The following is a 113,352-nucleotide window of genomic DNA, read 5'->3' on the forward strand; positions in this document are numbered from 1 at the left end:
CCTGATTGAGCAGAATCCGATGGAGGGCGACCGCAAACAGAACGATTACCGCAAGCTGCAACAGATGGTGGATTACTGTTACACGACGCGTTGTCTGCGCAGTGCGCAGCTGGATTATTTCGGTGAGGTGCATGACGACACGCCTTGCGGTATTTGCAGTTCCTGTACGGACGACCGTGAGCTGGTAGACATGACGATTGATGCACAGAAAATATTCAGCTGCATTCACCGCATGCGTGAACGGTATGGTGTATCGCTGGTCGCTTCGGTGCTCAAAGGCTCCCGTGCCAAAAAGGTGCTCGATTACGGCTTCAATTCCCTGCCAACCTATGGTGTGATGGGAAATCGGACAGAGCGCGAGATATCAGAGATCATCAACGTGATGGTATCGGAAGGATATCTGATGCTGTCCGAGGGGCAGTATCCAGTTGTACGTCTGCAACCACTTGCGGTGGAAGTGCTGAAGGGTCAACGTGAGGTGATGCAGCGTGTTGTCCGCAAGACAGTTGCGGCGGCTTCGGGTACAAACTATGGTGGACGTCGTGGACGCGATGCGATGCCATCTGCGGTTAACGAGACGGTATTTGAACAACTTCGTCTGATCCGTCGTGATCTGGCGGCGAAAGAGCATGTGCCGTCGTACATTATCTTCAATGACGCGACCCTTCGCGAGATGAGTGTGGTATGTCCACAGACGGAACGTGACATGCTGGATATCAAAGGGGTCGGTGAGGTCAAGTATCGCAAGTACGGACTGCCGTTCCTGGAGTTTTTCCAGAAGCAATCGGGCGAAGAAGTGGATACGGATGATGATGCATTTTACGAGTTTGAGTAGTATGCGAAGGTATAAGTAAGTATGAGTGAGTGTGAGATGAATGTGAGCGAGCTTGGCTAGTTGGGATGTAGTAAGAATTTTTTTTACATTCGCCATTTCAAGTCTTTGAAGTTCATGACACGTAAAGCTTAATTGATCAAAAAGTTGATAGATATGCTTCATGCAAGTCGATGGTTTGTCCATGATACGGGGGAAGCGTTCGGTAGAGGTTCGAGGCTAAAGCTTAAAGGCTCAATGCAGTAAAATGTGGATATCTATTGTGGATGGAATGTGAACGAGGTCTTTACAGGGTGAAGTTGATTTTTGTGTCTCTGTATTGTGGACAAATTAAGGTGAATTGTCTTTCAAAGGGTGGACATTGGCGTTAGGGATGTCTGAAAGTAGCATATACAATATGTAGTTTTATTTAGTTGGTTGCGCACTGTATGTTGTGTTTTTGGTTTGGCGGGGTGTATATGTCTTTTTGAAAAGAGTGTCCACTCTTTGAAAGACAAAAGTAGAAAATGTCCATGAGACATGGAATGGCTAGTTCAAAAGAGGTTTGCATGAACAGCATCCGGGGCAGGATGGCTGTGCAGCTTTACTTTTACCAAAAAAATATGGTCTGGATGTCCAGGCAAAGGTTGTGAACCATGAAGGTTATTCTTTCTACATTAAATGCAAAGTACATCCATACCTCCTTGGCCTTGCGTTGTCTGAAGGCGTACAGTGAGAAGGATTTTGATATTGACCTGGCGGAGTATACGATCAAAGATCCAGTCATGAACATTGTGTCTGATCTATACCAGCGCGGCGCGGACGTGATTGGTTTCTCGTGTTACATCTGGAACATTGAAGAGACGATTAAGGTCATTGATAATCTGAAAAAGGTTATGCCTGGCGTGAAAATTTTGCTGGGCGGGCCGGAGGTGTCCTACGACACGGAATATTGGATGAACCGGATTCCCAATGTGGATTTCATCGTGATGGGTGAAGGGGAAGAGACGCTGCATCAGCTGTTGACGGAGCTGGAAGGAAGTAAGAAGTTCCACTTCGTGTATGGACTGGCGTATCGCAAAGGGGAAGAGGTCATTCTCATGCCAGGTCGGCCGAAAGCGGATCTGAACGATCTGCCGTCACCGCACCGATTTGAAGAGGATATTCCCGACCTCGGGAAGCGTGTGGTTTATTTTGAGACCAGCCGGGGCTGTCCGTTTAGTTGTCAGTTCTGTCTGTCCAGTATTGAGGTCGGCGTGCGGTATTACGATATTGAGCGGACGAAGTCGGACATTCTGTACCTGATTGAGAAGGGTGCGAAGCTGATCAAGTTTGTGGATCGGACGTTCAACATCAAGCGGGATTATGCGCTCGAAATGTTCAAATTCCTGATTGAGAATCATCAGGGGACGGTGTTCCAGTTTGAAATTACGGCGGACATTATGCGTCCCGAGGTACTGGATTATCTGGCAGAGAATGCGCCGCCTGGCACATTCCGGTTCGAGATCGGGGTTCAATCCACGAATGATCCGACAAATGAACTGGTGAAACGTCGCCAGAACTTTACGAAGCTAAGCCGCACGGTAAACAAAGTTAAAGCCAGCGGCAAAATCGACCAGCATCTGGATCTCATCGCCGGATTGCCGGAGGAAGATTACAATACGTTCCGCAAAACGTTTAACGATGTGTTTGCCTTGGGGCCGGAAGAGCTTCAGCTCGGATTCCTTAAAATGTTGCGTGGTACGGGTCTGCGTCTGGATGCGGAAAAATACAACTATACGTATATGGATCACGCGCCGTATGAGATTTTGGGTAGTGACGTGCTGCCGTTCAGCGACATTGTGCGCTTGAAGCGGCTGGAAGATGTGCTGGAGAAATACTGGAACGCACACCGGATGGACTACACGCTGAAATATCTGATGGAGCAGGAGTTCAATTCGCCGTTTGATTTCTTCCAGGCGTTTGGGGATTACTGGGAGGGTCAGGGCTGGCAGAAGATTGGTCACCAACTGGAGGATCTGTTTACTCGTCTGCACAGCTTCCTGGAGTCGCGGAATACGCCGCATATGGATGTCGTGCTCGGCCTGATGAAGCTGGATTATTTCCTTGGCCACAAATACAAACCACGCAAAATCTGGTGGGAAGATCCGCTCCAGAAAGATCAGTGGGCGGGTTATATGAAAACGTTGGCTGAACGTCCGGAAGACGTTCGTCTGCCACGTGTTGCCGGTGCCGCTGGCACGGCATGGCTGGAAAGCAGCGGCACGGGTCCGAGTGCCGCTGTGGCAAGTTCGGCTGCTGCCGGGGAGAACTCTGCCGCAGATGCGGCGGGTGTAATCGGCAGCGAAGCCGGGGGTGAAGCGTCGCTCACTTCGGGCGACGCAACAGGGTCCGCCGCGGATGGAGCGGCGGACGGGGAAGACGGCAACGCTTCGCGTGCGTTGCCGATGACCTCGGCCATGACCGCACAGACGGTCATGGGTGCCCGTGCTTTCGCCGACCTTGGTCTCGGCGAAAAGGAACTGCAGAAGCACACCGTACTGGATGTGCTTCCGTTCCGGCTTGAGCGTGTGCTAGCTGGCGCCAGCCCGCTTGCCGCGAAAGGCCGGACGCTGCTGGTCGTAGTGTACCAGCAGCATGAAGGGCAGCAGGCGCAGTATTACACGCTGCCGCTGGGAGAAGAAGCCGCTGCCATGTAGGTGCAGCGGCCTTCCACAAGCTACATGGCCAACTGGCATGATGCAGAAGGGAGAGGTGCCACGGCTTTGGGGTCGTGGCACTTTATTGGCAGGCATCACGGGTGATGCCTGCATTGATGAGCACCGCGTCAATGAACGTGGTGCATCCTCATAAGGTGCTTGCACCCATCGGGCGCAGCACCTCACCCTTACGCGGCTTGCCGTTGCATATGCCGCGCTCCCGCTTTACCTTTTCAACATCATATTTCCGAAACCATCGGAAGGTCATCTGATTCCCAAACGGGATGAAGAATGATCTTCTTTTTTTGTTTGCCAGTTACATAGAATCACATGTCGAATTCAGTCAAAGGAGTGTTTCGTATGAATGATAAGACCAGAACCGAAGAGACAATCACTGTACCTAAAGGTTCAGCTGACTCACTACATGTCCATATTCCCTATAACGCTGTACATATTCAACACATTCGTCAGATATCGGGTAGACGAATTTAGAGATCCATTCAGCGAAGCTAAACCTAGAATTCCACGATAACCTTCTGTATTGACGCCTGTACAATCATCAAGCCTCTAGGAGGCACTCGACCTTCTTCAAGGAATACCACAATCCCACCCAGTAACTTTGCGAATTACTTCTTGTGTAATATACTTAGTATATTAATATTATGATGTCAGGGTGGTTTTGTGGAATTGCATTTATATGAGCAGATATATAGCTATATTGTACAAGAGATTAAAGAAGGTCGCTTAAACGAAGGTGACCGGGTCTCTTCTGAAAAAGAGTTGGCTGAACAATTTGGCGTCAGTCGTATTACATCTAAAAAGGCTCTGGAGAAATTGGCAGATTCTGGGGTGATTAAACGAATACAAGGAAAAGGTTCATATGTAGCCGATGGTATCATTGGAGGACAAGAACCGAAGCATTATTCAGAGGTAAGAACAACTTTGGTTCCTGAGGACGATAAGCGGGTGATCGGGTTTATTATACCGAATTTTTCTGACGAGTTTGGCCTGGAACTTCTTAGATCGATGGAAAAGCGGAGTGCTGAGCATAATTATCAACTCGTTATTAAGCGAACTTGCGGGGATCGGGATGAGGAAAAACGTGCGATTGACTTATTTATTGGTTTAGGCATCAAAGGATTAATCGTGACCCCCATTCATGGTCAACACTATAATTCTGAACTGCTCCGACTTGTATTAGATCGGTTTCCAATTGTTTTGGCCGATAGATATCTAAAAGGAATTCCGGTTTGTTCGGTTTACACAGACAATAAGAAAGCAGCCATGGATCTTACGCGTCATCTGATTAGCAAAGGTCATAAAAAAATTGCCTTTTTATCTCCGCCGGAAGAGAACACTTCAACATTGGAGGAAAGGCTGCTCGGATATACGTTTGCCTTCACCCAGGAAGGAATGAATTTGAACAAAAACTATGTATTGACGAACTTGAAGGGCACCCTTCCCAAGAACATAAATGGAACAGCGATTGAAAGTGATAAAGAAACAGTAAAGCATTTTTTGAAACAACACCCTGATGTAAAGGCGTTTGTCGCATCGGAATTTCTAATAGCTACCATGCTGGCTCAAGTCATCCACTCGATGGGGAAATCTCTGGAGGAATACGAGATCGTTTGTTTCGACTCCCTGAACGATCACCTGGGTCAACCCATCTTCACTCATATTAAACAGGATGAGAAGCAGATGGGTGAATTGGCAGTGGATATGTTAATCTCTCAATTGCATGGAACAGCAGTTCCCGAGCTGAACATTATTAAACATCGTATGGTCGTGAAAAATAACGGGTAGGGTTTATACAAGTGCAGCTAAACCAAAGCAGTTGTTCAAAGTGTCGAGAAGTCCTGAGGGGCTTATCGGCACTTTTTTTGATATCAGACATATAAACTTCGAAGCAGAGACCTTCCTGACCGGAGATTAACCAACCTTGAAACGTCGAATTCTATATCTAAATTATAGCCATACATCATGAATAGTGATGTCGTAATATTGCAATTGACATGTTTTATGATGTCATATTAATATACTTAGTATAACTAGTGGGTTCCTATAAAAAATTCACGGTGTTCATCATTTTCTGATTTTAATAGTTCATATCACCAGAGTTGTTAGCGCTTACATAAGTTATGGATGATCAGAAAATGAAGTGGATCCTATAGGAATTCAAGTTAAACGAATTCATTTAACTTAAGGGGGACTTTGAATGAGGAGATCCAAAAGATTCGCATTTCCAATTCTTGTTTGCTTTCTGGTTATGGTACTACTTGTAACGGCTTGTTCAACGAATGGAGGCTCTAGCGATCAGGCCGGAGAGGGGATTACAACGGTTACGATGTGGCATGGTCTTACCTCAATTGATTTAGATAATATGAATAAAGTCGTGAAGGCATTTGAAGAGAAAAACCCTACGATCAAAATGAATTTGGTTTATACAGAATCCAACGAGGGATCCGATCAGAAGCTGCTGACTGCAGTCGCAGGCGGCAATCCTCCTGACGTTGCACTATTCGACCGTTTTAAGGTCGGTACATGGGCTGCGCAAGGTTCTCTGACTGACTTATCCTCGATGGCAGCAGAATCCGGAATACGTAAGGAAATGTATTATCCATTTGCATGGGAGGAGTCCAGTTATCAAGGAAAGCTTTATGCAATGCCAATGGATACAGACTCTCGTCTGCTATTTTACAATAAGGATCATTTCAAAGAAGTGGGGTTGGATCCCAACAAACCACCACAAACGATCGCCGAGCTTGAAGCGGCCGCCGATAAGTTAACCATCAAGGAAGGTAAACGTTTCAAACGGATTGGGTTCATCCCATGGTATTCGCAAGGCTGGCTGTATACTTGGGGATGGGCATTTGGAGGAGAATTCCAGGATACTGCCACCGGCAAAATTACGGCAAATGATCCTAAAGTCGTGGAAGCGCTACAATGGATGACCGACTTCGGCAAAAAATACAATGTCGAGGATATTGCGGGATTCACAAGCGCAGCAGGAACGGAGGAAATGGATCCGTTCATTTCTGGTCAAGTCAGCATGAAGATAAGTGGAAACTTTACGGTGAAGGGTATCGAAAAATTTAAGCCGGATTTAAATTACGGTGTTGCACCCATACCGACCCCAACAGGTACTAATTTTACGACATGGTCGGGAGGCGGGTCCGCTATTATCCCTAAAGGCGCCAAGAACGTCGCTGCTGCTTGGAAATTCCTCGAATTCTTAGGGAAAGAAGAAGGGCAAACGTTATTAAACGCTGACTCTCAAATTTCCGTTATTGATTCGGTTAACGACAAATACGGTTACAAAGACGATCCGATTATGAAGGAATTTATTAATATTTTGCCCAATTCACACAACCGCCCAGTTATTCCTGAAGGACAACTGCTGTGGAATGAGTTAGCTTCCGCTACGGAAAAGGCAACCCGCGGTAACGGTACTCCGAAAGAGAACCTGGATAGAGTAACAGAGACTGTTAATAAGGCTTTAGAAAAATACGACAAATAGAGTGCTCGGTAGGCAGGGAGCGAACTCTCTCTCCTTGCCTATTCATGAATGACACTTGGAAGGAGAATGTACATGGTGAAACTGGCCGATCCAGTTCAAGTAAAAGCAATTCCATCGGCAAGTAAACGAGCACTCCACAGAACTAACGCGATTGGGTGGCTGTTTGCTTCACCTTGGGCTATAGGGCTGCTATGCTTTTATGCAATTCCGATGCTAATGTCCATCTACTTCAGCTTCACTACTTACAGCATTCTGCAGCCTGGTGAATTTATCGGAATGAATAATTATAAAGAGCTTTTTCATGATCCTCTATTTTGGAAATCCATATACAACACGATTTATTTTACGGTATTTTTTGTTCCATTAAGTATATTTTTCGGTGTGGCACTCGCTATGATGTTGAATATGAAGGTCAAGGGGATGGCTGTATTCAGAACAATCTTTTTCTTACCTACTCTCGTGCCACAAGTGGCTCTGGCTGTTCTGTGGATGTGGCTGTTACATCCAAACTTCGGATTGGTGAACGGGATGTTAGCGAATATCGGTATCGATGGGCCCGCTTGGCTTGGTGGTGAGTCGTGGTCCAAGCCCTCTCTCATTCTGATGTCGCTTTGGGGTATTGGGCAAGCTGTCGTTATCTACCTTGCTGGATTAGGAGACATCCCTGAGGAGTACTATGAAGCGGCGCAAATCGATGGAGCTAACTGGTTTCAGAAAACGAGAAAGGTAACCTTACCTTTGCTCACTCCCGTTATTTTCTACAACCTTGTCATGGGAATGATTGGTGCATTCCAACAGTTTACTCTTCCCTATACATTGACCAAAGGGCAAGGAACTCCTGCAAATTCCATGACTTTTTACGTCATGTATTTATATGAGAACGGCTTCAGGTATTTCAAAATGGGTTATGCCTCCGCAATGGCCTGGATCTTATTTATTATCGTTATGGCATTAACCGGAATTATTTTTATTACGTCTAAACGCTGGGTTCATTATCAGGGGAAATAAGGAGGAGGAAGTAAGGGATGAATCCTACCGCTATCAAAAGAATCAATCGTGCCTTAGCCTATGTATGTCTAATTGTTGCTTCTGCATTTTTCATGATTCCGTTCATTTGGCTGCTTTCGACTTCTCTTAAACCACTCACACAAATCTTTACATTCCCACCAGAGTGGATTCCGCGTCCAATTCTGTGGAGTAATTATTCCCGTGCTGTTGAGTATATCCCTTTCTGGACATATCTGAAAAACACGGCGATTATAACTATTGTTAGTACGCTTGGTGTGATCATATCCTGTCCCTTGGTTGCATATAGTTTTGCCAAGTTAGAGTACCGTGGGAGAGGTATACTTTTCTTTGTTACCCTTGCTGTTATGATGATCCCCGGACAGGTGACCATGATTCCTCTATTCCTGTTGTTTACTAAATTAGGTTGGGTAGGAACACCTCTTCCACTGATTGTACCCCAATTTTTTGGAGTGCCCATTTACATTTTTCTGTTGCGTCAGTTTTTCATGGGACTGCCTGATGCCCTGCGCGAAGCGGCCCGCTTAGACGGCGCTAGTGAGTTCCGCATATATTTACAGATCATGTTTCCACTAGCCAAATCCGCCGTATTAGCCGTGGCATTGTTTCAATTTATGGGGAGCTGGACTGATTTCATGGGCCCCTTGCTTTATTTAACCAATGAACCATCTTACACGGTTTCGCTCGGATTGCAGCAATTTCAGAGTCAAAAGGGATCCGAATGGGGTCTATTAATGGCGGTATCCACCTTGATGACATTACCTATTATTGTTCTATTCTTTTTTCTTCAAAAGACGTTTATTAGCGGCATTACATTTAGCGGTATAAAAGGTTGAACATCATTTGTATGAATTAAGCTCCAGCGATGCGGAACCCCAGGGATGTTAAGACGGACCATTCCGCGACATGGATCGGCTGTTATGGACCCACAGGCATCAATGGCATTATCGATCAGATCGCTCAGGCTCTGTTGGCTTGAGAGGCAGCTTTTAGATGAGGAGAAACATCCAGCTCGTGGTCTGTTCCCTAAGTCGTAAATGATTAGCATAGCCCCATTGTTAAAATTGTAAAATCGAAAGAAAACGTTATGCTGCACCTATGGGATGCAGCAGCGTAACACAAGCTGCATGGCCGATTGGCATTATGCAGCAGGAGGAAGCGCCACGACGATGAGGTCGCGGCGCTTTTTTGCGTGCATCACGGCGCAGCTATCGTGATGCACCAAGTGTTGCCATCATGCAAGTGTGCTCGTGATGGCAGCATGAGCACCGCGCTAATGCACGCGGTGCAACCTCATGAGGTGCTGCCCATTGGGCGCAGCACCTCATCCAGACGCGGCTTGCCATTGCATAAGCAGCGCTCCGTTTCACCTTTTACAACACTAAAAGCATCATTTAAATCGGAGAAAACAACATGATATAATCAAAGCAAAACGGATCAAGGCAGGAGAGTTAGAGAGCATGGATGATTTTACGAAGAAACGAATTCAAAAGATTATGGACCATTACACCGAGAAGGCTGTACCCGAGCATGTGTAAAGTCAGATAAAGATTAGTTATAAAATCAGAGGACAACATGTGACGTTGATTGAAGAAAGACAAACCTTTCAAAGTGATCAATGGGTATAGATGCCGGTAGCACAGTTCAGATTGGATGAGAAGACATGGAAAGTGTATTGGCAGGACAGTAAAGGTAAATGGCATTTCATCGATGATATCGAACCGAACGAAGATTTTGAAACACAACTCAGGATCGTTGATGAAGGTCATAACGGAAAGTTCTGGGGTTAATTTTTCATATGTCAAATCGGCAACTATTGAAGAGACGGAGGCCACAGAATGGATCTGAAGACGTACCTGGCAGAGCATTTTCCAAACCTGACCTTAGAACCGCCTCATTTTTATAATTGGGATGTTGCAATACGATTCGAGCTTGGCAATCCTCTGATGTTTGGAATGAATACGGAGCATTACATGGAACAAGTTTATCATCGATCAATTGAATTATTTAAGGCTCTTCATGATCAAGAAGATGAAGTCCTATTAATAACTCAAGCTTATTTTGCAGATAAGCCTAAACACAAAGTGAAGAAATTGAACCTGTACAGGAAATATATCAAGAAGAAAGGGCCGATTAGAGCCTTAAGACTTGAGATATTTCCAGGTTTGAATTGTGAATCGGATAACATCCTAGACCCAAGGAACAACATGTATAGGTACTGGACTAAATGTAGAGTTGAGGACTTGAAATATAATCAGTTAATCAAAGCTATATGTAATCATGATGTTGGAATTAAGCCAAAGATTTATCATAGGGTGTATTTCATTAATATAAGTAAGAAAACGATATTTCATATCTATGATGATAGAGGTTGCGATGTTATTTCAGCATCAAGGGAAGCGCTAGTGGATATCTATTCAGAATATAACGATTGGATTCTAGATTATGATCGAGACAGAATTAACAATGTATTTCTAGGATAATGCGGGAAAACCTGAAATTCAATCGATTATAATCCCGAATGGAATGGATGATCGATGATCCAAGACAATATTCTGATGTTGATCGAGCAGGGATAACGTATTATTTGAAACACTGGTTTGAAAAGAACTTAAAGAGTGTCCAGATGTAAGGAGTAAGGATTATGTATAAAAAAGAGAAGGAGTCTATCATCGTTTTGATTGTACTTGCTGTAGTTGTATTCGGAGTTATATGGTACCTAAAAGTAGGCTATCTATTAAAGAAACCGGAGATGCCCGAAGCAAATATTGCAATTCAGACCGAAATGGTCAATAGTGGTGCGATCAGTTTACGAAATGCTGATTACACGGAAAATCAAATCAAGATTGGATATGAAGTGAAAGGATTCAGTTTGGAGGAATATAATATTGCTTATGAGCTTTATCATGACGGACATTTGATTTCAACTTCTGGCTCAACAGGTGGAGGTTTAATAGAACTGAATGAAAAGCATCATTACTTCATTGGTCATGAGAATATAACTGAAATGAATCTTCCTGAATCTATACATCTAAATGTGGAGATTAAATTAAAGTGATACCCAATGATTTTAGACAAAAATCGATAACTTCATCATTTGCCGTAAGTCTTGATAAAGAAGTGCAATAGATTGAAGGGAGCAGCTATGTCCGCAAAGGGATGATCGTTGCATCATGAAAACCTTAATCCGGATTATACTTCTCCATGACAGAGTTACGAAATGTTTCGTATTCTGATAACGCTTGTGCAGTGGAGGATTGAGGTACACTATATTGAGTTATCCCTTCAAGGCTGAATTTGCCCAAGTTATCATTGATTAATCCATAATCACCAAAGGTGTTTTTCATCAAGAAAAGCACACTTTTATCACCCTTCTGTAGTTCTACATAGTCATTAACTGTATATTTGACGTCTCCTTCGAGGCTAACGGGTTCAATGATTGTCAATTCGTTCTGATCCGAAGGGAAATCGTCGGGTTTCTTTAATATCTTTTCAATCTTGATGTTTGTATTGGTGTGAAAGGACTGCATGGTTCCATCATCAAATGCAGTAATAACATGCTCTCGATCTCTGAAATCTTCTGTTGCATAACCAATAACGATCAGTTCAACGAACGCATCCAGCTTATCTATTTCATGAAATATTAAAGAGTTGGCTGAAAGGTTGACGACTTTATGAATGGGCACGTCCGGTTTCGATTGACCATTTACGTAAGCGATTGCAACAGCAAAAATAGCCAATACGAATAAAGAGACTAGAACAACCTTCTTTTTGAAAAAAGACATGATCTCATCCTCTCTGTTAGATTTAGTATATTGAAAGTATTTTGCTTCATTTCTACTATACACATATTTGAAAATTATTGTAAATTGGTTGTGCCAAACTAAAAGTGGTAAAGCGGTGAAACAAACGAGGAGATGGTACGAATGGATCAACAAGAATATGGCCGCTATTTATTATCGATGGGCGGAGAAGATATTGAGCGAGAAGATGATGAACAGGTTGAGGCAGACCATCTCTACGGATTTTTTCAATGGTTTATGCCATCGGGAGCAGGGATTGAACGTGTGTTTGAGCCGATTCCAGAGAGCCAGTGTTTTCTGGACAGAATACGTCTGATCTATGAGATGTTGAATCCAGAGGAATTCGCTGGCGAATATGTGCCGGGTTATTTCAATGGTGGACATGAGGATGCTTCCGAGGAAACGCTCCGTGGTCTAGGGGAAGAACTAATTCAAAGATTGAAGAGTCTGTTCTCCATGGTGCCGGAGGATGATGAACTAGCAGACGTAGCTAAGAAAGCATACGGGGCTTTGGCGTGTGTAAAGGAAGTGGTTGCACTACCACCAGGGGAAATTACCAAGTTAGAACAAGGACTGATTCAAGGCACGGATGAAGAGGATAGCGAGGTCGTTTACGAAGCACTTGGTGACCTACTTCGCTCACGCAAAGATTACAATGAAGCTATCGAAATATTGAGCGAAGCCTACTATTCCATCGCTTGCGATTATTGGGTAGCCTATTACTTGCAATGGCCCCGTTATCAAGGTTTGCAAGAGGCGGAAAACTGCTTATATCCATACTTTGAGCTATACTGCTATGGCTATAATCTTCATTGGACACAAACGAAGCTATACATTGGTAAACGTTAAAACGTTACGATTGTTTGTATAATTGATATGGTATGAATTGTGGAGGGGACAAAATATGTTTGCTGATCTATATAACAGACGCGGTATTACTTTACCTGCTACAATCGTTGAGGAGTTAGAAGTTCATCTTCAGAAACAGAAGGATTACAAGTTTTTTCTCCGATTAATGCAGCGCGACGAGATCGTTGAATCATTGGATGATATGGCTGGAATAGAGGTGTACCACAATATGATTCCTTTATGGACAGATGATCATTCGAACTACATAGGCTTACATGTGGAAGGTGCATGCCAGTACAGGATAAGTTATATCAGCCATGAGGAGACGGATATAGCTCCAGCATATAGAAGTGCAGGCTCATTCATACGTGAACTGGAACGAAATCCTCATCAGGATTGGGATGAATTGAAGAAAGACTATCCCAGCGATATTGAACTTAGTAGAGATCAAATGAATGAAGACTTAAGTTGTATTCATGAATTGAACGATGTAATTGAGTCTGATCCACGATTAAATGAGGATGTTCGTTGTCAGTACATTTATTGCATTATGGCATTAACCCCGCAAAGCCATCTGGATTCTCTGATGAAATATATAGATGATGAAGATATGTATGTTCAAGAGAGAGCATGCCAGATTATGGGGTTCCATCGTTACACGCCGGCTAGAGAAAAATTAGTAGAAGTCTCCAAAAAAGGAATGCATAATGGGGAAACTAGCGGCCAAACGAGCATTAGCCAAAATGAGAGAACAACGAAAAGAAAATAAGATAAAATAAATCTAATGATAAGGGTGATCGATATGGAACGAGGACTCATTATATTTTTGAACGGAACGTCAAGTTCGGGGAAGACAAGCATTGCGATGGAAATGAAAAATCAGGGAGACATTCCGTTTCATCATCTATCTGTAGATCAATTTCTGCATAATTATGATCAATTTATCGACAATACATATCCAGATATGAAACCAACAAGAGAAGTGGAACACCATGTGATGACCGATATCCTGTTCGACCCCATCAATTCGTTGTACTGTGCAACCATTAAACTGTTTTCGGAGATGGGTCTGAATGTCATCGTGGATACGGTCATCAGCAATGACAAGTGGTTTAACGATTTTTATGAGTTACTATTGGATTATCCGATATTGTTTGTAGGTGTACACTGCTCGAAAGAAGAACTCACCAGAAGAGAGCAGAGCAGGGGAGATCGCGAGATTGGACTTGCCCATTCCCAGTTTGACTACATCTACTCTTATGATGAATATGATCTGGAAGTGAATACGGAAGAGCTTAGCTCAGCTGCATGTGCGGAAAAGATATTAAGTTATATCAAGTCCGATCAAGAATACTCGGCATTGAAGAAGTTAAGCAGAAGAGAGGTAAAAACATCGTAAAAGTAATGAATTCAAGGCCAAGGCTGGTAGGCTGGCGTTTTGATGATGAGGTTAGGTCGGATCATCCGGAAGACTGGAATTGGATAGAGATCACAATGGTTTTCACAGATGGTTCTAGACGATGGAGCATCTTATATACACCAGAACGTTTGCTAAATAATTTGTCTCGACTGGACATTGACCCACCAGGTCTTCATATGCAGCAACTGATTGTTGTTAGAAGCTATGAAGTGGATGACATTGAGAGAGTGTTGAACGTTTTTGATGAAGAAGATAAATTGATCGAGGCATCAAAGGAATATCCAGAGTAGCTTTGAAATGATGAGTTCTATATAAGATGTGTTAATGCATGTTGGAAGGTTGTCTGATTCTCTATGGAATAGAGAAGGCCCTTCCTCTTTTTGATTTTATAATTTTTGTGGACAAGGAGGGCAACGCAATGAATCCAGAAGACCATATCCAACATATGTTGCAGGTGATCATCGAAAAAACACAATCCATCATTAAGGATAGCAATAAACAATCCCTCGGCTCACTGGAATATTTCCTGGGACATATTTTGGAGTATCGGGATGGACAGCAATACTTGTCTAATGATTGGCATATCCGCACACCGCGCTGGCTGGGGGAGTATGGAAATACACCGGAGGAAGAAGAGCTTCTTTGGGATATCTACCGATTGCAAGCGTACATTGCAGAAAAGTTAAAGGGCGGATAAGTGATTCGTGATGTCGCATTAGTCCGGCTGAAATGTCGCAAAAGTACATGGTAACCCGATACGGAGATCGTATATACTCTCTTTATGTTTCGATAATGAAAATCATTATCACTAGTATACATAAGGGGGATTTACAAATGAAACAAGGAACAAAGGGGCAAGCAGCCGGAACCAAAGGCTATGCTGCTCACAAATCACGATTACTCATGGGCTTGATGTTGGCCCTTATTCTTGTATTGACAGCTTGCGGTGCTGCAACAGGTACAGATAGCGGTAAGCAATCTGCGGCAACACCAGCAGAGACACCTGCGAATGCGGAAACACAGACGGATGGAGCTTTTCCCGTAACGATCAAGGGTATGAAGGGTGACATCACTCTAAACGAAAAACCACAGAGAATTGCAATTCTCGATGTTAAATTTTTGGATCAAATGTTAGCGATCGGTGAGAAGCCAGCAGGTAGTGTTATTGCAGGAGGGAATACCGATTTTCCAGAATATTTAGGAGACCAACCGAATGGCGTAGAAGTTCTGGGTACACGAGACGAGCCGAACCTGGAAGCGATTGTTGCACTCGACCCGGATCTGATCATCATGACCGACTTCCAGGAGAAACAGTATGAAAGTGTAAGCAAAATTGCACCTACCCTCGTACTCGATTTCTACGAAGACTGGCGTGATACGTTAGCTACGGTTGCCCAAGTTACAGACAAGCAGGACGAGGCAGAGAAAGTGCGCACAGCGTATGAAGACAAAATTGCCGGGCTGAAGACAAAATTGTCAGAGAAGCTGGGTGATGAAACAGTGGCGATCATTCGTCCACGAAAAGAAGGAATTCGTGTTCACGGTATTGAGCACCGCATTGGCGGTATTATGTACAATGACTTGGGGCTGAAAATGCCTGCTCTGGTACAGGAGATTAATGAAGATGGTTCAGTAGAAATCTCGATGGAAAAAGTGCCTGAGATCGGGGCAGATCGTTATTTTGTGCTGTCGGATGAACTGTTTGCGGCAGAGGCAGAAGCTATGTTGACTAATCCCGTGTGGAAGTCCCTCGATGCTGTGAAAAATAACCGCACGTATGATGTAAACTCAACACTTTGGATCGCTTATTATGGACCGCTTGCGATTAATCTGATTGTAGATCAGGCATCGGAAGCCCTGCTCGGATCGAACTAATATGAACCCATATCTCTCGACAGACTTATGGAAAGAGACGGTAGAGGATCATTCGATTTTGCTTGGTGAGCCGCCTGAACATAGTGTCCGTACCATTGCTTTGAGTGAGCTGCATGACGAAGAGGCGTGTCGAGAGTATATCCGCTGGTTTCAGAACTATATCGATGCGCCTGACATGAAAGTCGCAGCCTCCATGTTAGCCAAGAGGCTTGGCTATCTATGGACGACTCCGCTCGTGACTGCGATGACGTTTCATCATCAGCATGTAACCTTTCAGCTGGAGAACAGCTTTCTCTATCATCCGGTGCTCTCAGATCAGGAGGGCGGTACACGGTTTCCTTTTCTAGCGGTGAATGGAATTCAGGCTAAAGAACTGACTGGAGACAGGAGCGTATGGCGGGAAAAGGCAGTCCAGGAGATGTTTGCGCTACAGCTGACACCTCTGTTAAAGACACTTGCTGCGATTGCACCTCTTTCGATGAGCATTCTCTGGGAGAACATTATGGTGCGAATTGGCCGACTATTCGCTCCTGATGAAGGGGAGACGGAGCAGGAACGTAAGATCATTCGAGAGGACTTCTCTTATCTGACGCAGGTAGCATCCGGACAAGTGTTTGGTGAGAGGAAGAATCCGTTAACCCGCTTCACCGATTGTAAGGACAATGTGCATATTGCCAAAAGTGAGCGGATCACCTGTTGTTTCTATTACCAGATGTCAGGGGAGTATTGCCTCAAATGTCCGAAAATTGACAATGAGAAAGAATCTCAATTAAAATGACAACAGCAACAATTTACCTATGCGATTGTCAGGAGATGAGAGAAATGCCGCTGCAAGAACAGACAAGTCTATGGAGTGATACGACGATCAAGATGATCGACGGATATAGCGGTACTTTGCAGACTGGCAGTGTTCTTCACGAAACCGAATTAACCTCGAATGTGTTGCTGCTGGCAGTAGGCGGGGAAGGGGAGCTTGCAATGAATGGTGAAGTTTGCCACATTGGAGCTTCTTTTGCTTGTCATGTGGCGAGGGGAACATCCTTTACGCTGACGGCCAGATCAGACGAACTTTATTATATCGTGATTATGTATAAGGCTTCTTCCATGGAAGGAGCCTCCCATGCGTTACCCTCGTATCGCAAACACCCGCTGCAAACCTCGTTTATTCAGAACCCTATGACGCAAGCGGAATGGATTCAGAATGCGGAAAAAATCGTTGCAAAATGGCGTCGCGGCGAAGGGCTGGAGCGTTTTCATGCCAATGCATTGCTCCAGGGGGTGATCTACGAACTGATCATGGAGTATGAACGTGGTCAAGGCGGAGCGGAGTCCGACATGGTGGATGTTGTCGTGTCCTATATATCATCGCATTATCGCCAGAATATGGAGCTGAAAGAGCTGGCCGCCCTCGCTGGATGCAGCGTAAGACAATTGCAGCGACGATTCAAACAAGAGAAGCAGCTCGGGCCGATGGAATACGTCATCCAGTTGCGGATGGAGAATGCCTCGCGGATGTTACTTCATACGGATGCTTCCATTGGGGAAATTGCTGACAAAATGGGTTACCGCGACATGTATTATTTCAGCAGGGCGTTTAAGAAATATTATGGCGTTCCTCCGCTGCGTTATCGACTTGCAGCCGCTTCGGAAATAGATGAAAACTATGCCCAATCCTTACTGCGGAATCGCACGGCTTCCTCGTACGAGTCGGCCCAAGGTCCGGTGATCTGCCATATGCGAGGTGAATATCAAGTTACTGAATCACCACAGCGTATCGCTGTACTGGATGTTCAGTATGCCGATCATTTGCTCGCGCTTGGGTTGTCTCCAGTAGGAAGTGTAGGATCGGGAAGTGCCGTGGTCAATTTCCCTCAATATATCCGAGCAGGACTTCAGGGTACCGAATTACTTGGAACGTATGAGTACCCTGATCTGCTTGCAGTAGAACGATTGTCACCGGATCTGATTATCTGTACCGAGGTGCATGATCAGCATTATGAACGGTTAAGCCGGATCGCTCCAGTGATTATGTTTAAACGTAATGAAAGCTGGCAGACCATACTGGGTCTGTTCGGTGAACTGACAAACAAGCGGGCAGAAGCCAAGCGTATACTTGCGGATTATCATCGACGTACTGCTTTGCTGTCCGAGGAACTGGCTCCGGTATTAGCAGGTAAAAGTGTGGCCCTGATCCGTCCGCTCGACTCTCTCGTTCGGATTCACTCTGCCGCACATCGTACAGGTGCTGTGCTGTACCGTGATCTGGGTCTGCCTGTTCCGCTATTTGTATCCGACACCGCTGATACAGCCTATCATATCTCGGTTGATAGACTACCGGCTGTACAAGCCAGTCATTACTTTTTGCTCAGTAATGAGCTTATGCAGGATGGGATATCCGCGACAGAACAGCGTGTGTGGGGGATGCTGGATACGGGTGAGCGACAGCAAATACATTCCGTAGATGCCGCCACATGGATCGGTTGTTATGGGCCGACAGGGATCAATGGCATTGTGGATCAGATTGAACAGGCTTTGTTGGGATAGGGGGAGCTCTGCTGTGACTCCCTCTATTTCTGTATATTCAGAATTCATCGAATTAGTAGATAACTTCTTTAAACAGAGGTGTATCTTAACTTAAAAAACAATAATTCTATTATGTAGATCGCATTTGTTTCTTCATTTTATTGTTGCGTAGAACGTTGACAGAAGTAATTGACGAAAGATACAATCCATATATTCCCTATAGTTTCAAATTATCTATATATTGATTGATCGTTTTAAAAATAACTTCAACTCTCTATTTGGAATTTGGTTTCTTGGATATACCTTCAGGAAGCGATAGTGTCTCAATACTTAAAGGATCGTAGTTAACGAAAACAAATACCTTCTTTTTCTTATCGCCTTCAATGTAGCCATGGAGGCCTAACGAATTAGATAGATCGGGAGGAGAGAATTTATACTCCGTAAAACGAACGGTTACACCGTATTTTTCGAGAACATAATTTGCAGCGAACTTCTCGGCGGAGGATACAATCTCCTTTTCCTCTTCGGAGGCACATGCTCCAAGCAAGAGAGATGAGATGATTAATAGTACGAATAGGAAGAAAGGTTTTCTCAAGAGGGACACCTCTACTTTCATAGACTGGTATTAATATACTATAAAGATTAAATTATCACTAGTTTACATAATCATATCGAAATGTTCAATTCAGGAGGTATTATGCAAAACGATTACATAAGCGACGAGTTGTATCAGAAAATATCTAACCTTGCCTACCAGGACAACGTTTCTGCCGGAGCACCCCTTAAAGATGAGGGAGATTATGCACAATGGAAGGTCATTGAACCTGAAGGTGCTGAGCTTCACAATAAAGTGTCGGGTTTCGATTCCGTCATCCTCCACAACAATCAGACGAATCAGATTGTCATAGGATACCGCGGAACAGAGCCAGGTGGTAGCTGGATTGGGAGAGCAGCCGATTACGAAACAGACGTGTTTGATGTTTTAGGTGGACGCACCAGAGAACTGGAGGATGCCGTAACTGACCCTAATCATCATAACATTTTCAAGAAAAGTTTTATTCAATCCATTAAGGACGATATCGATTGGGAGAACAACCAATTTCATCAGGCGGAAGTACTTTATGAACAAGTCAAAGCAAAATATCCTGACGCAAGTATCTCTCTTACGGGACATTCGCTTGGAGGTGGTTTAGCGCAATATGTGGCAGCGCGACAGGATTTGTCGGCCATGACATACAGTGCTCCGAGTGTAACCAATCTGCTGGACGATGCAAGCTTGGCGAAAGTGAACGAAGGTTACTATGATAAAAAAGTGGTGAACATCGTTCAGCCTAACGATTCAGTAGGTGCAGGAGGACTTTCTGAATATGACAGACATGTTGGCAGCACGTACTACAAAGGCCAGGATTTTGACTCGGCCAATGCGATGTACCAAAACTGGAGGCTGCAATTCCAGCTCATGGTACCGATTCGTCCGATGGGGCCTAGCGGCCCGTTAGTCACATACAATTTCCCAATTGATATCGATCTAGACAAGTTTCAGGTCGGTAATATTGTTCGATTGATGGACTCGTTTTCCAAAAAAGAAGGCAAGGGCTATCACTCAATGAACCAGTATCAATTTGATGAACAGGGTAACTTGGTGGGTCCACTTATCGATCGCGCCACGGGGAAACAAATTGACATCTCACCACGCTGGAATGCTTATCAGGAATCACGGATGGCTTTGTCAAACCTCGTTGGTGGGTTGGTGGCCCCCTTGATTGCGGCTGCATCCAATGGAAAGTCAGGTCAATGTGGTGGCACAATCCGACTAACGCCGGAGGAATTGGCACAGGCAGCCAAGGAGATGCGCTTTAGTTTGAGCGGGTTTTCCAATGATGCACAAGCTTCCATCCGAATGTTCGAGGCTTATACTTCTACAAGTGAAAGCCATTCCTTCACGTCAATCGCTTACGAAGCTACGGCGACACTGGAACGAATTAACCGTTGGTATCAGGAATCGATCAGCGAGATTGCAGAGTATATTGAACGCAAGCACGAAGATTTCGTTCAAGCCGACCAGTTCTTAACAGGAGGTAATTGACATGGGAAGAATATCGGTATCTTTATCCGATCTGAGAAGAGCCGTTCAGCAATGTGAGCAGTTGCAGGAGCGCTTAGTGCAGCAGGAGCAGAAGATGCGTTCAATACATAGTAGACTGGAGCAAGATTGGGCAGGAAATGCTGCCACAACGCTAGGATTCAAAATGCAATCTTTCCTGAACGGGACATCCAGCCGAATGGATGAATTGGAGGCGCATAAAGAAGCATTGCGACGATACATCCACAGGATGGAGGAAGCTGACCGTGAGGACTTCAGAGACCGGAGGGAGCACAGCATGCTGAGCTGAGATATCCAAACAGTGGTATGCAGATTCTGTTGCAACAAAGATCGGCACAGGGTTGTAACGAAGAAAGCCTGAATGTCTATCCACGAAGTTATGACATTCAGGGATGTGGTGGAGCGATCACAATGCACTGTGAACGGCTAAGCCGGATTGCTCTCGTTCTTATGTTTAAGCGCATTGAGAGCTGGCAGACCATTCTTAGCCTGAGGGATATCGGCGACATAGCAACGTGTGTGGAGGATGCTGGATACAGATGAGCGACAGCAAATGCACTCGGCAGATGCTGGGACCTGGATCGGATGTTATGGGCTGACAGTAGGCTTTGTTGGCTTGAGCAGCAGTGCCGGCACAAGCCCACTTGAAGCGAAAGATGGTACGTTCACCTTTTAAAAAGTTGATATATCCCAAAAGCATCGGAAGGTCGTCGGATTCCCCGTGGGATGAAGAACGACTTTTTTTGTTTTATTACTATAATGAAAGGTTGCACTGCATAATCGCATTCTACGCAACCCTGCATATATTCAGCGTATTCACAGCCCATTAGATTGTATGGATGAGGGTTTGAGAAAACTAATAAATCTCCCTTGTTATCCAATTTGGTTTCGCAATTGTAACAATATGGGTTAATATATACGTAGTTCAGGCACTAGTAGGAGGTAATTCAGTGAGAAAAAATATAGCGATAATCATACTAATGGTTGGATTGATAATAAGCATGTACTTCAACTATCAATTCAAAGCGTACAAAGACAATCAAGAAGTGGATTACACGGTTAAACTGAATCATGGAACCGAAATTGGTATAAAAGAATCCATCTACAATTTAGATAATGTGACCAAAAGCTTAGAGGACAATTCTTCGAAGGAAACAGTCATACATGGATTAGGAAATGTGGCCGTATCTTTGAAAGTGGGTGAAGAATCATTCATCTTTTTGGATTCCGACTTCAGGGAAGATCAGTTATCGTCAACCAATTTAATCTATAATGTGTTTAGAGATATGTATACGCATATAAGAGTAGAAATCATAGACCAAATTTTATCAAATAAGATATCGCTAGAAAAAGAATCGAGAAATCAACTGATTAAGGATATAGGTGTGCTTAAACAAGATTTGGAGTATATTGATAGTCAATTTAACGGAGATATTCTCAAAGAACAAAGTCCTAAATGGATTGAGAACAAATGGAAAGAGTTAATTGGAGAGATTGTAAATCGAAATACAGATTCTAAGTTATATGAAAGAATTAAAATGAAATACAATCTATAAGTACTGATGAAAAGTATTAAAAAAACTTGGAGTATGCTAACCGTTAAGTGAAAGACTATAAGGAGGGATATAATGAAGCTTTTTCGTGGAAAAGAAGCTTTAATTCAAGATACTGATCTTATAAAACCTTCAATATATACGCCTCTTGGAACAATTAAACTTTCACTTGCTGTCACCAGCGAATTTTATCTTCCTACTCACTGTTCTCAGCTCAAACATGGCGGATCACTATACCAGTATTACTACGACTCGTTTGATTGCGAGTTAGTGCTCTGTAATCTGAACCATAATCTTTCTTCACCTCAGGAAGTAGAGGAATGCTGGGGAGCCGTATTTAGAATCAAACCCAATACACATCATCGAATAAGCACATTTAGCTTTTCTGCTTCGTGGAAAGAGGGATACAGCTGGGAAGATTACGGATCTGACACGGGAGAAAATCTTGAAGCTGTCGAATATGAGAATGAACAGTACCGCTTACACATAGGAACCCAAGATGCACCCCTGATAATGGGGAAAAGAAACCAAAGCGATATGATTCCTAAATCTCTAGATTTAGACTCTGATTCTGAGGAGTATAGTTTTGTCTTACATTCTGATCAAGGCATTGAAGTATCTATGACAGAGATTGATTCCCACCAGATATGCCAAGTACATTTTTTAATAGCGTGGAAGAGAAAAATAGAAGAGGATATTTCTACTTGGTTAGCTGTAGACCAACCCACCAAAGAAATCTTAAAGGAAGAAGATATTTGGTAAACTATAAACGAAAATAGTATATACAGAACAAGAGATACATCCTTGATCAAGTAGTGGGAGAAGTGTGGTACTTTACCTATATACATATAGGGTATTTTTGATATACGTCCAAGGTAAAAGGAGAGAATGTAAATGAACAACATAAATTCTCATAATTGCAACCTAAATATAAGTTATGACCTGCCTGATGAGGTGTGGGATAAAGTTTCTAAAGTATATGAGTGTATGCCAGGGTGGATGGGTTATAAAAGTGGAATTCCATATTGGTTCGGGTCTGAAGAGGATGATGTTTTTATTGAAGCATCCGTTGAGCCTAGTGGATTATCATTTTATGCACAGATGAATAACGATGATTGGATATCTTGGATAGAGACATTTAAGTTGGAAGCGTCAAAAGTGTTGGGTTTTGATGTTGGTGAACCTGAAGATGGATATGTGTGATAAATGTTATTTAATTGTGGATGTCCACGGTAAGGGAGGATGATGACATCGGTGTCTGGATGTATTGGTCCCAATTATCAATGGTAAGCTTATTCAGTGGAATGATAATTCAACCAAGCTGCGTAAATTCTATAGTGAAGCATTCAAGATGGAGGATCTAAACCAATAAAATGATCTAAAAAGGATAAAAAAAATGATAAACTCTATTAGCATTGATGAACGGAACGGGACCACATTTAATGAAGAGATCGTTATGAATCCTACATGGCTAGACAGTTTGCGTTTTTTGAAAAAACTCGACGGAGATAAATTTACATTAGTTTTTTTGGAGGTTTCAGACACAGATTCAGCATTAGTTGGAGGCGGACCGGAATATTTTGTTGTGTCTATTACACTGGATGAACATATATATACGCTTATGAACGACAAGCAGGGAAACGGTGAAATTTCTTTAGTGATTGGTGGTCAGTTAGGCAATTATTCCGATAATATTTGTATAGAATTAATGCCCGTGCTCGAAGTACTAAAGTATTTTTATGAAACTAGTAAACTACACGAATCACATCAATGGAAACAAGAATAATATGTGAAATTGTATTAAAAGAGTTGGAGTAGGTGAGTTCAGTAGTGGAGAGGAAATTCAAAAGTCATTTTTTTATATTGTTCTATTGTCCGTTCCATTTGTAGTATTAGAGAGTTTACTTTTATTAAAATATCCTAACACCGGATTAGGAAGAATTATAAGCTTGCCATTAACCTTTATAGTGAATGGCGTTATTATTCTGATTTCATCTAGTTTAGTTTATTATTTGCTTAAACACACCAGATTTAGAGTTGTTGGACGAGTTATTCTAGGATTAATGATATGTTTAACTCTTATCGTAACAATATGGTTATACCCGCAGGATTCATCCATACATATTTCAAAAATTATAATAGAAGATATTAAAAATTTCTGGATTAAATGAGGATTTCACTCATCCTAAGATAAGAGGTATCTAAGAATGAAGCCAGTCGTGAATCTTTGATTGTTAGGCGAGATCCATACATCAATTCTTAAAGAGGTGAAACTCCTGAAAGACAAAACTGAAGTAATGGCTTATTTTAGCTTGTTTGGAGATGAATTCGATCCGAATTATGTAACTTCAATACTTAAAATTGAACCTACGAATACGGCTTATAAAGACGATATTATTAACAAAAAGCATCGAATAAAAGAAACATCATGGACATTAGGTACGGAGTATGAAGAATCATTAAATGTAAATCACCAATTAACAAAAGTAGTCGATTTATTAAAAAATAAAGTGAAAGAAATCAATTCAATCCGGATTGAACATCGATTATTTACAAAATTTTTCATTGTAATAAGAATAGAAGAGGGCAAAACTCCTGCTCTTTATTTCGATTCAGATTTTATTGAATTCGTTAATATGATTCATGCTGAGATTGATGTGGATTTGTATACAAATTCATATAATGAAGAATTGGAACAAGAAATAGGTTCATCTTAAGGTTCATCATCGGATAACAGAGTGTTTATGTTGTGGGACAGGCTTCCTTTTTGCTGTAAATAGTGGTGTTTCCCTTAAAGGAGGATCTTAAATAATTGAGAAAACGACATTCTATTGATAAAGCGGAGTGGTCTGAAACTAGAGAGAACCACTATCACAAAGACTGCAAGGATATGGCATTTGAATTTGGCGATAGACTCATCGAAGTGGATGGCACGGTTTATTTGAAACGAAAAGAAGTCGAGATTAAGGTGATTAAACCTCTTAAACGAAAAACATTTTGGTATGAAACATGGCTGAAGATCAAAGAAATCTGCAATGCATAGTCTAATATGAAATTCAACATGATCACTTAAGAGCCAGTGAAGGTTGATTAATCATTTTGTGAGTAATATCTGGAGGTAATATATTTCAATGACGATAATTTGTCTCGAAGGTGCCAGTTCTGTAGGTAAAAGTACGACTTGTCAGCAGTTCGCTACACAATATGATGCATTTATTGTTCCAGAAACAGGGATTCTTTTTGAAACTCCTCAGCTTGAAGGTAAGGAACTTATGATGTGGTTACTGGAGAGACAAATCGAAAGATGGCATATAGCATATGAGAAGAATCAACAACATGAGTATGTAATTTTGGATGGCGATGTATTTAAGATCTGGTACAGCTGGATATATGGTTATGAGCACCTATCTTTAGATGGAACAGCAAACTTCTTTAGAAAGAAATTATTGGAGAATGAAATATCATTACCGGATGCTTATGTACTATTCTGGGCGGAAGAAGATGAACTGCGCAAGCGAAAGGAAATGGATCAGACAAGATCCAGAAGAAATTTTGATAAACACCTACGCATGATTGAACCTCAAATGAGATACTTTCATTATCTTAATGAACTCGTACCAGGATATGTGGGAATTCATAAAGCAGAGTCTATAGCAGATAATGTACATCATATTGTAAAGCATAGCGAGACATTACCGGACATAAAAAAACGAGAGATCGAGATCTTTGATAGAGTCATTGATTTCTACAAGAGTACTACTCCTTAAACTCAGTGTAGCTTTTGATATCAGTTTCTAAAACTACTGTAGCTGTGCCTTGGATAACTGACCAAATACTGTGATCAATGAAAAAGGAATATGTGAGGTGAGTAATGGGCGTAAGAAAAAAATATAAACGTAAAATCGTTCGCTCCAATCGATTATTTTATTGGTATGTTGAACCGGATATTGACGATGAAGGGATAATCAAATTACATATCGTTTCTGAGGATAAGAAGTTAATCGTCACTTATGAAGTGGGACAACACAGTATTAAGAACAAGCCCCCATTTATAGTCATCATCGGAGAAGAATTTGAAGGCTGGACAACAGAATATATAGGATACAGAAGAGTACTAACACCGAAATGGAGCGATGAGATCATCACGCCAAAGTAGATAGGAGAAATTATTGATTGGTGCCTCTTGAAAAACAAAGAAATAAACATCGTGAATTGGAAAGGTGAACTTCTGCGACCTATCTCTTGAATGGAGTGTAATTGCATTTGAGAATAATTTAGATTCATGTGGGCTCATTTGAAAACGCATACGTGAGAACAAGAATATGTAATTAACATTTTAATATAGAAGGAGAGAAGCTAATGCAGATGATTCGTGGACATCACACGGTTAACAAAGTAATCGCTTGTGTTCTGTCATTCATATTTATCATTATGGCAATAGCAGCACCTACCCACGCTGATGAGAAACAGGTTGAGACTACACCATCACGGATTCCTTTATCCATGTTAGAGGAGACGATTGATGCTTATGTTGCCTCGTATGAGAAGTATACCGCTGCCGTTTCGGTTGTGGCTATCAAAGACGGTGAAACTATTGTGAATAAGGCATATGGTTACGCAGATATTGAGAATCAGCGAAAGGCGGATAACTCTACTGTGTTTGAATGGGCTTCCATCTCTAAACTGTTGGTCTATACGAGTGTGATGCAGCTTGTCGAACAAGGAAAGCTTGATTTGGAGACGGATATCAGAGAATATCTGCCAGAGGGATTTTTCAAAAAGCTGAAATACGATGATCCAATTACCCTATTGAACTTGATGCATCACAATGCGGGTTGGGAAGATCAAACAGCGGCCGAGGTGTTTTATTACTCGGAGGATGAAACGTTAGAATTAGGAGAAACACTGCGTAGAAATGAGCCGAAACAGATCTATAAACCGAATAGCATCGTGGGTTATTCGAACTACGGCGTTGGTCTAGCTGGTTACATCGTGGAAGAGATAAGTGGACAACCTTTTTATGAATATGTTAATCAACATATCTTTGAACCTCTTCATATGAACGACACTACGGTTCATCCAACGGGGCGAGATCGTCCAGACCTAGTTCAGAGAAGGAATGAGATTGAAGGGTATACAAAAGATTTGAAACTGATCCCTGAGAACAGAGTATACGTAACGTTTTATCCTACAGGGGCAGCCATAGGGACAGCAGAAGATTTAGGCAAATTTCTTGCAGCGCTGATGCCAGTAGATGATAACAATGTATTATTTAAGAACAGGGATACGTTGAACGAAATGTTGTCGACAAGTCTCTATTATGACGGGACCTCTATTCCGCGATTTGCGCATGGGTTCGTTGAGATGGAATACTGGGTGCCTACACTGATGCACGAGGGAAATTTGAAAGGATTCTCCAGTAAACTTGTTTTTGATCCGGAATCTAAATTCGGGATGGTAGTTATGACAAATCAGTCTTTTGAAGAGATTTATTATTATGGGCTTATTAAAGAGATTTTCGGTGATAATGTCAATTCTAATAGAGTTACTTCAGAGGGGGGAGGATATTTTCAATCTGCACGACGGCCTGCCGCTAGATTTACCGATTTATTCAGACAGCTTGATATAACGAAATTTTCAAAAGCTGAGTTAAGTAGTCTTTATAATGTGGTCGAGCATAATGGCGTGGTTGAGAAAATTTCCTTCACTCCTTACATGGATTACTTGCCTGTATCGAAATGGAAGGTGAACTTGATTGTAATATCTTTTATTCCTGTCATACTAGCTATCCTTTTCAGTGTGACTGCTTTGCTCGTCTATTTTATCCGGATGCTACTACTTTACAAACGAAATAAACGAGGAAATCCTCGGATAGATTTTAATAAATATCATCTTGCAATTAATGTTGCAGGTGCGCTACTTCCTCTTAACCTTTTAATCATACACACGAGACTTCCAAATTATCCTGCTCATTCTTCGATACGGATCAATTTAATGTTTAACCTACTTTATGTGATTCTAGCAGTGGCGTATCTTGGCTTGCTTATTTACAAACTACAGAAGAACAGTTACAGCAAAAAGCAAAAGGTGATGTACATCATGTCTGGTATCTCGACGTTCATCTTGGCTGCTTTTGTTGTGGGATGGAAATTGTATGTTTAGAGAGGTAAACGCTGAATGTAGATATTTCAAACATTACAAAGGCTTGCGGATGACTCCTATATATAAGTGATATTAAGTGAGGTCAATTACAAAGACATAAAGACAGCAGTTCCTTATCGGGACCTGCTGTCTTTAAATTAGTTGGACAAGTATATAAACAAAGTCAAAGGTAACAACAAAAATGATCAGGGCTCTAGTTTAGATCCTTTACTGGCTTATTGCTACAGGTATTTGACAGAGGTAATAAATGAACGGTAAAATCCAGATATTCCCTGAATTCAGAAACTAAATATTTCTTTAGTAGGTGTGAGGTATTCTATGACGAGAATTATGGTTACGCCAGAGCAACTTTTCGCAATTAGTAAACAGTTCTCTACAGCTTATACTACCCTTCAACACATGAATGAAAGTCTTCTACGAAGCATGACTGATATAGAAGCGAACTGGGATGGGAGTACTAGAGAAAGGTTCTACTATGATTTCAAGAAGTCACAGCTTGTTATGACTGAAGTTGTCACACTTATGAGTTCAATATCAACTGTGTTACATAACCATGGAGAACGATTTCTCCAAGCTGATCACGAGTCGGAAGGGCAAGTAGACATGAACTGTTTACCACCACCCCCACCGAATGCTTGTGGCCCACAGGAAGGTGTAGACGATCGGAATGCAATTGAGAAGTCTGTAGATAGTTTAAAAGAGCTAGGACAAGCATTTATACAATCGGCAGATGACCGATATCAGAAGAGATATGATAGTGTAGGCGGATTTCTGGATTACTGGACATTTGGTATTCCAAGTGGACTCGTAAACGGGTATGTTGATCGAGCTGACAAAGCTTTAGAGTCGCCTCAAGACACACTGAACTGGTTGACATTTGGAGTCCATGGAACGATTAGGGAAGCCGTTTTGCCTACAAATGCTTGGTCAAGTGAACATTGGGCAAGTATGCTTGGTACAGGTGGTATGGTATTAGGGGTAAGCTCTGTTTTCAAACCAAAGCTGCATATCGATACCCCTGTCAAATATGAGGGCGCAGTGGATTTTAGACAGATTTTAAGTGACGGACAACGCAATGAGCTTCCGCTGACGGATAACCAAAAGATTGAGATAAAGAGTTACTTGAACAAGCTTGATTTCCCCGAAGAAAATATCTTAATCGCACAACCTGGTTATTATGATACCTGGAATACAGGCATGATGTATAATCGCTTGGTCATCAATACGGATGTCTTACCAGCAGCAGCCCCGGGAGTAGGGACTTTGAGTGCGAATACACGCATTTCAATGAATGCTACACTAGCTCACGAGATTGTTGGGCACTATGAGGCTTCTATCGCAGGCAGATCGTTCCCACTTTATGATCTTCCTCCTGAAGTCATCAAGAGAAACTATGCTCTTGATGAGGCTCAGGCAAGTATCCGGGCAGCAAGGTTTGCTCCTGAACTCAATTCTACTGAACGGTATGCTTTATTAAGAGACGCGATGGTTAGACTTCGTAATGCCGATCTCAGAGTGCGAGATGTCAAAGGCGAGCTATTCATAGATCAGAGATAAGGAGGCCTTACAATGGAAACTAAAATGCTGTTTGGCGTTGGGTTAGTCTTCGATACACCGGAATTCGGAACCATCGTCATGGGAGCCAATGAAGAGTTGGATGAACTAACTCCGTCAACAATCAAAGAGATGATCGGTGACCAGATTATTATCAAAAAAACGGATGGGGAGGAGCAAGTGTTTGGAGTTGTTTCTACTCAAATTAATCATTCTATTGCGGGTAAAAAGAATATCGGTATATGTTTGGGTAAAAGTATATCCCCAGACGAAATACCTGCGGGTTCAATCGTCTACTGTTATCCATGAGGACAAATTGACAGTAGGTATACTTTGTTGAATCTACATGGAGTGGCAGTTTTTATTGCACTGACTGTGCCCATCTTTCTTTTAAAGATCATATATGTTCCGAAAGCATCGGAAGGTCATCTGATTCCCTTTTTGGGATGAGGATAGCCTTCCTTTTTATTTCTCAGAATTGCGGAGAAAGACATAGACTCAAACAAAGGAGAGTTTCCTATGAACGATGATACTACAACGGAAAAGAAGATTACCATAACTAAAGGTTCCACTGATTCATTGCATATTCGTTGTCCCTATAACCCTGCATATATTCAGTGCATTCGCCAGATTACGGGCAGAAAGTGGGAACCCAAACAGAAAATGTGGATCATACCCTGCACTATTGCGGCCATCCAGGAGTTTACGAGCCAGTTTGATCCAGATGAAGTTCAGATTACCCCGGAGTAAAGAACCGTTACAGAAGGCACTAAAGTTACGAGGATATAGTCGCAAAACGATCAAAGCGTATTGTAATCAGGTCGAGCGTTTTCTAAGCAGCCTTAGCCTTAAAAATAAGGATGTCACTACTTCCAATGTTCAGATGTATTGTTTAGGTTTGCTGGAGCGAGGAATTTCCCATTCAAGCGTGAATCAGACCATTAGCGCGCTCCGCTTCTATTGCAAACATGGAGAACGCTTCTTTCAAGCCTCGCCTGGGATAGGGTGCAGAAATACATAGATGAATACAGACCCAATCGTTGGCTATTTCCGGGCCAATCTTCTGAACGACATCTTACCGAGCGGAGCGTACAGAAGGTTTTTGAAGAAGCTAGACAACGCGCAGGAATTATGAAAAAGGTAAGTATCCATGCGTTGAGACACTCCTTCGCCACTCATTTGTTAGAGAACGGGACAGACCTGCGCTACATTCAGGAGTTACTTGGTCATACGAGTGCACGTACAACTCAGCGATATACGCATGTGAGTACGAAAAATATCCAGCGTATTCAAAGCCGGCTGGATCGGATGGATTTGGGAGATTGAATGCTTCGATAAATCCCCCTTTTTTACCAAATTCTTCTTCGCAAATACTACACCATAGGTTATCATATACGTAGTTCACATATCATGCAGGATGTGTGGTATTTACGAAGTACATAAATTAGATGTTATGAGAAATTATTGCAAGAAAAAATATCAAAGATAAATAAAAGTGATTGAAGGAGAATCCTAAATGAAGATTGCAATTATAACTGATATACATGGTAATTATCCGGCATTGAGTGCCGTATTCTCTGATATTGTTTTCCGCGGGGACATCGAACATACATATTGTCTGGGTGATATGATTGGTATCGGCCCTAACTCTAACGAAGTGCTTGAAGAGATAATGAATCGTAAGGATGTATCGGCGGTTTCAGGTAATCATGAAGAAGCGGTTTTAAAACTACTGCAAGGGAAAGATACCTTGCCAGGTCATGAAATGATTGCTGAACATCATAAGTGGGTCGGTAAGCAGCTAAAAAAAGAAAATATCAAGTTTATAGAAAATCTCCCTCAGACATTAGAAGTTGAAATAGAAGGGAAAAAAATATTAATAACGCATTACCATATGAAGAAAGAAGAAAGAGAAATAATAGATGAAACCCCTTCGGGATTAAAATTAGACGCAAGGTATGAAGGCTCACCGTATAGTCTCGTTTGTTTTGGTCATCATCATCCAATCCATTACTTCAAGACAGATCAAAGAGTTTATTTGAATCCTGGAGCTTTAGGTTGTAATGATCATGCGATTGCAAGATACGCGGTAGTAGAACTGAAAAAAAGAACAGTGAATATTCAGCTTATAGGAATCACATATGATAATAAAGCATTTTTGGAGTCTTTTGAGCAGTTAAAAGTTCCAGACAGAGAGTTTATGATAAAAGCATTTCATGGGAACCAACTTGAGAGAGATTTCAAAGATGGAAATAACATCTCATAACATAATATTCAAGCTACGTCTCCTTCGGAGCCTTGGTCTGCGGGAAGGAGCTATTACGTGAAGATAAACCAAGAAATAATAAAAATGCTATCTAACATTGAGTGGTTTAGTAAATGTGGAATGAGAGATTATCAGAGTAACACCATACTTTACACTAATTCTTGGGTTGAAGCTTCTGAATATTGTGATTCTCAAGAATGGGAAGAAACAACTTTGAAGACTAGAAATCAATTAACTTCATATTTGCATAATCATTTTTCAAAAGAGTATTTAGATTGGAATGCCTTAGTCAAAGAGGCAAAGACAATTAGCGATGAGATTTTAAACGAGCAGCTGAATAAAACTCGAAATGCGTTTCAACTAGATGATATGTTTGGTGAATGTGTAAGATGGGACATTTTGAACATCATTATGGAATACAGTTATTTAAATGAGTTAGGGAATAACCGCAATAAATTTTACTCCGATCACTTATTATACATATATTCAATCGGTCATTATCCTTGTGGATGGGAAGGAACGTGGCCTTCTGGCAAGTTAGTGATTTTTTAAATATTATTGAGGGTTTTTCAAGAAGTCAGTGACATCAGCTAACATAATGTTCACGCTGCGGGCATACGCTCTTGGTCCGTCATTCACGGGACACCCGACATGCGGTTCTACTATCAGTTCCATATGTGGCATTAGAGAGTTTACTTTTATTGGTATATCATAACACCGGAGTAAATTCACTAAAATATTGGATGTGACTCTATGAATCATGAACTATGCAATAAAATTAATGGATATTTAGAAGGAATAAGTAATGTACTTACTTTGGAGGATGTTCCATAGGTAATGAAGTATTTATCTTAGATCTATATCAGTGGGGTTAATGGACAAATTTGCACTTCTCAGGCTGTCGAATCATCCTCGTTAGTCACTTAAGGATTACAGACTCGTGAACATAACAGGTTACAAGAAAGAGTTACAATTAGAATGAAAACATACGTATAAAAGTGGGAGAGCAAACAGCATGAAGTTTAATTATAAGAATTTTTCTTGTGATACTGAGATCTATCTCAAAGACAATGACATTATAATCAGGTTTTTTAATCGATCTAAAGAACAAGCAGAAGCTGACATAATAAATCTAGTAATAGTTGATCCTGGGTATGGATATCTTTGCTTGAAAAATAAAGATGATGCAGCACTCTTAAGTGGATTCCTAGATGAGGACGTTTTTTCATCAGATGGGCATATAGATGCAGCAATTAGTTTAATTGAAAAAATCAGTCCAGCTACTAAGAATATGTATACTCCTTATCATATTACACGGTTTAAACAAACCAGTTTCGTTGAATATAACGGTGAATACTAATAAAAGATTCTCGAAGGTGACATCGTCATCATAGATGTAACTAAGATACTGATTAGGATGTGTGGATAGTTCAAAGATTCTTGAATTCAGTTGCTTTCTGTGGAGGAACAGATCGATTCGTATTAGGGAAAGTGAGGGGAGAGTGAATATGAAGAAGAGAAATATAGTGGTCTTGTTATCCGTCAGTTTTATCTTAATCTTCTTATTCATCTATAAATACTACACGTTAAATTATACGAATGAGGGTATAACAAACAAGGTTTTAAATCAAGATGGATATGCATTGACGCTGAGAACTCCAGAAATGCCGATTCAAATTTTTGTGAAATCTGAATGGATTCCATTCAGTGCAGGTGAACCTCTTAAAAGAGATATCAAAGTATCAGAGACTCATAGCAGCAATTTGATATTAGATGTGCAGAACAGAGATGATGATATTTATTTTAGTTTTAGGACTACATTTAATATGGATGATCCATCTGGGGAGTTCATATATAATGGTCTGTTTAATGAGAATGGAACGTTTACTTATTCACCAGAGGAAGTACGGTTATATGATAAAAACATGAATCAGCTCTCCGTAGTTCAGACAGGTATTGGTCTTGAAGCATCGTTCTCATTCGGAATTGAAACGGAAGAACAGAAATTAATAAGTGAGGGATTCTATGTGAAGTACGATGGATATAACGTGTATGATTATTCTAAGAAGTAATTCAGCGGTCACACCAAAATAGATAGGTGAAATCATTGCATAAGAAACCAGGCTCTCAGATATCCCAGAACATTGTAGAATAGATTTAACAATAAACAAATCAGGAGGATACATGGGTACAGACATTTGTTTCTTTGTAGAGGTAAGGCATTACAGGAGAGAATATGAATGGAATAATGGTGCTGTAAGAGAAATAACAAAGAGTGAGGAAGAATTGAATAGTACTGCTCGCTGGATCAGTATGGATAAGTGGATGATTAATCCTGATTATTACTTGTTTCCAGAAAAAAAGATCTCTAAATTGAAACTAAGTGATCCTCATGAATTTTATAGTGGGGGGCGGAATTATGATTTGTTTAGTGTTTTATCAAACACCAGGAATGATCAAAATCTACCTTTCATATCTTCGCCACGAGGAATTCCGGTAGATACCTCGCCAGACTTAAGTGAAGTTGTACTTGAGGATAAAGAAGATTTTTATGACCACAGTTGGCTTTTATTGGAGGAGATCCTTCAGTTCAATTGGGATCAAAGTTATTATTGTGATCAATTTATGGAGTACAGAAATATTAAAAATACATGCTCTGAATTTATCAATGTAACCATTCCAAAGTTATTGAAATTAGGGAGTACGGAAGATGTAAGAATGATTTTCTGGTTTGGTTAGATTTTATTGAGAACGCATTCGTAAAGGCGGGAGCAAATGCAGGACTATAAGGTTGCTCTGCCCTGATACCTTTATATCGTGATGAAATTACAGTTATTTTTAATGTTAAAGGAGATCAGCTAATGCAAATAGTTCGAAGGCATGGCTATGCTAACAAAGTGGTCGCCTGTGTTCTGTTATTCGTGTTTCTCATTATGGCATGCGGGTTACCGGCCCACGCTGAGATAGAGAATGTGGAGACTACGCCTTCCAGGATTCCGTTGTCCTCGCTAGAGGAGACGATCGATTCTTATGTGGCTACGCATGAGAAAAACACCGCTGCCGTTTCAATTGTGACTATCAAGAATGGGGAAACGATTTATAGTAAGGCCTATGGCTATGCAGATATTGAGCAACAGAGAAAGGCGGACAGCTCTACTGTTTTTGAATGGGGTTCCGTCACTAAACTGTTGGTCTGGACGAGTGTAATGCAGCTTGTCGAGCAGGGAAAGCTCGATCTACATACTAATATTCAGGAATATCTACCGAAAGGGTTTCTAAAGAAGCTGGAGTATGATGCCCCCATTACGCTATTAGATCTTATGAATCATCAAGCGGGTTGGGAGGATAGGATGCTTGAGTTATGGTATCTATCCGAGAATCAAGTTATGGATCTGGGAGAAACATTGCAAAAATTTGAGCCAAGACAGATCTATGAACCGAGGAGTGTATTTGCTTATTCAAACTATGGTGTTGCTATGGCTGCCTACATCGTAGAAGTGCAGAGCGGACAACCTTTTTACGAATACGTGAATGAACATATATTTAAACCACTGGATATGAAAGAAACTACGATTCATCCATCACATCAAGATCGTCCAGACCTCGTGCTGAGAAGGGATCAGATTCAAGGCTATACTGCTAATGCCGAACTCATCCCCAAAACCAAAGTATACATGAACATATATCCTGCAGGAGGTGCCATGGGCACCGCAGAAGATGCAGCAAAATTCCTAGCAGCCCTGATGCCAATCAATCGTGGTAATTTATTATTCAAGAACAAAGAAACCTTAAACGAAATGCTGTCAACCAGTCTGTATTATGATGGAACTTCTATCCCTCGAATCGCACATGGATTCATTGAGGTAGAGTACTGGACACCTGCACTGGAACACGGTGGGAATACATTGGGGTTTTCGAATAAATTGATCTTTGACCCGAAATCTAATTTTGGGTTAGTGGTGATGACCAACCAGTTCGAAGAAGAGGTATATTGTTTCGGTCTTGTCCAGAAATTGTTTGGGGATAATTACAGCACTAGCTCTGTAACCTCTGGAAATGATGGATATTATCTCACTACACGACGTTCCGGTTCTGGATTTACGAAGCTTTATTCGATTCTCTTGCTGAAAAAGTATTCCACATTTGATCTTAGTAACTTCACCAATGTTGTTGAGAAAGATGGTGTCGTTGAGAAGGTCTCCTTTACTTACAATGATTATGTACGTGTATCAAGCTCAACGATGATCTGGATCATTGCCTCTTTAATAGCTCTTGCAATAGCCATCGTATTCAATTTGAGAGCTGTGATTGGCTATTTTATCCGATTATGTTTTTACAGATTGAAAAAATGGGAAAGACCCGGGACAGGGTTTGATAAATATCATGTTGCCATTAATATTGCAGGTCTGGCATTCCTACTGAATACTACAGTACTAGCCATGCGAGCATTGAGTTTAAACGCCTCTTATTCTTCATTACGAATTCATCTCATCTTTAACCTGATTTATGTGATTCTAGCTTTAGCATATCTTGTCTTGCTAATCTACAAACTGTGGAAGATAAGTTACAGCAAAAAGCGAAAGGTTGTATATATCATGACCGGAGTATCGGCTTTCCTATTTGCTACTTTTATTGTGGGATGGGATTTGTATTTTTAGAAGGGCACTCATGAAGAGGTATTGGAGTGAAAGACAGCAGTTCCTCATCGGGGACTGCTGTCTTTGTGTTTATATGCTCTTTGGCTTTTGAAGAAACTGTAAATGACCATTAGAATATTCAATAATAATAGACCTATATATCCATCTGTTAACTTTGTACGTTCAACCCACTTGTTCACTAACTCTCCAGAGAGAGCTTGTTTTCCTAAATATTTATTTATATCATTCGGATGAGTTTCATCTATATATATAAGTGGAAACTCCATGCTGTTGGAAGAAGCAGCTAGCGGCGGATAGAACTCTACCCATTTTTGACCTGCCCATCGATCATACTTATAATGCAAGTCTGCGCTGGATTCAAGATTATCCCACCTGAGAAAACCCAATATGATTAGAATACAAAGTGTAAAGACGCTAAATATTAACTTCTTGTTATTCAAATAAACACCATCCTTATGTGTGTACTACTAACAATATCACTGTGTGAAAACAACTTTATCATCCGTTTATTCTATCAGCATTTTCCGTTATCTGTAAGTAGATTGTTTCAATGAAATGCTAGTAAGTAAAAAACCAATCGATCAAAGAATCGTTGCAGCAGGTTTTCGAAGAAGCTAGACAGCCTGCAGGGATTGCAAAAGTGGTGAGTATTCATGCGCTTCGCCACTCATTTGCTGGAAAACGGGAAAGATCTACGGTACATCCAGGTGCTACTCGGTTATAAAAGTGCACGAACAAACTCAGCGCTATACGCATGTTAGTATGAAAAATATTCATCGCATTCAAAGCCAATCGGATCATATGGATACGGGAATTGAGCCTCCCTATAATTCTCCCTTTTTCACCAAATTTTTCTTCGCAAAAGTCACCGTATAGGTTATCATATACCTAGTTCAGATATCAGGCAGGAAGTGTGGTATTTACGAAGTACATAGATTAGGTAGTTAGGCGAAACTTCGTAGTAGATAATAATAAAGAGGAGTACATTAATGGATTATGCTATTATCCGCATGAACGAGGTTTTTCCAAGTGATAATGATGTTGCTAAGTGGGTAGTTGGATTGGCAGTCATACATAATGATTTTCTCTTTCTAAAGAAGAAGTTATTCAAATCTTCAGACGTGCTTTCGGACTTGATTTCAGAAGCACCATCTATCCTTAAAATTCTCACTGCTTCCCTAAGAGAGGCTATTTTCTATCTAGAGGAGTCTGAAAAATTAGCAGAAATAAGGACATATATTAATTCTTTACCTGAGCAGTTAATCCAGATGTATATGGCTCTTAAACTTCTATTTAGAAACGGTGCAAAGGCAGATTTATTGCAAAAATTAACAAACGCAAGAAACATAACTTATCATTACTCCAAACCTCAAAGGAACGAACTATCAGAAGCATTAAAAGCGTTGAGCAATGAAATTATATTTTACGAAGAGAACGACCAAAGGTTCTTGTTTGCAGAGCACGTAAGGAATACAATTTTATTAAATTCATTGTTTTCGTCTAATGAAATCAGATTAGGACAAGAGTTGCCCATATCAGAATTAATAATAAGTATTAAAGAATCTATAGAGACCTTCATTGATTTTTCTAACAAGGTGAGTAGACACTACTTGGAAGATTTTTGTGAGTGATTCATTGCAGCATCGCCTAACATAATATTCAAGCAACGGCTCCGTTGGAGCCTTGGTCTGCGGGAAGGAATTCGAGGAGGGATTTCAGCAGACAACCCCTTCGGGGTTCGTGAATACAGGAACGTTAGATGAAATTCCTTAAAAGCAATAGATATACTAAATTAAAGGAGAAATTATCGTGGGAACATATGAATTAAAACTTAAATTTAATTTTGGTAATAATACGTTGTATGAATTGGGGTATTTTTCTACAGATTTATATCAATTGATTGTTTTTAGTGAGTTGATGCAAAACGAAAGATTTTCGCTTATTGATGAGAACTTTTTATCCTCAAGACAAAAATTCATTATGACAAGAAATAATTATTTGCTTAGAGAATTCAGAAATAGAGCACAAATTAAAAGTATCAACAATGGATGTATTGAACTTGTTATTGCTGGAGTATCATGTATGGCAACGATAATAGTCCCATGCCTTATTTATAGGTTGCAGGCAAAAAACAATAAATCTCAAGATATATTTTTTGAAATAAGTACAAATGATAGTGAATTAAATGAATTCTTAGATGAATTTAATAAAGGGCTTTATGGGAAAGGAACCGAGGGTTTAACATGGTTGTTTAAGAGATTAGAAGAGAAAGGATATAGTGTTAGTTCATCAGGAGAGCATGTCTTTAATATTGAAAGAATGATAGAAAGATATGAGAAACGCACGATTAAATTAATAAATAAATATTGATTGAGTGTAAAGCTAAAAGCCAGGAACATCATCTAACAATATATTCACGCTGCGGGCATACGCCCTTGATCCGGCATACGCCGGACACTCGACAGGCGTCGAGTCGTGAATACAGGAACGTTAGGTGAAATTATTGCAAAGGATGGTAAACATGAAAAGAACAAAAGCTCAAGTCGAATTTGAAACTATATTTAAAAAATTTATATTTAATATTAATTCACTAAGAACGTACATCAAAAGTGTTTCATTATCGCTTGATAATCAAAAAAGTGATCACAAATTCGTTGAATCTCTTGATAATGCAATAGAGCTTCTTATTCGCAAGAAAATAAATCCTTCTGAATTTAACGACCATAATGAAAAATTTGAAGAACTGGAAGAGAAACTCAAGGAGAAATTCAATTTAGAAATTGATTTAGAAGAACCAGAAACCGCAAAAGTTACAATGACTGGCGGTCTTACTGGAAAGATAAAAGATCAGTTTGAATCTTACAAATTAAATAAGAATCAAGTTAATATCTTATACCAAAGTTCATTGATAAGTCTTGCTACTTTTTTTGAGTTATTAGTTGCGAGTATTATTAAAAAACGTTTATTTGATTATCCTAGTGCTTTGAATATTGATGAAAGATCTTTAACTCTCGAAGAAATTAGAAAGCTTGGCTCATTTGAAAATGCAGAAATATATCTAATTGAAAATGAAGTTGAACAAATAATGAGAAAGAATATACTGGATTGGATTGAGTATATGAAAAAAAACTATAAATCAAAATTTCTATTCCTAACTGATATAGAGGCTAAACTTTTTGAAGTTTTTCAGAGAAGAAATCTCTTTGTTCATAATGAAGGAATTGTAAATAACATTTATTTATCAAGAGTAAATCAAGATTTAGTTAAAGATTTTAGCCTTGGGAAGAAGATAATTATTACTAATGAATATATGGATGAAACAATTGATTTAATTGAATATGTAGGAGTAATTCTTGCACTGGAGTTGTGGCAAAAATTCGAAAAAGTGTCTATGGTTCGTCAGGATCTTATACAAGAATATGGATTTGAATTTATGCTTCAAGGAAAGTGGAAATTATCTAGAGAAGTGTTTAGTTTACTAATAAATGAAAGAGAGATTGGTAATCGTAGTAAAACTATGGGGCTTATTAACTATTGGCAATCATTTAAAAATTTAAACGAGTATGATCAGGTAATTGGTGAAATTGAGAAGGAAGATTTTTCTGATAGAAGTCTGGATTTCCAACTATGTTTTTTCGCTCTTAAGGATGACTTTAATAATTTTTTTAATATTCTTCCAGAGGTCTGTCCTTCGGAGATATCTCTTGAACATTTAAAAAAATGGCCAATTTTTAATTCTGTTCGACAAACAGCTGAATATGAAGCTTTTATTGAGAAAATGACAAACACAAAAAATGAAATAATATCGTAAGTTTACTCATAGAAGGTGAAAACATCACCTAACACAAGATTCACGCTGCGACCTGTGGTCTTGGTCCGGACCGGAGCAATAAGAAGCGGATTCGGTTGGAGTAATTGCAGTGGCAGGGAAGCAGATTCAGCCGGACAACCCTGCACTCCCTTAGCACATCGCGGTCCTTACCTTCGCTCACTTAAGGCTGTGAGGGTTCGTGAATCCAAGAACGTTATGTGAAAGTAATTGGAAGATCAAAAGGAGGTAAATATGAATAATATTGGAATATATATTACTGATTTCTGCAATAACAGTGGCTTATTTGACTTACAGAAATCAAATGAAGCTAAAAGCTTTTGAAATTTTCTTGAAAAGAAGGGAAGATGTACTTAGTGATATTGAAAAATACTTAGAAATGTTACATCAAGTTAAACTAGAGATTGATTTAGATAATGACGAGAAGAAACCAAATTTGTCTAAATTCAGTACTGAATATTTTCATGAAGGTCTTATATTATTTCATAAAATTAAAGGTGCTAATTTTGGGGAATTTTCAAATATATTAGCGAGTAATTTCTGGACATTAATCAATGAAAGATTAACCAATAATAAGTTAGATAAGGATGAACTTCTTGATTGGATTCATAGAATTCAAAACATATTATCTATTTTATATGGATTTGCACATAGTACAGTAAATTCAGAAATCCAGTCAATTACATTACCCCTTCATAAAAAGACATTGAAGTATTGGAAAGAAAGAAGGAAAACTAGAAACTTGAAGGACGAACAAAAGTGATTACAATCCGAAGAAGAAATTGCCTCCACATAACATAATATTCACGCTGCGGACATTCGTCCTTGGCCCGGCATTAGCCGGACACCCGACATACGTCGGGTCGTGAATACAGGAACGTTACATGGAATTAATTCTTGAAGGTATTTTTATGTTTGACGATAATGAAATACTGAAAATAGAAAACGAGGGTTATGAAAACGACAATAACCCAATGTTTGGAGAGTATCAAAGAAAATTTAACTTTGAACCTATTCCCTATGGTTCGTGAGAGACATGTATTTAAGGAGAAAGTGCTTCTGAATTAAAAGTAAATTATGTGTATTTTGGAGAAGTAAGAGTGAATATAACTCTTTATTAAATTGAACAGAAAAGATTTGAGACACCGGAACTCGCTGATTTAGATAATATGCAAAATTGATTTGTAATGCCATAAAAGGCTCAAAATGAATACTTATTGATGATCCTCAAATTCAATCATTGAATATTTCGTGGATTGAAAATGAAAAAGAAGCGCATTTTGAATTGAAAGTGTCTGGACCCCCTGATGATTTTGTAATGAAACACTTAAAGTTGTACGAGATGTCAAATAAGTTATTTTACCCTATAATCAGAAATTTGGACAACAGAAGGGTAAAACATAACGAAATTAGACAGGAAGGACATGATTTAAATAAAGCATTTTACCGAAGTAGAAGTATACACCGATTCTAATGGAATTTCATAAAAACAGAATTATTGATTCAGGATTTAAGGTAGTAAAACTTAAGCGTTGGAGATCTTCTGATCTATTAAACTACATCTAACACAATATTCTCGTTGTATGAATGCGCCTTGTGAGCAGGTGTAGCCAAATGTTTTTTTGAATCCTGAGTTTCTCAGATGTTTTAGCACACCGAGTTCTTGAAAAGCAGGTCTCATTTGAAGTGGAAGTTTATCTAGGGATGACTTTTGTTTTATCATGGAAGGGACACCTCTTCTGTGGTTTAGTGGATCTCTACAATCTCACGTTACCAAATGAAGAGGTGTTTTTCTATATGGGCAAGATGGGCTACTTGAATCGGCTTCACATTAACCTCGGCCTGGGGTTAACTCGATTTTGACTATGCGAAAGTTGAGTTAAGAAACCCCATGATCGATTTTTTTATGAAAGTTAGTTGAATGTAATAAGGACGGACTTGTGGATCTTAGCTAATATATAAGAATTATCATGAAAATGGTTTGAGATGATACGAAAGGGAGATTTTTATGTCTAAAAATAAAAAACGTAAGGACCAACAAAAAGTTTGGGAAGATCAATTTGAAATTGTTTCGGAATTAGGAGTAGGTGGTAACGCTAGAGTATATCATGTTATAAGAAAAATCGATAAAGCAGAATTCGCATTAAAGCATCTATACAATAAAAATGAAGAGAAGAAAGGTAGATTCATTGATGAAATTCAAGTAATAATAAATAATTTTGAAAGTATAGATGGAATTATTCCAATTAAAGAATATTCTGAAAAAGAATTTTGGTACACTATGCCAATCGCTCTACCGATATTAGAACATATAAGGGTTTCGGAGGAAACTATAGAAGAGATCATAGATGGTGTTATTCAGCTTTCTATAACATTGAGTAAATTACATTCCAAAGGAATTTCTCATAGAGATATAAAGCCCTCAAACATATATTTTTACAATGGAAGATACTGTTTTGGAGATTTTGGATTGGTTGAATTCCCAGATAATCCAAATGACTTCACAAAGTCAGATAAAGGTCTTGGAGCTATCTTTACAATTGCCCCAGAAATGAAACGAAATCCTAAAAATGCTGATGGAAAAAAAGCAGATGTTTTTTCTATAGCTAAAACAATGTGGATGTTACTTGCAGGAAATGAACTAGGGTTTGATGGAGTATATAACTTCCTTGATAGAAGCCATAGTTTGCGTTTTATGGATTTATTTAAAAGTGTTCATCTTGTGGAATTGGAAGAGTTATTGGAAAAATCAACTGATAATAGCCCTGAAATCAGACCGAGCATTGATATATTCGTAAAGGAATTAAAGTTTTGGTCGAATATTTTTAATGATTATGAAAAATCTCAGGCTAGTGATTGGAATTTTTTGAATAAATATCTATTTGGAAACAATCCTCCAGAATCTACTGTATGGAGAAACGTGGGGAAAATAGTTGACGTCTTAAATGTAATTGGTACGCTGCCTGCATATAATCACATCCTTTTCTCAGACGGTGGTGGATTAGATTTTAGCATGGCTCGGGAAGCTGATGAAAATGGGTGTATCTGCTTATACGATTCAATTGGATTTTGTTTTGTTGTAAAGCCAAGTTGCCTACGCTATGAAGGGTTTAGTGAAGAGTACGTTTGGAATTATTTCTTGCTTGAACTAGACGAGCTGTCACCAATTTGTTTTAATCATGACGTATCCCGTGAATATCTTGTTGAAGACTATCCAGGAAATTACGTTTCTGCTGATTACTCTCAGTATGGTGTGTATGATTATGATAGTGGCGAACCACTTCCAGATAACTATAAAATCGTACATCGATATTTGAAAGGTAAATTCTTAATAGTGCTAAAAAATGGTCCTTATAATGCAATCCCCGCTACATATGATGGTAGACATGGTGATTGCAATAACGATGAGTTTAGAGAGTATATCAATAAAATTATAGTAGCAGTTAATACTTTGAAGAGTAGAGGATTTGAAGAAGATAGGATTTTAGGCAGTTCATTATTTAACGAAAATCCGTTTAAAACAACCAAAGAGATTAAAAGGACTACTAAAAAAGGGAATATCAAAAGTACAAGGGAATTTATAAATTCAAACTATCTAGAATGGTGTCTTTCGGAATTTATTGCTAATGAAAAGTTTTGTAAAGGAAACATCGCATTTAATATTTTATATAATGTGAAAAAGGAATCGCATTATCCCACGTATTCAAGGGAAAAGTTCTACCTTTGTAAGGATGGTTATATAAAAAGTTTAAATGAGGAAAATGCAATCGAGGCGTACTGTATTTATAATAGAGAAGATGCATTGCATCTACTTGATAAATTCACTAATTATGTTAGTGATATTCTTGTTCGAAATGGGCTTGATTTACTAGAATATGAACAATATTTTTCAATAACCTTAAAAAAAATTGGAAAACCGACTCATCTATTTACAAAGTCAGAAATTGAAGAAGTTATGCGAATTGCTGATGATCGTAACCATAACATGCTAGTAATTGATGAGAATGGGTATGCTAAAGTTATTCAAGATATAAACAAGGGCATTTTATATCCGGTAAGACATGAATCATGGAATGCTGGAAATGTATATGTTGGAAAATACTCTAAACTTTCGACATTGGATGATGTTTATGTATCATCTCTACAAGGATGGTTAATGTACTTGCAATCCGGGGTAAGTATGTATATGGATTATGTACATGAGAATAAAGATATAGATATTCTAATACAGGAAATTAGAGAGTATTACTAAAATTATTATTAATGTTTTATGAGACTGATGATTCCAACTTAGTGCATAGCATGAATATTTAGAGAGTTTGCTTCATTGTGTATCTGGATGGCATTTGCATACATTCTTTATTTGCGTGTACTACATCTAGAGTAATAATTTATCCATCAATAATCGTTAAGGAGCCACCCTTTGTGATTCAGGGACTGGCTCTTTTCCTTTTAATATTAAAACCTTAAAATAATTTAATGTTTTTGGGCTCAAAGCCGAAATAAGTGCTTGGTTTAAAACAATGCTCATGTTGTACCATGAATTTTGTGAAATAGGTTTTGTGGATGCTCAAGTGCCAAGCACTTATTTTAAGGTTGAGCCACATTTTTATAAAAATATTTAAAGGATGACAAATGATAAAAGCATTAGTCTTCTTGCGTGGAGAAAATTTCACTATGGGCAGAATTGATTTTGAAGCTGGAGTGCTGACCATTTACAATGATAGCGTTCGTGGTTAAAACTCATTTATCAGATTTCCCCTTCAAGTAAATCCCCGACAGGTATCTAACCCTAATGTCTACATTCTGGCAAGAAACTCTGTTGTTTGATGCTTTTATTTTTGCCGATAGCTACAACCCGGGAACTGATAATATTTTTAACATCAAAGGTTTATAGCAGTTTTAATTCGAAACCTGCATTAAAACAATCATATTTTTATGTAAAATTTGGATGAGACAATAGAATGGATGTGCACCATAGAGCTAGGTTTGCATTAAAAGGTTGCTTCCGTCTAACAGCAACAAGACATGATGTGGTTAGACCCATTAGAGAGGTGGATGTATGAGCCGATTGCTTGACTTATTGGAAGTGGAACGGCGCATGCTTAATCAGCTTGGTGAGGCATCCTTGAAGCAAGCGATTCCGTTGTGGGAGAACCCTGAGGTTCAGGAACAGAGCCGGAGGGTGGATGAACTGGTGGCCCGAGTGAGTGAGATGAAGGCGAGACATAATCGAGTTGTACGATGATGAGCGAGGTACATAATGCTTAGGGGAGGGGAAGCAATGGATTTTCCACAGTGGATGCAACGAGCGATTCAAGCAAGGCTGGATGAGGTATCTGCCCGAATCGAACATGATACTGAACTTAGTCGTGTACGTGGGGAAACCGACGAAGCTTTTGAAGCTTTGTTTGCTAGCAAAGATGTCGAGCAGACACCAGAATATGCTGAGTGGGAGAGTCGATATATTGTCAGCAGAGGCATAGAAAATGAGCGGTTGTACATGCAGGGGCTAAGAGATGGGATTCGGCTCACTGTATCCTTGCTAGGTCAGTCGATGCCGGAGGAGATTGATACGAAGGCTTGATCCACTAATGCGAACCCAAAAGTAAGGGGGAGCGACCCCGATCTTAACTTAAAAAACCAGCCGAAGCGGTAAATTACACGCTTCGGCTGGTTTTTTAACGCTCTACTTTTCCAAAATCCAAATATTAATTCGCACTTACAGACTTAAACCAATCATTCACTTCTTGAGTGATCTGATCTCCGCCATTGGATTTCCAGTTGGCAACGAATTGGTCAAAGGCATCAATTGGCAGATTGCCGTAGATGATTTTGTTGAAGGTTTCCATCTCGGACTGACGGAGCAGGTTCCATTTGGATACCATGGTTGGTGTGGCTGCGCCAGTGAAATAGTTTTGTTTACGGATATCGATCTGGGACATGACGACTTTACCTGCATACCAGTTTTCCGGTTTACGGAATTCGGCCATTTGTTTCTCGTACGGTGTTTCAGGCTTCTCGCCGTTGGCCAGCTTCACGAGTGTTTTCATGTACAGATCCGGGATACGTGCTGGGCCGGTCAGGAAAGGGAATTCGTTGGAGAAGTCTTTGATCTTCTCTTTGTCACTGGTCGGTTGTCCGTCAATGATATCCCAGTCGTAACCTTTGGCGAAGCCGTATTCATACTCACTGCCCGCTTTCGGGTTAGCCAGGTTATCCAGCAAGTAGTTGTAATACAGGAAGATGGCTTCTGGATGCTTCGCATCTTTGTTGATCATGATACTTGCGTTGACACCAGAGTTCTGCCACTTCGTACCAATCTTGCCGTCTGGGCCAGCTGGAACAGGGTAAGCTTTATACTTAGAGCCAGGTACGTTCTTCAGCAGGTCAGGTGCTGGCCAGTCTGGTACCCAGTTAGCGCCAGGCAGAATGCCCGCTTTGCCAGCTGTCCAGCTTTCAGCGGATTTACCTTCGTCCCACAGAGCGGAGTCAGCGTGGATATAACCTTTATCCATCCATTCAGCCAGCTTGGCAAGGGCTTGTTTGGCACCCGGGTTAACAGAGCCGTACTCAAGATTGCCGTTCGCGTCTTTGTTCCATTGCTCCTCGATTGTGCCGTATGCACCGAACAACCAGTCGAGCTGGCCCATCCAGGTGTTGGTGTTATTTTTCAGCGAGATCGCCAGCGGGAATACTTTGTCTGGAGACAGACCGTCAGGGTTCTCGTTCTTGAATTTGTCCATGATGTTCTCAAGGTCTGCGATAGTTTTCGGAGCTTCCAGGTTCAGCTTCTCCATCCAGTCCTCGCGGAGCCAGAGCAGTGTATCGTCGTTATCGGTGTACTCCATGATCGGCATGTTGTATTTCTTGCCGTCCTTGGTGAACGGATACCACAGTTCAGGATGTGCTGCTGCGTGATCTTTCAGGGTCTGGCTTGCGTACTTGTCGAACAACTCATCGATGGCGATGAATTGACCGGAGTCGATCAGCTGATTGGTCAGTACCGCATTGGTGGGTACGGTGACGAAATCAGGCAGCTTCTCGCCAGAGGCGATAGCCAGTTGCAGCTTTTGTCTGTATTGATCGTCATTGGCCGGATACCAGGTATCTTTATGCTTCATACCCAGCGTTTCGAGCATCCAGCGATCGTGCACGTTATTTTCTTTGGTATCCCCTTGCACGTATTTCTTCGGCATTAATACCGAACTGAACTCGATGGGTGGGTCATATTTTCCTTTGGCAAAAGCAGCTTCTGCTTCCGCTGAGCCGACAGTTCCCGGCGTATTATCGGTACCATTGTCACTGGCTGTCTCGCCACTGCCGCACGCAGTGATCGTGATAAGCGCGATAACCATGAGCAGTGACCACCATGTTTTAAATTTGATCATTGTTCAGTCCCCCTACGGTGTATGATCTTTATAAATGCGTGTTCAAAAAGGCCGGTTTTCAGTACCGAGAAGATGGGATGAAGCTAGAAATGGAGTAGCGGAGCGTAGATAGAGCTACGTGAGCAACGGACATTTCGGCTGAATCCTATATTCGATGCTGATGATGCCGCTAGGCATCCTTCGTAATCAAAAGCGGACTTTTTGAACAACCTCTACAATGTAACTGTACCAATTTGGGCGGGAGGGCATCTATATGAGTTTGTTAGTTTCCATAGGACTCTATTAGTGAATGTGCAAATGAAGTTCAAAAAATTCGGTTTTCAGTCATGTTATTTATGCTGGTCTCTGTATTCCTGCGGCGTAACGCCGAATTGACGCTTGAATACTTTGATAAAATAAGCCGGGTCCATATAACCAATCTCCATGCTGATTTCATACACTTTTTTGGTGGTCGTAACCAGCTTGTGACAGGCCCGATCCATGCGCAGACGTGAGATATAATCACTGATGCCTTCGCCTGTTTCAATCTTATAGATCTTGGACAGATGGGTTGGGTGCAGGTTCACATGATCTGCAAGCACACGCAAAGATACATCCAGATGCAGGTTCTTATCTGTAAAATCCTGAATCTTCTTCACATAATCCGAACGAATATCCTTGATCTCGTTGGATGTGCCTTCCTTGAGTTTGCCCAGCACGCTGAGTGACCATTTCCGCAATTTGCTGATGGTAGCGAAAACTTCCCCACTTTGCAAATCCTCGACATCATTTCCCATTAAAGTGGTCAGAGTCAGCTTGTTCCGATGGGCGATGTTGGTGAACGATGCTGTAATGAGGAAACCTGCCTCCATGCAGTGTTCCCAGGATTCCGACCATTTCTCGTCCAACTCGGCGCAGACTGCGAGGATTTTCTCTTCGGCGGCATCCCACTGTCCGCTTTCCAACAGACTAATGAAGGTGGGCGGGGTGTAAAGTACGTCGAGTGGACCTTGCGCCGCAGGTGTCTCAACATCGCTAACGCGCATGACGAATTCGCGTTCGTCGCCGACGATCTGCCGGAAATAAGCGGAAGCCTGACGGAAGCGATCGTAAATCTGTTCCGGAAAGGTGAACCACTCGGTGATAACGATGGAGAGGGAGCCTTTCAGAAACTGTTTTACTTTGGATTGAAGCTGAATCGATAGCTTCTCCAGGATGGTTTCTTTGCCAATATCGCCTTTCCGTTCTTTCAACTGAAGCAAAAACACCAGATATCCGTGCTCCTCCTTCACACCCCACACTTCCATAAACTCACCCATAATCTCTTCCGCCATGTTGATGATCGCATATTCGATCAGGGTCTGATCAGTGCTGTCATAATGTCCGAATTCTTCTTCCAAACGAACCAACATTAATGCGGCATCCCCGGTGTGAAAAGGGAGATCGTAATTGGCGAGCTTCCGCTCCCATTCGGCAGCTGCGATTCGTTGTCCCTGCAAAGCCCCAAGGAGCAGTCTTCCTCGCAAATGAGGGAGATTCTCTCGCAATGTAAATTGCGTTCGTGTCAGCGAACTGACCAGTTCCCATTCATTGTTCAATTGATCGATGGCCTTCTGAACAGCACCCATTAGTTCATCGTCAGTGGGCGGCTTCAGCAGATAGTCTACGGCTTCGAACTGGATGGCTTTTTTGGCGTACTCGAATTCGGAATACCCGGATAACAGGATGCATTTTATCTTTTTGTCCCGGATGCGGATGCGTTCGATCAGTTCTATGCCTGTCATTTCGGGCATCTGGATGTCCGAGATCACGATATCGATGGGGTGGGTGTCGATCATTTGCAGTGCTTCGTGTGCCGAGTAGGCTTTATGCACATGTTCGATCCCCAGCGTATGCCAGGGTTTGGTCATGGACAGGTTATCGACCCAGTGTGCTTCATCGTCTACGATCATCATTTGCATGTTTGTATTGTCTCCTTGGTGGTTGAACGCAGACATATGTACACTTGCCACTCCGATGACAGAATAACCTTCCGATCGCTGTTACCCCCAGATTTATTGATTGAATTTTTAAATGTGTAAATCTGGGGATAAAGGCGAACGCTTTGCTTCTATAGGTTTTTTCTGTCCTCTGCGTTATCGTGTACATGATCTTGTTCAAAATTAAATCGTCAATTTATTTTTTGTATTAACTTTAACTCTTAGAAGCATCTCCTTGCTCCGTATCCTCTTTTGATATCTCCCAGATGATTTCGGTTCGGAATCCGCCAAGTGGGGATGGGCCGAATAGGAGGTAGGAATGACTTCCGAATGTGTGCATGATTCGTTGATTCGTATTCCAAAGGCCGCAGCCCATTTCTTCCTGTAAAGGTTCCTGCATCTTCAAGTTCAGCGCTTCGTACTGTTCGGGGCTTAGGCCGGGTCCGTCGTCGTCGATGTATATTCTGCCAAAACCATTCTTGCGCTCCCCGGTAATTCGGATTTCCCCGGATGAATAGGACTTCGCCACACCGTGTATGACGGAATTCTCAACCATGGGTTGAAGCATTAATCGCGGCACCGATTGGGCAAGCATATCCTCAGGGATATCGATGTGATATTCAATCCGGCCATTGCGCAGCTTCTGAATATCCAGATAGTTGATCAGCAGCTTGATCTCTTCCTGAAGCGACGATGTCTCCTTTTCCATACGGGTGGTATAGCGATAATACGCACTTAGGTTATGCGCCATGGAGACCACCGCTTGCTCGTCCTTCATCTGAGCCATGTTGATGATATAGCCTAGACAATTATATAGGAAATGCGGATTGATCTGTGCTTGTAATTGCTTTAGTGTAGCTTCCCTGGCTCTAATCTTCTCATGGAAAACATTCTCGATCAGATCCTGAATCTGATGGGACATATCGTTGAATCGGCGGAACAGGAATGAGAATTCATTCTGGTTTTTGCTATGCAGTCGAACGGAATAATCGCCCTGCTCTACGCGGCGTAAACCTTTGATCAGCTGTTTGATCGGATACTGGACATTCCGGTACAGCAGGATGGAAGCCGAGATGCCCACAACGAGTAGCAAAATCATACTGGTGTAGAACAGATTCTGACTAAGCGAGATGGGTTTCAAAATCTGATACAGCGGGATGACGTCAACCAGATGCCAATCCAGATAGGTGGACTTCACGGAGCTAACCAGATATTTCTTTCCGTTTAGTTCGACCACGTCCTGTGTGGTATCCTCTGGCGAGTGCGTATCCAGATACTGAGTAAGTGCTGCGGATAACTGCTTGTCCGCGCTGCGATTCAGAATGGGTGCATTTCCTTTGTGATATAAGAAAGGATCGCCTTGTCCGCCTGCTTTATACGTATCCAGCATATTCTGAATATTCTCATAGCTGAAGCTGGCTTCAATCACCAGATTGCTTCCCGTGAGCATTCCTGGTTGGGCAAGGGAGTCCGTAAAGAACCAGTAGAAGGATTTCATCTCATCCTGTGATTCGGCACTTTGGTCCCCATAGGTCCATTGTCCGCTCATATTTTTTTTCAAATACGCCTCATCATATCCGGTAGTTCGGTTGTAGTTGGCGATGACATCCTCATTCTGCTGTGAATACACCGCATATCGGGTAGGCCATATATCGGTAACGCTCGTCTGAAGCGTCATCTTCTCCTGAATTACATAACGGGTCTGCATCCGGTCATATCGATCATCCCACATGTTCAGGCCGTTGAAGGCTCTGACATTCGGATCTCGGGAGAGAATCAGGCTGAAATCCATCATCTGATTGATACGGGAGTCGATCTGACTGGACAAGAACGTGAGCTGCTTCGTGTTGGAGATCTGTAATTCTTTGCTGACGACATCGTAGGTGACGTTGTTGGAGTAGGTGTACATGATCAGAATGGGGATGAATAAGACCACAATTAACAGATTTATTTTGGCGAATAGACTGAATCGGGATCTGGTTTTATTTTGAAAAGGCATGAAGCGCTTCCATATATACATAAAAAGTCTCCTTCTAATTCGTGTGTAAACAACTTCTTCTAGGATGGCCCTAACAAAACACTATCAAGCCTAACAATGTTATATAGCAGACCTCAGTATGGCTTGATACTATTTATATCAGAGAACCCCATCACACACAAAAACTTTTTTTGGGAACAGGAGCAGTGCTATGGAGGCTAAATTGGAGGGTAAGCGGGTCCCGCAGGCAAACGTTGGGAACAAGCTGGAAAAAAAGAGAAAAAAACGCTACAAACAGCCATGGATTCTGCACTTCATGGTGTTGCCGGCGGCCATTATGGTCTTTATATTTTCATACATTCCGATGTCCGGGATTTTGATGGCATTTCAGGATTATAAACCTGCCTTGGGATTTTTCAATTCCGAATGGGTAGGGCTAAAGCACTTCAGGTACATGTGGGAAAATGATTACTTCCTGCAAATTACGTGGAACACGCTATTTTTTGCCTGTACGAAGATTGTCATGAATCTAATCATTCCGTTTGTCTTCGCCTTATTGCTCAACGAGGTACGGAAGATGGCGCTAAAAAGAACGATTCAAACGCTCGTGTATCTACCACACTTTCTGTCTTGGGTAACGTTATCCGGTATCCTGATCGACATTCTGGCCCAGACGGGTATTGTCAATCAGTTCCTGGTTTCGGTATTCGGCATCAAGCCGATCTTCTTCCTGGGGGATGGCAGCTGGTTCCGATTCACGATTATTGCGAGTGACGTCTGGAAAGAGTTTGGATTCAACACGATCATCTTCCTCGCGGCGTTGTCCGGCATTAACCCAGCACTTTATGAAGCAGCTGAAGTGGATGGAGCGGGACGCTGGAAGCAAACGATGTATATTACCATCCCGGCACTTATTCCGATTGGGATCGTCATCGCGACCCTGGCACTGGGGAATGTGCTTAACGCCAACTTTGACCAGATCTTTAACTTATATAGCCCGTTGATTTACCAACAAGGCGATATTATCGATACGTTTGTGTATAGAGAAGGTCTGCTTAGTGGGCAGTTCAGTTTCGCTACCGCTGTGAATCTGTTCAAATCGGTCATCAGCCTGATCCTGATTGTGATCTCGTACCGACTGGCTTACCGATTCGCCGGATACCGAATTTTCTAGAGAGGAGGACGAACGAATGTATCATAAAACGATGCCTTACCGCATATTTAGCATATTCAACAATGTGTTACTGACCCTGCTTTCACTGCTCTGCTTGCTGCCTTTGTATCACTTGCTCATGGTATCTCTTAGCGCATCTGCACCTGCGAATGCTGGTCTCGTCACGTTCTGGCCGATTGGATTTACATTGGAGGCGTATGCAAAAACATTTGCCAATACCAACTTCCTCTCCTCCTTGTGGGTATCCGTGGAGCGGACGGTACTGGGTACAGGGCTTGCGTTAATCGTCAATACGATTGCAGCCTATGCGCTGTCCAAAGAGACGCGGGTGTTCCGCGCACGTAACATCTATCTGTGGTATTTTGTCATCACGATGCTGTTCAGCGGTGGCCTCATTCCGGGGTATATCCTAATTCTGAAGCTGGGGCTGATGAACACATTGCTGGCCTTGATCCTGCCTGGATTGGTCGCGGTGTTCAACATCATACTGTTGCTCAATTTCTTCCGTACCGTTCCGAAGGATCTGGAGGAAGCTGCATTTATCGATGGAGCAGGGCACTTTAAAACGTTTATCAAAATCTATCTGCCGGTCTCCGTACCTGTTATTGCAACGGTTTCACTCTTCATGATGGTTGGGCATTGGAACGCATACTTTGATGGGATTATCTACATCCGTGATGCGGAAAAGCTGCCACTTGCGACTTTCATGCAGACGATCATCGTACAAGCGGACATGTCGAAGCTTGATCCAGAAGCGGTTAAGAACCTGTCCCAACGGACCATTCGGGCTTCGCAGATCTTTATCAGTGCACTGCCGATCTTGTTAGTGTATCCGTTCCTGCAACGGTACTTTGTAACGGGAATTGTGGTTGGTGCTGTTAAGGAGTAGTTAAATGTAGGGGTTAGAATAGGATTGCAAAATGGAGTCACTGAACTGGGGAAGGCCAGGGAGGTGGCTTCTTTTTTGCGGGAAAAGATGTTGCGTGTATGTAGTGTATTACCTTTATTTGAATAAAATGGTACAGTTGAAGTTGATGAAATAGTTATCTTCAATGAAGCCGGCAACATTAACGATCGAGTGTGAATTCCTTGTAATTGTCCATACAGACCCCGATTCTGCTCGTTCTTCGTGAAATTCACCCCAGGACTTGGGCTATTTAGATGACTTTATTCTCAAATCGGCTGAATTTCAAATTCAGAGAGGATGAATATGATCATGGATCAAAACTTGAAGCAAGCTATACTCAGGGGAGAAACTTCGCTAGGCATTGAATTTGGGTCCACACGAATCAAAGCTGTACTCATGGATTACCATTTCAAAACCATCTGTTCCAGCAGTTATGAATGGGAAAATCAATTGATTGACGGTTACTGGACTTACCATATGAATGATATGATTCACGGCTTGCAACAAACCTATTATCAATTACAGCAAGAGATTGAGGGAAAATATGGTGTAACGATACAAAAGATTGGATCAATCGGATGTTCTGCCATGATGCAGGGTTACATTGCACTTGATCAGGCAGGGGAGTTATTGGTTCCGTTCCGTACATGGCGCAATGCCACAACGGGGAAGGCTGCATCAGAGCTAACCGAGAAATTCCAGTTTAAAATTCCAGAGCGCTGGAGCATCGCACATTTGTATCAAGCGATTTTGAACGGAGAAGAGCATGTCACGAACATCAATTATATTACGACATTGTCGGGTTACATACATCGGCTCTTAACTGGCAGTAAAGCTATTGGTATAGGGGATGCCTCAGGCATGTTCCCAATTGATGAATCCACACGGGGATATCCTGAAGTTATGTTGAAGAAGTTTGACGATTTAATTGCTGACAGAGGCTACGCGTGGAATCTTATAGATATTTTACCTAAAGTGTACACTGCCGGTGAACATGCCGGATATCTTAGTGAAGCTGGTGCGCGACTGTTAGATCCATCGGGTAGGTTGGGATCCCATATTCCACTTTGCCCTCCGGAAGGCGATGCTGGAACAGGCATGGTTGCTACGAATAGTGTCCAAAAACGGACGGGCAACATTTCCGTGGGTACATCGATTTTTGCCATGATTGTATTAGAGAAAAACGTATCTGCGGTGTACCCTGAGATCGACATTGTCACTACACCTGACGGCAATCCTGTGGCTATGGTGCTTGCGAATAACTGCTCCAGCGATATTAATGCTTGGGTCGACTTGTTCCGTGAATTTTATGAGGCGATGGGAATGAAACCCGATATGAATCAGTTATTTAGCGTCTTGTTCAATGAAGCATTGAAAGCTGACGCGGATGGTGGTGGCTTACTGAGCTACGGCTACTATTCAGGGGAGAACATTACAGGAATTGCGAAAGGTCGTCCGTTGTTCGTGCGTTCTCCAGAGAGTCGCTTCAATCTGGCAAACTTCGTGAGAGTCCATCTGTTTGCTGCATTTGCTGCACTCAGGCTCGGACTGGATATTCTCACACAGAAGGAGCACGTAACGATTGAGCACATATGGGCGCATGGCGGATTGTTCAAAACCCCACTAGTCGCTCAAAAAATGTGCGCATCCGCACTGAATATTCCCGTTTCGGTCATGTCTACCGCGGGCGAAGGTGGCGCATGGGGAATGGCTATTTTGGCTTCCTACATGGTTAATAAGCAGCAGCACGAGGGTTTGGCGGAGTACCTTACTACTAAGGTGTTTATTGATGCAGAAGGACAAGAGGTTTCTCCAAATAGCGCGGATGTGAATGGATTTGCCTTGTTCATGGAGCGTTACACGGAAGGACTGGCCATTGAGCAGTCAGCAGTAGATCATTTCGTGGAAAATGGGAAGAAAGCCTGAGAATCAATCATATTTCCTGAAAAGAGAAAACTGGAACGAAGCCCGTTGCCTACGCTATGCTACCCTGATATAATTTCGATATATCTATCGTATTGGGGGTTATGACGTGGCAATATGGATAATGCCGGATTGCTCGTTCGCTAGAAAGCCTTACGCAAAGCCTGAATAGGGGCGGACTTTGTGTAGGGCGCGACAAAAATGAGATTGTTGCCCTGGAATCAACATCAACAGCATGGTTCAACCCGCAGGCTTTGCACCTTACTTTATTTTCCTAATAAAACTAAGGGGCTGAAAGCCATGCAAACACCATTCATTCACAATCATCAATTCAATTATATTCATAAACAAGCTGATTTCCTGCTCAAAACGCTGCGCTCGGTCGTGGACCCCAAAGTATTGGATACGGTCCGTTATACCGTCAGCACGAATGCCGTTGGCATCTTCGATGATCTGACGCCGGAACAAAAGCAACTGCTGGAGCAGTTATCCACGTATGAGAAGACACATGAGTTGCAGACCTATCTGAACCAGCTGGAAGCATATCTGATTCCATTTCCGCAAGTATCCGCGAAACAAATTCAGAAGCTGTTTCCCAAGGTAAAGAAGCTCAAAGTGCCGGATCTGGAATCCATCGATTACGCACGTACAACTTATCTGAGATGGACCGACATTGCTACCGATCGCTTGTTCATCGTGTATCCGCATGAAGGCAGATTCCTCGGAATTGAGGGACGGCTTACAGCCACGAACAAGAAAGGGTATTGCATGTTCTGTCATCGCCATCAGGAGCTCGGATTTTTCAACGTGAAAACCAAGAGTTATACGCCGGACAACATTTCTTCCGTGGCCCAGTACGTATGCATGGATAACACAGCTTGCAACCATAGCATCACCGATATCACTATGTTGGAGAAGTTTCTTCTCTCGACAGTAAAATAATTGCATTTAAACAAACAGGGTCGCTCTTTGGAGCGACCTTTTTGCTGTGTTCAAGCGGAGTTGCGGCGTCAGGCGTCATATCGATGTAGCGCTATAATGCATTTATAACGTCGAAGGGTCGTTGGCGTAGTTTAGTCCCAAGTTATGCGCATGGTTCAGCAATGCCTCATAATGCTCAGGCTTGGATTCCAACGTTTCATACAAAAACTCAACCCTGGATTGGGACACGCCGCAGTAATCGGCAATACCCACATTGAGCAGATTGGCAATTGATTCACCATAGTTGCGCTTATGCATCTGTTCTTCCGTCACACCCGAAAGAGAGATCCATAATATCTGCTGATGAGGGAGCTTGTTCGCGCCGTAGGCAAATCCGTTGTTCATGACACGATCCACATAACCCTTCAACATGGCTGGCAGATGCCACCACCAGAGAGGAAACACAAAAGCCACAGCATCGTGCTTCTTCAAACGCTCCATCTCAGTTTCAACCTCTGGTGAGAACACCTGATTTTCTTGAGTATAGTCGGGTTCATCCATCTCTCGGAGAATTGGGTCAAATCCAATCCCATGCAAATCCAATATCTCATAACCGTGACCAGCCTCGGTAAGCCCTTCTGCAAAACGTTCAGCTACCTGGAAGGTCAAGGAATCTTTACGCGGGTGGGATACTACAACGAGTACGTTCATCTTAACGTTCACTACCTTTCTGGATTACGGTCTTGTAGCCATAAATCAATGGCTGATGCTATTATAAACAGGTATGAAAACATCTGGAAGTACGCACTTTGATGTTCTATAAGAAGAATAAAGTGCCATAGGAACATTGAAGTACCCTAAATGGCGGCCCCGAAATGGGCTTGAATAAATGGAAAAAGAGAAGCAAGAAGATTATGTTTTCACCTAGGATACAGCCTGATTATGGAGGGGTTCAAAAATGACGGAACATGGAGAAACAAGTGCTCCAAAGAAATATAAAGTAGGCGTGGAAGCGGCCTTGGAAGTGATGGGTGGGAAGTGGAAGCCTTTGATTATTTATCACTTGATGACTGGACGGAAACGCACGTCAGAGCTTCGACGATTGATACCGGACATTACGCAGAAGATGCTGACAACACAGCTCAGAGGTCTGGAAAAGGACGAGATTGTGCAGCGCAAGGTATATTCGGAGGTTCCACCCAAAGTGGAGTATGAGTTAACGGACTACGGCTGGGGACTTAAGCCTGCCCTGGACCATTTGTGTTATTGGGGAGAAGATCATCTGGACAAAATCCACGGGGATAAGTTTAAGGTTCTGGAAGACTTTGATTCCGAAGAAAAGGGGGCGGGAAGGTGAATGGTGAGGAGCACGCGAAACAGGCAGTGCCCTTTCGTTGCGAAGGCGTGGCTGTAGTTCTGTTGAAGAAGACCCACGATCAATACCGTGTACTGATGTTAAAGCGGGCGGGTCGTATGTTGCATAACGAGTGGTGTTATGTTGGCGGCGGGATAGAAAAAGGTGAGAAGGCATGGGAAGCTGCACTCAGAGAAGCCCACGAGGAAACAGGTATTACGGAAGTCCAGTTGTATTCTGCCAATCAATTCGAACAATATTATTCACCCATGGGAGAATATATCTATACCGCTCCCGTATTCGTAGGATACGTGGATGAAAGCCAGGTTGTCCGGTTAAATCATGAACATACCGAGTACCAATGGATGACGTTTGACGAAGCCAAAGAAAATGCGGCATTGCCCGGAATTGAAGACATTTTGGATTTTGTTGAAAAGCATTTTGCCAGAAAAGTCCCTTCCAAGTGGCTTCGGATTAATGGAGAGAATAATTAGGAGGTGGAACTCATCACATACAAGACGATTTATCCAAGAGCATGGTTGAGCCTACTATGTATGTTGGTCATTGAAGCTATACTTTTCAGGGATGGTATGTACGGTAAAAATGGTATTTCGAAGTACTCCCTGATCGTTATATTGACCTTTATTCTCGGTTATATCGTTTTCCTGATCTGGCGTTTATTTTTCACTAAACCCAGTATTACGCTGGAAAGAGATCATGTGATTTCTACGAGAAATCATAGATATGATGCAGCTCAGATTGAGTGTATTTATGTGAATTACAGACGGATTGGCATCAAACTCTATGGTAAACGGTTAGTGCCGATCGATCTGTGCTTTTATTTTCGACGAGGTCAGGATTCCGCAGGTGTAGAAGCTGTGCATGAATGGGCGGCGAAAAACAACAAAGAAATAAAACACAAATTGTTTCAAACCTTGGGGTAGACCAGTACGTCTGTTGAGTATAAGGGATCGTTGAGGAGGTGCAGCTCCCTAAACATATTGAAATAATATTAAAAGTACTAGGCACCATCATGGTGATCCTGGGGTTGATATGGTTTTGGTTTTCAGAAGAGTTTTACAATTTAGTTTTTTGACAGCAAGGAGTTGAGCAAAAATATGGAGTTTTTCTGGGCTTTAATCATCTCAATGATAAGTATTATTGTGGTTCTTATCTTTGCGGCAATTATACGTTATGCCGTAGATTCATCCAAAACATCCCAAAAGCTGGATCTACTCATCAAAGAAGTACACTATCTTAAAACTGAAATCAAAAAACAGCAACACCATAAGCAGCAAGATGATAGCAAGCATATTATCGATGAGAAAGTATAGGGAAATAATTTTAGATCAGAGGCGAGAGATCCAATTAATATGTTCTCGGTAAGGAAAGGAACAGACCATGATGAAGCCAAATGGGAATGTACAAGCTGTTTTTATAGACAGAGATGGAACCATCGGTGGTACAGGACATTTTATTCATCCGAGAGATTTCAGATTATACCCCAATGCTCAAGAAGCAATTACGCTTTTGAAACGAGAAGGAATTATGGTACTGGCTTTTACGAATCAATATCGAATCTCACGTGGGGAAGCAAGTGTTGAGGATTTTGAAGAGCAATTTCGCGAGTACGGATTCGATCACTCCTATATATGTCCACACGAGCAAGAATGCAGTTGCAGAAAGCCTAAACCCGGAATGTTATTACAGGCATCAGAGGAATACGGTTTGGATTTATCCAAATGCATCGTTATTGGAGATGTAGGAGATACAGACATGCTTGCTGCCCATGCTGTAGGAGCGACCAAGATCATGGTGAGAACAGGCTGGGGGGAATCTTCACTAACCCAATTCAGAGACAAATGGATGGAGACTGAACCTGATTATATCGCTGCAGATATTTGGGATGCCGTACAATGGATCATTCATGGAAAAGAATTCAGAGAATAAAAGACAGGAGGTAACTGTGTATGGGCATGTCAGACTATTACAAAAACCTCAGGGGAAAGATCGGCAATGAGCTTATTTTTATGCCGGGTGTCGCTGGGATTATCCGAAATGAACAAGGGGAGATCCTGTTCGGTCGTAAACATAACGAATCAACCTGGGGGTTAATTGCTGGAGCCATTGAGCTTGGTGAGACACCGGCGCAAGCGATTGTTAGAGAGGCACTGGAAGAGACAGGTCTAGTTGTTGAACCCGAGAAGATTATTGGAGTATACGGGGGTGAAGCAAGAAGGTTTACATACAGCAATGGTCATCAGGTTGAATATTTGACTATCGTATTTGAATGCAGGATCAAATCCGGGCAACCCACGCCCGATAATGAAGAGATGAAGGATTTGCAGTTTTTCCCCGAGGGTCAGCTTCCACCCATGGCAAACCAGTATCCGGATTATATTTTTAGTTCCAAGCAAGAAGAACGAGCCCATTTTGAAAGATAACCCACTGTGCAATTGGAAGCTAACCTCACCGCATGTTTACCAAATGAATCAAGATCCTAGTTATATGAGGAAACTATATGTTAATCAATCCAACGATAAATGAGATCAGTAACTTATTCAAGATGCATCATATCAACGAAGAAATATCTGAAATTATCGCAAATGCCTTAGTTCAGACTATATAAGACAGGAGAGATATCACAAGTTGGATAACAAAAGTAGTTTGAATTGTCCGAATGCTTGGACTACTCCTGATATACTTCATGGCGACTTAGTTGCCAGTAAGGAACTGATCTATGACAAGTGTGGCTTTATCTGCTCACAACCACATGAAGAAGCACAAAATGCTGAATACGGGGCGTATGTATTCACCTTAAATTCTCTCTCCATTCGATTTCGCGTCGCCAAAACCACCCCAACTAAGATTGGACAATTTGTTACCCTGTGGGAGCGGAGTGAGGATGGATCGACACAGCCATATGATGTATCAGATCCAGCAGATATGTATGTCATTAGTACGCGCACAGGTAGCAACTTTGGTCAATTTGTATTTCCGAAGCATGTATTGTTACAGCGAGATATCGTATCAGATCAAGGCAAAGGTGGCAAGCGCGCCATACGTGTATATCCGCCTTGGGACAAACCAACAAGTAACCAGGCTCAGAAAACCCAGCAGTGGCAGCTTGAATACTTCCTGGAAGTACCTTTTACTGAACCATTGAACTGTGATCAAGCCCGGGTACTTATGATAAACCATTATAATCACCTATGATTTAGGAGTGTGCTCATGATCGTATTAACGTCAGCAATAGCATTTACCTTCCTGATCCTAATCGTGATTCTCTTTCAAGTTGCTTTAGCGGTAGGTGTACCGTGGGGCGAGTATGCTATGGGTGGGAAGTTTCCCGGGAAATACCCTATCTCCATGCGTTTTACCTGCATAGTTCAGATTGTGATTTTGGCATTCATGGGTATCATTGTTCTGAGTAAAGCAGGATTGTTTTGGCCTCAGTGGTCTGTTTTTGCAGAGACAGCAATCTGGTTTATCGTCGCGTATTTAGTACTTGGGACGATTTTGAATCTGATTACGAGAAGTGTATGGGAACGAAGAATCTGGGCGCCTGTAACGTTGTTGATGCTGATAACGAGTATAATCATTGCCATTACATAAAATAGCGTTGAATCTATTACAGATTGAAAGAGGTGATTCCATTGGTAAATCCATAAACGGAGAAAAATCCATGTATTAGCTTGAATAAGCATGCGGTTTTTCTCTGCCTATGATATGAAAATAATCATATAGAGGAGAGGAATTGACATGTTAAATCAATTAAGCGATTCCATTTATTATATGTCCAATGATAATGATAGAGAAAGACCGGTATTAGGCTTGGTGTGTGGGGAAAAATATAGCCTGGTGATCGATGGTGGAAATTCAGTTCAACATGCCAGAGATTTTATCGAGGGAATTCGATCCCTGGATGTGCCTCCCGTTAAGTATGTGGTTATTACGCATGCACATTGGGATCATTTTCTGGGAATGAATGAATTCGGTGCGACAATCATCGTTAATCGTTTAACCAATAAGCGCTTGAACGACTGGAGATCTTATTCCTTCGATGATCAGTCACTTCGTGAGTATGTTGATGCTGATGTAATCAGTACGCATTGCATGGAAATTATACAGGCGGAAATCCCGATGAGAGAATCATTTCTGCTAGATAAGCCTGATATTGTCTTTAAAGATTCCCTCCAGATTGATCTGGGGAACAAGCTCTGTATGCTGGAGACGATTCAGAGTACGCATACCGATGATTCAACAATTGTATATATTCCTGATGAGAAGACTATTTTTCTGGGAGATAGTCCGTATGGAACAACAACGAATAAAATGTTTCATTTTAAGCAATCCTTGCTCAGCCACATGATACAAGATATCCAAAAGTATGATGCGGAGCATTTCTTGTTGGGTCATGAATCCATATGTGATCAGGAAGAGATGGATGTGTTCTGGAAAGAGCTTACTGTGAGTAGTAGAGCGGTGACATCCACATTGTTAGATCAGGCGATAGCATCTTTTGAAAAGGAACAGTTACGGGAGCCTAATGGGAATGAACTCTTCTTCTTGAAAGCATTTGTTAATGATCAATTGTTACAGGCACAGAAGAAATAGATGGACAGTTCGAATGTAATTATATATTTTGACTTTTAGATTGGTTATGTGTTTTATAAGATCAAAGTTCCTAAAGAGAATTTAAGTTTGAATCGAAGAGCCCTAGCATATGTGCTAGGGTTATATTATCAGAAAGGAGAGGTAGTATTGCGAAGCTCCAGATTTACACCGTATTTAAGTTTTATAGGTTTTGGATTAGTCATTCTCACCTTGAGTGTGAATGTAAGCTTCAAACTAGGAATGGAGAAAGGTTTGGATGAAGGTTCCCTTATGCTGTTGTCAGTTGCTAATGCAGTGTTACTGATATATACGTTGGTATGGGGTGTATTTGGTGTAATCGAGTTTATGCTGTTATGGAAAGAAAAACAAAAGATAAAGTCCAAGCTGGAACGCGGAAAAATGAACAAAGAGGAATTCTTAGATCAGACTAAGAGAGTGAAGACCAGTCTGGGAATCAACATCAGTTATATTGTCATCCTGTTGTTTCAGCTTGGATACGTCATAACAAACTGGGACGAGGTTAATGTTTAGTCTTCTGACCGACCTTTCCTGATTTTGAATAAAAACATACATATCCTTTAGGAGGAATATTCATTGAAAGCATTATCAATCTTCAGTCTTATTTGGTTCGTACTCAATTTTTTATTAATAACAGTTTTTTTAGATGGTTCGCAAGAAAGTGCGGAGGCAGCGGCAGGTTTGGGACTTCTGGGTGTACTGTATGGTCTGCTTTTCTCCATTCTAGCCCTAGTCATATCTAGCAAGCGAAAAAAGACCCCTGTGAATGTTCATGAACAACTGCTACAGTTGGGTGAATTAAAAGAGAAAAATATCATCTCGGAATATGAATTCGATCAAAAGAAAGAAAAGCTACTCGCCAGATACAGGTAATCCAGAGTCTGCTACGATAAGGTAAAGGCTATTCCATTTTCTACTCATACCAAAAAGCTGAACTTAGGAAAGTAAAAACAGGGCGTTCCCATTCCGGGGAATCTGCCCTGTTTTTATTTAGAAGCATTTATATATTTTTACCCATCTCAATGGTGATGATGCGCATGGGCGTCAGGTGCGTCGCCTTTGACCGTACATAGTACCGAGGTGTCATGCAGATGTTTCTCAGACTCAACTTGGAGCGTTACATGTTTGATTTCTTTATGCTCCAGCATATGTTCAATCTTCTGAACCAGGATCTCGGATGCATAAACATCCATCGTTCCATCTACGACGATATGAGCAGTAAGTGCGTTCAGGTTACTGGTAATGGACCAGACATGCACATCGTGTACGCCTTTGACGCCATCCACTTGTTTGATGGTCTGCACCAGCTCATTCACATCCACATTGGCCGGTGTACCTTCCATTAAGATATGCAGAGATGATTTGGTGACATAGAACCCACTACGCAATACGAGTGTCGCGACAATTACACTTGCCAGTGGATCGGCCCAACCCCAGCCAAAGAACATCATGAGCAATGCTGCCGCAATGGCACCAACCGATCCGAGCATATCACTAATGACGTGGAGATAAGCACCGCGCATATTCAGATTATTCTCCGTATCGCTACCACGCATCATGATCCAGGCCACCAGAATATTGACGAGCAATCCAATGACGCTGATGATTAACATACCTACGGTTGCGACTTCTGGCGGGTTAATGAATCGACCAATGGCTTCGTAGAAAATGTAGAGTGCAATGGCGATTAATGTAATTCCGTTTAACGTGGCAGCTAGAATCTCGAATCGTCTGTAGCCGTACGTTTTGCCAGTATTCACGGCTTTTTCACCAAACGTGAACGCCAGCAAAGCGATCCCGAGTGCAATGGAATCGGACAACATATGACCTGCATCCGAAATAAGTGCGAGACTGTTGGTAATGAATCCGCCAAAGGCTTCAACGATCATATAGACGGTAATAATAATGAAGGAAAACAACAGGACTTTCTTGTTATTGGTGGTGTGAGCGTGGTTGTGCCCATGGTTATGACTGTGTTGATGTCCAGACATATTAAATCCTCTCCTTTGGAGCGAGGCTCCGTTATGTAATATGAATTCTAGTGTGACTATAAATGATCCTTAACAAGGATTAACCACCTACAAATGAATATATGAGCGGTTGTTCATATGTTATGGTTTTATTATAGTTGCGCCTCATAGTAGTGTCAACCAGATTTAAGGAAATGTAAACATATCAAGGTATCTCCGTGCACGTGCTGGCGAATGAGATTGCTTTTGTGCTACCATCTGTGCAGGATCATAGTGAGATGTTCTCGCTACATAGAAGGGCGGACAACGATATGAAACATCTGCTGCTGGCAGACGATGATGCGAATATTAGAGCACTCTTGCGGCATGTCATGACCAAGGAAGGCTATCGGGTACATGAAGCGCAGGATGGTGTAGAAGCGGTGAAACTGATGCAAGAAACGCCAATCGATCTGGCGATCCTCGATGTCATGATGCCAGGCATGGACGGACTGGAGTTATGTGATTTCATTCGGCAGCATTACGACATTCCGATTATGTTGCTGACGGCACGAGATCAGCTATCTGATAAGAGAGAAGGTTATTTGAAAGGAACGGATGAGTATGTGACCAAGCCGTTTGAACCCGAAGAACTGGTTTACCGGGTAAAGGCGTTATTTCGTCGGTACCATCGCACATCCAGCGATATCATCCGCATGAATCGAATCGTCATTGACCGTAACAATGTGGAGGTCACGGACGGGCAATCCATTCTCTTTTTACCAATGAAGGAATTTGAATTACTCTCACAGCTTGCCCAGTTTCCGGGACGGTTGTTCTCTCGGGATGAACTCATTCGACTTGTCTGGGGAGCAGATTACGAAGGAGATGACCGTACTGTTGATGTACATATTAAGCGACTCCGTGATCGGTTTGCTGATTATGCGGACGATTTCGTGATCCAAACGGTGCGGGGCATTGGTTACAAGATGGAGGTGAAAGCACCGTGAGGACCTTGTACGTCCGGGTATTCCTTATTACGGTTGCGGTAATTGTGGTCAGCGGCATGCTGGGTTTCCTTTTGTCGAATATCTACTATCATGCGAAGCTCAAGGAATTCAATGATGAGAAGCTGGTAGGCATTGCAACGCAAATGAAGCAATTTGTAGAGCAGCAACCCGGGACCATGGAGCAGTATTTGAACAATGCCGCCGCACTCGGGTACGAAATCTATGTAACGGATGGAAAAGGCAACGACCAATTCTACGGCCGCGAATTCCGTGAGAAGGACCTGGACAAGCGAGCTGTAGATCTGGTACTTAATGGTGAGGTGTACCATGGCGTCGCCCAGTTTCCAAGTAAACCGTTCATTACCGGTTTCTTCGATAATCAATTAAGCAATACCGTGGGTGTTTATCTACAGCTAGGCAATGCGAATTACGCTCTCTTTATGCGTCCGGATGTAATTCTGCAGTTCGGTGAGCTGCGAATCTTTTTTGCACTGATTGGCGCATTTACCATAGGCATCAGTATCCTGATCTTTCTGATCAGTACCCGATATCTGGTCAATCCGATTGAACGTCTGTCCGAGGCGACCAAACGCATCGCACAAGGAAAATATAATCTGAAATTGCCTACTGCAAGACGGGATGAGATTGGACAATTAGCCCAGCATTTCATGACCATGAGCCGTGAATTGGAGAGGGTCGATCAGGCACGGCAACAGTTTGTATCGAACGTATCCCATGAGATTCAATCCCCGCTGACCTCCATTCAGGGGTTTGCCCAATTGGTGGCAGATCGGGATCTGCCTGAACAGGAACGGGAGCACTATGCATCGATCATTGAGGAGGAGAGCCGTCATCTCTCCTTGCTGAGCAAGCAGTTGCTTCTCCTGTCCTCTCTAGAACAAGGCAACGAAGATCTAACTAAAGTGAAGTTTTCTCTGCGGGATCAATTCCGGCAAGCGGTTCAGGTGCTGCAATGGCAACTGGAAGAAAAAGAACTGCTGCTTCGGATTTCGGTGCCGGAATCCATCCAGCTGATTGGCAATGAAGTGCTGCTCATGCAAGTCTGGATGAATCTGCTGGGTAATGCAGTGAATCACCTTCCACAAGGAAGAAGCATAGAGATCCATGCCGAGCAGATAGATGACCAGTGTGTAATCCAGATTCGGGATACAGGGAACGGGATTGCTGCGGAGCATCTGCCTTTCCTGTTCGATCGATTCTATCGGGTGGACCGTGCAAGGGAACGATCTTCCGGCCGAACCGGGCTTGGACTTGCCATTGTGCAGAAAATTATCCGAATTCATGACGGTACAATTGAGGTTTCCAGTTCGTCAGCAGGTACGGTCTTTACCGTGACACTTCCGCAGATGTAATCTGTTATTCATTTTCCGTTCATTTTCGCCTCCTATACTTGGGTTATCAAGAGGGAGGTCACAGAACATGTACTTGGCTATTCGGGAAATGAGGTATGCCAAAGGGCGGTATGCCTTAATTGCTACAATCATGGTGCTGGTTTCATTTCTGGTACTGTTTGTTACAGGTCTTGCACAGGGGCTGGCGTATGATAACGCAGCTTCGGTCAAAAATATGGCAGCAACCCACTTTGTGCTGGAACAGGATTCGAATCATCGGTTTACCCGGTCACAAGTGGATCAGGATCAGCTTAATCAAGCTCGCTCCGTAGTGGGGCAAGAGAACGCTGAGCCGCTCGGTGTGAAAATGACAACCGTCAGTCCAATGGGCGACACGAAAAAGATCGATGTCACGTTGTTCATGGTGAATCCGGAAGGCTGGCTTGCTCCAGCGGTTACCGAAGGAACTCCGATTACGGATCAGACCAACGGGCAGGTTGTGGTGGATCATAAGTTAGCTGAATCCGGTGTGACGATTGGCACCGTTCTGGTCGATCAAGCGTCGGGAATGGAGTGGACCGTTGGCGGATTTGTACAAAATGAGTCTTTCAGTCACTCGCCGGTCGTGTTCCTGAATGAAGAAGAATGGCTTACGCTTCAAGGAGGTTCACGAACTACACAAGGTTCGGCCGACATCAATGCCAATTCGCCGATATACAATGCCATTGCGGTAAAGGACGCGGGTGAGCAGGTAGACGGACTGAGTGCTGCAATGCCTGATACGGAAGTCATCACGAAGTCGGATGCCGTATCAGCCATTCCTGGATATAAGGAAGAGCAGGGATCGTTGCTCATGATGATCGCTTTTCTATATGTCATCTCGGCGTTTGTGCTTGCGGTATTCTTCTATGTCATCACGATTCAGAAAACAAGTCAGTTCGGCATATTAAAAGCGATCGGAACGCGGAATGGATATCTGGCGGGTAGTGTTTCGTTACAAGTGTTCATTCTATCGGTTGGCAGTTTGGTCATTAGCGTACTGTTGGTTCGACTGTTTGAGTCCATCTTGCCAGCATCAATGCCATTTCAATTAGGCTTATCCACGCTTGCCTTAACCTGCATATTGTTCATCCTAATGTCTATGGCGGGTTCATTATTTTCAGTGTGGAAGGTTACCAAAATTGATGCACTTGATGCGATTGGGAGGACTGCAGCATGAGAAACCGATTGGTATTACAGGGAATTACCCAGACCTTTGAAGATGGTGGCAGTAAACGCACGATTCTGGATAAGCTCGACCTTGAGGTGGCCGAGGGGGAACTGGTGGCTGTGATGGGGCCTTCCGGCTCGGGTAAAAGTACATTCCTGTCCATTGCTGGCGCACTTCTTGAACCAACGGAAGGACAGGTTCTGCTGGACGGGGCTTCTATTATGGGCAAAAGCAAACAAGATATATCCGATGTACGGCTACAGCAGCTTGGTTTTATATTTCAAAGTGCCAATCTCATTCCTTATCTAAAAGTAGAAGAACAACTCATGGTCGTTGCAAAGCTCGCCGGAACGGATAAAAGCAAAGCGGAGAAACGAGTGGATGCGCTGCTGGATACGGTAGGTTTGACTCATCGGCGGAAGGCGTATACGGAGAAGCTGTCTGGCGGAGAACGTCAGCGGGTCGCCATTGCACGGGCGTTGATGAACGATCCGGCTGTCGTGCTCGCGGATGAACCAACAGCCAGTCTGGATGCGGAACGTGGGCTGGATATTGTCGGCATGATTGCACGGCTCGTGAAAGAGCAGGGCAAGAGTGCAGTGATGGTTACACATGATGAGCGGATCTTGCCGCTCTGTAGCCGGGTTCTTTTTTTGGAAAAGGGAAAGCTGGTGCAGCATTAGACGATTAGGTGAATTTGTCAGGAACGGAACGATCTGATGTGGTTAAGGACGAGAAGGTCATGTATTCCCTCAAGGGGAAGGTGGCCTTCATTCTTCATTTTCATCTATAATTGGGAGAAGTATATAGATGAGAGATTTTATTTTACATAGAGAGGAACGGTGCGGATGAGCAGCTTGAATGCAGAACAATTCCCGGCGCTGAGTACGTCAATTCATTGGGGAATTATTGAGGCAGAGTTCAGATTAAATGACATCGTGGATGAAAAGCTGGTGAGCAATGTTAGCATCATTCCATTTGTCGGGGATCAATGTGTTGTCTTCCAACTGGATAATGGAGACTGGGAGCTGCCCGGAGGCACGCTTGAAGCAGGTGAGCCGTATATGGACGGACTGAAGCGCGAACTGATGGAGGAACTTGGGGCGGAAATGCGTTCCTATCAGATTTTTGGTCAATTCCACTGTACATCCAGTGCGTTGGAACCGTATCGACCGCATATCCCGCATCCCCATTTCGTGCGAATCATCGGATATGGAGATGTTGAACTTGTCGGTGATCCGCTGAATCCAGAGGATGGCGAGCAGGTGGTTGCTGTTGAAGTGGTAGAGATTGATGAAGCGATTCGGAGGTTCCGGGCACAGAACAGATATGACATCGCCGAGATGTACCAACTGGCTCATATGCTGCGAGAAGAAGCTAAACAGGCAGGCAAGGACCAAGTATTTTAATTCCAGATAGCCTACGGAGGTAACGATGATTCGAGATAAAATTAACGAGCTACTGGATACTTTACCCGAATTGGAACTGAACCAAGCATATTGGGGGATTGAGCGTATCCATCAGGAATATATTTTGAAGAATAACTTGCAGGATAAGAGAGTTATCGTGTCCGAACTGTACGAGGAATCCGAAGGGATTGTAAAGCAATGGGATAGCGTGTTTGCACATAATATCGATGATGTGGTCAAAGAGTCTATCCATTATAGCCAGTACAAGTGGCATATGTTCAGTTATGAACAACAGAAATGTCTGACACATGATGAAGCACGAGATGCTTTCAATGCCGAGCCGAAAGATGAAGTATATGTGATGTATGAAAGTGGTGGTTGGGTACTTTTATACGAAAATGCGAATCGGATCATTGCAGCGGATTTTGATTCGGAGCAGGATATCTACATCTTCGACCGGGCGTTTACATGGACGTATGTGTATACGCATGAATCCATGTGTGGCCCTTATTTTTATAAAATAGAACAAGCATGATTTTGAACAAAAGGGGAGTGATATCTTATGCAGGAACTGTTTAAGAAGATCATCAACACAGACGTCAAACCCTTATTGGCCAAACACGGCTATTCCAAGAAAGATCTGAATTTCTCCAAAGCGGCTGGAAGCCTCGTATACAAGTTCAACGTTCAAAAATCAAAGGTTAACACGAGTAGTCACGTGCAGTTTTATATTAACTGTAGTGTCCATTCCACCGAGCTCGCGGAGTTGCAGTCTGTTGCATTGAGTGGGGTCGTATTGGAGAACAAATCGCATTTCACCTGCCGGATCGAGGAAATAGTCCCTTCCGCTCCGGCGCACTATACCTTAACGCCCGATATCAATCCAGACGCTTTATCGAAAGAACTGGTTTCACATTTGGAAGAGGGTATTTCATTCCTACACTCGCTAACAGGGGCCAGAGATATAGTCCATTATTATATGGCGAAGACAGCGCTACATTTAAGTGAAGAAACTTTCCGCTTCCTGCTACAAGCCGGCGATACGGAAGAAGCCAAGTATTATTTACAGCAACTACATGCCAAATACGGAGTCGAAAAGCGCTGGACGATATTTGAAAAGAAATATGCAGCCATTTTTGCTGAGTACGGATTGTAAGCTTTGCTCCAGACAAATAGTCAAAATGAGGGGATGACATATGAATGATACTCAATATACTTTAAATTTTGAGAAACTGTGTAATGAATTACAGCTTGGTGAATTGATCAGTTCGCCCAAACCAATCTCAGGTGGACTTCTTCATCGAATGTACGCCATTGAAACGACGCAAGCTAATTATGCAGTTAAGGCATTGAACCCTCAGATCATGGTAAGACCTTCTGCTGTGCAAAATTATATTGATTCAGAAAAAATAGCAAACGTGGCAGCTGAACATATCCATGCTCAACCTGCAAAAATGTTAAAGGGTGCTTCTATGCATAACATTGATAATCCTATCTAATATTTGATTGGATTGAGGGTCAACGTTTGGAACAAGATGAAGTTACGATCAATAACAGTTCTCTGATGGGAACGATCCTTGCAGATATCCATAAAACGGATTTTAGACAACTAGAATTGGATAGTTCACAGGCGACTAATTCTAAAAAAATAGATTGGATGTTTTATCTGAACAAAGGAGGAATTGAGAATTCGGAATGGATTAAGATTTTGGATTCCAATATGGATCAGCTGTATGAGTGGAGCATGAAAGCTAAGAATTCATCTTCAATGCTAGCATCCAATAATGTTATTAGTCACAGAGATCTGGAGCCTAAGAATGTGATGTGGAGACAAGACATACCTATTATTATAGATTGGGAATCGGCAGGTTATATTAATCCGATGCATGATCTGGTAGAAACAGCTGTGTATTGGTCAGTAGATAGCTCTGGAAGTATAAACGAGGAAAAGTTCTTGGCTTTTATAGGTGGATATAAGAAGCGAGTGGGCAGTCTAACAGCCAATTGGGAAGTGGTTCTGGATGTTGGTTTTGCTGGAAAGTTGGACTGGCTCGAGTATAGTCTTAAACGGTCACTGCGGATTGAATGTACGGACATAGAGGAACAGTTATTAGGAACATCACAAGTCATTAGGACTTTAGAGGCTTTGAAACAATACGAAAATATGATCTCAGATATGAAGAACTGGTTGAATACTTAATCCAGGAGGGGATGCCCATATGGCAAACGATAAAGGAACATTCAGAACATGCAAACAAGGACATTCGTATTATAAAAAAAGTGATTGCCCAACCTGTCCAACGTGCGAAGCTGAACGTAAACCGACAGATGGATTTCTAGCCTTGCTGTCAGCTCCCGCCAGACGTGCCTTGGAGAATGAAGGCATTGCGACACCACAGGAACTTGCAGAGTACACAGAAAAAGAGATCCTGAAGCTGCACGGAATAGGGCCATCTGCCATACCTAAACTGCGAAGCGCTTTGGAAGAAGAGGGAATGTCTTTTAAGAAATAACCCTCTTCACGCTGTTCCACTAATCCAAACCAGAAGCGGAAGTAATCTCCTCTATCGTTACCCGATACAACAAGTTACCTTCACTGAGTAGCAGACGATGTTGGCGAAAATCCTGCCTTGCCTGCTTGAAGGGCTGACCATTTTCATTTAATAAATCAACCTTCTGCCCCTTACTCAATCTTCCGGGCTTCTCCATCTTCTTAAGCACAAACGTCCCATGTTTACCGTACCCGGCATCGAACAAGAAATGATAACCATCCGTACTGAAGCCGGAGGAACCGGAGATGTTTGGATTCATGAATGTAACGTTGGGTTCACGGGTGCCCCCTGAGATACAACCGAGTTCAAAATCGGTATAGAAGTAGAACCAGACTTGCTTCTCATTCACCACATTGAGTGCGTAACAATCCGCAATGTCAGCTTCACGATTTTCATATAGTTTATTCCCGTGCTCATCCCAAGCCAGCAGACCATATGATCCAATCGGATCGCTCCATCCGTAGTTACCAAATACCCCTTCATCGAAGTAACTGGTCCAGATCGTTCCCTTTTCGGTAACTTGTACACTCTGAATACCGTCTCCCAACAAAAACTCGCGAATTGTATTTCCGTCTAAATCACACACTTTGGCGTTCAGATCAACCTGTCCATTCCCATAATTCGTACAGCGTGCTCCGATGAGCAGTAGATGTTCATGTAATGGTTGTACGTAATGATAATTGAACGTCTGTCCCCAGATGACAACTTCCTCGATATTTTGATCTGTCACAATGAGCACTTTGTACGTATAACTTTGATTCAATTTACTTTGGACGAACACACCTCGTTTTCTTTCGGGGATCTGATTCATGAGCAGCACATAGACTCGGCCATCACCGCCCCACTGGGTGGAAACGATATCGAATCCCTCAACATAGTTCGAAATGTCGGCAAAAGGCAAAAGTTTTACTTTGGGATTGGACATATCCATATCCTCCTTTGTAGTCAAATGCTGAGTCACCATCTGCATCTGTATACGAGGATTATGACTGACGCGTACTAAACTGAACATGGCGGAAGTATAGCGAAGGTCTTCTTTGGCTTTCTTGACACACGTAGTGCAATAAGGAAGTTGTGTAAAATTCTATATAAGAGGAGGATGGAGAAGTAGCTATAAGAAGAGTGTGAGAATACATACAACGCACGTGTAGTAAGGGGAAAGAAGTACCCGTAGATTTGATTTGTATGAGTACGATTACGTGGAAGACTCATCTCTGAAAAACTGAAAAACTGAAAAACTGAAAAACTAAAAAACTAAAATGTATAAGGAAGTGTTACGAGGTGGAACCACATATTCAAGAGCAAAAGACAGACTACCGTCCACTAGGCGTATCGGGCTTGGGTGGTTGGCTGATTCTCGTCCAGATCGGATTATTTCTTACGTTGATTTTCCTGGCGCTCCAATTGGTCCTGTATTGTTTGCCCATGCTTACCACAGAGACTTGGGAGTTGCTAACTTCGGAGCAATCTGCATATTATCACCCGCTATGGGGACCGGTCGTTATTTTTGAAACGGTATATAACGCACTGTTTTTAGTGTTTAGCATATATACTATCATTGCTTTGTATAGTAAAAAATCGATCTTTCCTCGTCTTATGATCATGTTTTATAGTGTCAGTCTAGCCGTTAGTGTCATTGATTATTTATTGTTGCTTCAGATTCCGATGGCGAGAGAACTTGAGGATGGAAACTCGTTAAGAGATATTGGCAAGTCGGTACTTACTTGTGCGATCTGGATTCCTTACTTTATCAAATCAGAGCGAGTTCATAACACATTTGTAAGATAAATGGGTTGCAGGAAATGCCCGATCTCGGATAGAAGCTATCAGAGGTCGGGTTTATTTGTTACAAACGAAACCAGTCACATATATAGTTAACCTGTTCAAAGGGAAAAGGAGAAGAGATCTTGAAAGTTTATCTGGTAAGGCATGGGATGGATGAGGAAGGGTATCGAGGCGGATGGAGCGATCGTGGACTTACGGAACAAGGAATCAATCAATCCAGGAAATTGGGAGAGCATTTGCATCATCATGCTGACGAGTACAACATACATACGATTATTAGCAGTGATCTTCCTCGTGCAGTACAGACTACACGGGAAATTGAGAAGAGATTAAACATGCAGGCTGGCTTAATGAAAGATTGGCGGGAGATGAATAACGGAGATTTGGCAGGCATGCTCCATAAGGATGCTGAAGAACATTACCCAGGGGTTTATTTCAACACCCTTGAGATGGATTCCCCTTTTCCGGGAGGAGAAAGTCCAAGAGACTTTTATAGCCGGATAAGCATTGCTTTCGAGAATCTTTTCAGAGGTCTAGAGGAGAATACACTCAAGTCCAATGTTCTGTTAATTACTCACGGCGGAGTGATTAACATCCTGTATTATCTGCTTGAGAATCGGGAATGGAGCAATCAGTCCAGCTTTTATCCCATGGGCAACACCAGTGTACATACCGTTGAAAAGGGAAGGCATGGTTGGAAACTTAGCAACGTAAATGGTTTGAGTCATCTAGATTAGTTTTTTGATATGTCTAACGGAATGGGTGAACAACGGATGCTCTTGGGTATTTATTTTGAAGAAGCGGAGAGTAAAGGATAAAAATAAACGGATAGATTAAATAGAAGATGGAGGCGATGACATGAGCGATCAACCAATTGAACTGTTGCAACGTTTAAAATCTTTATCCGGCCCATTTCCAACGTGGGATACGGGGCAGTTGCCGGAGCGGCCGGGAAAGCTATTTTTGGAGTGGTTGAGATTGGCAGTTGAGAACGAAGTGAAAGAACCTCATGCCATGACGATCTCCACCGTGGATCACGATGGTTATCCTGATGCGCGGGTGTTGATTTTGAAAAACGTAATCGACGAAACGTTTTATTTTGCTTCGAGTTCGGAGAGCCGAAAAGGGCAGCAGTTGAAGGAGAACCCTTATGTGGCTCTGACATTCTACTGGCCCTCACTGGGAAGACAGATTCGGATAAGGGGAATTGCCGAGGATCAGGGAGATCAAGCGGGCGCTGATGATTTCCGCAAACGGTCAGCTGGAGCGAGAGCAGTTGCCATGACAGGGCATCAGAGTGAGGTTTTGGATAGTGAGGAAGTGCTGGATAGTGCCATTGAAACTCAGAAAGAACACATTCAACGTGACCCCGATGTCGTTACACCACAATGGCGTTTATATGCCGTGAATGCACAAGAGGTGGAGTTCTGGCAGGGAGATTCAAAGCGTAAGCATGTGCGAGTCCAATATGTGATGCAAGATGGGCAGTGGAAGACACGCAGGTTGTGGCCTTGATTTTATAACAGATGAGTAGGCAACGCGGATCGAACGGTTATCTGTTTCTCTTCTTAACAATCTCAGGGAGGGCGAATCTATGAAAACAATTGAAAGTTTCTTCGAACCATTTCCGGTATTGGAGACAGAACGGACGATACTCCGGCGGCTTACCTATGATGATCTGGATGATATGTATAGTTATTGTGTTGTACCTGCTGTCTCGGAGTTCACTACCTGGGACGCGCACAAGAGCAAAGAAGATACCAAAGCTTTTTTGGATTTTGTCATGAGCCGGTATGATGTGAATTTAATAGGCCCATGGGCCATTGAAGATAAACAAACCAAGCGGCTGATTGGGAGTTGTAACTATCTAGGGTGTGATAGCGATAACAGGAGAGTCGAGTTGGGATATGTGTTATCTGATCAATATTGGAATCAAGGCTACATGACCGAAGTGGTGAAACGAATCATCCAATTTGGATTTGAGGAAGTGGGATTGGAACGAATTCAGGCTCAATGTTTAGTGAAGAACACGGGCTCCGCGAAAGTCATGGAAAAGGCCGGCATGCAATTTGAAGGTGTGCTGAGGAAATACATGAAGGTGAAAAATGAACTTCAGGATCTGAAGATGTATGCCATTGTAAAAGAAGATTTCTATACTAACATTAAATAAAGAACGTGTTTTGGGAAAGGGCGAACAAGGTTGAGCAAAGGAATCCTGTATCTTATGCTATTCATGACTTTTTTAAGTAGCTCAGAAGTGGCATACAATCGTAATGCGGTTTCACAAGAACCTCCTGCATCTTATGCAACTAAGATATTTACGGAGGATGAATTCAGTTTTCAGATTAAATCCAAAGATATTACGATTAAACTAGGAAGTACTCGTGAAGAAGTTGAGCAGCAACTTGAACTACACGAAGATTATTATAAGCATACGAATGTTTACCAGTACAAAGATATGAGTATTCATTACAAAGATGGCCGTGTGGATGGCATCATGATTGATGACCCGGCAAAATTCAAAACGTATAAAACGCCAAGCGGGATAGGTTATGGAAGTACAGTTCAAGAGGTCTTCCAACAATACGGCAAAAAAGCTTTTATAGATACTAAAAAGGGAAAAGTACAAAGTATTACATATGTTATGGAGAAAAATAAACAAGGAAATTACCATGTCATATCATCCTTTGATCATGCAATATTGGAAGGAGGATTTCAGAACATGAAAGCCTTATCCATGGCATTTGACCAGAAGGGGCGTGTCTCATTCATCATGCTGGCAAGCCATGAGTTTGCCTATAATCCTGAGTTCAACATGGATGACATACAATAGAGGGCTCCGGGGATTTCCTTTCATCACACTTTTTTAACAACCAACGTACATAATGTCATATCGTGAACCTGATGCCTTTCGCTATAATCTTCAAGTTAATATAACTTGGAAGAATGAAGGAACCAGGAGGTACAACAAATTGATAGCCAAAAACAGATATAAATCACTCGAACTGGAAACACCCGGCGTATATGAGCTGGAAGGGCTTGAAGTGGGAGTGACATCGAACTGCAATTATAAATGTGACTATTGCTGCGCCTACAATCGGGATGATGGAGCATGCATTGATAGTCAGGAAGTCATCCGCATTATTAGTGAGCTTCCTCGTCTTAAGCGCGTGCGGTTGTCCGGGGGAGAAGTTACCCTGAAATACCAGGATTGCTTGGAGATCGTGACGTACTGCGCGGCACATGGAATCGATACACAATTGAACAGTAATGCCAGTCTGCTGACAGAAGAACGGATTCTTGCTTTGCGTGATGCGGGCTTGTCCAACATCCATATCTCGTTCAACTATACGGATGCAGAGGCCTATGCTGCGTACTACCGTGTGCATCCTCGCATGTATGAGAGATTGGAACAGAATATCCGTTTGTGCACGGAAGCCGGTCTGGAGACGGTACTGGAAACGTTACTGTTTGAAGGTAATCAAGCGAATATGCAGGCCATTAGCGATAAGGTATATGATCTGGGTGTGCGCATCCATGAGATCCAGAACAGCATTAAGATGCCGCATACGGACTGGAGCCAGATTGTATCCAAAGAGTCTCTTGTACGATCTGTAACGGAATTAATTGAGCATAAAAAGCCAGATACAACGCTCTATTTCACCTGTATGGACCGGTTTGCTGAACAGTTGAATTTGCGGGAGCAACCGGGCGTGTATTTCTCTAATTGCGTGGATGGCACGAAACAACTTCACTTGCACGGCAACGGAGATATTCTCATCTGTGAGTTATGCCATCCTGTCGTGATTGGCAACATTTATAACGGAACGTCGTTGAAGGATATTTATGCCCAGCAGCCACCGGCGTTAACGGAATTTCTGGAAAAGCGGCCTTGTCCCGCATACGATGCTCTTTTTGCAGACGCATAACAGGAAGCTACGACGAAGAAATTTTGATATTTATGTTGAGCGAGATACGTACACGATATCAGTGACATTTAAGGTTATATAGCTTGAAAATAAGGTGAACTGCTTTCCTCAATGGGAAAACGGATCACCTTATTTTATTAAAACTATTCATTCACACAATAACAGCGATTGGAAGGTTGTTCTGTCATCGTAGTGTCAGTGTGAATATTCCTTAGTTCAATTCATTCGGTTTCAGATTCATTTAAGCTACCCGGCCTAATATGGCCTTAAGAACTTAGATGAAGAGGTGAGCTTCACATGATGAAGATGTATCAGAAACCAACCCGGAAAGACCCACATAAAAGACCGATCTCCCCAAGAAAGCGAAGATGGCTCATCATCACACTTGTCATCGTGCTTGCGGTAGGTGGAATCCTGTACAGCTTGGCTGACCGTTACCTGATCCGGCATGTGCAGGTGGTTGTAGCGGATGAGAACACAGCAACGGCAGCAACGGGCAATACGAATGATTCCACCAGTACTCCGACCACCGCAACTGAAGTGAATGCAACGTCAGATGATTGGGATTATTCGAGTGATGATATGGAGGTCCATATTGATAAGGTACAGTCAGGATCTGGCTCGGATCAGATTACGTATTATGTCGCTGATGTTCAGCTAACGGATGCAAGCAGCCTGCGAACTGCACTGGCAGATAATAGTTTTGGAACGAACATTACCGAGAATACGTCAGAGATTGCCGCAGCCAACAATGCGATCTTTGCCATTAATGGTGATTATTATGGATTCCGTGATGATGGTGTCATTATCCGAAATGGAACATTGTACCGGGACAGCCCGACGCGGGATGCACTTGCCCTGTTCAACAATGGGACCATAAAAACATATAACGAGAACGAGATTTCTTCCTCGGAACTGCTGGCTGAAGGTGCCACCAATACGTTATCCTTCGGGCCCATTCTGATTCAGGATGGCGAGATTGTCAGTGATTTTAGCAGTGTGAAAATTGACAATAACTTCGGCAACCGCTCCATTCAAGACGCAAATCCAAGAACTGCTATCGGCATGATTGCTCCGAATCATTACGTTTTCGTGGTAGTGGACGGACGGCAGGACAACAGCCGTGGCATGACCTTGGCAGAACTGGCCGATGTCATGAAAGGTTTCGGAGCAACTGAAGCCTACAACTTGGACGGCGGCGGTTCATCCACCATGTACTTTATGGGTCGAGTCGTTAATAACCCGCTGGGGCGTAACCAGGAACGTGGCGTAAGTGACATTTTATATCTGACGGAGGGACAAGGATCATGACGATATTAATTCCATCCTATGAACCCGATGTACGTTTACTGAATCTCGTTCTGCGGTTACAGACATTTAAGCTTGGACCCATTGTGATAGTGGATGATGGCAGTGGCCCAGGGTACCGTGGGATTTTTGAAACGGCAGAAGCCTATGGCTGTACGGTCCTGACACATCCCGTCAATCTGGGTAAGGGCAGGGCGTTGAAGACAGGCTTTCAGCATATTAAGGAGTACGGACCTCAAGGCGGTGTAGTGTGCGCAGATAGTGACGGACAGCATCTGCCACATGATATTAAGCGTATCTTCGAAGTGCTGCTCACACAAACGAGACCCGGAATTGTACTCGGCAGCCGTCGCTTCAGCGGGAAAATCCCAGCACGCAGCCGTTTTGGCAACACAGTCACTCGGGCAGTTTTTTCGCTCACGACAGGTACCAAAGTATATGACACGCAGACGGGTCTACGCGGTTTTCCTTACTCCATGCTGGATTGGCTGAACCAGATTCCCGGGGATCGGTTTGAATACGAGATGAACATGTTGCTAACGGCACACAAGGAAGGGTATGAGATTACGGAGGAGTTTATTGATACGGTGTATCTGGATCACAATGAGTCCTCTCATTTCCGCCCGCTGGTCGATTCGTTCCGGATCTATAGGCCAATCCTGATGTTCAGCACATCTTCGTTGCTGTCTGCTCTAATTGATTTTGGACTACTATTCGTCATGCAGTATTTCACTCACAATCTGTTTCTGTCGGTCCTTGCAGCAAGACTGTGCAGCTCCATCTTCAACTACACGATGAATCGGAAGTACGTGTTCTCCGCAGGGCGAATCTCGAAGGTTCGCCACTCTTTGCCCAAATACTTCTCACTTGTCCTACTGGTGCTGTTATTAAACTACGGTTTATTGTATTTTTATAATGAAAAATTAATTATCCCACTGCTCGAAGCCAAGCTGTTGACCGAGGTGTCCATCTTCCTGTTTAGCTACTGGGCGCAGCGCAGATTTGTCTATTAACGCAGAGAGAGTAGGCATATAGCTTGCTCTCTTTTTTTCAATCAGAGCCGTTTCAAAAGAATATCCTGCGCTTCTTGGTTAACAAAAAAGGTCGAGAATAGGGGGAAGCATACCCTTGTTCTCGGCCTTTTAAACTCACAGGAGGACGAGGGTTACATCAGCTTCTTAATCTCATCCTTCAGGATTTCGGACTGAGTGCCGAAGATGACCTGCACAGCTCCACCACCGAGCCTCATGACGCCGGAAGCGCCGAGCTGTTTGAGCGCCTGATCGTTGACGGCTTTGTCGTCCCTGACAACTAGCCGGAGGCGAGTGATGCAGGCGTCAATGCTCTCGATATTATCTGTTCCCCCAATCTCGGCGAGCACTTTGCCAGCCTTGGTGTCGGCAGACGCCGCTGCCACGGCGGAAGCATTAGTGGGGGCATCGGCATCATAAGCGTCATCCTCGCGCCCCGGCGTTTTCAGGTTGAACTTGATAATCATGAACCGGAACAGGAAATAATAGACGACCGCAAATGCGAGTCCGACCGGGATCATGAGCAGCGGATTGGTCGACAGCTTCATGTTCACGAGGTAATCGATTAGACCTGCAGAGAAGGCGAAGCCCAGCTTAACATTCAGCAGGTACATGATTAGGGCCGCCGCACCGGTAAGAATAGCGTGAACCACATATAGTAGAGGCGCCGCGAACATAAAGGAGAACTCGAGCGGCTCGGTAATACCCGTTAAGAACGAAGCCACCGCTGCGCCGATAAAGATCGAAGCGACCATTTTGCGCTTTTCAGGCCGGGCTGTATGAATCAAGGCTAGCGCCGCCGCCGGAAGAGCGAACATCATAATCGGGAAGAAGCCAGACATGAACATGCCTGCCGTAGGGTCTCCGTTGAAGAAGCGGGTCAGGTCGCCGTGCACGACTTCCCCGGCTGCATTGGTATAATCTCCGATCTGGAACCAGGCGATGGAGTTGAGGACATGATGCAGACCGAGCGGGATGAGTAGGCGGTTGGCGATCATAAACACCATGGAGCCAACGCCGCCAAAACCTACAATCCAGGCGCCGAAAGCGCCGATGGCATCCTGAATCGGGCTCCAGACCATGCCGAACAGGATGGCCAACACCAGCATGGAGCCGGCGGTGACCATCGGCACAAAGCGTTTGCCGGAGAAGAAGCCGAGCCAGTCAGGAAGCTTGATATTATGATATTTTTTATACATATAGGCTGCAAGCAGTCCGGCAAATATCCCGCCCAATACGCCCATATCCAGCTTGACATCGTCAGGAATATAGCCGAATACACCTGGAACGGCTCCCAGAATCCGCGTCAGTACCATATAAGCGATCAGGGCGGAAAGCGCGGCGACCGCATCCCCCGCCAGTCCGATTGCCACCCCAATGGCGAAGATGAGCGCAAGGTTGCCGAAGATCGCCCCCGCTCCCTCATTCAGGAATGGAACTACATACTGATTAAGAAATCCCCCGATCACGGGACCGAGTGGAATGTCCTTTTCGTAATTAAGAAGACCGAGGCCTTGAAGAATACCTGCCGCAGGCAGGGTTGCTACAGGAAGCATCAGGGATTTTCCCAGCTTTTGCAGTGATTTCAGCATATTGTTCTTCCTTTCTTTTTTTGATTTAGGTTATTTGGACAAGCTGACTTTCATGATCGTTCCCATGCCTGCTTCTACGCTGCCATACTCCGGGTGTGACTCCCACGGCTGTTCAGCCGCATTCGCAACGATGACAGGGGTGATGACCGGATAACCGGCGGAAGCAATCGCATTCAGGTCAAATTCAATCAGAGTCTGACCGATAGTGACTTGATCCCCGGCCTGCACTTGGGGGGTGAAGCCCTGTCCTTTCAGGCTGACAGTATTCATACCGATATGCAGCAGCAGCTGCAGCCCGGAAGCATGCTCAATCATTACGGCATGGTGCGATTTGATCAGGTGCACCACAGTGCCGTCGATAGGGGCGACCAGCCTGCCTTCTTGGGGAATCATTGCGACTCCCGGTCCCATAAGTCCTTGCGCGAACGCTTCGTCAGGCACTTCTTCCAAACTGACGCAGGTTCCGGTGAGCGGGGATGCGACGGATATTGTTTCAGATGTTTTGGCAGATTTGTTGTTTTTCCATTTCCAGATCATTGTGTGTTGTCCTTTCTGTTGTTGGTTTTGGCATGGGTTTGAAAAAGCCGGTATAAATGCATTGCGAGAAAAGCCGTTTCTTCCTCAGGCACTTCTGTACCCAAATCCTCGGCCATTACAGCGCTCAGTTTTCTGGCCAGCTGGTATTCGGACGTATATTCATTTTTCACATATTGTGCGAAGGTGGGAGCCGTCATCGGCTGCTGATACAGGCGTTCCATGGAGAAGCGCAGGTGTATCATGAGTCTTGCCTGGCTAAGGCTGCTCTGATCAAAGCGAACACCACCCTCCTCTTCAATAATCGACTGAAGTTTGCTGATCACATTGGATACCTTAACCAACTGTCCGACAGGGACGTGATTTACGGAGGAGTACACATGGTATGTCAGGAACCCGGCCTCATCCTCCGGTACCTCTACGCCAAAGGCCTCTCCGATCATGGCCGCCGCTTCCAAGGCGATTTCGAATTCTTTCGGAAAACTGAGCTTTGTCTCCGTAAGAAAAGGATTCAGAATCTCCATCCCATTGCGGATACGATATAAGGTGAACTGAATATGACTCGGAAGAGCAAGGTAGATCTTGTCATTCAGCTTGCCGGGAAACTGATCAGCGATGAGACGGATAATTCGGTCAGAGATGTCGATGACATTGGGGTCCAAGTCCCTCATCAGCTCCTGCGCCTGCCCCCACTCCTCCCGGTCTTCCAGCCGGAACCTTTTTTCAATCCGCGGATCATCGGCCTGAACGGTGCTTTCCACCTTGAACGCAAATCCCAACCCTTTGCCGATCAGTACGTACTCCTTGGTATTCTGGTGCGACCGGGCCAGAACAATATTACTGCCAACGACCCGCTCCACCTGCAAAATCATTCCTTTACTCACGGTTCACCGCCTCCTCATTTCTAAAGTTAACGCTTTCATGGCTCCGGAACGCAAAAAGAGCCAAGAAGCGAGTATAGTCTCATGTTCGCTTCTTGGCTCATGCCCTCTGGGGTGGTAACACGCCAATTCATTTTATGTTTTCATCAGAACGTTCTTCCTACATAATATAAAGCTGATCTGCCACCGTCAACCATAATTTTGTCATCCAACTGTTCGTCGTTTAATATAGGGAATGTGTAAACGAAAAGGTACCTGCCGTAGTTGGAGCCAAATCTAACATGAATAGGAGTATGCCTATGTATCTTCGAAGTGTGGAACTCCTGTCGGCCAAGATCGAGAATAGGGACCAATATCCTTTTGACATCCCCGCGATCCGGTCCTTGGAACGATTGGAGATCACAAATAACGTTACTTTTTTTGTAGGTGAAAATGGTTCAGGGAAATCTACGCTGCTGGAAGGCATCGCACATCAATGTGGCTTCAATACCGCAGGGGGTGGCAGGAATAATACCTATGAGACACATGCTTCGGAATCCTCGCTCGGGAATTATCTCAGGCTGGCCTGGTTGCCCAAAATAACGAATGGTTTCTTCATGCGCTCTGAATCGTTCTATCAATTCGCATCACATGTCGACGAGATGCCGGAATCGCTTCCGTATTATGGCGGGCGTTCATTACATGAACAATCACATGGGGAGTCTTTTCTCAGTCTGTTCGTCAACCGCTTTAGTTCCAAAGGCATCTATCTGCTCGACGAGCCCGAAGCCGCATTGTCCCCAGCTAGGCAGCTCTCTTTATTGCGGATTCTTCATGATCTGTCAGGCACTTCGCAGTTCATTATTGCGACGCACTCACCTATTCTGCTCGGGTATCCGGGGGCGGAGATTTTAAGTTTTGACGATAACCATATTCAAGAGGTAGTCTATGAGGATACCGATCACTACCAGATTACCCGCAGTTTTCTGGAGAACCGCGACCGGATGCTGAATGAATTATTTAAAGACTAAGTTGAGATGTGATACAAGTTTAATACTACATTTTATGAGGAGAGATTGGATGAAAGTAGGATTCATAATCATTGATATGCAAGAGAGTATTGTGCGGAAAAAGATGGATCAGAGCTCGATAGACCATGCTTGCGAGTACATTAACCATGTAGCTAACGTGCTGCGCTCGAATGATCATGTGGTCATTCACGTGCAGGATGTGGAGGGCATGGAGGAGACACCACCGGAAGAATATCGTATTATTCCCGAGGTAGATGTGAATGAGAAGGATATCACAGTTACCAAAGAAGCTTCCAACGCTTTCTGGCAGACTAATCTGGAGCAGGTGTTGAAGAGTCACGGAATTGAATTGGTGATTATTGCCGGGTTTGCCGCAGAGGAATGTGTTCTATTCACCTACAACGGTGCGATGGAGCGAGGTTTCCGTCCGGTGATGTTGCAAAATGGAATTCTAAGCACCCATCACGAAGCGGTGATTTCAACGTACAGAGATCGCAATGTGATCTCATATCCTGTGGTTGATTATCTAATCCATTAAGTGTCGGTTATATCCAAAATGGAGGTGATGGTGATGAACGTGCTTCACATTGCTTTTGTATTTGTGATCTCATTGGCAGGCGTTGCCTTCGGCGTTCAGGGATTGAAGAAAAAATCGCCAGTCATGATGTATATCAGTGTAATATTTATTTTCGTTCCTATACTCCTCTTCCTGGATTGGATGGCGTTTCTACCTTTTATCGCTCCGGCTGCACTTGCTAGTGGATACTTGGTGAAAAATAAAGACAAGAGCACCAACCGGACCCTGTAAAGGGTCTATTTTTATGCATAAATGTTCATGTCCACTGTGAAAGTTAAGTTTACTCTATGGATTAAACCAAACTTTGCCTATATCTGTTGTGGTTGAAAGGATATATTGAGAACAGGGCACAGCAAACGTGCTGTGAACATCGGAAAGGTTATGTATTGATCACTAACTAACTCATTAACTAAGGGAGATGTGCAATGAAGATGAACGTACAAATTAAGAGTATTTTGGCAGAACAAAAGGAATTGTTTCTCAACCTGTACAACTTGTACTTATATGATCTGTCTGAATTTTCTGGCGAGGATCTACTTAAAGAGGGGAAATATGATCCAACGAACACCTATCTCTATCTGGAACGCGATGAATTACATCCGTTTTTGATTCAGTATGAAGGAAAGATTATTGGATTCGTCCTGGTGTGTTCACCTCCATATGTGCCAGAAGATGTGGATTATACCGTGCAGGAGCTGTTCCTGGTCAAAAAGTATCGTGGACAGGGACTGGCAGCACAAGCGGTCGACTTGGTTTTTGCTCAGTTTCAGGGTAGATTCAAAGTAGGACAACTCGCTAACAATGCAGCAGCAGTTTCGTTCTGGAAAAAGTATTATGAGCAACATCAGATTGAATATACCGAGTCTGAATATAACATTGAGATTGACAACATCGCTGGCAGCCACCGGATTTTGTCTCAGACTTTTGTGCGTGGAAAGAGATAGATCCTATTTAAATTAGAAGGTGATTCGTTTGTTTATTATCATAGCAACCAAGGGGAATTGGAAGTGGATTTCTGGTGTGTTTCAGGCAGAAGAGGTAGCTAGACAGTACATGGATCTCATACCTGATGAGCTTAAGGCGTTCCAGGAATTCATTCAGATAGAGAACATCACATTTCCTTTTTATATTATAGAGCGTCAGGCATCTCCATTTAGGTTTCTCGATAAAGATGAAGTGATTTCACTTTTCGATCATACGGATATATCAGAGGACGAAGATGAGGTGCACTTCAATATCTACACGGTGGATTCAGATTATAGACCAAAGAAACCTGGAACAGATTATATGGGAATACTGAGACATGATCATGTGACCAATGAATGGATAGAGATGTATCGTGAGGAAGGGGCAGAGTTCCTGATTAGAAGAAGGATTTTATGAATGTGAGAATTAAGGAAACTAGCGATCCAGCACTTTAGTTTACTACCTAATTTAATAAACGAGGATACCTATGGATGCGACAATGAGGTGTCCTTTTTTTGTTATATTTCAGTTCTGATTGTGTTAGGGAGGAGCAGAAAAAAATGTATACTGTATACACCGAAAGTTGGGCTGTAAACTCTTTAACAGACTGGGTTTTGCAGCCATATTCCATGGTCAGTATTTTATGTATACTATTGCTGATCTTTGTGATAAGTTGAGACGAATAAGATCCAGTAATCATACTATGAGTGAGAGGAATAATATCATGAATTGTGCTAAAAAGCTTGTCACCACTCTATTGATTACAGTTATGTTGTTTTCATCGTTTAATGTAGTATTTGGTGCTGCTGATTCTTCGGCATCAGACATCGAGGGAAACTGGGCAGAAAGCCAAATTACGAAATGGATCGACAAAGGTTTTATTCATGGTTATGAAGACGGCAGCTTTAAACCGAACAATACTATAACAAGAGCAGAATTTTTCTCATTGGTTAATCGTTCATATGGATTTACTGATACATCATCTGTATCCTTCAAGGATGTTACTTCATCTAACTGGGCATATGCTGAGGTTTCCAAAGCTGTGAAAGCTGGATACATAAAGGGTTATAGGGACGGTACAATCGGTGCCAATAAACCCATTAGTAGACAAGAAGTTGCAGTTATTATCGATGTTCTTCTGGATCTATCGAATGAAACTAGTACTGGAAATCACTTTACGGATTCCAATATGATAGCCTTATGGGCTAAAAATTCGGTAGATGCTATAGTGGCTAAAGGGATTTTACAGGGCTATGATAATAACTTCAATCCGAATAAACCGATCACTCGTGCTGAAGCAGTCGTTGCGCTGGATCGTTCAGTGAATGCAAGAGCAACGGATTACAGCTTAGCTGGAACATATGGCCCTGAGTCGGGAACGCAGACCATTGATGGGGATGTGCTCATTAGCGCGGCTGGGGTTACATTGAAGAATATGATCATCAAAGGGAACCTATTATTTAGTGAAGGTATCCAAGAAGGAGATGTGCACCTTACGAATGTTACGATTAAAGGTGTGACACGGGTAGAGGGTGGGGGCGTTAGTACCATCTATTTCAAAAATACCGTAACATCTACCCTTATTGTTGATAAGAAAAAAGGACCCGTTCTCATTATTGTAGAAGGTTCAACGACATTAGGAGAAGTAACCATTCAATCCCCTGCTACGCTACAAGAAACGGATACTACGGGGAATGGCTTCGGCAAGATTACGTTATCCGAGCGGTTACCTGCTGGTTCAAAAGTAGGTTTGAAAGGAACATTTGATTCCTTAACCGTTAAAGGCAGCGGGGGTCAGGTGGATATTTCTGAAGGCCGTATTAAGGATGTTATCGTAGCAGTTACAGCAACGGGGACGACACTTAACTTAGGCACGGATGCAACGATTGTAAACCTCTTCTTAGATGCAGTCGCTAAGATTTCAGGCACGGGTACTATTGAAAAGGTGACGCTGAGTTCCGTTGCTAAAGGTGGTACGACTTTTGAAACTACAATTCGACTGTTGGGTAAAGTCACACATACAGTGACCCCAGCTACTCCAACTGCTCCTTCGACTTCACCATCCACTGGTGGAACGGATACAATTGCTCCTACATTGTCCAATGTAACTAGTGGTCATATTGCAGCTGGGGATCCTGTGGTGGGTAGAAGCAATGAAAGTGGATATGTGTATCTGGTTCCTTCCACAACACCGAAAACACTTACAGATCTAAATCAATCCGTTGCAGGATTGTCAGGCAAGAAGCAATCTGTGACAGCAAACGTAGCTACGACAATTAGTACAACAGGCTTAGCCTCAGGTAGGTATGTCGTATATGCCGTTGATCTCGCGAACAATATATCGATGGCTTCTGCAGAGATCGTTATTGGTACAAATCAGTTAACCGTTTCGACTCCAGTACTCTCAACCGAGAAAATGTACGATGGAACGTCTTCGGCTACAGTGATAGCAGATTCACTAACCGGAGTTGCTGCTGGAGACCGTGTAACTGTAAGTGCAGCAGCCACCTACAATGATGCAACAATAGGTACCGGTAAAACAATCACTGTAGTTTATACTTTAGGCGGAGCAGATGCAGCCAAATATATTGCTCCTGCAAACTATACAATCCAGACAGGGGCCATTACAGCCGCACAATTGACAATCGGCGAGCCGATGTTGACTGTTATTGAGAAGGCAGATGGAGATTCATCGATAGACGTATCTGCAGGTTCCTTAGTTGGGGTAGTTCCAGGTGAGGATGTGACTGTGAGTGCAGAGGCGGTATATGATACATTATCAACTCAGGAAGCTAGACCATTAACTGTGGTTTATACAATAGCTGGTGTGGATAGTGGCAAATATATTGCTCCAGTTAATAATACGAACCACACTGTATACGTACAATTTAGTGTGGATACGGGAACGATTATAGATCTGATCACCACTTCCAAAGTGTATGATGGAACCTTAGCAACAACTGCACTAGCGGGTTCTAGAGAAGGGGCTTGTCCAGGTAGTGGAATTTGTCCAGGGGATGACGTAACGGTAAGTGCTTCAGGAGTCTATGATAATGAAAATGTAGGAACAAATAAGAAGATAACCGTATCGTATATTTTATCGGGTAATGATGCACGAAACTATTTACCGCCATCCCGTATCGATGTGAATACAGGTGTGATCACTGCAAAGCAATTGATGATCACGTCTCCGACATTAATACTCTCCAAAGTGTATGACGGAACTCTTGCAGCAAATGTAACGGCAGGTGCATTAACTAACGTGATCTCTGGGGATGACGTACAAGTAAATGCTGTAGCGACATACAATAATGCAGCAGTTGGTACCAGTAAAGTAATAACAATTAAGTATACTCTTACAGGGCTTGATGCAGGAAATTATATTGCCCCAGCAACTCAAGTTGTGGGTACGGGGGAGATTACTACTACACCTTAATGTTTATGTATGAAGACCATTTTCATTAGTGACTTTTCTAATGAAAGTGTAGAAGCAAATAGAGTCTCCACTGTCGAATAAGACTGTGGAGACTTTTTGATTTTTTTCGATTCAAAACAACTTCGCATTTACCAATACATGGGTTATGATGAATTAAGAGGAGTCTATGGGAGCGACGTGTAAGGGGGAGATATGTAGGTATGCCGAAGCATCATTTTGTGATTGAAAACAAATCGCTAGTAAGCGGGAATATCCATAATTCTTACTCATGGGATTCTCATGGCATGATACATAAAAGTGGGTTAACAAGAGAGGATCATGCGACCTTGGAAGACGAATTCATTGCATACATCTATGATTTCCTTCGCTGGTTGGACACATGGAATCCATCTACCTGTATGAGATCTAGTGGACTGAACAACTATGGAATAACCGTTATTGAAGAGCAGGATGCTTTGTTGAAGTTTCATCAACTGATTCAGGTCTGGATTGATCTATTCGGCCATGCGACAGATCCGATTGTTCTAACAGGGAGTTACTGTTTTGATGAAGAAGAACAGAGGAGCTACTACGAGAAACTCGTGTACAACAAAGTTGAATTAATCAACGAATTACATAAGCTTGCGAACATGGCAAAGCGTGCTGAGATAAATGGGAAATGCATTGTGCATTTTGGGATATGAAGAATTAATCGTAGAGTTCCCTGATTGAAATTGTGAGCTGTTGAAGAAACCCAACAGAGAGGGGCAAGAGTAATGACTAGTCGTATTGTCGTTACGGGTGGAGCTATTATTCGAGATCATATGGGGAGAGTTCTGCTGCAAAAGAGATCAGATTATGGAGATTGGGGATTACCCGGTGGGGGTATGGAGCCAGGTGAACGAATCGAAGAAACTATGATTAGAGAAGTGAAAGAGGAAACAGGGCTTGAAGTGAGCTCTTATGAATTGTCCTCCATCTATACGGGCGAGAGGATGCACTATACGTATCCGGATGGAAATGAAGTAGTTTTTGTAATGTTTTTATTTGACGTTATTGCGGAGTTGGAGGGGAAACTCTGTGATGATCAAGTAACTCTTTTATTTGAAGATGAACAAAAGGAATCATTACAGCTTGTTTTCAGATATCTTGATGAGATTGATATTTCCACAATAAACAATGTTCAGAAGCCTATATTTGTAGATTTGAAGCAAGGAGAGTCTAAACTATTACGCGAGTGATAGCGTTAATACAGTAGTTTACATGATATCGAAAGGAGTTTTTATATTGCCTTGGCCTATGGTTCATTTTGCAATTGCTTCGGAAGTGATGTCCAAGCCATCTCCTGAATTGTTATTGGGAAGCCTCGCTCCAGATTCCATCCATGTAAGAACCAATCTTCGTACCGAAAAGGCAAAAACTCACCTCATGCCAGAGGCAGGAAGGTTCGCAACAGACGAAGAACTTGGAGCCTTTTTTGAGTCAAACAAACAGTTAGTTTATAGTGATCCCAAATTTCTGCAATATCTGTGCGGTTACATCGCCCACATCTATACGGATCGCGTGTGGACATTCGATATCTACCCTGCGTATGAAGTTCACCCCAATGGAAGAAGTGTGTATACACAGGATGTTAAGAAGCTGGAGTTTATGATTTTACAGAATTGGAACGGGGCCCATGAATGGTTAAGTGAGCTGAACGTGGGGAAAGCATTTGGTTTAGGTGGATTGCTGGAGTCTGAGGTGTACCAGTATAGAGGAAAGAAACTTGAGTTTTTAACTAACCCTGATAACGAACCTTTGGGTGACTTCAATATTATATCCATGGAAGCTATGGAAGAGTTCATACATACAACAGGATTAGCGCTAAAACAATTGTATACGAATTGGAATGTGTATGAAGTCTTAGGTGAAAGGGTAGTAGATCATGCAAAAAACAATAATAGAACTATCTGATCTGATGAAAAAATATCCCAAGTGTGCGGCATTTATATTGTCTATCGTTGTGTTAAATTTGGTTTATGGCTTTGGTAAGGATATCGGGGCATGGATTCACTATCTGACACATTAACTGTAATAAGGGGTAAGGTCTTCAGTTAATTCTGCAGCATAGAATCACATCAAGGAGGACGGCTATGGACATTGTTATGACCCTTGAGCCGCACGGGTGGCTGGATATCCTGGTTCAACCTGATCAAGGAGAACAGATTGAGATTCCAGTATCTTTTTTGTCGGATGCGGTTGAGGATATAGCACGTCAATTCGTTGCATTGCATAAGGGAGCCACGGAGGTAACCATTACCATGCAGACCGAACCTGGAGAGTATCGATTCTGGATCAAGAAACGATCACAGACGATGGTTCAATTCATGGTGTATGAGATGAGTGATAATTTTAGCACGGAAGCCGTCACAGAGGGCCGTTTACTCATGTCCGAGGAGTTAACCTTGGTCAAGTTGACCAAGCTGTTCTACAGAGAACTAAGCAAAATGAAGGAAATAGGACCGGAGGAATATCACAAACGGTGGAGTTTTGATTTCCCTCTGAATGCCTATGAGCGGATAGAAAGGATCGTCCAGATCCGATGAAATCGAATGTTTTTGACGAGAAGGAGAAGTGACATGCCGAACATACATAAAGGAAGATATTCAGCTCAGATTGAGGGAGAGTTTGTTGTTTTTATCATCGGAATGAGGATTAATCGTCTGTGGGCTATACATAAATGGCTGCCTGTTCTACAGTCCATGGGCCCGATGATTAAAGAGCTGTATATGAATCCGGAGACCGGATTTCTGAGTACAGAGTATTTTATTAGCTGGCGCGGGGTGACGTTACTACAATACTGGCGCTCTTACGATGAATTGGAGAAATACGCACGGGGCGGATTACACTTGGAAGCTTGGAAAAAATTCAACCGCTCCATTGGTACTGACGGAACAGTAGGAATTTATCATGAAACATACAAGGCTCAGTCGGGTTCCTTCGAGACCATATATGTCAATATGCCCGAATTCGGATTAGCTAAAGCGTCTGACCATGTGCCTTCGACAGGCAAGATGGAGACATCCAGACGCAGAATGGGCGGAGAGAATGACCCGGCGGTGGATACACCAGAGAATCCTTAAATTAGTGAATAGAGAGGAGCATGTTATGAAGGCTAGACTTCGACCAGAAGATATATATTCCAAGCAATTAAGCTGGTTATGTATTGAACCGATGCTTGTTTCCGTACGGGGCAGAGATATGGCCGCCAAAACAGAGATATACCGACAGTTACATGAGGGGCAACAAGCTTTATTTTTGTTCTATTCTTATCACAATCACACGAAGAGTCTGGCAGAATTTTATTGGTTTTCGGCATATAATATCATTGAGATCAAAAGTTGGAATGGAATAAAAAATGGGATGCGCTTTTTTCATTTAGATGAGATGGTGAATGTACTGGATCAGATCGAATGCCTGATTACGGACCACAATAGAGTGGATGAAGCGTGGCGTGAGGTGCTTCCAACAGATCTGGAGAAGGACCCGATCTTGCTTCAGAGAACAGAGGCATTATATGCTACTTATCAGACTGTGGCAGAAGAAGCTATTACACACATGAACGAAATGATCCTACAAAATCAGGAGATGTATCTGGAGATAAAGCAGGGTTAAGGTAGGTACCTTGAAAATTAAAATGAACAGCTCATGCCTTGAATGTGTTGGATGAATACATAGAAGAACTGCTCCCATGGAGTGGTTCTTTTTCGTATCTATGCAATGATGATGCAACAAACTTGCGAAATCCTGCAACAAAACGCAATACAGTGGGATTGTCGTAACTATGCTTGTAATATGAGTTGTGAGAGGAGGGCAACACGTGAAAATCATTTTTGAAGAGGATCCAGCAATAGAGCAAAAAGTAGCCAAGGTAACTACTCATCCGGTGGAGAAGTCGAAGTGGGACCGTATTCAGCAGGCGATCTGCGAATCAGAAACTCAATTAACGGTCATCCATGCCAAGAATAATCGCAATATGCAGATCCAATTGAGCTCGGTGGTTGCCTTTGAATCAGAGGATCGGATGTGCTGTGTCCGGGTGATCTCAGGTGAGAGATATTTGCTTAATAAACGTCTGAAATTTGTAGAAGAGGATCTGGATGACGTTCATTTTGTGAAAATTAATAATCAAACGATCATCAATACACGGTACATCACCGCATTCTCTGCAACAGACCATGCCCGAATTAAGGTAGACCTGAGCGATCGCTCCAGTTACTTTGTCAGCCGATTTTATATTAAAAACTTTAGGGGGAAATTATCATGATTACTCAACTTAGACATTCTTTTTTTCAAGTATTCACCATAATGACGCTATGGGTCACGCTCTTGGCAACCATATTCTTTGGTGAACTGCCCATTCAGATGTCCTATTTATGGAACATAGCGGGTATTGCTTTCATTGCTGCTATAGTGTTTGGAATGATGTATAACCTACTATGGAACCATTTTACGTTAAAACCGGTATGGAATATCGTCATCTCGTCCACATTCAATATTGCAGGAGGTATGGCGATGGTATGGTTATTCTCGGTAGACATGTTCCAGTTCATCGCTCCCTGGTTCCCCGGCATGTGGTTATTATCTATCGTGCTGCACATCATCGCTTTTTATTTTTATGCTAGAATGGATAGCAAGAAAAAAGCGGAAGAGTTAAACAACATTCTCAAGTAGGTAAGGGGAACAAATATGAACGAGGAAGAAATGTTGCAGTTGTACGGGGTGGAACCTGATGAGGTACACCGGGAGGCCATCCGGCAGCTGCTTCAGCAAGAGATTGAGAACCGAAAGTCAGAGAATAACGAGGTTCTGAGACTGTTGTGCATCATGTTATTCTGTATTGGAAATGTAGAGGACACCACGCTGATCTGGCAAGCCAAACAGAAGAATCAGGATACGAGCAGTTATATTGATGTGCAGTTATTATGTGGTGCAGGGTATGAAGAGACATTGTTTTACCTGGAAAAGATGGACGGGGAACAGGCGCAAGAGGAGTTGCTGTACCTTAGACATTGCGAGCCGTATGATTTTGTTGATTTCTCCAAAGCGGAATGGGTCTCGAACTATAAACGATATTATGGTGTTTGAGAATAACGAGCTAACGGACATTTGGAAGGAGGGGGAGTATGCCAAGCTTGCATGACAACATCATATTAAGCTACGAAGTGGATTTAGAGAACGAAAGAATCAGGATGCGTACTCGTTCAAATCATGATGTGCCGAAAAATATGGATGTTTTATTCTCTGGTGTTATGGCCCATGCGTTTGATACACCGCTGCATGGCAGCATTATTTTGGATCTGGATGAGTGGGATCTAGAACATTTTATCCCATATAATCGTGAGTTATTGGAATCGGGGAAAGGTCAAGGCTGGCCTGTCAGTTATGATTCCTATGACGAATTGCAAATCCGGCTGATCGAGGAGAAATACAAGTACATGGTGATCTCATCTTCGTATGGACTGAGTGGTTGGGTTTTGGCGAAGAACGTACAGATTTCAGTCCAAGAAACGGGTGAACAGGATGAAACATGAGCACACGCAGCATGGTAGCAAGAAGGGCGTAGGACTAAGAACGGGCATGGTTGTGTTGGTTGTTCTGTTCATTATCCTGGTCATGACCAATCCAAACGAAGAGAAATTTGTTGCATGGCTCGCAAGTGAACATGATATCCATTCTTCGTATAATGTGAATGAAGGCAGGATGTTTACGCAGACGATCGACGGTGCGGAAAAGACGTTTCAATATAAAGCTGGACATATACAGCATAGGGGGATCTTTTCAACATATAGTTATCTTTTCTTGGATCATGAAGGAAAAGAGATCCAGATTGAAGCGGTCGGCATAATGAATATGCTATTTAATAAATAGGTAGATTGATTGTGGACAGTTACAAGTTACAAAAGTTAAAAGAAAGTTCTGCTGATAACCACGCGCTTTGCATGATGTAACTCGTGCAGAGAAGTGTGGTTTTTTGCGCGAAATACGATAGAAACAGAGATGGTTAACTTCGTTTATTCGCAAATTCCACATTATGGGTTATGATGTACCTTGAGAGAAAATTTTACATACATAGGAAGTCTCTTTTTTAAATAAAAGGCATTTAAGATCTTTACCAGGGGAGTGTTATCCATGATTAAATGGAGGGTTGATGATGAAAAAGTTAACTGTAGTTTCATTATTATTTCTACTTCTAATGGCCTGTCAGAACCAGGAAAACACTGAAGATGGACAACAATCATTAGATTCCTCGGCTCAAAGTGTCACAGAAAAAGAGGTACAACAGAATGAAGAAATATCGACACTTCAAGAGAAGGAAGACATCCCACCAGAGTATCTCGATGAAACAAACTATACCGGGGACCAATTGGAAATCGTCAAACTTATGAATGCCCGTATGCGTTATTTATACGAAGAGGATGAAAAGCGATATATGAATCTTTTTGATCCACAGTCTCCTATATCGGGCATGGGAAGATACAAAATTCGAAAGATTACTTCCATAAGCGATATTCTCATTCAAGAGCAAAAGAAACTCTTCCAGGTAGCTGTAACGATTACTGAACTAAGAGAGAACGATAAGGAATATATCAATACGATGGTGTTTTGGAAAAAGAAAGAAGATGGCGATTCTGCGCAATGGGTTATTGCAGATATTGATTAATAAAATAGCGGATAGATACATGGAAAATCCATGTCATCGCACAAAATAAAGGATGATGTAATAATGGCTAGACGCTTAGTACTTATTGAAGGATTACCGGGTTCAGGCAAGTCAACAATTGCCCAAATGGTATCCGAAATTTTATAGAACAAGGCAAGGAGGTACAACTATTTCAAGAAGGGAACCTGGATCACCCTGCTGATTACGAAGGTGTTGCTTTTTATGATGCTGGAGACTTCGAGTCCTTATTGAAAACGCATGAAGAATACACAGAGATTCTGAAAAGCCATGCAATTGCTCATGATCAAGGATACCTGATTCCTTATCGTAAGATGAGAGAACAATGGGGAATAGAGCTTCCCGATCACATTGTACAGGATATTTTCAACCGAGATATTTACGAAATTCCTTTTGAGCAAAATGTGAAGCTGATCACCGAGAAGTGGCATGATTTCACCCAAAACGTGTTAAGCACGAATGATGACTACATCACGATATTTGAGTGTTGTTTTATCCAGAATCCACTAACCATGGGTCTTGTAAAATGCAATCAATCCAAAGAGCAGAATGTGCAGTATGTATTGGAACTAGGTCGTATCATTCATGCTTTGAATCCGCTTCTCATTTATATCGACCAGAAGGATATATCCTATACCTTTGATAAGGCGGTTAGTGAAAGACCCAAAGAATGGTCAGAGGGATTCATTCATTATTATACGAACCAGGGTTTGGGGCAGGCACAGGGTTATCAGGGTGTTAAGGGTACGGTACAGGTTTTGCAGGAAAGAAAGAAGCTGGAGTCTGAAATCTATGAGTTACTTCAAATGGATAAGGTATGGCTGGATAATTCGGATTATGACCGCGAGGCTTGTAGGCACAAGTTAGAAAAGATTTTGCAGTAACCTTAATGAAATACGAATACATACCGGAGGTTAGTTTTATGACATTTTATGGAGTAGCCTTAATTGCAACAACCGCAATCTTAATTATTATAGGTGTTCGAAGTAAACGGAAAGTAATTCTTAGATGGGGCATTGCCAGTTTTGTTCTATTGCTCGTACTTATTATTCCTTCGTTCATTAACGGGTTTATGGACGGATTTGCTGATGGATGGTCAGCGAGATGACCACTGCAGATAACAATAATGTATCGTATGACCAAAATAACAACAAATTCAACTTCCGTGTGGCAGGTATTGTGATGGATGCGGGAAGAGTTCTTTTGCATACGACTGAACAGGATGCTTTCTGGAATCTGCCCGGAGGTCGGGTGAAATTAAACGAGACAACAGAAGCGGCTATTGTGCGAGAGATGATGGAGGAACTGGGTGTTCATGTAAGAGCGCAAAGGCTCGCATATGTTAGTGAAGATTTCTTTGAATATGATGGCCTGAAGTATCATGAAGTTGGCTTTTATTATCTCATCACATTGCCGGAAGCCCATAAGCTATATAGTGAAACTGAATTCAAAGGTTTAGAAGATAACGGTAAGTTAATTTTCCAATGGTTTTCCTTGGACGAACTAGAGCAGATGGAAGTATATCCTGTGTTTTTGAAAAAGGAACTGAGTAACCTTCTTGATGCAAAAGGCATCAAACACTTCATTCAGAAATAGAGGAATAGGTGCCTATGGACATTACATTTATTCGTCATGGTCATGGTGAACACTTGATGGACTACCCTAACCAATTAGATTGTCTGCATCCTGGCCTCACTGAATTGGGAAAAATTCAGGTCATAGCGTTGCGTAAACAAGTCGTTTTTGCGCCTGAAGACGTCATTTTGGTTAGTCCAACGAAACGTACTATTGAAACAGCACAACTCCTAACCACTAACAAAAATCTTGTGTTCTTCAGCCCACTGGTTGGCCCAAGAATGTTTCCTCAGAATCCAGAGTTTGTTCCTTTCGTCTGTGATCAGATCTATTCCAAGGAAGAGCTCAGCCATCAGTATAGTGACAAAAGATTCGTTGAGCTGGGGATGGATTGTTGGGAAGAATGTATTAATCAGATGGATGCAGATCGGTTCCAGATATTAGCTGAAAAGCTTCTTGAGTGGTGCAGGCAACAGAGCGGCAATACGTTTATCATTTCACATGATGGTACGATATCGAACTACAGGATGTTACTCGGAGAACAAGGGATAACCAAAAGTGATTTTCTTGGTGAAGCAGGGCAGTACACAAATCGAAACGTTTAACGATTAATCTGTTTTTTGGCAGGGAGGGATTACATGAAATCTGTTCCGTTCTCTATACTTATAGCCAGTTTCATTTTGGGTATCTCGTTTATTATTGGCTGCATATTGTTAACGACTCAGGAGAGAAATAGTGAACTGACTCAGGCAGCTGAGCAAGAAGTGCCGACCGAAAAAGCGTTGTTAACGATGCAAGAAACTGCCGAGTATCTGAGTATGACTGAAGAACAGGTGATGAGTATTATTAAGGCGGGACAAGGGAGCTTTACCGTATCAGGTTTCTTTGATGGGAGGATGTTTCCGTTCATTAAGGTTCAGGATCAATTTTTTGTTAGTAGAGTGGAGTTGGATTTGTGGGTTCAGGAAGCATCTGCAAGTCACAGAAGATATATTAATGGGCAGATGCAGTAGTCTATGGGAACGATGGCATACTCCAAAGGAGATGAAGCCACATGGAATTCGTGGGAGAGAAGGTAAGAATAACAACAGTCACAGAGCAGGACCTCAACTTCATAGGTCAACTTGAATGTGACAAAAGCATATGGAGCTTTGAGGAAACTGTTGAAACCGACGAGGAAAAGGTTCGTGAGGACTATCGCAGCCATTTTGCTGTCGCAGATGAGAAACCGTATGCTTATGATTTCGTTATACGGCGCATGAATGATCCAGAGGATACACCCATTGGTATCGTTCAGATGTGGAGTTATGTGGATCACCGAAAAAGCTGGGAACTTGGATTCGCTGTACTTTCGGAATACGCAGGTAGAGGATACGGGAGTGAAGCTACCCGACTTTTGCTACAATTTGCATTTCAAGAGTTACAAGCTCATAAGGTCGTTGGCATGTGCAATTCACAAAACGTTCCCTCAGCCGCATTGATGCAGCATGTGGGTATGTCACGGGAGGCCGTCTTCCAGGAAGAACTATGGTGGAACAATCAGTGGACCGACCAGTATTTTTTCTCGATTTTGGATAAAGAGTTTAAGCAAGTCTAATAGGTACGGGAGGAAATCAGATGACGACGTTGGTTCTGCTAAGTGATTTGGTATTCGAATCTAACGATAAGCTAAATCAGAGGATACTAAGCTTATTCCACAGTGAACAGCCTTCCATCGGCTATATTCCTTCATGTTCCGACCCGGAACGAAGGTATTTTGAACACACTGGACGTTACTATAATCAAATAGGAATAGATAATATTCAATATTATGATTTTGATCTGGAGTACGAGGAGAGCACATTTGGTTCCATATTCGAGTGTGATGCAATTCATCTATCCGGCGGAAATACGTTTTATTTTCTAAGTTTATTACAGAAGAGAAATGTGCTTGGTTTACTACGTTCCTATGTGAAGAGTGGCGGCATGCTGATCGGGGTCAGCGCAGGAAGTATTCTGACGACACCTACGATAGAGATAGCGGGGTATGGGGAAGATGCTGATGAAAACGAAGTAGATCTGAAAGATATGAAAGCACTGGAACTCGTTAATTTTGAGTTTGCACCGCATTGGGACGGTTCGGAAGATAAACTAAATGCATTAAGAGAATATACTCATGTTCACCGTACAGCGGTTTATGCGTGCCAAGATGGAGGCGGGGTTGTAGTTGATGGTGAAAGCGTAGAGTTATATGGAAATGTGCGTCTCGTAGATGGCAAAGAAAGTGGGTCAAGTGATGAGTAATATTAAGGTCTATCATTATGATGCTTTCTCCACAGTTCCCGGCCAAGGTAACCCGGCAGGAGTGGTTTTTGATGGGGATCATTTAAGTGAGACGGAAATGCAGCAGATCGCTTATAAGGTTGGTTTTAATGAAACAGTATTTGTGTTGAACTCTGAAGTAGCTGACGTCAGATTACGTTATTTTACACCGGGTCATGAGATTAATCTGTGTGGTCATGCGACAATGGCATCACTGTATGGTTTAAAGACGCGTGATATGTTGAGTGACAAAGAGTTAATCACGATTGAAACCAATGTAGGCATATTACCTATACGATTTGAGCACAATGCCGGCACCATTTACATGGAAATGAAACAGGATCAGCCGCAGTTTATACCGTTCCAGGGTGATATCCAGAAGCTGGTGAGCGCCATAAACCTCACTTTGGATGATGTTGACCTTTCTACGCCAATCGTTTATGGAAGTACGGGAACCTGGACGTTATTAATCCCGATTCGTGAATTGAACTCTTTTATGAAAATGAAACCGGATTCTTCCCTGTTCCCAGGAATTTTAATTGAGAATCCCAAAGCTTCCCTACATCCCTTTGGTTTCGAAACCCGTGATTCCGATGCGATGATGCATGCCAGACATTTTTCATCACCTTACTCAGGTACGACGGAAGATCCAGTGACTGGAACAGCCTCCGGGGTGATGGGGGCTTATTATTTAACCTATGTGAAACCGGAGATTGATGAGGTACAGTTTGTGGTAGAGCAAGGGCCATGAGATTGGAAGAGATGGAAAGGTTCAAGTGAGTGTGATTCGGGATGGTGAGGATATGGATGTCAGAATAAAGGGGACAGCTGTATTTGTGCGTGAACTGAATGTTGAATTGGACACCTGATCCTATACGAAAGTAAAAAGCGCGAAGGGAGATTAACATTTTGCAAATTTTTGATATTCGGCAGAAGCCGGACGTGCTGCAAGAAGCAGTGCAGTATTTCTGGAAACAATGGGGTTCGGAATCAAGCTTCCAGTTCTATCGGGATTGTATAGAGCGTTCTGTGGAGACAGATAGTGATGTACCAAGGTTTTATGTGATGCTGGACGGAGACCGAATTATCGGTGGGTATGCTTTGTTACGAAGTGATCTGAATAGCAGGCAGGATCTCTTTCCCTGGTTTGCGTGTCTTCATGTTGATCCAGAATATCGGGGCCGAAACCTGGGTGGACAACTCCAGAACCATGCATTGAATGAGGTGAAAACAAAAGGGTATGACAAGCTGTATTTATGTACTGATCTGACCGATTATTATGAGAAAAATAACTGGGCCTATATCGGTAAAGGATACCTGCTTGATGATGAAGAGACGAGAATCTACGAATATAAGATTTGATAGAATCATTTCTCATTATTTCGAAGATACCGAGTATACCTTGGGAGTTGTTCCATTTGGTCTGACGAATACTACCAAGATTCTTGAAATACATGGACAGAGGTTTATTGTTCGTATCTATAACAGACATCTCAAAACGATCGATGGTATTGAACTTGAATGTGAAGTGGCGGCTTTCCTTGAAAGTACGCCTTCTTCGTTTCAGGTCCCACTCTTTCACAGGGCTATAGACGGACAAAACTATTTATTATTAGAAGACGGGACGCTTGCGTCTATTACTAGCTTTTTGGAAGGTACTGTACCCCAATTGTCTAGCGTAGACAAATCTAAGAAGTTTGGGCAGCTGGTGGGTGAGTTTTCGACACGAATGCAAGGGTTCCCAATAGGCAAGCAAGTTTGCAGGGGGAGTTCATTTACTAAAGTGTACGAAATTCATCCGTTAGCTAATCGTCAATCGATTAAGGTTTTTTATGAAAATCTACCTTTTATCAGAAAATGATCACAGAAATTAAGAGTTCTAATCTGCAGTTAGAGATATTACCACAACAGTTGGTTCATCATGATTTGTTGATTTATAATTTGCTCGCTGAAAATGAGAAGATCACATGCGTACTGGATTTTGATTTTATGGGTATGGATGCTGCGTTTATGGAATTCACAATTAGCTTTAACCATGTGGTTCAGGAATCCCAAGGATCAATGGAAATGATTGAGTCCTTTATTCAGGGGTATGGTCGTGAACGCAAGCATTCAGTGCTTGAGTTCGGTTATCTCCCTTTACTTACAAAAATCTATTATATAGCAGTACTTCATTTCTATATTGGTCAGCATTATGCCGGAGCAACGATTGAACACAACTTCACGTTTATGATTGAACAGTTTGAGAGGAACATGAATTGGCTGGAAAAGCATAATCTTAGCATTCAAGAGTTGCTTAATAGATACTTGATCTGATTACACGTTAGATAAATAATTCCTGAGCTGTCGTTTTAGGAGGAATGATCCTATGATCACCGAGATTAATAAACAGGAGTTTCACAAAGTAAAACATCTCACGGATTCGTGTCAGAATATTGAAGTCAAGGCGGTGTCGTCTGGCTTGAACCCGGGACGGATCTATGTCGATGATGCAGAGAATATCACAGCAGCATTAATTTGGATACATGGACAATCTGGTTTTCAGTTGATCGGAGATTCTCGAAGTGAACCCTTTCTGAATGAATTGAAAGAGTACATGCGGGAACGTATTGAACCTGAATTATTGAACTTACATATTCATGCTGTGGAAATTGGTGTGGTGGATGAAGCTTGGGAAGATGTCCTTCAACATATCTCCGGGAAAAGAGATATCTCCAGTGATATTCAGCATGTATTCAAGTTGAATCCAAATTCGATAAGTCAGCAAGTACCTCTCGACATATGTGCTTCACAGGACGAGGAAGTCAGAATTCTCAGGATAGATCAAGTACTATTAGGAGAGAAAAGATATAACAATTCTCCATTCCTGAAAGATAAAATCTCTCACTTTTGGACGACAAGAGATGATTTTTTACAACATGGATTTGGCTACGTTATAGTGCATAACGATGATATCGCGAGTGTTTGCCTTTCGGCATTTATCGCAGATCAGACACATGCGGTTGATATTGAAACGGTTGAAGTCTACAGAAGAAGGAATTATGGTGCGATGGTGGCAAAAGCTTTTGTGGAAGAATGCGGTCGTGTAGGCATACATCCGTATTGGGATTGTTCACCGGACAATGTGGGCTCCATTCGTCTTGCACAGGGTGTGGGGATGTCACTGGATTTTAACTATAGAGTTTACTGGTATGACCTCTCTATTTGATGGGAGATCAGATATGAAGGAGGATATGTTGTGAGCGACTCATTACAGGATCAGATTCAATTTCTCATTGAGATTGATAAACTCAAAACGATTGAACGAAAGACGAGAATTATGCATGGTGATAGACTTGAAAATGATGCAGAGCATTCCTGGCATCTGGCGATGATGGCCTTGGTTTTGCAGAGTCATGCCAACAAGGATGTGGATATGCTCAAAGTCATTAAGATGCTTCTCGTTCATGATCTGGTTGAGATCGATGCCGGAGATACATTCGCTTACGATACGGTGGCACACACGGATAAATATGATCGTGAACTCAAAGCAGCTCATCGGCTGTTTGGTATGTTGCCTAAGGGACAGGCTGAAGAACTACTCCAGTTATGGTTGGAATTTGAAGCAAAACAGACGCCTGAAGCGCAATTTGCCTCCTCTCTTGATCGATTGCAGCCTATTATCCACAACCATCAGAATGAGGGAGATACATGGCAGAAATATAACATTACAAGTGATCAGGTGTTAAACAGAAACCGTGAGATTGCGAACGGTTCCGAAACATTGTGGGAGTATGTGCAGCAGCTTATTCAGAAATCCGTGGATCAGGGAATCTTGACCAAATCATAAGGATACGTTTTAACGTATGCATTTCGAAGATGGAGGAGTATAATGACGCAGGACTTTTATTGTGATGAGGTGTTAAGTGGTAAAACGCAAGTCAAAGTTGTGAGGGAAACAAAGAACGTTATGGCTTATCATCACACTCGGCCATACTACAAGCATCACATTGTTGTAATTCCCAAGATACATATTCAGTCCTTCATTTCAGAAGAGGAAGAGAATAATGATGAGCTGCTTATTGAAATGATGCGGGTCATTAAAAAAGTAGCTGCTGACATGTTAGCTCAGACAGGCTCATCAAAGATTATAACTAACCTGGGCAGTTATCAGGACTCGAAGCATCAACATTGGCATATAGTCAGTGGTGAACGAACTTAGAAAAATGTATGCCGGATTATAAAACTTCCACCTTTCGCATACGGATGTGGAAGTTTTTTTGGTTTTGAATCAATAAGCACACCGAATAACCTTTACATCCACCATAAAAGTTAACTGAGGAAAAATATGCTAGAATAGGAAATGATAATTTAATAGGTTCATAGGAGGAATAACAATTATGATTACAATGTTTCTAATGTTGATTAATGTGTTGTTATATGGACTCGGTGTGTATGCGCTGATCCTGTTTATTAAGCTAGCCCGACGTGGGATTCAGGCACTGGATATCTATCTGTATGAAAAACGCGGAGAGCGTTTTTAACTTTACCATCTCATACTCGAACAGAATTATCATTTTTCTCTCAGTGTTTTATCTTTTCTATTCTAGTATGATTAACGCATCAATCCAGTAAAGAGAGGGTTAATGACATGGATGCTTTTTTAGAGCAAATTAACGAGTTAAACGAGCTTCAGAAGGACTTGGTTAGCATACATCCTTTGTTTGCAGAACATTATCCAGTGGTTGTAGCCTATGAAGCTTTATTATATATCTATGATTATTCGTCCAAGACACAGCAATATGAGTGGATAAAAACGGTGCCGGACGATTTATATATTCCAGATGAGTGCCTTGCCGCAATGCCGGTGCATCATATGAACGGACGAATGTGTGCGATCGTAACGGATGCAACGTTCAAAGATCTGGAGCAGAAAGTCTATCTATTCCATGAATATGTTCATTGCTATGTATATGAGAAATATGATGAGCGGATCGTTAACCGTCTCCAGATTAAGCATAAAATGGACCAACTGAAGCGCGTAACATGGGAACTGGATTATGAGTTTCCGTATGAAGATGAAGTCGTTGTGGAACGGATTAACTCATTGTTATCTGCTTTGAAGAGTAAAGACCTGACACAAGTACAGACAGCTAGAAAGGCGCTGTTTACTTCATTAAATGAAGAACAAGCCGAGTATTGGAGCTGGTTGGAGTGGAACGAGGGTTACGCGCGTTATATTGAGAATCTGATTCGGGCAAAATTTGGGCAGGAAAGCAATCATTTTGGAGATACTGCTCCGTTTAATCGTCTAGTATTCTATGAATGTGGATCGGAATATATTAGTCTGCTTATGAAGGAGCACCCGGAGTACCATACGGATCTGGAGCAGCTGTTTGATCGAATGCAAGTGGAGAGAATTCAGGGATAATCACGCATCTACGGTGTAAAAGCTGGAGCAGAGTGAAGTCTTACTAATCTAGCCATCTGTACGTTACCTAGTAGATTATGTCGTTTCTTTTTCTAAGTATAGTAGAATACTTCCCGATAAAAGGAGATCATCGCTATGCCGTTACCTATGGTTCATCTCAATATTGCTAATCGGATTGCAGACTCGCTGCAAATGCAGGCTGACCGAGGTTCATTCTATCTGGGGAATATCGCCCCGGATTCCATACATATGCGTGAAGGTACAACCAGAGATGATAAGGAGTACACCCATTTCAATCCAAAGGATGAAGGAGATTACACTGGACGACTCAAGGAACTCTACTCATCTTATATAAAACAACGTACCGATGAAGGATGGAAGTGGTTTGTTCGTGGGTACTTTATGCATGTGATGACAGACTATTACTGGTTCCGGAGTGTGCATCCTGAATTCGTCGAACGGGTCAACAAGGCAGACTTGCCCATAGACACGAGTAGATCCAAAGAAGAGCTGGCGCGTTTATACTATCAGGAGACGGACCAGATTGATTTCAATCTCTATCGAGGTACAAGTTGGAGCGAAGAGGTATGGCGGGTGCTCAACAGTTCACTGGGTTATAACATGACGGATCGTTTAACTGCCGATGAGATTGTACGCTGGCGGGACCACACGTTTTCTTTTCTTAATGGGGAAGAACCGGGAATTACTCCTGAGTTCATCACGGGTGAGAGAGTTCAGGTATTTGTGGAAGAGACCGTAGAGCGACTGATCGCTATGTTGTCTTCATGGGACCCGGAGTTACGTAACTTGATATGAATATAGATGGTTAGTGAAGTTGAGTCATTTCATTATATACTGTATTTATTACTTCTCTACTCATTACTAGTTTATTAATACTAAGTCAGGGAGGCACGCAGTATGGTGAGATATGTAGGAGTGTTGCTCGTATTTGTCATTGCCACGTTCATTGCAGGGTGCAGTCAACCGAATGAATCGAACGCGGAAGAGGGACTTCCTCTGTTGATCACCTTAACCTGTAATCCAGACCTCACTTTGGAACCATGCCAAGATGTTGAGTTTAATCGATCTGACGAGATACGGATCATGATGGAGGCCATACATAAGGCTGAGCGTTTGCCCGGCATTCTCGATTATGGTACACAGTACGACATGAGCATAACAAATGCGGACAGCTCGATAACACGGTATGATTTTTCATTAGGAATGGATCCCAAGATGCAAGGCCTGTTGGTGAACCAGGAGGACACATCTACTGGTTATAGCATATCCCTTGAAGATGCGAATCAACTAAGAAGACTGATTCAGCGACGTACAGATTAAGAAGGTATATGGAACGGAGAAGAACCTGTGGATGACAAAATTACCATTGAACCTATGACACGATCGGATGCAGAGGGTGCGTATCGGGTATTCGAGACAACGATCCCGGCAGCATTCGAACAGGAGGGAATAGGCTCGCTACTGGTTGATATTCAGGATGAAATAGCCCATAAAAAAGCGATGATTCACATGGCATTGCAAGCAAAGAACAACATAGAATCAAGTGTATTTTTCCTCGTCGCCAAAATGGGAGATGTTATTGTAGGCACAATCTCGTATGGACCGTGTGGTAAGGAGATTCGAGAATGTACAGAGGGCCGGCTGAACGGTATCGGAGAACTGGGTAGCCTGTATGTGTTGCCCGAGGTTCAAGGACAGGGGGTTGGTTCGGCGCTCATTCTCGCACTGATTACTGAACTGCAACGGCTGGGAATTCAGCAATTTTGTCTGGATAGCGGTTACCAGATCGCACAGAAGAAGTGGCAACGCAAATTCGGTGAACCCTATGTGGTGGCGAACAACTATTGGGGCGAAGGAACAGACCATATGGTGTGGTTGTGTGAAGTACAGGATTTTTATAGTAAAATGAAATGAACAAAAGAGATGACGACCTGTATTGTATAGGGGTCATCTCTTTATCTTTTTGCATCGATCGTGAACGATTGTTCGTACAGTGTATCATGTGTGTTTTTATGTACCCGAGGAAAAAAGGAGTGAACATATGTCAATACAGTGGAATATACCCGAGCAAAGGCTTTCCCCTCATGCGGTAAACTTGTGGAGAATTAGCGCCATCATATGGAATGTAATAGGTTTCCTGATCCTTGCCATACTGTTAATACTCGACTCAATCTATGGATGGAAAACGTGGATTGGTTGGATTTTGTGGGGGGTTACGGCCATATCTGTGCTCTATGCGGTGTGGGATATTTTCATCCAGCCTGCATGGTTATACAAGCATTGGTACTATGATGTGAATGAGGAGTTCCTGCAACTGAAGCGTGGGGCGCTAACCAAGGTACATCAGATCATCCCCATGGCGAAAGTGCAATCGGTTACCACAAATCAGGGACCTTTAATGCGAAAATATGGACTCTATTCCGTATCGGTTGGCACGATGGGTTCATCGCATGAAATCCCGGCATTGCCAGAGGAAGTCGCGCTTGCTCTCCGTCATCAGATTGCATCCTATGCACGGATTAATGAGGTGGATGAATGATTGATATGAAGCGACATCATCCATTAACCATGCTGTGGAGCTTGTGGAAACGGGTAAAGAATTGGTTCGCCATCGTCCTTTTTTTGTTTGTTTTCCGTCAGGGCTCGGAGTCCCAATGGATATTCTATGGAAGAATCGCTTTTTATGTGGGTGTCTCCATTAGCATCCTGTCCATTATCCTGAAGTGGTTTACCTCGCGTTATGCAGCTGACGATACAGCCTTTCATATCTATAGTGGTGTGTTTAACCGTACCCGAAGAACGATACCTTATACGAAGGTCCAGAATGTGAATCGTCATACAACGCTGTTTCATCGGTTGTTCAGCGTGACGTCGATCCGATTCGAGACAGGGATTAAGGGAGAAGATGCTACCTTTCAGATACACGTTGTTTCACTTTCCGAAGCGGAACAGCTGGAGAAAATTGTAGCAGGTCATATGGCTGAAGAAGCAGAAACAGCAGGAGCAACAGAGGAACATGATACGTTGGATGCGGTTCAGGCTATGGAAGAGGGAGAGGCGCAATCTGAACCTTTTATAACTGATGAAGTCATGTCTCTGTCTGCAAAAGAAAAACAGGAACGGGTTGTTCATTATCATTCCACCCGCAAGGACATATTCAAAGCATCCTTTACCTCGCTTAGTTTTCTCGTACTGATTCCGGTCCTGGCCACGCTGTATTCCTGGGTGAAGGACTTCTTCCCTGATGAAGAAGTAACGGAAAGTTTGTTATTAACCTGGCTTGATTCCTGGTGGATTGCCGGTTTGTTGATTTTAGTTTTATTGATCATATCTATTGCTCTGGGCATAGTCAGAACCTTCGTAAAGTATGGCAATTTCCAGATCACCTCGGATGCCAAGCGGATCTATATCTCGAAGGGCATGATGGAGCAAACGTCATTTTCAATCCTGAAAGAGCGAGTCCAGGCTGTGAAAATCACACAGTCGCCAATGAAAAGGTTGCTTGGACTAGCGGAAGTAGAACTGACCACCGCAGGTAGTCTGGGGGAATCCGAGCAGGAGGTAAACTCGCTCTATCCCTTCTTGCCGGTGAAGCAAGCTTATACCCTGATTGAGGAGATCCTGCCATCCTATCGGGTTACGCAGGAGATGGAAAAACTTCCACGAATATCACTATGGCTGCGCCTGCTCAAACCAAGTTGGGGATGGATCATGATCACGGGTTTATTGTGGTATTTCAAACCATTGGTGTTTGGGCAGAAACATGCTTGGTGGATGATTTCCGCGCTTCTGCTTGTGTGGATTGCAACATGCAGAGTGATGGATTTTTTCCATACTCGATACATTCTGCATCAGAATTTCATTCAACTTCGAACCGGTGCGCTCACTTCAACCCTCTTCATCTCCAAACGTGAGAAAGTCATCGAAGTGCAGATCACCCGTAATGTGTTACAGCGTTGGTTCGGTGTGGCTTCTGTTCATACGGTGAACCGTGCCAAACCAGTACTGCATCATCGGGCACATGACATTTCCCTGGATACGGCGAAATCATTTCAATCATGGTACATGGGTCGTACCCAAGATGTTCAGACCCGTTAATTGCAAGAGCAAGTGCAGGAAGACCAAACAAGGTTATTCTGTGCTTGCTCTTTTTAATTGAAGACAGAGGAGGAAGAACATCTTGATGAAAGCTGTGTTCTTTGATGTGGACGGTACATTGCTGAGCGAAATAGATCGGAGTTTATCACCGCGTACAGCTGAGTCGATCCGGGAGTTGATTCGTAAAGGCGTTCAAGTTGTACTCGTTACAGGCAGGCCCTATAATTTATGCGAAGAATTCAGAAATCTCGGAATCGATACGATCATTTCGGCTAATGGAGCATTGATCAAAGCATGTGATGAAGTGATACATAAGTCTGTACTTTCAACCCAGATGGTAAGAGCATTCAGTGAGTTTGCCGAGTTGCATGGGCACAGTATTTCATATTTTACAGAGTCATTTGAGACGAACGGGTTGTGTACAGCAGATGGTCGTGTTACTGATGCCTTAAGAGATACGCTTGGACTCATGGATTCTCCGCAGAAAATCAGCACGTTGGAACAGGACGTATATTGCATCTGCTTATATGCAGATGAAGCGGAGACGGAGAAGTTCCAATCCAGATTTCCTTCTTTACGATTCGTAAGATTCCATCCGTATGTAGTGAATGTGCTGGAAGCGAGCGAAGTCAGCAAATCTATAGCTGCAGAGAATGTTCTCGACTACCTGAAGATATCCAGAGAGGATACAATGGCCTTTGGCGATGGGGAGAATGACGTGGATCTGCTAATGTATGCGGGAATCGGAATTGCGATGGGAAATGGCGGAGAACGGATTAAACAAAGCGCCGATTATGTCACCCTGCGGGCAAGTGAAGATGGGGTCACCCATGCATTGAAGCAATTTAAGATTTTATGAGAATGTACAGATGAAAAAGATGAAGGATATCCCAATTGTGGATTTTCATGTAGAATGATATAGCACGTATTAAACCCTAAAGCATAGGGTGTTGATCGAAGGGTGACTTATGAAAAAGGTTGTTATCGTAATCCTGTCTCTTGTCGTACTTGTTGGTGTATCCTCTTCCGCTTATGCTCATCCAGGCAGACTGGATAAGAACGGTGGACATAACTGTTCAGCCAAATCCAAACAAAAGGGTCTGTGCACGGGTTATCACTATCACAAAAAGAAAAAATGAGAATGAGCTTTACAAGATAAACCCGGCCATCATTCAATGTATGGTTGGGTTTGCATGTGTACCTTTGATTTAAAATGATGGAGGCGGTTACACCATGCAGATACAGGAGATATGGGGATGGAATCATGACGATTTAGTGGAGATGCTGGCCGAGAGCTCCAGTGAGGGGTTCAGACATATCGAGCGATTAATCCATGAATATGAGACAGGAATTAATACATTCGAGCAAGAAGATGAAGCGCTTTTTGAATGCAGAGTGCACGATAAGGTGGTTGGGATCTGCGGTTTGAACAGAGATCCTTATTCTGAGGTGACTGATACCGGAAGAATTCGCAGACTTTATGTGATGAGAGAATTTCGAAGACATGGGGTTGGGCGCAGGCTGATGGATGCGGTTATTCAAAAAGCGGAAAATCATTACGCTCGACTGGTTCTGTACACGGATCAACCGGTTGCTGGATCTTTTTATCGCGAATTGGGATTTAGAGAAGTGACGAGTATGGAGAAGATAACGCATGCACTGGAATTGGGGGAGAAGGAAGATGGATCATATTAAAGCGGTTATTTTTGATTTGGATAATACAATTCTGAACAGGACGATGACCTTTGGCGGCTTCACGCAGCGTTTAATCAAGACCTATTTTGGTCACCTTGAGTCAACCGAAGATATAAGTAAACGAATTATTGAACTCGACCAGGATGGTTATAAGGACAAACCACTTCTGTTCAACGAATTGTTGAATGAACTGCCTTGGGCAGAGCATCCGCCACATGCAGAACTGATGGAGTTCTATGGCAGAGAGTATGTGCGAAGTTCAGTTCTGATGGAACAGGCGCGAGAAGTCGTTCAGCATCTGCGGGGGAAATACCAAACCGGGTTAATCACCAATGGGCAGACCGATATTCAGTATGGAAAAATCGATCAACTCGGTATCCGGGAGGATTACGACCATATTATTGTTTCAGAAGAGGCAGGAGTCAAAAAGCCCGATCCACGCATATTTCAGCTTGCGCTTGATCATTTCGGTCTAAGCCCAGAGCAATGTATCTACATTGGCGATCATCCGGTGAACGATATTGAGGGAGCAGCAAGCGTAGGCATGAGCACCATCTGGATGAAGGTCAACCAGCCGTGGCAGGACAGCATTACGTCGGGTCCTTTACATACGATTGAACATCTAAGTGAGTTAAAGAAACTGCTTTAGAAGACGGTTATATAAGTAAAATTTAATATCACAGTCTGGAAAGCGAGGAACATACATATGGAGATTAGACAGATGGCTACAGCGTTTTTGAGCAATGGCTCAGACATGCTGATGATGAAGAAGGCGGGTAGCAGATTGTTTGATTTTGAATTCTGGGGGGGCATTGGCGGACATCTGGAACAAGGGGAACTGAACACACCCATGACTGCCAGCTATCGGGAGATTGAAGAAGAGACAGGGTTCACGCAAGAGGATGTCGAACACTTTCGGCTTCGATATATTCTGTTGGAGGTTAACGGTGGTGAGATTTGGCAGCAGTTTATATATTTCGGAGAGACCACGCATCGACATTTTGTGGCCTCGGATGAAGGCGAGTTATTCTGGATACCGCTGGATGAGGTACTGGACTTGCATTCGTCTATTCTAATCAAAGCAACGCTCAGGCACTATTTACAACATCCGGGAGCAGAGGACATCTGGATTGGCAACGTTCAGAGCGGAACAGACCTAAAGGGCACTCCACAGGTAATATGGAACAAAATGCAGGAAACAAAATCATTTGAGCCAAAGGGGGTTATCCATAATGATGAAATATAGAACTGAGAGAAAAAAATGGAGAAGGATAAATTACCTGTTGATCACTGTACTGATTGCTATAATTCTTCCGAGTAGTCATGTAGAGGCAGCCAGCACGATTACAGTGAAAACGAAGGTCCAATATTACAAAGGACAGCCATACATACATCTAACAGGTGGAAAGAAATCTGTGACGGATAAGCTGAACAAGACATTTAAACTTCACGCAGTGAAAGCAGCTCGCCTGGACAAAGAAGAAAAGAAATCAAACAAAAATTATTTCTACATTACCATGGCCAGTGTAAAATACAATGCAAAAGAAAAGTTATCTATGGTATATGAAGATCATGTGTACACTGGCGGAGCACATGGAATGGATGCGACAAAATCATATAACTATGATTTAAGAACGGGGAAAGAACTGAAGCTAAGCGAGTATGTTAAAGATGATAATCAGATGGAGAAGGTAGAGAAATCAATCTCCAACAGTCTATTAGCCATGTATAATGCAGGAGTTTCAATTTTTGAAGAAAATATTTATGATTTTCAGCTTGATCAAACTTCTCAATTCTTTTTATATGATGAAGGCATCGTCATCCGATTCCATCCTTATGAGGTTGCACCCTACGCTAAAGGATTTGTAGATATCAAAGTCCCGTTCAGTAAATTCACCCAATAGATTTTTTGCAATAAAAGGCATGATTCAGTTCAATGAGATCATGCCTTTTTCTATCCGTCCAACGCAGACTTCCTATGGTGTGTGGAAAAGGGTTACCTTGCATTCAGAATGGACATCTGATTTCTGGTATCACACCTTAACGCTCAACATATTCGCTATTCAGGCTGACCGTAGCGGAGTGTAAATGCTATGGCAGCCTGAACGAGCGAATCAGTTTAATT

General features: G+C 42.5%; 139 protein-coding genes and 1 pseudogene (1 of these 140 running past the window's edge). 128 read left to right on the plus strand and 12 right to left on the minus strand.

Going from position 1 to position 113,352, the window contains the following annotated elements; translation table 11 throughout:
- The 10 genes from recQ to F0220_RS07740 all read left to right on the plus strand — a co-directional run.
- Window positions 1–835 carry the final stretch of a DNA helicase RecQ gene (recQ, locus tag F0220_RS07700; RefSeq protein ID WP_149846438.1) on the plus strand. 1,046 nt of this gene lie to the left of the window's left edge, so the window shows 835 of its 1,881 coding nt (coding positions 1,047–1,881); its start codon lies off the left edge, out of view; it ends in the stop codon at window positions 833–835.
- A 632-nt stretch (window positions 836–1,467) separates the two neighbouring features.
- A complete protein-coding gene (locus F0220_RS07705; RefSeq protein WP_149846439.1) occupies window positions 1,468–3,510 on the plus strand; it encodes a B12-binding domain-containing radical SAM protein in 2,043 nt (680 codons plus the stop codon).
- A gap of 360 nt (window positions 3,511–3,870) precedes the next feature.
- Window positions 3,871–4,002 (plus strand): hypothetical protein, encoded by a 132-nt coding sequence (locus F0220_RS33210; RefSeq protein ID WP_256975070.1) that lies wholly within the window; start codon window positions 3,871–3,873, stop codon window positions 4,000–4,002.
- A 189-nt stretch (window positions 4,003–4,191) separates the two neighbouring features.
- Window positions 4,192–5,316, plus strand: coding sequence for a GntR family transcriptional regulator (locus F0220_RS07710; protein WP_149846440.1), 1,125 nt, complete (start codon window positions 4,192–4,194; stop codon window positions 5,314–5,316).
- Window positions 5,317–5,728: 412 nt separating this feature from the next.
- Window positions 5,729–7,030 (plus strand): ABC transporter substrate-binding protein, encoded by a 1,302-nt coding sequence (locus F0220_RS07715; RefSeq protein ID WP_149846441.1) that lies wholly within the window; start codon window positions 5,729–5,731, stop codon window positions 7,028–7,030.
- A gap of 72 nt (window positions 7,031–7,102) precedes the next feature.
- Entirely contained in the window at window positions 7,103–8,038 is a 936-nt protein-coding gene (locus F0220_RS07720) for a carbohydrate ABC transporter permease (RefSeq protein ID WP_091015158.1), read from the plus strand.
- A 17-nt stretch (window positions 8,039–8,055) separates the two neighbouring features.
- Window positions 8,056–8,892: a carbohydrate ABC transporter permease gene (locus F0220_RS07725; protein ID WP_095289351.1), complete on the plus strand. Its 837-nt coding sequence runs from the start codon at window positions 8,056–8,058 to the stop codon at window positions 8,890–8,892.
- Between the two features lie 792 nt (window positions 8,893–9,684).
- The gene (locus F0220_RS07730) at window positions 9,685–9,846 is read left to right on the plus strand and encodes a DUF3024 domain-containing protein (RefSeq protein ID WP_223199884.1); all 162 of its coding nucleotides are present in this window, start codon (window positions 9,685–9,687) and stop codon (window positions 9,844–9,846) included.
- Between the two features lie 48 nt (window positions 9,847–9,894).
- Complete coding sequence (locus F0220_RS07735; protein ID WP_149846442.1) at window positions 9,895–10,539, plus strand: DUF3885 domain-containing protein; 645 nt, start codon at window positions 9,895–9,897, stop codon at window positions 10,537–10,539.
- A gap of 161 nt (window positions 10,540–10,700) precedes the next feature.
- Entirely contained in the window at window positions 10,701–11,114 is a 414-nt protein-coding gene (locus tag F0220_RS07740) for a hypothetical protein (RefSeq protein ID WP_149846443.1), read from the plus strand.
- 124 nt (window positions 11,115–11,238) lie between these two features.
- On the opposite strand, the gene F0220_RS07745 is transcribed toward F0220_RS07740, so the two are convergent.
- Window positions 11,239–11,841 carry a hypothetical protein gene (locus tag F0220_RS07745; protein WP_149846444.1) on the minus strand — a complete coding sequence of 201 codons (603 nt, stop codon included), beginning with the start codon at window positions 11,839–11,841 and terminating at the stop codon, window positions 11,239–11,241.
- A 141-nt stretch (window positions 11,842–11,982) separates the two neighbouring features.
- Between F0220_RS07745 and F0220_RS32815 the strand changes: the two genes are divergently transcribed.
- The 8 genes from F0220_RS32815 (at window position 11,983) to F0220_RS07785 (ending at window position 18,547) form a co-directional block, all read left to right on the plus strand.
- On the plus strand, window positions 11,983–12,708 hold the full coding sequence (locus F0220_RS32815) for a hypothetical protein (RefSeq protein ID WP_223199885.1): 726 nt from the start codon (window positions 11,983–11,985) through the stop codon (window positions 12,706–12,708).
- Between the two features lie 55 nt (window positions 12,709–12,763).
- On the plus strand, window positions 12,764–13,477 hold the full coding sequence (locus F0220_RS07755; protein WP_223199886.1) for a HEAT repeat domain-containing protein: 714 nt from the start codon (window positions 12,764–12,766) through the stop codon (window positions 13,475–13,477).
- A gap of 33 nt (window positions 13,478–13,510) precedes the next feature.
- Window positions 13,511–14,107, plus strand: a complete 597-nt coding sequence (locus tag F0220_RS07760; protein WP_149846445.1) for a chloramphenicol phosphotransferase CPT family protein — start codon at window positions 13,511–13,513, stop codon at window positions 14,105–14,107.
- A gap of 5 nt (window positions 14,108–14,112) precedes the next feature.
- On the plus strand, window positions 14,113–14,418 hold the full coding sequence (locus F0220_RS07765) for a hypothetical protein (RefSeq protein WP_149846446.1): 306 nt from the start codon (window positions 14,113–14,115) through the stop codon (window positions 14,416–14,418).
- Window positions 14,419–14,546: 128 nt separating this feature from the next.
- Complete coding sequence (locus F0220_RS07770) at window positions 14,547–14,825, plus strand: hypothetical protein (RefSeq protein WP_149846447.1); 279 nt, start codon at window positions 14,547–14,549, stop codon at window positions 14,823–14,825.
- 137 nt (window positions 14,826–14,962) lie between these two features.
- On the plus strand, window positions 14,963–16,003 hold the full coding sequence (locus F0220_RS07775; protein WP_149846448.1) for an ABC transporter substrate-binding protein: 1,041 nt from the start codon (window positions 14,963–14,965) through the stop codon (window positions 16,001–16,003).
- Between the two features lies 1 nt (window position 16,004).
- Entirely contained in the window at window positions 16,005–16,781 is a 777-nt protein-coding gene (locus tag F0220_RS07780) for an IucA/IucC family C-terminal-domain containing protein (RefSeq protein ID WP_149846449.1), read from the plus strand.
- Between the two features lie 44 nt (window positions 16,782–16,825).
- On the plus strand, window positions 16,826–18,547 hold the full coding sequence (locus tag F0220_RS07785) for an AraC family transcriptional regulator (RefSeq protein ID WP_149846450.1): 1,722 nt from the start codon (window positions 16,826–16,828) through the stop codon (window positions 18,545–18,547).
- Window positions 18,548–18,800: 253 nt separating this feature from the next.
- Here the strand turns inward: F0220_RS07785 and F0220_RS07790 are convergent, their stop codons facing one another.
- Window positions 18,801–19,142, minus strand: coding sequence for a hypothetical protein (locus tag F0220_RS07790; RefSeq protein ID WP_146118044.1), 342 nt, complete (start codon window positions 19,140–19,142; stop codon window positions 18,801–18,803).
- Between the two features lie 81 nt (window positions 19,143–19,223).
- Between F0220_RS07790 and F0220_RS07795 the strand changes: the two genes are divergently transcribed.
- The 24 genes from F0220_RS07795 (at window position 19,224) to F0220_RS07905 (ending at window position 36,823) form a co-directional block, all read left to right on the plus strand.
- Window positions 19,224–20,612: a lipase family protein gene (locus F0220_RS07795; RefSeq protein WP_188310532.1), complete on the plus strand. Its 1,389-nt coding sequence runs from the start codon at window positions 19,224–19,226 to the stop codon at window positions 20,610–20,612.
- A gap of 1 nt (window position 20,613) precedes the next feature.
- Window positions 20,614–20,919 carry a WXG100 family type VII secretion target gene (locus F0220_RS07800; RefSeq protein ID WP_024633865.1) on the plus strand — a complete coding sequence of 102 codons (306 nt, stop codon included), beginning with the start codon at window positions 20,614–20,616 and terminating at the stop codon, window positions 20,917–20,919.
- A gap of 17 nt (window positions 20,920–20,936) precedes the next feature.
- The gene (locus tag F0220_RS32420; RefSeq protein ID WP_188310564.1) at window positions 20,937–21,173 is read left to right on the plus strand and encodes a hypothetical protein; all 237 of its coding nucleotides are present in this window, start codon (window positions 20,937–20,939) and stop codon (window positions 21,171–21,173) included.
- Between the two features lie 10 nt (window positions 21,174–21,183).
- On the plus strand, window positions 21,184–21,306 hold the full coding sequence (locus F0220_RS33215; protein WP_258171844.1) for a hypothetical protein: 123 nt from the start codon (window positions 21,184–21,186) through the stop codon (window positions 21,304–21,306).
- Window positions 21,307–21,580: 274 nt separating this feature from the next.
- Entirely contained in the window at window positions 21,581–22,186 is a 606-nt protein-coding gene (locus F0220_RS07810; RefSeq protein WP_223199887.1) for an oxidoreductase, read from the plus strand.
- 72 nt (window positions 22,187–22,258) lie between these two features.
- Window positions 22,259–22,945 (plus strand): hypothetical protein, encoded by a 687-nt coding sequence (locus F0220_RS07815; protein ID WP_149846452.1) that lies wholly within the window; start codon window positions 22,259–22,261, stop codon window positions 22,943–22,945.
- 132 nt (window positions 22,946–23,077) lie between these two features.
- Window positions 23,078–23,386 carry a hypothetical protein gene (locus tag F0220_RS07820; RefSeq protein ID WP_188310533.1) on the plus strand — a complete coding sequence of 103 codons (309 nt, stop codon included), beginning with the start codon at window positions 23,078–23,080 and terminating at the stop codon, window positions 23,384–23,386.
- A 253-nt stretch (window positions 23,387–23,639) separates the two neighbouring features.
- Entirely contained in the window at window positions 23,640–23,969 is a 330-nt protein-coding gene (locus F0220_RS07825; RefSeq protein ID WP_149846453.1) for a hypothetical protein, read from the plus strand.
- Window positions 23,970–24,414: 445 nt separating this feature from the next.
- Complete coding sequence (locus tag F0220_RS07830; protein ID WP_223199888.1) at window positions 24,415–24,900, plus strand: DUF4279 domain-containing protein; 486 nt, start codon at window positions 24,415–24,417, stop codon at window positions 24,898–24,900.
- A 95-nt stretch (window positions 24,901–24,995) separates the two neighbouring features.
- Window positions 24,996–25,226: a hypothetical protein gene (locus F0220_RS07835; RefSeq protein ID WP_149846455.1), complete on the plus strand. Its 231-nt coding sequence runs from the start codon at window positions 24,996–24,998 to the stop codon at window positions 25,224–25,226.
- Window positions 25,227–25,314: 88 nt separating this feature from the next.
- Window positions 25,315–25,950 (plus strand): P-loop NTPase family protein, encoded by a 636-nt coding sequence (locus F0220_RS07840; protein ID WP_149846456.1) that lies wholly within the window; start codon window positions 25,315–25,317, stop codon window positions 25,948–25,950.
- 104 nt (window positions 25,951–26,054) lie between these two features.
- Window positions 26,055–26,339: a hypothetical protein gene (locus tag F0220_RS07845; RefSeq protein WP_223199889.1), complete on the plus strand. Its 285-nt coding sequence runs from the start codon at window positions 26,055–26,057 to the stop codon at window positions 26,337–26,339.
- Between the two features lie 203 nt (window positions 26,340–26,542).
- The gene (locus tag F0220_RS07850; protein ID WP_149846457.1) at window positions 26,543–28,345 is read left to right on the plus strand and encodes a serine hydrolase domain-containing protein; all 1,803 of its coding nucleotides are present in this window, start codon (window positions 26,543–26,545) and stop codon (window positions 28,343–28,345) included.
- A 330-nt stretch (window positions 28,346–28,675) separates the two neighbouring features.
- Window positions 28,676–29,902 carry a WXG100 family type VII secretion target gene (locus F0220_RS07855; RefSeq protein WP_223199973.1) on the plus strand — a complete coding sequence of 409 codons (1,227 nt, stop codon included), beginning with the start codon at window positions 28,676–28,678 and terminating at the stop codon, window positions 29,900–29,902.
- Window positions 29,903–29,914: 12 nt separating this feature from the next.
- On the plus strand, window positions 29,915–30,208 hold the full coding sequence (locus F0220_RS07860) for a hypothetical protein (RefSeq protein ID WP_223199890.1): 294 nt from the start codon (window positions 29,915–29,917) through the stop codon (window positions 30,206–30,208).
- Window positions 30,209–30,418: 210 nt separating this feature from the next.
- Window positions 30,419–30,649 (plus strand): hypothetical protein, encoded by a 231-nt coding sequence (locus tag F0220_RS07865; RefSeq protein WP_149846459.1) that lies wholly within the window; start codon window positions 30,419–30,421, stop codon window positions 30,647–30,649.
- Window positions 30,624–30,920 carry a phage integrase N-terminal SAM-like domain-containing protein gene (locus tag F0220_RS32820; protein ID WP_149846460.1) on the plus strand — a complete coding sequence of 99 codons (297 nt, stop codon included), beginning with the start codon at window positions 30,624–30,626 and terminating at the stop codon, window positions 30,918–30,920. Before F0220_RS07865 ends, F0220_RS32820 begins: the two co-directional genes overlap by 26 nt.
- On the plus strand, window positions 30,905–31,225 hold the full coding sequence (locus F0220_RS32825) for a tyrosine-type recombinase/integrase (RefSeq protein ID WP_223199891.1): 321 nt from the start codon (window positions 30,905–30,907) through the stop codon (window positions 31,223–31,225). The genes F0220_RS32820 and F0220_RS32825 overlap by 16 nt, the downstream gene beginning before the upstream one ends.
- Window positions 31,226–31,415: 190 nt before the next feature.
- Entirely contained in the window at window positions 31,416–32,165 is a 750-nt protein-coding gene (locus F0220_RS07880) for a metallophosphoesterase family protein (protein ID WP_149846462.1), read from the plus strand.
- A 57-nt stretch (window positions 32,166–32,222) separates the two neighbouring features.
- A complete protein-coding gene (locus F0220_RS07885; RefSeq protein ID WP_149846463.1) occupies window positions 32,223–32,717 on the plus strand; it encodes a hypothetical protein in 495 nt (164 codons plus the stop codon).
- Window positions 32,718–33,180: 463 nt separating this feature from the next.
- Window positions 33,181–33,525: a hypothetical protein gene (locus F0220_RS07890; protein ID WP_149846464.1), complete on the plus strand. Its 345-nt coding sequence runs from the start codon at window positions 33,181–33,183 to the stop codon at window positions 33,523–33,525.
- Between the two features lie 148 nt (window positions 33,526–33,673).
- On the plus strand, window positions 33,674–34,237 hold the full coding sequence (locus F0220_RS07895; protein ID WP_149846465.1) for a hypothetical protein: 564 nt from the start codon (window positions 33,674–33,676) through the stop codon (window positions 34,235–34,237).
- 112 nt (window positions 34,238–34,349) lie between these two features.
- Window positions 34,350–34,904, plus strand: coding sequence for a hypothetical protein (locus F0220_RS07900; protein WP_149846466.1), 555 nt, complete (start codon window positions 34,350–34,352; stop codon window positions 34,902–34,904).
- 293 nt (window positions 34,905–35,197) lie between these two features.
- Window positions 35,198–36,823 (plus strand): serine hydrolase domain-containing protein, encoded by a 1,626-nt coding sequence (locus F0220_RS07905; RefSeq protein WP_188310534.1) that lies wholly within the window; start codon window positions 35,198–35,200, stop codon window positions 36,821–36,823.
- Window positions 36,824–36,867: 44 nt separating this feature from the next.
- On the opposite strand, the gene F0220_RS07910 is transcribed toward F0220_RS07905, so the two are convergent.
- On the minus strand, window positions 36,868–37,263 hold the full coding sequence (locus F0220_RS07910; protein WP_149846468.1) for a hypothetical protein: 396 nt from the start codon (window positions 37,261–37,263) through the stop codon (window positions 36,868–36,870).
- 549 nt (window positions 37,264–37,812) lie between these two features.
- Here F0220_RS07910 and F0220_RS07920 point away from each other — a divergent pair.
- The 8 genes from F0220_RS07920 (at window position 37,813) to F0220_RS07950 (ending at window position 46,239) form a co-directional block, all read left to right on the plus strand.
- The gene (locus F0220_RS07920; protein ID WP_149846469.1) at window positions 37,813–38,454 is read left to right on the plus strand and encodes a hypothetical protein; all 642 of its coding nucleotides are present in this window, start codon (window positions 37,813–37,815) and stop codon (window positions 38,452–38,454) included.
- 178 nt (window positions 38,455–38,632) lie between these two features.
- Window positions 38,633–39,193, plus strand: a complete 561-nt coding sequence (locus F0220_RS07925) for a hypothetical protein (protein WP_149846470.1) — start codon at window positions 38,633–38,635, stop codon at window positions 39,191–39,193.
- Between the two features lie 151 nt (window positions 39,194–39,344).
- Window positions 39,345–40,634 carry a hypothetical protein gene (locus F0220_RS07930; protein WP_149846471.1) on the plus strand — a complete coding sequence of 430 codons (1,290 nt, stop codon included), beginning with the start codon at window positions 39,345–39,347 and terminating at the stop codon, window positions 40,632–40,634.
- 262 nt (window positions 40,635–40,896) lie between these two features.
- Window positions 40,897–41,415: a hypothetical protein gene (locus tag F0220_RS07935; RefSeq protein ID WP_149846472.1), complete on the plus strand. Its 519-nt coding sequence runs from the start codon at window positions 40,897–40,899 to the stop codon at window positions 41,413–41,415.
- 121 nt (window positions 41,416–41,536) lie between these two features.
- The gene (locus tag F0220_RS32435; RefSeq protein ID WP_188310536.1) at window positions 41,537–41,683 is read left to right on the plus strand and encodes a hypothetical protein; all 147 of its coding nucleotides are present in this window, start codon (window positions 41,537–41,539) and stop codon (window positions 41,681–41,683) included.
- A gap of 977 nt (window positions 41,684–42,660) precedes the next feature.
- Complete coding sequence (locus F0220_RS07940) at window positions 42,661–44,904, plus strand: protein kinase domain-containing protein (protein ID WP_149846473.1); 2,244 nt, start codon at window positions 42,661–42,663, stop codon at window positions 44,902–44,904.
- An 810-nt stretch (window positions 44,905–45,714) separates the two neighbouring features.
- Complete coding sequence (locus F0220_RS07945) at window positions 45,715–45,900, plus strand: aspartyl-phosphate phosphatase Spo0E family protein (protein WP_149846474.1); 186 nt, start codon at window positions 45,715–45,717, stop codon at window positions 45,898–45,900.
- 36 nt (window positions 45,901–45,936) lie between these two features.
- Window positions 45,937–46,239: a hypothetical protein gene (locus F0220_RS07950; protein ID WP_149846475.1), complete on the plus strand. Its 303-nt coding sequence runs from the start codon at window positions 45,937–45,939 to the stop codon at window positions 46,237–46,239.
- A gap of 124 nt (window positions 46,240–46,363) precedes the next feature.
- Here the strand turns inward: F0220_RS07950 and F0220_RS07955 are convergent, their stop codons facing one another.
- From F0220_RS07955 to F0220_RS07965, 3 genes are all read right to left on the minus strand, one after another.
- The gene (locus F0220_RS07955; RefSeq protein ID WP_149846476.1) at window positions 46,364–48,043 is read right to left on the minus strand and encodes a type 2 periplasmic-binding domain-containing protein; all 1,680 of its coding nucleotides are present in this window, start codon (window positions 48,041–48,043) and stop codon (window positions 46,364–46,366) included.
- 329 nt (window positions 48,044–48,372) lie between these two features.
- Complete coding sequence (locus tag F0220_RS07960) at window positions 48,373–49,983, minus strand: response regulator transcription factor (protein ID WP_149846477.1); 1,611 nt, start codon at window positions 49,981–49,983, stop codon at window positions 48,373–48,375.
- Window positions 49,984–50,215: 232 nt separating this feature from the next.
- Window positions 50,216–52,021, minus strand: coding sequence for a sensor histidine kinase (locus F0220_RS07965; RefSeq protein WP_149846478.1), 1,806 nt, complete (start codon window positions 52,019–52,021; stop codon window positions 50,216–50,218).
- A 274-nt stretch (window positions 52,022–52,295) separates the two neighbouring features.
- Here F0220_RS07965 and F0220_RS07970 point away from each other — a divergent pair, with 274 nt between their 5' ends.
- The 4 genes from F0220_RS07970 (at window position 52,296) to F0220_RS07985 (ending at window position 56,925) form a co-directional block, all read left to right on the plus strand.
- Window positions 52,296–53,153, plus strand: a complete 858-nt coding sequence (locus F0220_RS07970) for an ABC transporter permease (protein WP_179086446.1) — start codon at window positions 52,296–52,298, stop codon at window positions 53,151–53,153.
- 16 nt (window positions 53,154–53,169) lie between these two features.
- Window positions 53,170–54,042 carry a carbohydrate ABC transporter permease gene (locus tag F0220_RS07975; protein ID WP_149846479.1) on the plus strand — a complete coding sequence of 291 codons (873 nt, stop codon included), beginning with the start codon at window positions 53,170–53,172 and terminating at the stop codon, window positions 54,040–54,042.
- 327 nt (window positions 54,043–54,369) lie between these two features.
- Window positions 54,370–55,986, plus strand: a complete 1,617-nt coding sequence (locus F0220_RS07980; protein WP_105598440.1) for a xylulokinase — start codon at window positions 54,370–54,372, stop codon at window positions 55,984–55,986.
- Window positions 55,987–56,283: 297 nt separating this feature from the next.
- On the plus strand, window positions 56,284–56,925 hold the full coding sequence (locus tag F0220_RS07985) for a FusB/FusC family EF-G-binding protein (RefSeq protein WP_105597815.1): 642 nt from the start codon (window positions 56,284–56,286) through the stop codon (window positions 56,923–56,925).
- 102 nt (window positions 56,926–57,027) lie between these two features.
- On the opposite strand, the gene F0220_RS07990 is transcribed toward F0220_RS07985, so the two are convergent.
- Window positions 57,028–57,615, minus strand: a complete 588-nt coding sequence (locus F0220_RS07990) for an NAD(P)H oxidoreductase (RefSeq protein ID WP_105597816.1) — start codon at window positions 57,613–57,615, stop codon at window positions 57,028–57,030.
- Between the two features lie 247 nt (window positions 57,616–57,862).
- On the opposite strand from F0220_RS07990, the gene F0220_RS07995 reads away from it, so the two are divergent.
- From F0220_RS07995 to F0220_RS08045, 11 genes are all read left to right on the plus strand, one after another.
- Entirely contained in the window at window positions 57,863–58,261 is a 399-nt protein-coding gene (locus tag F0220_RS07995; protein WP_091015098.1) for a winged helix-turn-helix transcriptional regulator, read from the plus strand.
- Window positions 58,258–58,752, plus strand: a complete 495-nt coding sequence (locus F0220_RS08000; RefSeq protein ID WP_105597817.1) for an NUDIX hydrolase — start codon at window positions 58,258–58,260, stop codon at window positions 58,750–58,752. Before F0220_RS07995 ends, F0220_RS08000 begins: the two co-directional genes overlap by 4 nt.
- Window positions 58,753–58,812: 60 nt before the next feature.
- Window positions 58,813–59,202 carry a hypothetical protein gene (locus F0220_RS08005; protein ID WP_105597818.1) on the plus strand — a complete coding sequence of 130 codons (390 nt, stop codon included), beginning with the start codon at window positions 58,813–58,815 and terminating at the stop codon, window positions 59,200–59,202.
- A 174-nt stretch (window positions 59,203–59,376) separates the two neighbouring features.
- A complete protein-coding gene (locus tag F0220_RS08010; protein ID WP_091015091.1) occupies window positions 59,377–59,592 on the plus strand; it encodes a hypothetical protein in 216 nt (71 codons plus the stop codon).
- A 67-nt stretch (window positions 59,593–59,659) separates the two neighbouring features.
- Complete coding sequence (locus F0220_RS08015; protein WP_105597819.1) at window positions 59,660–60,208, plus strand: HAD-IIIA family hydrolase; 549 nt, start codon at window positions 59,660–59,662, stop codon at window positions 60,206–60,208.
- 20 nt (window positions 60,209–60,228) lie between these two features.
- Complete coding sequence (locus F0220_RS08020) at window positions 60,229–60,702, plus strand: NUDIX domain-containing protein (RefSeq protein ID WP_105597820.1); 474 nt, start codon at window positions 60,229–60,231, stop codon at window positions 60,700–60,702.
- Window positions 60,703–60,907: 205 nt separating this feature from the next.
- On the plus strand, window positions 60,908–61,474 hold the full coding sequence (locus F0220_RS08025) for a MepB family protein (protein ID WP_105597821.1): 567 nt from the start codon (window positions 60,908–60,910) through the stop codon (window positions 61,472–61,474).
- A gap of 15 nt (window positions 61,475–61,489) precedes the next feature.
- A complete protein-coding gene (locus tag F0220_RS08030; RefSeq protein WP_105597822.1) occupies window positions 61,490–61,873 on the plus strand; it encodes a hypothetical protein in 384 nt (127 codons plus the stop codon).
- A gap of 147 nt (window positions 61,874–62,020) precedes the next feature.
- Window positions 62,021–62,875 (plus strand): MBL fold metallo-hydrolase, encoded by an 855-nt coding sequence (locus tag F0220_RS08035; protein WP_105597823.1) that lies wholly within the window; start codon window positions 62,021–62,023, stop codon window positions 62,873–62,875.
- Between the two features lie 147 nt (window positions 62,876–63,022).
- Window positions 63,023–63,406, plus strand: coding sequence for a hypothetical protein (locus F0220_RS08040; RefSeq protein WP_105597824.1), 384 nt, complete (start codon window positions 63,023–63,025; stop codon window positions 63,404–63,406).
- A gap of 63 nt (window positions 63,407–63,469) precedes the next feature.
- The gene (locus F0220_RS08045) at window positions 63,470–63,766 is read left to right on the plus strand and encodes an SHOCT domain-containing protein (RefSeq protein WP_105597825.1); all 297 of its coding nucleotides are present in this window, start codon (window positions 63,470–63,472) and stop codon (window positions 63,764–63,766) included.
- Window positions 63,767–63,912: 146 nt separating this feature from the next.
- On the opposite strand, the gene F0220_RS08050 is transcribed toward F0220_RS08045, so the two are convergent.
- A complete protein-coding gene (locus tag F0220_RS08050) occupies window positions 63,913–64,884 on the minus strand; it encodes a cation diffusion facilitator family transporter (RefSeq protein WP_105597826.1) in 972 nt (323 codons plus the stop codon).
- 290 nt (window positions 64,885–65,174) lie between these two features.
- Here F0220_RS08050 and F0220_RS08055 point away from each other — a divergent pair, with 290 nt between their 5' ends.
- The 10 genes from F0220_RS08055 to F0220_RS08095 all read left to right on the plus strand — a co-directional run bounded on the left by F0220_RS08055 (window position 65,175) and on the right by F0220_RS08095 (window position 72,336).
- On the plus strand, window positions 65,175–65,852 hold the full coding sequence (locus F0220_RS08055; protein WP_091015075.1) for a response regulator transcription factor: 678 nt from the start codon (window positions 65,175–65,177) through the stop codon (window positions 65,850–65,852).
- Window positions 65,849–67,225: a sensor histidine kinase gene (locus F0220_RS08060; protein WP_105597827.1), complete on the plus strand. Its 1,377-nt coding sequence runs from the start codon at window positions 65,849–65,851 to the stop codon at window positions 67,223–67,225. Before F0220_RS08055 ends, F0220_RS08060 begins: the two co-directional genes overlap by 4 nt.
- A 67-nt stretch (window positions 67,226–67,292) precedes the next feature.
- On the plus strand, window positions 67,293–68,423 hold the full coding sequence (locus tag F0220_RS08065) for an ABC transporter permease (protein ID WP_105597828.1): 1,131 nt from the start codon (window positions 67,293–67,295) through the stop codon (window positions 68,421–68,423).
- Window positions 68,420–69,097, plus strand: coding sequence for an ABC transporter ATP-binding protein (locus F0220_RS08070; protein ID WP_105597829.1), 678 nt, complete (start codon window positions 68,420–68,422; stop codon window positions 69,095–69,097). The genes F0220_RS08065 and F0220_RS08070 overlap by 4 nt, the downstream gene beginning before the upstream one ends.
- Window positions 69,098–69,262: 165 nt before the next feature.
- Window positions 69,263–69,823: an NUDIX hydrolase gene (locus tag F0220_RS08075; protein WP_105597830.1), complete on the plus strand. Its 561-nt coding sequence runs from the start codon at window positions 69,263–69,265 to the stop codon at window positions 69,821–69,823.
- Between the two features lie 25 nt (window positions 69,824–69,848).
- On the plus strand, window positions 69,849–70,358 hold the full coding sequence (locus tag F0220_RS08080) for a DUF4275 family protein (RefSeq protein ID WP_105597831.1): 510 nt from the start codon (window positions 69,849–69,851) through the stop codon (window positions 70,356–70,358).
- Between the two features lie 27 nt (window positions 70,359–70,385).
- Window positions 70,386–70,979, plus strand: coding sequence for a DUF4304 domain-containing protein (locus F0220_RS08085; RefSeq protein WP_105597832.1), 594 nt, complete (start codon window positions 70,386–70,388; stop codon window positions 70,977–70,979).
- Window positions 70,980–71,019: 40 nt separating this feature from the next.
- Entirely contained in the window at window positions 71,020–71,322 is a 303-nt protein-coding gene (locus tag F0220_RS33310) for a hypothetical protein (protein WP_308737330.1), read from the plus strand.
- Window positions 71,323–71,348: 26 nt separating this feature from the next.
- Window positions 71,349–72,023, plus strand: coding sequence for a phosphotransferase family protein (locus F0220_RS08090; RefSeq protein WP_308737331.1), 675 nt, complete (start codon window positions 71,349–71,351; stop codon window positions 72,021–72,023).
- Window positions 72,024–72,042: 19 nt separating this feature from the next.
- Window positions 72,043–72,336 carry an RNA polymerase alpha subunit C-terminal domain-containing protein gene (locus tag F0220_RS08095; RefSeq protein WP_105597833.1) on the plus strand — a complete coding sequence of 98 codons (294 nt, stop codon included), beginning with the start codon at window positions 72,043–72,045 and terminating at the stop codon, window positions 72,334–72,336.
- Between the two features lie 19 nt (window positions 72,337–72,355).
- Here F0220_RS08095 and F0220_RS08100 read toward each other — a convergent pair whose 3' ends face one another.
- On the minus strand, window positions 72,356–73,300 hold the full coding sequence (locus F0220_RS08100; protein ID WP_105597834.1) for a hypothetical protein: 945 nt from the start codon (window positions 73,298–73,300) through the stop codon (window positions 72,356–72,358).
- 356 nt (window positions 73,301–73,656) lie between these two features.
- Between F0220_RS08100 and F0220_RS08105 the strand changes: the two genes are divergently transcribed.
- From F0220_RS08105 to F0220_RS08140, 8 genes are all read left to right on the plus strand, one after another.
- A complete protein-coding gene (locus F0220_RS08105; RefSeq protein WP_179198456.1) occupies window positions 73,657–74,163 on the plus strand; it encodes a DUF2569 domain-containing protein in 507 nt (168 codons plus the stop codon).
- A 119-nt stretch (window positions 74,164–74,282) separates the two neighbouring features.
- Window positions 74,283–74,897 (plus strand): histidine phosphatase family protein, encoded by a 615-nt coding sequence (locus tag F0220_RS08110; RefSeq protein WP_149846480.1) that lies wholly within the window; start codon window positions 74,283–74,285, stop codon window positions 74,895–74,897.
- 121 nt (window positions 74,898–75,018) lie between these two features.
- On the plus strand, window positions 75,019–75,675 hold the full coding sequence (locus F0220_RS08115; RefSeq protein ID WP_105597836.1) for a pyridoxine/pyridoxamine 5'-phosphate oxidase: 657 nt from the start codon (window positions 75,019–75,021) through the stop codon (window positions 75,673–75,675).
- 79 nt (window positions 75,676–75,754) lie between these two features.
- Window positions 75,755–76,330, plus strand: coding sequence for a GNAT family N-acetyltransferase (locus F0220_RS08120; RefSeq protein ID WP_105597837.1), 576 nt, complete (start codon window positions 75,755–75,757; stop codon window positions 76,328–76,330).
- A gap of 30 nt (window positions 76,331–76,360) precedes the next feature.
- Window positions 76,361–76,993, plus strand: a complete 633-nt coding sequence (locus F0220_RS08125; protein ID WP_146117058.1) for a hypothetical protein — start codon at window positions 76,361–76,363, stop codon at window positions 76,991–76,993.
- A gap of 139 nt (window positions 76,994–77,132) precedes the next feature.
- Window positions 77,133–78,089, plus strand: coding sequence for a radical SAM protein (locus F0220_RS08130; protein ID WP_105597839.1), 957 nt, complete (start codon window positions 77,133–77,135; stop codon window positions 78,087–78,089).
- A 297-nt stretch (window positions 78,090–78,386) separates the two neighbouring features.
- Complete coding sequence (locus F0220_RS08135; protein ID WP_105597840.1) at window positions 78,387–79,400, plus strand: phosphodiester glycosidase family protein; 1,014 nt, start codon at window positions 78,387–78,389, stop codon at window positions 79,398–79,400.
- On the plus strand, window positions 79,397–80,410 hold the full coding sequence (locus tag F0220_RS08140) for a bifunctional glycosyltransferase family 2/GtrA family protein (protein WP_105597841.1): 1,014 nt from the start codon (window positions 79,397–79,399) through the stop codon (window positions 80,408–80,410). Before F0220_RS08135 ends, F0220_RS08140 begins: the two co-directional genes overlap by 4 nt.
- 152 nt (window positions 80,411–80,562) lie before the next feature.
- On the opposite strand, the gene F0220_RS08145 is transcribed toward F0220_RS08140, so the two are convergent.
- The 3 genes from F0220_RS08145 to F0220_RS08155 are packed head-to-tail and all read right to left on the minus strand — an operon-like array spanning window position 80,563 to window position 83,438.
- A complete protein-coding gene (locus F0220_RS08145) occupies window positions 80,563–82,020 on the minus strand; it encodes a PTS transporter subunit EIIC (RefSeq protein WP_091015043.1) in 1,458 nt (485 codons plus the stop codon).
- Between the two features lie 30 nt (window positions 82,021–82,050).
- Entirely contained in the window at window positions 82,051–82,554 is a 504-nt protein-coding gene (locus tag F0220_RS08150; protein ID WP_374954384.1) for a PTS sugar transporter subunit IIA, read from the minus strand.
- A complete protein-coding gene (locus F0220_RS08155) occupies window positions 82,554–83,438 on the minus strand; it encodes a PRD domain-containing protein (protein ID WP_223199892.1) in 885 nt (294 codons plus the stop codon). Before F0220_RS08155 ends, F0220_RS08150 begins: the two co-directional genes overlap by 1 nt.
- 296 nt (window positions 83,439–83,734) lie before the next feature.
- On the opposite strand from F0220_RS08155, the gene F0220_RS08160 reads away from it, so the two are divergent.
- The 45 genes and pseudogenes from F0220_RS08160 (at window position 83,735) to F0220_RS08375 (ending at window position 113,131) form a co-directional block, all read left to right on the plus strand.
- Window positions 83,735–84,445, plus strand: coding sequence for an AAA family ATPase (locus F0220_RS08160; protein ID WP_105597843.1), 711 nt, complete (start codon window positions 83,735–83,737; stop codon window positions 84,443–84,445).
- Between the two features lie 49 nt (window positions 84,446–84,494).
- Window positions 84,495–84,983 (plus strand): cysteine hydrolase family protein, encoded by a 489-nt coding sequence (locus F0220_RS08165; RefSeq protein WP_105597844.1) that lies wholly within the window; start codon window positions 84,495–84,497, stop codon window positions 84,981–84,983.
- 33 nt (window positions 84,984–85,016) lie between these two features.
- A complete protein-coding gene (locus F0220_RS08170; protein ID WP_105597845.1) occupies window positions 85,017–85,253 on the plus strand; it encodes a hypothetical protein in 237 nt (78 codons plus the stop codon).
- Between the two features lie 194 nt (window positions 85,254–85,447).
- Window positions 85,448–85,966 carry a GNAT family N-acetyltransferase gene (locus F0220_RS08175; RefSeq protein WP_223199893.1) on the plus strand — a complete coding sequence of 173 codons (519 nt, stop codon included), beginning with the start codon at window positions 85,448–85,450 and terminating at the stop codon, window positions 85,964–85,966.
- A 76-nt stretch (window positions 85,967–86,042) separates the two neighbouring features.
- Window positions 86,043–86,405: a hypothetical protein gene (locus F0220_RS08180; RefSeq protein ID WP_146117059.1), complete on the plus strand. Its 363-nt coding sequence runs from the start codon at window positions 86,043–86,045 to the stop codon at window positions 86,403–86,405.
- A 307-nt stretch (window positions 86,406–86,712) separates the two neighbouring features.
- The gene (locus tag F0220_RS08185) at window positions 86,713–89,424 is read left to right on the plus strand and encodes a YDG domain-containing protein (RefSeq protein WP_181155322.1); all 2,712 of its coding nucleotides are present in this window, start codon (window positions 86,713–86,715) and stop codon (window positions 89,422–89,424) included.
- Window positions 89,425–89,624: 200 nt separating this feature from the next.
- Entirely contained in the window at window positions 89,625–90,107 is a 483-nt protein-coding gene (locus F0220_RS08190; protein ID WP_105597848.1) for a hypothetical protein, read from the plus strand.
- Between the two features lie 72 nt (window positions 90,108–90,179).
- Complete coding sequence (locus F0220_RS08195; protein WP_105597849.1) at window positions 90,180–90,644, plus strand: NUDIX domain-containing protein; 465 nt, start codon at window positions 90,180–90,182, stop codon at window positions 90,642–90,644.
- A 46-nt stretch (window positions 90,645–90,690) separates the two neighbouring features.
- The gene (locus F0220_RS08200; protein WP_105597850.1) at window positions 90,691–91,359 is read left to right on the plus strand and encodes a hypothetical protein; all 669 of its coding nucleotides are present in this window, start codon (window positions 90,691–90,693) and stop codon (window positions 91,357–91,359) included.
- A 179-nt stretch (window positions 91,360–91,538) separates the two neighbouring features.
- Complete coding sequence (locus F0220_RS08205) at window positions 91,539–91,991, plus strand: hypothetical protein (RefSeq protein ID WP_105597851.1); 453 nt, start codon at window positions 91,539–91,541, stop codon at window positions 91,989–91,991.
- Between the two features lie 33 nt (window positions 91,992–92,024).
- The gene (locus F0220_RS08210) at window positions 92,025–92,528 is read left to right on the plus strand and encodes a DUF4188 domain-containing protein (protein WP_105597852.1); all 504 of its coding nucleotides are present in this window, start codon (window positions 92,025–92,027) and stop codon (window positions 92,526–92,528) included.
- 25 nt (window positions 92,529–92,553) lie between these two features.
- Window positions 92,554–93,060 (plus strand): hypothetical protein, encoded by a 507-nt coding sequence (locus tag F0220_RS08215; protein WP_091015022.1) that lies wholly within the window; start codon window positions 92,554–92,556, stop codon window positions 93,058–93,060.
- A gap of 205 nt (window positions 93,061–93,265) precedes the next feature.
- Entirely contained in the window at window positions 93,266–93,712 is a 447-nt protein-coding gene (locus tag F0220_RS08220) for a LytTR family DNA-binding domain-containing protein (RefSeq protein WP_105597853.1), read from the plus strand.
- Complete coding sequence (locus F0220_RS08225) at window positions 93,709–94,119, plus strand: hypothetical protein (protein WP_091015019.1); 411 nt, start codon at window positions 93,709–93,711, stop codon at window positions 94,117–94,119. The genes F0220_RS08220 and F0220_RS08225 overlap by 4 nt, the downstream gene beginning before the upstream one ends.
- A 15-nt stretch (window positions 94,120–94,134) precedes the next feature.
- Window positions 94,135–94,533, plus strand: coding sequence for a hypothetical protein (locus F0220_RS08230; RefSeq protein ID WP_105597854.1), 399 nt, complete (start codon window positions 94,135–94,137; stop codon window positions 94,531–94,533).
- 104 nt (window positions 94,534–94,637) lie between these two features.
- Window positions 94,638–94,979, plus strand: coding sequence for a hypothetical protein (locus F0220_RS08235; protein WP_223199894.1), 342 nt, complete (start codon window positions 94,638–94,640; stop codon window positions 94,977–94,979).
- Window positions 94,969–95,316, plus strand: coding sequence for a hypothetical protein (locus F0220_RS08240; RefSeq protein WP_105597856.1), 348 nt, complete (start codon window positions 94,969–94,971; stop codon window positions 95,314–95,316). Before F0220_RS08235 ends, F0220_RS08240 begins: the two co-directional genes overlap by 11 nt.
- 280 nt (window positions 95,317–95,596) lie before the next feature.
- Window positions 95,597–96,109, plus strand: coding sequence for a hypothetical protein (locus F0220_RS08245; protein WP_146118046.1), 513 nt, complete (start codon window positions 95,597–95,599; stop codon window positions 96,107–96,109).
- A gap of 185 nt (window positions 96,110–96,294) precedes the next feature.
- Complete coding sequence (locus F0220_RS08250) at window positions 96,295–97,011, plus strand: P-loop NTPase family protein (protein WP_258170215.1); 717 nt, start codon at window positions 96,295–96,297, stop codon at window positions 97,009–97,011.
- Window positions 97,012–97,049: 38 nt separating this feature from the next.
- Complete coding sequence (locus F0220_RS08255) at window positions 97,050–97,235, plus strand: hypothetical protein (protein WP_105597858.1); 186 nt, start codon at window positions 97,050–97,052, stop codon at window positions 97,233–97,235.
- The gene (locus F0220_RS08260; protein ID WP_105597859.1) at window positions 97,232–97,723 is read left to right on the plus strand and encodes an NUDIX hydrolase; all 492 of its coding nucleotides are present in this window, start codon (window positions 97,232–97,234) and stop codon (window positions 97,721–97,723) included. The genes F0220_RS08255 and F0220_RS08260 overlap by 4 nt, the downstream gene beginning before the upstream one ends.
- Before the next feature lie 14 nt (window positions 97,724–97,737).
- Window positions 97,738–98,307, plus strand: a complete 570-nt coding sequence (locus tag F0220_RS08265) for a histidine phosphatase family protein (protein ID WP_105597860.1) — start codon at window positions 97,738–97,740, stop codon at window positions 98,305–98,307.
- 33 nt (window positions 98,308–98,340) lie between these two features.
- Window positions 98,341–98,715 (plus strand): MerR family transcriptional regulator, encoded by a 375-nt coding sequence (locus F0220_RS08270; RefSeq protein ID WP_105597861.1) that lies wholly within the window; start codon window positions 98,341–98,343, stop codon window positions 98,713–98,715.
- A gap of 41 nt (window positions 98,716–98,756) precedes the next feature.
- Window positions 98,757–99,299 carry a GNAT family N-acetyltransferase gene (locus F0220_RS08275; protein WP_105597862.1) on the plus strand — a complete coding sequence of 181 codons (543 nt, stop codon included), beginning with the start codon at window positions 98,757–98,759 and terminating at the stop codon, window positions 99,297–99,299.
- A gap of 20 nt (window positions 99,300–99,319) precedes the next feature.
- Complete coding sequence (locus F0220_RS08280; RefSeq protein ID WP_105597863.1) at window positions 99,320–99,985, plus strand: Type 1 glutamine amidotransferase-like domain-containing protein; 666 nt, start codon at window positions 99,320–99,322, stop codon at window positions 99,983–99,985.
- A pseudogene (locus tag F0220_RS08285) lies at window positions 99,978–100,872 on the plus strand (PhzF family phenazine biosynthesis protein). Before F0220_RS08280 ends, F0220_RS08285 begins: the two are co-directional and overlap by 8 nt.
- Window positions 100,873–100,912: 40 nt before the next feature.
- Window positions 100,913–101,365, plus strand: a complete 453-nt coding sequence (locus F0220_RS08290; protein WP_223199895.1) for a GNAT family N-acetyltransferase — start codon at window positions 100,913–100,915, stop codon at window positions 101,363–101,365.
- Complete coding sequence (locus F0220_RS08295; RefSeq protein ID WP_105597865.1) at window positions 101,328–101,864, plus strand: aminoglycoside phosphotransferase/kinase family protein; 537 nt, start codon at window positions 101,328–101,330, stop codon at window positions 101,862–101,864. The genes F0220_RS08290 and F0220_RS08295 overlap by 38 nt, the downstream gene beginning before the upstream one ends.
- The gene (locus F0220_RS08300) at window positions 101,861–102,319 is read left to right on the plus strand and encodes a phosphotransferase (RefSeq protein WP_105597866.1); all 459 of its coding nucleotides are present in this window, start codon (window positions 101,861–101,863) and stop codon (window positions 102,317–102,319) included. Before F0220_RS08295 ends, F0220_RS08300 begins: the two co-directional genes overlap by 4 nt.
- A 52-nt stretch (window positions 102,320–102,371) precedes the next feature.
- Window positions 102,372–103,211: a GNAT family N-acetyltransferase gene (locus tag F0220_RS08305; RefSeq protein ID WP_105597867.1), complete on the plus strand. Its 840-nt coding sequence runs from the start codon at window positions 102,372–102,374 to the stop codon at window positions 103,209–103,211.
- A 30-nt stretch (window positions 103,212–103,241) separates the two neighbouring features.
- On the plus strand, window positions 103,242–103,832 hold the full coding sequence (locus F0220_RS08310) for an HD domain-containing protein (RefSeq protein ID WP_105597868.1): 591 nt from the start codon (window positions 103,242–103,244) through the stop codon (window positions 103,830–103,832).
- A 42-nt stretch (window positions 103,833–103,874) separates the two neighbouring features.
- Window positions 103,875–104,204: an HIT family protein gene (locus F0220_RS08315; RefSeq protein ID WP_181155324.1), complete on the plus strand. Its 330-nt coding sequence runs from the start codon at window positions 103,875–103,877 to the stop codon at window positions 104,202–104,204.
- A 178-nt stretch (window positions 104,205–104,382) separates the two neighbouring features.
- On the plus strand, window positions 104,383–104,526 hold the full coding sequence (locus F0220_RS32440; RefSeq protein WP_181155325.1) for a hypothetical protein: 144 nt from the start codon (window positions 104,383–104,385) through the stop codon (window positions 104,524–104,526).
- Window positions 104,527–104,633: 107 nt separating this feature from the next.
- On the plus strand, window positions 104,634–105,413 hold the full coding sequence (locus tag F0220_RS08320; protein ID WP_105597870.1) for a hypothetical protein: 780 nt from the start codon (window positions 104,634–104,636) through the stop codon (window positions 105,411–105,413).
- Between the two features lie 135 nt (window positions 105,414–105,548).
- The gene (locus tag F0220_RS08325; protein ID WP_105597871.1) at window positions 105,549–106,229 is read left to right on the plus strand and encodes a zinc dependent phospholipase C family protein; all 681 of its coding nucleotides are present in this window, start codon (window positions 105,549–105,551) and stop codon (window positions 106,227–106,229) included.
- 102 nt (window positions 106,230–106,331) lie between these two features.
- Complete coding sequence (locus F0220_RS08330; protein WP_105597872.1) at window positions 106,332–106,754, plus strand: YhfM domain-containing protein; 423 nt, start codon at window positions 106,332–106,334, stop codon at window positions 106,752–106,754.
- 27 nt (window positions 106,755–106,781) lie between these two features.
- Window positions 106,782–107,348: a GNAT family N-acetyltransferase gene (locus tag F0220_RS08335; protein ID WP_223199896.1), complete on the plus strand. Its 567-nt coding sequence runs from the start codon at window positions 106,782–106,784 to the stop codon at window positions 107,346–107,348.
- A gap of 127 nt (window positions 107,349–107,475) precedes the next feature.
- Entirely contained in the window at window positions 107,476–107,973 is a 498-nt protein-coding gene (locus tag F0220_RS08340) for a PH domain-containing protein (protein WP_105597873.1), read from the plus strand.
- A complete protein-coding gene (locus F0220_RS08345; protein ID WP_105597874.1) occupies window positions 107,970–109,532 on the plus strand; it encodes a PH domain-containing protein in 1,563 nt (520 codons plus the stop codon). The genes F0220_RS08340 and F0220_RS08345 overlap by 4 nt, the downstream gene beginning before the upstream one ends.
- Before the next feature lie 82 nt (window positions 109,533–109,614).
- The gene (locus tag F0220_RS08350; RefSeq protein ID WP_105597875.1) at window positions 109,615–110,391 is read left to right on the plus strand and encodes a Cof-type HAD-IIB family hydrolase; all 777 of its coding nucleotides are present in this window, start codon (window positions 109,615–109,617) and stop codon (window positions 110,389–110,391) included.
- 109 nt (window positions 110,392–110,500) lie between these two features.
- Complete coding sequence (locus F0220_RS08355; RefSeq protein WP_094030640.1) at window positions 110,501–110,671, plus strand: YHYH domain-containing protein; 171 nt, start codon at window positions 110,501–110,503, stop codon at window positions 110,669–110,671.
- Window positions 110,672–110,765: 94 nt separating this feature from the next.
- Window positions 110,766–111,227: a GNAT family N-acetyltransferase gene (locus F0220_RS08360; protein WP_105597876.1), complete on the plus strand. Its 462-nt coding sequence runs from the start codon at window positions 110,766–110,768 to the stop codon at window positions 111,225–111,227.
- Window positions 111,214–111,876, plus strand: coding sequence for an HAD family hydrolase (locus F0220_RS08365; protein ID WP_105597877.1), 663 nt, complete (start codon window positions 111,214–111,216; stop codon window positions 111,874–111,876). Before F0220_RS08360 ends, F0220_RS08365 begins: the two co-directional genes overlap by 14 nt.
- Before the next feature lie 72 nt (window positions 111,877–111,948).
- A complete protein-coding gene (locus F0220_RS08370) occupies window positions 111,949–112,473 on the plus strand; it encodes an NUDIX domain-containing protein (RefSeq protein ID WP_105597878.1) in 525 nt (174 codons plus the stop codon).
- Complete coding sequence (locus F0220_RS08375) at window positions 112,460–113,131, plus strand: DUF3298 and DUF4163 domain-containing protein (RefSeq protein WP_105597879.1); 672 nt, start codon at window positions 112,460–112,462, stop codon at window positions 113,129–113,131. Before F0220_RS08370 ends, F0220_RS08375 begins: the two co-directional genes overlap by 14 nt.
- Window positions 113,132–113,352: the final 221 nt, after the last annotated feature.

Origin of the sequence: Paenibacillus sp. 37, assembly GCF_008386395.1 — a bacterium.
In the GTDB taxonomy this organism is placed as follows: Bacteria; Bacillota; Bacilli; order Paenibacillales; family Paenibacillaceae; genus Paenibacillus; species Paenibacillus amylolyticus_B.

What these genes read in the sequence shown, in the direction of transcription:
- F0220_RS08320 (WP_105597870.1), top strand. Translation starts at nt 104,634, where the DNA reads ATGGATGCTTTTTTAGAGCAAATTAACGAGTTAAACGAGCTTCAGAAG.
- F0220_RS08055 (WP_091015075.1), top strand. Translation starts at nt 65,175, where the DNA reads ATGAAACATCTGCTGCTGGCAGACGATGATGCGAATATTAGAGCACTC.
- F0220_RS07705 (WP_149846439.1), top strand. Translation starts at nt 1,468, where the DNA reads ATGAAGGTTATTCTTTCTACATTAAATGCAAAGTACATCCATACCTCC.
- F0220_RS32820 (WP_149846460.1), top strand. Translation starts at nt 30,624, where the DNA reads ATGAAGTTCAGATTACCCCGGAGTAAAGAACCGTTACAGAAGGCACTA.
- F0220_RS08075 (WP_105597830.1), top strand. Translation starts at nt 69,263, where the DNA reads ATGAGCAGCTTGAATGCAGAACAATTCCCGGCGCTGAGTACGTCAATT.
- F0220_RS32435 (WP_188310536.1), top strand. Translation starts at nt 41,537, where the DNA reads ATGGAATTAATTCTTGAAGGTATTTTTATGTTTGACGATAATGAAATA.
- F0220_RS07730 (WP_223199884.1), top strand. Translation starts at nt 9,685, where the DNA reads ATGCCGGTAGCACAGTTCAGATTGGATGAGAAGACATGGAAAGTGTAT.
- F0220_RS08165 (WP_105597844.1), top strand. Translation starts at nt 84,495, where the DNA reads ATGAAAGTAGGATTCATAATCATTGATATGCAAGAGAGTATTGTGCGG.
- F0220_RS08330 (WP_105597872.1), top strand. Translation starts at nt 106,332, where the DNA reads ATGGTGAGATATGTAGGAGTGTTGCTCGTATTTGTCATTGCCACGTTC.
- F0220_RS08190 (WP_105597848.1), top strand. Translation starts at nt 89,625, where the DNA reads ATGCCGAAGCATCATTTTGTGATTGAAAACAAATCGCTAGTAAGCGGG.
- F0220_RS07800 (WP_024633865.1), top strand. Translation starts at nt 20,614, where the DNA reads ATGGGAAGAATATCGGTATCTTTATCCGATCTGAGAAGAGCCGTTCAG.
- F0220_RS08295 (WP_105597865.1), top strand. Translation starts at nt 101,328, where the DNA reads ATGATGAAGAGACGAGAATCTACGAATATAAGATTTGATAGAATCATT.
- F0220_RS07865 (WP_149846459.1), top strand. Translation starts at nt 30,419, where the DNA reads ATGAACGATGATACTACAACGGAAAAGAAGATTACCATAACTAAAGGT.
- F0220_RS07790 (WP_146118044.1), bottom strand. Translation starts at nt 19,142, where the DNA reads ATGAAAGTAGAGGTGTCCCTCTTGAGAAAACCTTTCTTCCTATTCGTA.
- F0220_RS08270 (WP_105597861.1), top strand. Translation starts at nt 98,341, where the DNA reads ATGAAATCTGTTCCGTTCTCTATACTTATAGCCAGTTTCATTTTGGGT.
- F0220_RS07980 (WP_105598440.1), top strand. Translation starts at nt 54,370, where the DNA reads ATGGATCAAAACTTGAAGCAAGCTATACTCAGGGGAGAAACTTCGCTA.
- F0220_RS07850 (WP_149846457.1), top strand. Translation starts at nt 26,543, where the DNA reads ATGCAGATGATTCGTGGACATCACACGGTTAACAAAGTAATCGCTTGT.
- F0220_RS08050 (WP_105597826.1), bottom strand. Translation starts at nt 64,884, where the DNA reads ATGTCTGGACATCAACACAGTCATAACCATGGGCACAACCACGCTCAC.
- F0220_RS07780 (WP_149846449.1), top strand. Translation starts at nt 16,005, where the DNA reads ATGAACCCATATCTCTCGACAGACTTATGGAAAGAGACGGTAGAGGAT.
- F0220_RS07725 (WP_095289351.1), top strand. Translation starts at nt 8,056, where the DNA reads ATGAATCCTACCGCTATCAAAAGAATCAATCGTGCCTTAGCCTATGTA.
- F0220_RS08260 (WP_105597859.1), top strand. Translation starts at nt 97,232, where the DNA reads ATGACCACTGCAGATAACAATAATGTATCGTATGACCAAAATAACAAC.
- F0220_RS33210 (WP_256975070.1), top strand. Translation starts at nt 3,871, where the DNA reads ATGAATGATAAGACCAGAACCGAAGAGACAATCACTGTACCTAAAGGT.
- F0220_RS32440 (WP_181155325.1), top strand. Translation starts at nt 104,383, where the DNA reads ATGATTACAATGTTTCTAATGTTGATTAATGTGTTGTTATATGGACTC.
- F0220_RS08170 (WP_105597845.1), top strand. Translation starts at nt 85,017, where the DNA reads ATGAACGTGCTTCACATTGCTTTTGTATTTGTGATCTCATTGGCAGGC.
- F0220_RS07825 (WP_149846453.1), top strand. Translation starts at nt 23,640, where the DNA reads ATGAATCCTACATGGCTAGACAGTTTGCGTTTTTTGAAAAAACTCGAC.
- F0220_RS07785 (WP_149846450.1), top strand. Translation starts at nt 16,826, where the DNA reads ATGCCGCTGCAAGAACAGACAAGTCTATGGAGTGATACGACGATCAAG.
- F0220_RS08160 (WP_105597843.1), top strand. Translation starts at nt 83,735, where the DNA reads ATGTATCTTCGAAGTGTGGAACTCCTGTCGGCCAAGATCGAGAATAGG.
- F0220_RS07845 (WP_223199889.1), top strand. Translation starts at nt 26,055, where the DNA reads ATGGGCGTAAGAAAAAAATATAAACGTAAAATCGTTCGCTCCAATCGA.
- F0220_RS08300 (WP_105597866.1), top strand. Translation starts at nt 101,861, where the DNA reads ATGATCACAGAAATTAAGAGTTCTAATCTGCAGTTAGAGATATTACCA.
- F0220_RS07945 (WP_149846474.1), top strand. Translation starts at nt 45,715, where the DNA reads ATGAGCCGATTGCTTGACTTATTGGAAGTGGAACGGCGCATGCTTAAT.
- F0220_RS33310 (WP_308737330.1), top strand. Translation starts at nt 71,020, where the DNA reads ATGAATGATACTCAATATACTTTAAATTTTGAGAAACTGTGTAATGAA.
- F0220_RS08145 (WP_091015043.1), bottom strand. Translation starts at nt 82,020, where the DNA reads ATGCTGAAATCACTGCAAAAGCTGGGAAAATCCCTGATGCTTCCTGTA.
- F0220_RS07880 (WP_149846462.1), top strand. Translation starts at nt 31,416, where the DNA reads ATGAAGATTGCAATTATAACTGATATACATGGTAATTATCCGGCATTG.
- F0220_RS08030 (WP_105597822.1), top strand. Translation starts at nt 61,490, where the DNA reads ATGATCGTATTAACGTCAGCAATAGCATTTACCTTCCTGATCCTAATC.
- F0220_RS08375 (WP_105597879.1), top strand. Translation starts at nt 112,460, where the DNA reads ATGATGAAATATAGAACTGAGAGAAAAAAATGGAGAAGGATAAATTAC.
- F0220_RS07985 (WP_105597815.1), top strand. Translation starts at nt 56,284, where the DNA reads ATGCAAACACCATTCATTCACAATCATCAATTCAATTATATTCATAAA.
- F0220_RS08005 (WP_105597818.1), top strand. Translation starts at nt 58,813, where the DNA reads ATGTTGGTCATTGAAGCTATACTTTTCAGGGATGGTATGTACGGTAAA.
- F0220_RS08315 (WP_181155324.1), top strand. Translation starts at nt 103,875, where the DNA reads ATGACGCAGGACTTTTATTGTGATGAGGTGTTAAGTGGTAAAACGCAA.
- F0220_RS08080 (WP_105597831.1), top strand. Translation starts at nt 69,849, where the DNA reads ATGATTCGAGATAAAATTAACGAGCTACTGGATACTTTACCCGAATTG.
- F0220_RS08065 (WP_105597828.1), top strand. Translation starts at nt 67,293, where the DNA reads ATGTACTTGGCTATTCGGGAAATGAGGTATGCCAAAGGGCGGTATGCC.
- F0220_RS08185 (WP_181155322.1), top strand. Translation starts at nt 86,713, where the DNA reads ATGAATTGTGCTAAAAAGCTTGTCACCACTCTATTGATTACAGTTATG.
- F0220_RS07960 (WP_149846477.1), bottom strand. Translation starts at nt 49,983, where the DNA reads ATGCAAATGATGATCGTAGACGATGAAGCACACTGGGTCGATAACCTG.
- F0220_RS07990 (WP_105597816.1), bottom strand. Translation starts at nt 57,615, where the DNA reads ATGAACGTACTCGTTGTAGTATCCCACCCGCGTAAAGATTCCTTGACC.
- F0220_RS07955 (WP_149846476.1), bottom strand. Translation starts at nt 48,043, where the DNA reads ATGATCAAATTTAAAACATGGTGGTCACTGCTCATGGTTATCGCGCTT.
- F0220_RS07815 (WP_149846452.1), top strand. Translation starts at nt 22,259, where the DNA reads ATGAAGCTTTTTCGTGGAAAAGAAGCTTTAATTCAAGATACTGATCTT.
- F0220_RS07950 (WP_149846475.1), top strand. Translation starts at nt 45,937, where the DNA reads ATGGATTTTCCACAGTGGATGCAACGAGCGATTCAAGCAAGGCTGGAT.
- F0220_RS08225 (WP_091015019.1), top strand. Translation starts at nt 93,709, where the DNA reads ATGATTACTCAACTTAGACATTCTTTTTTTCAAGTATTCACCATAATG.
- F0220_RS08210 (WP_105597852.1), top strand. Translation starts at nt 92,025, where the DNA reads ATGCCGAACATACATAAAGGAAGATATTCAGCTCAGATTGAGGGAGAG.
- F0220_RS07900 (WP_149846466.1), top strand. Translation starts at nt 34,350, where the DNA reads ATGGGTACAGACATTTGTTTCTTTGTAGAGGTAAGGCATTACAGGAGA.
- F0220_RS32420 (WP_188310564.1), top strand. Translation starts at nt 20,937, where the DNA reads ATGCAGATTCTGTTGCAACAAAGATCGGCACAGGGTTGTAACGAAGAA.
- F0220_RS07765 (WP_149846446.1), top strand. Translation starts at nt 14,113, where the DNA reads ATGAATTCAAGGCCAAGGCTGGTAGGCTGGCGTTTTGATGATGAGGTT.
- F0220_RS08360 (WP_105597876.1), top strand. Translation starts at nt 110,766, where the DNA reads ATGCAGATACAGGAGATATGGGGATGGAATCATGACGATTTAGTGGAG.
- F0220_RS07855 (WP_223199973.1), top strand. Translation starts at nt 28,676, where the DNA reads ATGGTTACGCCAGAGCAACTTTTCGCAATTAGTAAACAGTTCTCTACA.
- F0220_RS08175 (WP_223199893.1), top strand. Translation starts at nt 85,448, where the DNA reads ATGAAGATGAACGTACAAATTAAGAGTATTTTGGCAGAACAAAAGGAA.
- F0220_RS08085 (WP_105597832.1), top strand. Translation starts at nt 70,386, where the DNA reads ATGCAGGAACTGTTTAAGAAGATCATCAACACAGACGTCAAACCCTTA.
- F0220_RS07760 (WP_149846445.1), top strand. Translation starts at nt 13,511, where the DNA reads ATGGAACGAGGACTCATTATATTTTTGAACGGAACGTCAAGTTCGGGG.
- F0220_RS07930 (WP_149846471.1), top strand. Translation starts at nt 39,345, where the DNA reads ATGAAAAGAACAAAAGCTCAAGTCGAATTTGAAACTATATTTAAAAAA.
- F0220_RS08325 (WP_105597871.1), top strand. Translation starts at nt 105,549, where the DNA reads ATGCCGTTACCTATGGTTCATCTCAATATTGCTAATCGGATTGCAGAC.
- F0220_RS08100 (WP_105597834.1), bottom strand. Translation starts at nt 73,300, where the DNA reads ATGTCCAATCCCAAAGTAAAACTTTTGCCTTTTGCCGACATTTCGAAC.
- F0220_RS08015 (WP_105597819.1), top strand. Translation starts at nt 59,660, where the DNA reads ATGATGAAGCCAAATGGGAATGTACAAGCTGTTTTTATAGACAGAGAT.
- F0220_RS07975 (WP_149846479.1), top strand. Translation starts at nt 53,170, where the DNA reads ATGTATCATAAAACGATGCCTTACCGCATATTTAGCATATTCAACAAT.
- F0220_RS08095 (WP_105597833.1), top strand. Translation starts at nt 72,043, where the DNA reads ATGGCAAACGATAAAGGAACATTCAGAACATGCAAACAAGGACATTCG.
- F0220_RS08345 (WP_105597874.1), top strand. Translation starts at nt 107,970, where the DNA reads ATGATTGATATGAAGCGACATCATCCATTAACCATGCTGTGGAGCTTG.
- F0220_RS07840 (WP_149846456.1), top strand. Translation starts at nt 25,315, where the DNA reads ATGACGATAATTTGTCTCGAAGGTGCCAGTTCTGTAGGTAAAAGTACG.
- F0220_RS07940 (WP_149846473.1), top strand. Translation starts at nt 42,661, where the DNA reads ATGTCTAAAAATAAAAAACGTAAGGACCAACAAAAAGTTTGGGAAGAT.
- F0220_RS07795 (WP_188310532.1), top strand. Translation starts at nt 19,224, where the DNA reads ATGCAAAACGATTACATAAGCGACGAGTTGTATCAGAAAATATCTAAC.
- F0220_RS08070 (WP_105597829.1), top strand. Translation starts at nt 68,420, where the DNA reads ATGAGAAACCGATTGGTATTACAGGGAATTACCCAGACCTTTGAAGAT.
- F0220_RS08120 (WP_105597837.1), top strand. Translation starts at nt 75,755, where the DNA reads ATGAAAACAATTGAAAGTTTCTTCGAACCATTTCCGGTATTGGAGACA.
- F0220_RS08280 (WP_105597863.1), top strand. Translation starts at nt 99,320, where the DNA reads ATGACGACGTTGGTTCTGCTAAGTGATTTGGTATTCGAATCTAACGAT.
- F0220_RS08135 (WP_105597840.1), top strand. Translation starts at nt 78,387, where the DNA reads ATGATGAAGATGTATCAGAAACCAACCCGGAAAGACCCACATAAAAGA.
- F0220_RS07890 (WP_149846464.1), top strand. Translation starts at nt 33,181, where the DNA reads ATGAAGTTTAATTATAAGAATTTTTCTTGTGATACTGAGATCTATCTC.
- F0220_RS07755 (WP_223199886.1), top strand. Translation starts at nt 12,764, where the DNA reads ATGTTTGCTGATCTATATAACAGACGCGGTATTACTTTACCTGCTACA.
- F0220_RS08240 (WP_105597856.1), top strand. Translation starts at nt 94,969, where the DNA reads ATGAAACATGAGCACACGCAGCATGGTAGCAAGAAGGGCGTAGGACTA.
- F0220_RS07735 (WP_149846442.1), top strand. Translation starts at nt 9,895, where the DNA reads ATGGATCTGAAGACGTACCTGGCAGAGCATTTTCCAAACCTGACCTTA.
- F0220_RS08195 (WP_105597849.1), top strand. Translation starts at nt 90,180, where the DNA reads ATGACTAGTCGTATTGTCGTTACGGGTGGAGCTATTATTCGAGATCAT.
- F0220_RS07820 (WP_188310533.1), top strand. Translation starts at nt 23,078, where the DNA reads ATGAACAACATAAATTCTCATAATTGCAACCTAAATATAAGTTATGAC.
- F0220_RS32815 (WP_223199885.1), top strand. Translation starts at nt 11,983, where the DNA reads ATGGATCAACAAGAATATGGCCGCTATTTATTATCGATGGGCGGAGAA.
- F0220_RS07995 (WP_091015098.1), top strand. Translation starts at nt 57,863, where the DNA reads ATGACGGAACATGGAGAAACAAGTGCTCCAAAGAAATATAAAGTAGGC.
- F0220_RS07895 (WP_149846465.1), top strand. Translation starts at nt 33,674, where the DNA reads ATGAAGAAGAGAAATATAGTGGTCTTGTTATCCGTCAGTTTTATCTTA.
- F0220_RS07740 (WP_149846443.1), top strand. Translation starts at nt 10,701, where the DNA reads ATGTATAAAAAAGAGAAGGAGTCTATCATCGTTTTGATTGTACTTGCT.
- F0220_RS08010 (WP_091015091.1), top strand. Translation starts at nt 59,377, where the DNA reads ATGGAGTTTTTCTGGGCTTTAATCATCTCAATGATAAGTATTATTGTG.
- F0220_RS08265 (WP_105597860.1), top strand. Translation starts at nt 97,738, where the DNA reads ATGGACATTACATTTATTCGTCATGGTCATGGTGAACACTTGATGGAC.
- F0220_RS07715 (WP_149846441.1), top strand. Translation starts at nt 5,729, where the DNA reads ATGAGGAGATCCAAAAGATTCGCATTTCCAATTCTTGTTTGCTTTCTG.
- F0220_RS08115 (WP_105597836.1), top strand. Translation starts at nt 75,019, where the DNA reads ATGAGCGATCAACCAATTGAACTGTTGCAACGTTTAAAATCTTTATCC.
- F0220_RS08370 (WP_105597878.1), top strand. Translation starts at nt 111,949, where the DNA reads ATGGCTACAGCGTTTTTGAGCAATGGCTCAGACATGCTGATGATGAAG.
- F0220_RS08020 (WP_105597820.1), top strand. Translation starts at nt 60,229, where the DNA reads ATGGGCATGTCAGACTATTACAAAAACCTCAGGGGAAAGATCGGCAAT.
- F0220_RS08140 (WP_105597841.1), top strand. Translation starts at nt 79,397, where the DNA reads ATGACGATATTAATTCCATCCTATGAACCCGATGTACGTTTACTGAAT.
- F0220_RS07770 (WP_149846447.1), top strand. Translation starts at nt 14,547, where the DNA reads ATGAATCCAGAAGACCATATCCAACATATGTTGCAGGTGATCATCGAA.
- F0220_RS33215 (WP_258171844.1), top strand. Translation starts at nt 21,184, where the DNA reads ATGCACTCGGCAGATGCTGGGACCTGGATCGGATGTTATGGGCTGACA.
- F0220_RS08340 (WP_105597873.1), top strand. Translation starts at nt 107,476, where the DNA reads ATGTCAATACAGTGGAATATACCCGAGCAAAGGCTTTCCCCTCATGCG.
- F0220_RS08255 (WP_105597858.1), top strand. Translation starts at nt 97,050, where the DNA reads ATGACATTTTATGGAGTAGCCTTAATTGCAACAACCGCAATCTTAATT.
- F0220_RS07860 (WP_223199890.1), top strand. Translation starts at nt 29,915, where the DNA reads ATGGAAACTAAAATGCTGTTTGGCGTTGGGTTAGTCTTCGATACACCG.
- F0220_RS07920 (WP_149846469.1), top strand. Translation starts at nt 37,813, where the DNA reads ATGGATTATGCTATTATCCGCATGAACGAGGTTTTTCCAAGTGATAAT.
- F0220_RS08275 (WP_105597862.1), top strand. Translation starts at nt 98,757, where the DNA reads ATGGAATTCGTGGGAGAGAAGGTAAGAATAACAACAGTCACAGAGCAG.
- F0220_RS08035 (WP_105597823.1), top strand. Translation starts at nt 62,021, where the DNA reads ATGTTAAATCAATTAAGCGATTCCATTTATTATATGTCCAATGATAAT.
- F0220_RS08365 (WP_105597877.1), top strand. Translation starts at nt 111,214, where the DNA reads ATGGATCATATTAAAGCGGTTATTTTTGATTTGGATAATACAATTCTG.
- F0220_RS08215 (WP_091015022.1), top strand. Translation starts at nt 92,554, where the DNA reads ATGAAGGCTAGACTTCGACCAGAAGATATATATTCCAAGCAATTAAGC.
- F0220_RS08205 (WP_105597851.1), top strand. Translation starts at nt 91,539, where the DNA reads ATGGACATTGTTATGACCCTTGAGCCGCACGGGTGGCTGGATATCCTG.
- F0220_RS07965 (WP_149846478.1), bottom strand. Translation starts at nt 52,021, where the DNA reads ATGTATATATGGAAGCGCTTCATGCCTTTTCAAAATAAAACCAGATCC.
- F0220_RS08235 (WP_223199894.1), top strand. Translation starts at nt 94,638, where the DNA reads ATGCGTACTCGTTCAAATCATGATGTGCCGAAAAATATGGATGTTTTA.
- F0220_RS08305 (WP_105597867.1), top strand. Translation starts at nt 102,372, where the DNA reads ATGATCACCGAGATTAATAAACAGGAGTTTCACAAAGTAAAACATCTC.
- F0220_RS07745 (WP_149846444.1), bottom strand. Translation starts at nt 11,841, where the DNA reads ATGTCTTTTTTCAAAAAGAAGGTTGTTCTAGTCTCTTTATTCGTATTG.
- F0220_RS07775 (WP_149846448.1), top strand. Translation starts at nt 14,963, where the DNA reads ATGAAACAAGGAACAAAGGGGCAAGCAGCCGGAACCAAAGGCTATGCT.
- F0220_RS08355 (WP_094030640.1), top strand. Translation starts at nt 110,501, where the DNA reads ATGAAAAAGGTTGTTATCGTAATCCTGTCTCTTGTCGTACTTGTTGGT.
- F0220_RS08230 (WP_105597854.1), top strand. Translation starts at nt 94,135, where the DNA reads ATGAACGAGGAAGAAATGTTGCAGTTGTACGGGGTGGAACCTGATGAG.
- F0220_RS08245 (WP_146118046.1), top strand. Translation starts at nt 95,597, where the DNA reads ATGATGAAAAAGTTAACTGTAGTTTCATTATTATTTCTACTTCTAATG.
- F0220_RS07970 (WP_179086446.1), top strand. Translation starts at nt 52,296, where the DNA reads ATGGTGTTGCCGGCGGCCATTATGGTCTTTATATTTTCATACATTCCG.
- F0220_RS07720 (WP_091015158.1), top strand. Translation starts at nt 7,103, where the DNA reads ATGGTGAAACTGGCCGATCCAGTTCAAGTAAAAGCAATTCCATCGGCA.